Below are 108,474 nucleotides of genomic sequence, written 5' to 3'. Positions count from 1 at the left end.
TTACTTTTGTTTGTGGTTATTCAAAAGTCTATCACAAATGACTTTTTTATTTTTCTAACTTAATTTTACAAACCGCGTTTTAAAGAAGGTAAATCATGAAATCCTATCAGCAAACGACTCAACAGTTAGACCAGCTGGTCCATGACGGCATTGTTCCCGGGATCAGTTACCTGATTTTTGACGGCCCAGAAGAAATCAAACAGGTGCGGGGGCTGGCCCAAACGCGGCCATTCCCGGAACCATTAAGGGCGGGGATGCAGTATGACCTGGCATCGCTGACCAAAGTTGTGGGGACGGTCCCCGTGGTTGCCCAACTACTACAAGAAGGGAAGTTAGCCCTCGATGACCCGGTGAAGGAGTACCTACCAGAATTCCCGGATCCCCGGCCAACAATTCGCAACCTCTTGACCCACACCTCGGGAATCACCGGCTATATTCCCCACCGCAACGAACTAGCGCCAACTGCCCTGAAGCGGGCCTTCTTAACGGCAATGCACGTCGATAGCTCCCTTAACCGCCAGATCCGGTACGCGGACGTTAACTTCTTGTACCTCGGCTGGATTATTGAAGAACTTTGCCAAAAACCCGTCCAGGACGTCATCACTGACAGGGTGCTTAAACCACTGAAGATGACCAGTGCGACCTTTACTCCTGATCCGGCAAACTGTGTGCCCACCGAGATTCAGCCCAAGCGAGGCCTTATTCGGGGGCAGGTTCACGACCCCAAGGGATACATCCTGGGGAAGCACTGTGGGTGTGCGGGGATGTTCGCCAGTCTCGCTGATCTCGCAATCTACGGCCGGGCACTAATTGAAAGCAACCTGGCTGGCTTGTTGGATGCCAAGACGGTTGATATGCTCTTCACCGACCAGACGCCAATTCCCGGTGAACACAGCCGGTCTTTGGGCTGGAAGCTCCTGCACTCCCGGCAGGCTGACCGCCACTACCTGATCAGTCACACCGGCTTTACCGGCACGTGGATGATCCTCGACCGGCAGACTGACCAGGGGATGGTCGTTTTGACCAACCGCGTCCACCCGACGGCGCGCAACCAGCGTTACCTTGACTGCCGCGACCAGATCTTTGCGACCTACCTCCGTGAAATGGCCCAGAATTAATTTTTATTCATTAGGGCCCCATAAAATTAAAAGCCTGAGTAAACACTGTTAAATTAAGCCCTTTCCCGTTGACAATTTAGTAGTAATTGCTTATGATTATTAATAAATATCTGAGGAAATGAATAAAAATTACTAAGGGGGGAGCCGAATGGATCGTAAGGCACGACGCAAATATATTGAGCAGCTCGTGAGTGAGCGCAAAATCGAGACCCAGGATGAACTTTTGAAGCTGCTCAACGATGCCGGAATTGAGACCACGCAGGCAACCATTTCACGTGATATCCATATGTTAAATATTGTTAAGGCCAGTGATGGGACTGGTCATACCTATTATGTTCAACTGCAAAAGGACCCGGCCCATAACTATGACCGCCTGTACCTGGGCATTCACAACAACGTCCAGACCGTCGAGACGGTGCAATTCTTAAACGTGGTCAAGACCGAACCCAATTCAAGCTACGCCACCATCCTTGCGGGGATGTTTGACGAATTGGACGTTCCGGAAGTGATTGGGACCCTGGCGGGGAACGATACCCTGATCCTGATTAGCAAGACACCAGAAGATGCCCAAGCCGTTAATAAGCTGATAACAGACCACCTTGCCTAATTAGAAGGACCGGGAGCGCTTGCAAAATTATCATCCGCATGTTAATTTTAACTTGTTGGATGATACTTTTGTTTTTAGAAAGGTGGAACCAAATATGCGTGGTTTTGCAATGATTGGCCCAAACGAAACTGGCTTTATCGAAAAGGATGATCCTAAACTGGGTCACCGTGATGCGCTGGTTAAGCCACTCGCCGTTGCCCCATGTACCTCTGACATTCACACCGTTTATGAGAATGCCATTGGTCCTCGTCACAACATGATCTTAGGGCACGAAGCATGTGGTGAGATTGTAGCGGTTGGTGACGAAGTTAAGGACTTTAAAGTAGGGGACAAGGTCTTGGTACCAGCAGTTACCCCTGACTGGTCCGACCTGAACTCACAAGCGGGCTTTGCTTCTCACTCCGGTGGGGTGCTGGCCGGCTGGAAGTTCTCAAACTTCAAGGACGGGGTTTTCGCAACCCGTTTCCACGTAAATGATGCTGACGGTAACCTGGCCCACATGCCAGAAGGAATGGACCCTGGTGTTGCCTGCATGCTGTCTGACATGATCCCAACTGGTTTCCATGCTGATGAGATGGCCCACGTTGAATTTGGTGACACCGTTGCCGTTATCGGGATTGGCCCAGTTGGCTTAATGGCCCTGCGTGGTGCGGTCCTCCACGGTGCTGGTCGGATCTTTGCCGTTGGTTCACGTCCAAAGACGGTCGAAGTAGCCAAGAAGTATGGTGCCACGGACATTGTTGACTACCATAACGGTGACATTGCGGACCAAATCCTCAAGTTGACCGATAACAAGGGGGTTGACCGCGTCCTGATTGCCGGTGGTGACACTGAGCACACCTTCGACCAGGCAGCCCGGATGACGAAGCCAGGTGGCTCAATCGGTAACGTTGCCTACTTGAATGGTAACCACACCATTGAGATCAAGGCTGGTGACTGGGGTGTTGGGATGTCTAACATCACCATCGATGGTGGCCTGATGCCAGGTGGCCGTCTGCGGATGGAAAAGCTGGCTAGTCTGATCACCAACGGCCGGCTGGATCCTTCACTGATGATCACCCACAAGTTCCACGGCTTCGAAAAGATTCCGGATGCTCTGGAATTGATGCACAATAAGCCAGCTGACCTGATTAAGCCAGTTGTTTACTGTGATGATATTGACTAAGGAAACGAAATGCAGTTTGTCTACTAATTTTCATGATTAGAAACTAAAAAGGAGTTGGAAAAGCTTTGCTGGCTTTTCCAACTCCTTTAGTACTTTAAACCAATTGTTGTTTAATCCGGTCCATCCGGTAGACGATGATCGTCTCAATTAAGGTGATGACCGCCATGAGTAGGGTGTTGTAGTGTCCCGGGGCAAAGAGGAGGAGGATAATCAGAATCCAGGATCCCCAGTTCCACCGGCGTTCCCAGTAAATTACCCGTTTGATTTGTTCCTGCTTGCCCTGGGCACGGGGGTGGTGGATGGCCACCTGTAAGAAAGCGTACAGGCGCACTTCATAGAAACTTTCAATCAAGAAGACTGCGGCAAGGAGAAAACAGTAACCATTTTCCATTGGCGTTACCCCTAGAATGTTGGGGCGATCTTGAGGACTTCCTGCTTACTCAAGTCGGCGTCCGGGTACTTGTTGTGGAGGGCAATCAGCAGTAAGTGCTTAGCGATTTCCCCGTTCCGGGTCAGAATCGGACCATGGAAGTAGGAACAGTAGGTTGCCTTGTAGATGGCCCCCTCGGTTCCGTCCTCACCATTATTACCGTGCCCGGTGACAACCTTGCCTAGTGGTCGTTCGCCATCACCTAGGAAGGTCCGCCCGTTGTGGTTTTCAAAACCATGGTACTCCTCACCGGTCTCCTCGTTCTTGATGGTGATATCGCCGATGAAACGGTTATTATCCTGGCTGAGGGTGTAATGGTTGAGGATCCCTAGACCAGGAATCTTCTCACCGTTAGCCCCAATGTAATACTTGCCGAGGAGCTGGTAGCCACCGCAGATGGCGAGAAGGGGCTTCCCCTCATTAATAAACTTCGTCAGGGCGGCCTTCTTGTTTGGCAGGTCGCGGGAGACCACTAGTTGTTCATAGTCCTGGCCCCCACCGAAGAGGGCCATATCAAAGGCGTCCGGATCGAATTGGTCGTCAATGCTGATAACCTGACTTTCAATCTCGGCGTCCATCATCTTGCCGTAGTATTGGAGGGCAATGATGTTGCCAATGTCACTATACGTGTTCAGCAGGTCGCCATAGAGGTGGGCGAGCTTGAGGTGGAACTTAGCCATTGTGTTTTCCTCCTTCCTTAAGGTAGCCTTTTTCGCTGAGCAGCTTGCGGAACTGCAGGACGGCCGTGTAGGTGGCCAGAACGTAGACGTGCTGGCTTGGTAGCTGCTTGATCTTGTCCAGTACCTTTTCGAGGTTGGGTTCGTGCCAGATATTGTCGATCCCCGCCATCGTCAGCCGGGTAGTAATGTCCTTGTAGCGTTCCCCACCGGTCATGTACTGCTGGATGTCCGACCGGGCCAGCTTCTCGAAGTTACCGTCCCAAATCCAACTGGTGTCGATCCCGTCGGCATACTTGGCGTTGAGCAAGAAAACGAAGCTAAAGGGTTTAGGGTCAGTCTCAATCATATCGAGGACCTGGTTTAAGCCCACCGGGTTCTTGACCAGAATCAGGGTGACGGCCTTGTCCTCAACGTTGATAACCTCCTGGCGACCAAAGACCTTTTCGTCCGCCTCAAAGGCGTGCTTAATCTGGGCTGGCGATACATTTAGAAAGCGACCGAGCGTGTAGGCGGCCAGGGCATTATAAATGTTGTAGAGCCCCCCAATCTTAATGGTGAAGGGGTGACCGTCAATTTCAAATGACGACTGGGTCGGTGTCATCTTTCCCAACTTGTTTACCGCGTAAGTTAACTCCGGCCGGTGAAAACCACAGTGGGGGCAGAAATAGTCGCCTAAACCGGCGTAAGTCCGCATGTGGTACTGCAGGATGTGTTGACACTTTGGACACAGCAGGCCATCGGTATTAGCCGGGGCATGAAAGGCCGGGCGGTACTCATGGTTAAAGCCGTAGTAGATCACCGGGTTAGGCAGGTCCTTACTATGGAAGAGCTGTTCGTCACCGTTGGCGATGATGGTTGCGTGTGGTGCCAGCTTAACCCCCTTAAGAATCTTGGCATAGGTGGTGTAGATTTCCCCGTAGCGGTCCATCTGGTCCCGAAAGATATTCGTAAAGACAAAGGCGATGGGGGTGATGTACTTGGTGACCTTTACCACGTTTGCCTCGTCGACTTCGAGCACGGCCAGCCCCTTTTTCTTGGGCCGGGGGGCGGTGATAAAGGTGGTCACGATTCCCTGTTCCATGTTTGATCCCGTAGGATTGGTGAGAACCTGGTCGTACTTTTCGCGTAGTACCCGGACGCTTAAGGCAGTGGTTAATGTCTTGCCATTTGTTCCAGTGACAATTACCAGATCATACCGTTTGCTGAAGGCCTGTAAAATATTTGGGTCTAGCTTGAGCGTTAATTTTCCCGGCAGCGAGCTCCCCCCGTTAAAAAAGTGGTGCAGGAACCAGTAACTGGAACGGCCAGCAAGTTCAGCAAATGAACTTCGAACTGACATTGTAAACTACTCCTTTCAATTTTAGTCTCTCCAGATAAATACTCTTTATTTTAAGCTTTATGGGAATAAAAAGAAAGAACCTTAACCGTAACTTATCATTTACCCGTTGCCCAGCTTGAATAGTTTAAAAGCCGCCCGCTTTCCGATATAATTAAAAGGACTATGAAAAAAAGGGGCAGTTATAAAGTGGCACAGCTGTTTTTCAAGTATGGGGCAATGAATTCGGGAAAGTCGATTGACATTCTCAAGGTTGCCCACAATTATGAGGAACAAGGGAAGCCGGTTGTCTTAATGACGAGCGGGGTCGACACCCGTTCTGGTGAGGGAATCATCGCCAGCCGGATCGGTTTGAAACGAAAAGTCAAACCGGTGATGGATGATACTAACATCTATGACTACGTAAGGTCGGTTGACCACAAGGTTTACTGTGTCTTGATCGATGAGGCACAGTTCCTTAAGAAGCGGCATGTCTTACAGTTGATTAAGATTGTCGACGAGCTAAATATTCCGGTCATGACCTTTGGCCTCAAGAACGATTTTCGTAACGAATTGTTTGAGGGCACCAAGTACCTCTTAATCTATGCCGATAAGATTGAGGAAATGAAGACGATTTGCTGGTTCTGTCCGCACAAGGCGACGATGAACCTGCGTATTCATGACGGCAAGCCGGTCTACGAGGGTGAACAGGTTCAGATTGGTGGCAACGAGTCTTACTACCCGGTCTGTCGAAAGCACTACTTTCACCCCTTATTAAATAAAGAAGAGGAGAATCGATAATGGAAATTTCAGAGATCTTTGATAAGCTGCAAGCAGTTGCGGACCGCTATGATGAATTAAACGAACTGATTAGTGATCCGGAAGTGATTGCCGATTCCCAACGGTTTATGAAACTCTCCAAGGAAGAGGGGAGCCTGCGGGTAACCGTTGAAAAGTATAACGAGTACAAGAAAGTCACCCAGACGATTAAAGATGACGAAGAGATGCTACGGGAAACCGACGACCCGGACCTGACGGCCATGACCAAGGATGAGCTATCCGAGTCCCGTGACCAGCAGGCAAAGCTGGAAAAGGAGCTGGAAGTTCTCTTGATCCCGAAGGACCCGAACGACGATAAGAACATCATCATGGAAATCCGGGGAGCCGCTGGTGGGGATGAAGCCAGCCTGTTTGCGGCCGACCTTTACAACATGTACCTTCACTATGCAGAAAAGCAGGGTTGGAAGGTTGAAGTCGTTGATAAGAACGAAACTGAAGTCGGCGGCTTCAAGGAAATTGCCCTGATGATCACCGGTGACAAGGTCTACTCCAAGCTGAAGTTTGAAAACGGTGCCCACCGGGTTCAACGGGTTCCCGTCACAGAGTCCGCCGGCCGGGTCCACACCTCAACCGCTACCGTTGGGGTGATGCCCGAAGCTGAGGACGTTGACGTGGATATCGACCCAAAGGACATCCGGGTTGATGTTTACCGGTCCAGTGGTGCCGGTGGACAGCACGTCAACAAGACTTCTTCCGCGGTCCGGATGACCCACTTGCCAACCGGGATTGTGGTTGCCATGCAGGATGAACGTTCCCAGCAGCAAAACCGGGCTAAGGCCATGCGGATCCTGAAGTCCCGGGTTTACGACTACTACCAACAAAAGGAACAGAGTGCCTACGACGAAAAGCGGAAGAACGCCATCGGGACCGGGGACCGTTCGGAACGGATTCGGACATACAACTACCCACAAAACCGGGTCACTGACCACCGGATTGGCTTAACCTTAAACAAGCTGGACAAGGTCATGTCGGGGGACCTCGACGAAATCATTGAAGCACTGATCGTGGCCGACCAGACGAAGAAGCTGGAGCAATTGCGTAATGAATAGGACGGCCTGGACCTACTTTGCGGCCCAGCGTTGGGCGCAAAAGGCCCTCCGGGATAGTTCAGTCGACCCGGCCGCTCCCCAGTTTTTGCTTGAGCAGCGGCATAATTGGGACACGACCCACCTCTTGCTGCATAACCGGGACCTGATGCCGGCAGACGAGCAGGAGTGGTTTGAAGAAGCGGTTCAGCAGCTGTTAAAGGACGTGCCGGCCCAGTACATCGTTGGCAAGACCACCTTTTACGGCCGGCCTTTCCGGGTTACCAGGGATGTCCTAATTCCCGAACCGGAAACGGCCGAGTTGGTTGATTGGGTCCTGGCGACGGTTAAGGACACCGCACCATTAAAGGTTCTGGACCTCGGAACAGGTAGTGGGGTGATCGGGATTACCCTGGCCCTGGAGGTTGCCCGGGAGAATGCTGACCGCCTGGGGGCTAAGGTACGAACGGTTACTAGTGACCTATTTGACCAGTTGGCAGGTGCCCGCTTTGACCTGATTGTCACCAACCCGCCCTACATTGACCCGGCCGCTAAGGATAAGATGGACCGGGCCGTACTGGAATACGAACCGCCGCTGGCCCTGTTTGCCGATGAGCACGGCCTGGGTTTTTACCACCGCCTGTTTACCCAGGTGGGGGCTCACCTGACGGCTGACGGACAGGTATTTGCCGAGACTGGTTACGACCAGGAGGACAGTATTCAGGAGCTTCTTAAAAGATGTGATAAAAACGCCACAATCACGGTTCGCCATGATGTGGCTGATAAGATGAGGATGATGCACGCATGGGATTTTTCTGGCGCAGGAGGAAATTAGTAAGAATGAACACGAAAATTTATCAATTAAACCAGATTGACGAAGCGGCGGCCGCCCTGAAACGTGGTGAACTGGTCGCCTTTCCAACCGAGACCGTCTACGGTTTAGGGGCCGATGCTACCAATGAAGCCGCAGTCAAGAACGTTTACCTGGCTAAGGGCCGACCAAGCGATAACCCGTTGATTGTCCACGTTAACTCGGTGGCCATGGTCGAAAAGTACGCGGCCGAGATTCCGGATAACGCCCGGAAGCTGATGAAGGCCTTCTGGCCGGGCTCGCTGACAATTATCCTGAAGATCAAGAAGGGGGCCCTCTCGAAGACGGTCACCGGGGGCTTAGATACAGTTGCCTTCCGTTTTCCAGACTGCCAGCCAACGCTGGACCTGATTGGCAAGGCCGGCGTCCCGATGGTGGGTCCTTCCGCCAACACCTCGGGGAAGCCGAGTCCTACCACTGCGCAACACGTTTACCACGACCTGAACGGTAAGATTACCGGGATCCTGGATAATGGACCGACCCGGGTTGGGGTTGAATCAACGGTCCTGGACATGTCAACGGATACCCCGGTCATTCTCCGGCCAGGTGCCGTTACCAAGAAGGACATTGAGAGCGTCATCGGATCAATTGACCTGAACCACCATAAGGTTGGCAAGAATGAGATACCGAAGGCCCCGGGGATGAAGTACAAGCACTACGCCCCGAGCGCCCAGGTCTACATTGTTGATGACGGGACCGACTGGGCCACCGTTGCCAAGTGGGTGAGTGAGCAACCATTTGACGTTGGCTTCATGGCCACGGAAGACGTTCTAAAGGGCTTGAACCTGCCGATGAATGCCGTCCAGTTCTCCCTTGGCAAAAACGTTACTGACGCGAGTGCCCGCCTCTTTGATGGCTTGCGGGAATTCGATGACCAACCAAACGTAAAGGCCATCGTCACCCAGGCGTTCCCGGCCCACGACCTCGGGGGAGCCTACATGAACCGACTGAACAAATCCGCTGGTGGTGTTCATTTCGACCCCCAGCAAGTAAAATAATGAGCAAAGTTTTAAAAAATAAGGTGAGAAGCTAACAACTTCTCCTTTTTTTTGGTAAAATAGGGGAGAAATTCAAAGGAGTGTATTTGGCATGGGTAAATTTGAAGTTATGGATCACCCGCTGATCCAACACAAGTTGACAATGATTCGGGACAAGAATGTTGGGACGAAGTTTTTCCGGGAAACGGTTAAGGAAATTTCAACCCTGATGGCCTATGAAGTGGCACGGGATATGCCACTGAAGGACGTGGAAGTTGAAACACCAATTGCTAAGACCACTAAGAAGGAATTGGCCGGTAAGAAAGTTGCCATTATCCCAATCCTGCGGGCTGGTCTCGGGATGGTTGATGGGATGACCGACTTGATCCCAGCTGCCAAGATTGGCTTTATTGGTATGTACCGTGACGAAGAAACCCTGAAGCCTCATGAATACTTTGTAAAGCTGCCAAATGATATCACCGAACGGCAATTGTTCATTGTTGACCCAATGCTTGCCACTGGGGGTTCTGCAATGATGGCAATTGAGGCCTTGAAGAAGCGTGGCTGCCAAGAAAAGAACATGAAGTTTGCCTGCTTGGTCGCTGCTCCTGAAGGTGTTAAGGCTGTCCGGGAAGCTTACCCAGACGTTGACCTTTACGCTGCGGCCCTTGATGACCACCTGAACGAAGATGGTTACATTGTGCCCGGCCTTGGTGATGCCGGTGACCGGCTCTTCGGTACGAAGTAATTAGCAATAATTAAAAGAAAAGCCAACCGTTACAAAAACGTAAAGTTTTTTGACGGTGGCTTTTTTTGTTTCGTTTGAGGGGTACAATGACAACTAGTTTATTGTGAAGGGATGAAAAATTGTGAGTCACGGTTGGATAAGCAGACGACTACCCTTGTTTATCATCTTGCTGGTGATTGGTGCGGTTGCCCTCCTTTTTACGAGTCACAATCAGCGATTCTACCGGCGGCCAATTGCCCAGGTGGAGGCGGTCAAGGCGGGGACAGTCCAGCGGACAAGCGACCAGTTTAAAAACGTTGATCATGAGCATAACCAGACACTGACTGTCCGTTTGATGAATACGCGTTACCGGGGGCAGCGGCTGCAAGTTAGCAACACCTATAGTGATTCCCAGCCGATGGACCAGCGCTACCATGTCGGTGACCAGATTTTCTTGACCCAGTTACGGAAGGGGCACCACAAACTGAGCGCTAACGTGGCGGGTTACAAGCGCGACACTGTGGTCGTCTTCTTGTGCTGGCTGGTCTGCCTGATGCTGATAATGATGATGGGGCGGGCTGGTTCGCTGGCCCTGGCTAGTGTTGTCGTTAACTCCCTGCTCTTTATTATTGCAATCGAAATTGACCTCAAGAACAATGGTCAACATGTCCTGTTGATCTTTGGTACCCTGGCGGTTATTTTTACCGTCGTCAGCCTCTTACTGATTCTGGGCCCCACCAAGAAAATGTTGGCAACCGTAGCGGCGACGCTTCTGGGGACCTTCCTCGCCCTGGGGTTAAGCCTCCTTGTCTTTTCCTGGACCCACGAACGGGGAATTTACTATGAATCAATGCAGTACGTGACTCAGGTCCCGCGACCGCTGTTTGTTGCGGAAACCCTGTTGGGCTCCCTTGGTGCGGTGATGGACGAGTCGAGTGATATTATTGCGACCCTGTTTGAACTTAAGCAGCTGAACCCGCAGATTGGCCGGGGGGCACTCTTCATGTCAGGGCGCAACGTTGGTAAGTCCATCATGGGGCCATTGATTAACGTCCTGTTCTTGATCTTTATGGCGGAGACCTTTACGTCCAGCCTCCTTTATATTAAGAACGGCAACTCCTGGGGCTACACCTTTGCCATGAATATGAGTTTGGGGACGGTCCAGAGCTTGGTCAGCGGGATTGGCATTGTCCTGGCCGTACCGCTCGTTAGTGGGTTCGGTGCGTTATTACTGGGGAGGCAGAAAAAATGACAACCATTACTGCATTGGGCATTGTCCTCTTGATCCTGATGGTCGCGGTCGGCGGCAAGCAGGGATGGACGGCTTTTCTAAGCTTGATTCTGAATTTTGGCTTCCTGTATTTTGCAATTGTTTTGATTGCCTTTCACGTGCCGCCGCTCTTTGTGACGATCACAACGGGAATTATCATCCTGGCCATTACCATCTTTATGGGGGAGGACGACCTGCGGACAACGATCACCGCCTTCTATGCCGCGCTAATCGTTACCGCGATTTTGATTGTCCTTATCTTCGTGGTCGAGCACTGGGCGATGGTCCAAGGCTTCGGGACCGAAGACAGCGATGACCTGGAGGGGATGTCGATTCTAATTGGGATCAGCTACTTCAAAGTCACGGTAACGGTAACCACTCTGAGTACGCTGGGGGCGATTGCGGAAGCGGCGATGGCGATCGCGGCGGGCTTAACCGAAATCCTCCAGACCCATCCGGAAGTTGGCAACCGCCAGCTAATGGTCAGTGGGATGACAATTGGCCGCCAGATCATCGGAACAACGTTTAACACCCTGTTCTTTGGCTTCTTCGGTGGCTTTTTGGCCCTCTTCATCTGGTTTGCCGGCCTCAACTACTCGTTGGGAACAATCATGAATAATAAAATCTTCGTGGCGGAGATGATTGAAATCCTCATTTCATTTGTCGGTGTTCTGCTGACGGTTCCCACGACGGCCTGGATAATGACGAGGCGGCGAAATAAAATCGCCGATAAGCAAGATTCCTAATTTTAATAAAGCAAATTCAAAATATGAATGGCGAAGGGTAACCCTTCGCCATTTTTCTTTCAAGAGACTTGTCCGGATAAAAAGAATTAAATGCTGATAAAGAAAAGAATTAAAATTCAGTTAGTATTAATAATAAACTAATCTCAATTGTCTCAATTAAAATCACGAAAGCGCTTAATGACGGGAAAAAACAGTTGTTGGAAATTGTTTCATTTGTCTAATGTTTTTTGATATTTGCCCTGAATGATGATAATATTACTAACGTAACTTGGGCTAATTCGTTTTTCTTTGCGACGTTTTCCAATTTACAGCCAAATTATTGTTATAAGGAAAGAGGTGGAATATGAATGGGCGGTGATGCTTTAACTTTTAAGCTTTTCGGACTGACGTTCAATACAACGAACATAGTCTCTGGACTGATTATCTACGCAATCGTGTTCTTCACTCTTTACGGGATGTCACGAAAGATTCAAATGAAGCCAAAGGGTGCTCAAAACGTTCTTGAGTGGCTGATTGACTTCACGAATGGGATTGTGCGGAGCCAGATGCCAGCGTCAGAGCGGGGACACTATAGTTTCTTTGCCTTCGTTCTGTTTGTCTTCATCTTCTTCGCCAACCAATTCGGGTTGCTGTTCCAATTCCATTGGAATGGTGCCGAAGTGCTTAGAAGTCCTACGGCAGACCCCGTTGTTACGTTAACATTCTCACTGATGGTAATGGCACTCGCACACTTTGCGGGAGTCGCTCATAATGGCCTTGTTGGTTACCTGAAGAACTACACGAAGCCATTTACCCTGATGCTGCCTATTAACATCATTGAAGACTTCGCTAACTTCTTAACGCTGGGTCTCCGTATCTTTGGTAACATTTTTGCCGGTGAACTGTTGATGAGTTTAATTGCTAACATGGCATTCTCTCATGGCGTCTTGACAATTATTCCAGGATTGCTGCTGGAGCTTGCATGGCAAGGATTCTCAATCTTTATTGGTTCAATTCAGGCATATGTCTTTGTAACATTAACGACGGTTTATATTTCTCGGAAGGTTTCCGAATAATAATCTCTAAGGAGGAATTTTAAAATGGCATTAGGAGCAATTGCTGCAGGTATCGCAGCTATGGGTGCTGCTATCGGTGGTGGTATCGGTGATGGTATCTTAATTGGACACACTGTTGACAGTATTGCACGTCAACCAGAATTACAAGGTCGTTTACAAGCAACGATGTTCATTGGTGTTGGTTTGATTGAAGCCATGCCTATTATTGCTATTGTTATCGGCTTCCTTGTTATGAACAAGTAATTATTGTAATCACTTTTATTTTTAGACAAGGAGGTGTCAATAGATGTTTGTGAACAATGTGTTAGCTGAATCGAACAGTTTATACGTTGGCGACTTGATTTTCTACATTGTCACCTTCATTATCCTGATGTTGCTGGTCAAGCACTTTGCTTGGGGCCCGGTTACTAACATGATGAAGAAACGGGCAGATAAGATTGCCAGTGACATTGACAATGCTGCTAAGTCCCGTGAAAATGCCGAAAAGATGGCTGCTAAGCGTCAAGCTGAACTGCAAAATTCACGTCAAGAAGCTGCTGACATTGTTAACAATGCCAAGAAGTCAGCCGAAACACAACGAGCACAAATTGTTGAAGCAGCACAAAATGATGCTCAAGCACTTAAGCAACAGGCACAACAAGATGCTGAACAAGCACGTCGTGACGCCTTGAACGGTGCTAAGGATGACGTTGCAAACTTATCTATTGAGATTGCTTCCAAGCTCATCCAAAAAGAATTAAAGGCAGACGATCAAAAGGAATTGATCGACTCCTACATCGAAGGGTTGGTAGATCATGAGTCTTGATAAGAAGACGGTTGCTCGCCGTTATGCACGGGCACTGTTTGAATTGGTCGATGCAGACAACGAAGTCGATCAAACTTATCAAGAACTAATTGCGTTACGCCAAGTCTTTGAGGACAACGAAGGACTGGAGTCTGCTTTGGCAGGGGTTCAAATGTCCCTCGATGATAAAAAAGCGTTGGTCAGTGACTTGCAACAGGGTGCTTCCCAGTATGTTAAGAATCTGATTCAAATGCTTTTTGATTACGGCCGCATGGATTGTATGGTCGCGATTATTGATGAGTTTGAACGGCGGTATGACGCTAAGAATAAGCGGATGCATGCTGACGTTGTTACAGCGATCCAACTCGATAAACAACAACGGGACCAACTTTCAGCCAACCTGGCCCAGCGTTTTGGCGCTAACGAGGTTGTATTAAACGAAAGTGTAGATCCTGAAATTTTAGGTGGGGTTATTGTTCATGCTGACCATAAGACGCTTGATGGTAGCCTCAGCTCAAAGATTAAGCAAATTCGTCGTTTACTAGTTAGATAAAATAGATCTTTTGTTAAAGAGGTGAGACCTTTATGAGCATTAAAACTGAGGAAATCAGTTCACTCATCAAGAAGCAACTTGCCAACTACCAAAACCAAGTTTCTATCGAAGAAACCGGGACGGTAACCTACGTTGGTGATGGTGTTGCTCGTGCCGATGGCTTGGGAAATGCCATGGCTGGTGAGTTGCTCGAATTTAGCAACGGTGTTTACGGGATGGCCCAAAACCTCGAAAGTAACGATGTCGGTATCGTTATTTTAGGTGACTTTAGTGGTATCCGTGAAGGTGACACCGTTAAACGGACGGGTCGAATCATGGAAGTACCCGTCGGTGATGAATTATTAGGACGGGTTGTTGACCCATTAGGTCGTCCACTGGATGGCCTTGGTGAGATCAAGACGACCAAGACGCGTCCAATTGAACGGAAGGCTCCTGGGGTTATGGAGCGGAAGAGTGTTAGTGTGCCTCTTCAAACTGGTATTAAGGTGATTGATGCCTTAGTTCCAATTGGTCGTGGTCAGCGTGAGTTGATCATTGGTGACCGGAAGACTGGTAAGACCGCTATCGCCCTTGACACGATCATTAACCAGAAGGACCAAAACGTAATTTGTATTTACGTTGCCATTGGTCAAAAGGAATCAACCGTTAAGGCGAACGTTGAAACCCTTCGTCGTTACGGTGCCTTAGACTACACCATCGTTGTTTCAGCTAGTGCTTCTAACCCAGCACCAATGCTGTACATCGCACCATATGCCGGTGCCGCAATGGGTGAAGAGTTCATGTTCGGTGGCAAGGATGTTTTGATTGTTTATGATGACCTTTCAAAGCAGGCCGATGCTTACCGTGAACTTTCATTGATTCTGCGTCGTCCACCAGGCCGTGAAGCTTACCCAGGTGATATTTTCTACACTCACTCACGGTTACTGGAACGGGCTGCCCGGTTGTCTGATGACCTTGGCGGTGGTTCAATGACCGCTTTGCCAATCATTCAAACCCAGGCCGGGGACGTTTCCGCATATATTCCAACTAACGTTATTTCCATTACTGACGGTCAGATCTTCTTGGATTCTGATGAATTCTACGCCGGCCAACGTCCAGCCATTGATGCCGGGACTTCTGTTTCCCGGGTTGGTGGTGACGCCCAGGTTAAGGCTATGAAGAAGGTTGCCGGGACCTTACGTTTGGATATCGCATCCTACAACGAATTGGCATCATTTGCCCAGTTCGGTTCTGATTTGGATGAAGCAACCCAAGCTAAGTTGTCTCGTGGTCAACGGACGATGGAAGTCCTGAAGCAGGGGCTGCATGAACCACAAACTGTTTCTCAACAGGTTGTCACCCTGTATGCCCTGTCAAAGGGATTCATTGATAAGATTCCGTTGGATGATGTTCAACGTTACGAGAGTGAATTAGCTGCTTACATGCACGCAAATCACCAAGACCTTTACGACAGTATTCAAAAGTCAGGTAAGTTGCCAGAAGGCGATGGCCTGCACAATGCCGTTGCGGACTTCACAAAGTCATTCCAAACTAGTGATGACAAGAAGAAAGCTACACAAAAGTAATGAATAATACTAGTCGAAAGGACGGTGAGATTTAGTGCCAGCTTCACTTGCTGCAGTTAAACATAAAATTGAATCAACGAAGAGTACGCGGCAGATTACCTCTGCCATGCAGATGGTTTCAACTGCTAAACTGAATCAAATTCAACACCACACTCAAACCTACGAGGTCTATGCTGAGAAGGTTAAGCAAATGTTGGCTGATCTGGTTAAATCTCACAGTGCAACATCTGCTGCTTCACAGGATGATGTTTACGCTGCACTATTTAAAAAGCGTCCAGTAAAGAAGACTGGAATACTCGTAATTACATCAGATCGGGGCCTGGTGGGAAGTTACAACAGTAACATCCTCAAGCAAACGATGGCCCTGATGAAGGAGCACAATCTTAATAAAGACAACACTGTTTTCCTGACGGTTGGTAAGACGGGGACCGAATTCTTGAAGAAGCAGGACATGAACATTATTTACCAGTATTCTGGTGTTAGCGATGTTCCTTTGTTCCGTGAGGTTCTCCCGATTGTTCGGACGGCGGTTCAAATGTACAATGACCAGGTATTCGACGAAATGTATTTGGTATTTAGCCACTACGTTAACCGGATTACTTCCCACGTCATTGCCCATGATATCCTGCCAATTACGGAACACTCATTACTTGACGACGAGGGCAACATGCCTGAAAAGGACAATGACAAGACACCACTTGAAAATAGTGATGTAACTGCAGCCCACGTTTCAGCTGAGTATGAATTCGAGCCATTGGATACGGTGATTGTTTCTGCATTGGTTGCCCAATATGCAGAAAGCTTATTATATGGAGCTATTCTGGATGCCAAGACATCCGAACACTCCTCAAGTGCGAATGCCATGCGGTCAGCAACTGACAATGCTGATGACATCATTTCAACATTGGAATTGCAGTATAACCGTGCACGGCAGGCTGCTATCACCACGGAAATCACTGAAATTACCGGTGGGATGACAGCACAAGAATAATTTCTAACGTAGGAGGAAACAACATGAGTTCTGGTAAAGTTGTACAAGTTATCGGACCAGTTGTCGATGTTGAATTCCCCTTAGACGGTAAACTTCCTGAAATTAACGATGCTTTGAAGATCAAGGAAAGTGATGACAAGACTTTAACGACTGAAGTTGCCCTTGAATTGGGTGACGGGGTTGTCCGGACGATTGCCATGGACGGAACCGATGGTCTTCAACGGGGAATGGAAGTTGAAAACACTGGTGCATCAATTAGTGTGCCAGTTGGTGACGATACTCTGGGACGAGTATTTAACGTCTTAGGTGAACCTGTTGATAACGGACCGAAATTTGGCCCTGACGCAAAGCGGATGCCAATTCACCGTGATGCACCAAAGTACGACGAATTAAACAACAACACGGAAATTTTGGAAACTGGTATTAAGGTTATTGACCTGCTGGCTCCATATGTTCGTGGTGGTAAGATTGGTCTGTTCGGTGGTGCCGGTGTTGGTAAGACCGTTTTGATTCAGGAATTGATTCACAATATCGCCCAAGGTCACAATGGTATTTCTGTCTTCACAGGTGTTGGTGAACGTACCCGTGAAGGTAACGATATGTACTACGAAATGAAGGCCTCCGGGGTTCTTGAAAAGACTGCCATGGTCTATGGTCAGATGAACGAACCACCTGGTGCCCGGATGCGGGTTGCCTTAACTGGTCTGACCATCGCGGAATACTTCCGTGATGTTAAGGGTCAAGACGTGCTTTTGTTCATCGATAACATTTTCCGGTTTACCCAGGCCGGTTCAGAAGTTTCTGCCCTGTTAGGGCGGATTCCATCAGCCGTTGGTTATCAGCCAACGCTGGCTACTGAAATGGGTCAGTTGCAGGAACGGATCACTTCTACCAAGAAGGGTTCCATTACGTCTATTCAAGCCGTTTATGTTCCTGCCGATGACTACACCGACCCTGCTCCAGCCACGACTTTCGCCCACCTGGATGCGACGACCAACCTTGAACGTCGTCTGACCCAGATTGGTATTTACCCAGCCGTGGACCCACTGGAATCAACTTCAACTGCATTGACGCCTGAAATTGTTGGTAAGGAACACTACGAAGTCGCTACTCAAGTTCAACACGTTCTTCAACGGTACCACGAATTACAAGATATCATTTCTATTTTAGGGATGGATGAATTGTCCGATGAAGAAAAGACGATTGTTGCTCGTGCACGGCGGATTCAAAACTTCCTTTCCCAAAGTTTCAGTGTTGCCGAACAATTTACTGGTACGCCAGGTAAATACGTTCCACTGAAGGACACCATCAAAGGCTTCAAGGGTATCCTTGAAGGTAAGTACGATGACCTTCCAGAAGAAGCATTCCGGCTGGTTGGGACAATCGACGATGCTGTAGAAAAAGCAAAGAAAATGAAGGCTGAGACTGACCAAGAAAACGCAGAAGATTAGGAGGGATAATTTATGGCTGATAGTAAATTTAAGGTCACCATTATTACTCCTGATGGCACTGTCTATGATAATGACGAGGCAACCATGATCGTCATGAACACCGCTGGTGGACAAATGGGGGTTATGGCCAATCACGTGCCTTTGATTGCTTCTCTAAAGATCAGTGTTGTTCGCGTCAAGCATGACGACGGTGAGGATGAAGTTGCCGCAGTTAACGGTGGAATCATGCAATTTGATGGCCACGAAGCTTTAATTGCGGCTGACAGTGCCGAACTGCCAGAACGGATTGACGTTGAACGTGCTCAACATGCGAAGGAACGGTCCGAAAAGGCGATTGAAGCAGCCAAGAAGAGTCATAACAAAGACGACTTGGCCCGGGCTGAAGTTCACCTTAAGCGGGCAATTAACCGTTTGAAAGCATCAAAGTACAGCAAAAAATTACAATAATTTGTCCAAGGAGGGGCACGATTAAGTGGTTCCCTTCTTGCTCATCAATGGTCGCCCATATCTATGGAGATATGGGCGGCCATTTGTCGTTTAAAGGGGCGGACCTTTTAATTAATGGTTAAACTTTTTTGTTAACGGTTCATTATTAGAAATGTTATGATATGATACAAAATGGCTGTTAGGAGGTTATGGAATGCAAGTAACGGGAATACACGCACTATTTGAAATTATCGTTCAATTTCTCTTCATCTGGTTGGCCTTTACGGCAATCCAGGGATTTCATATTGAGCGCCTCTTCAAACGCCCGCCACGCACTCTGCCGTTGATGATTGTTTTAACGGCAACAGCCATTGGTTACCTCTGTGCTAATTTCTTCCTCGGAATCATCACAGCCATTGGTAACCTTACATACTTAGTTCGTTAGTGCTGGGGGAGGATTGTTATGGAAAAGATAATTATCAAGGGTGGTCACCCCTTAAAGGGCAAGGTTGCGGTAGAAGGATCCAAAAACGCAATCTTGCCAATGCAGGCGGCGGCAATCCTTGCCGTCCAGGGGACGGTTATTTTAAATAATGTTCCACCAGTAACTGATGTGCGGGTCATGGACCGGCTCCTACAGTTCTTAAACCTTAAGACGGCGTACGGGGAAAAGGAGCGCCAGCTAGTCATTAACGGCAGCTTCCCCCTGTCCTCCGAGGCGACCTACGACTATGTGGGCAAGATGCGGGCCTCCCTGTTAGTAATGGGGCCCCTGCTGGCGCGGACCGGCTACGTCCGAATCGCCCTGCCAGGGGGCTGTTCAATCGGGGCCCGGCCAATTGACCTCCACCTGAAGGGAATGGAGATGCTGGGGGCAGCGATTAAGCAGGATGCGGGCTTCATTGAGGCCTCCTGTAACCACCTAGTCGGCACCCGGATTCCCCTTGATTTTCCCAGCGTGGGGGCAACGGAAAACATTATGATGGCCGCAACCATGGCTGAGGGGATCACGACGATTGAAAACGCCGCCTGTGAGCCCGAGGTCGTGGAACTGGCAAACCTCCTCAATAAGATGGGTGCCCGGGTCCACGGGGCCGGAAGCAAGGTTATCCGTATCCAGGGGGTCTACTTCCTCCACGGCGCGGAATACACGGTAATGCCGGACCGGATTGAAGCCGGGACCTTCATGATTGCTGCGGCCATTACTAACGGTGACGTGATTGTCAACGGCGCGGTTCCGGAGTACAGTGCCTCACTCATTGCTAAGCTAGAAGAGATGGGCGTGACCGTGATTAAGCAGGCGAACGGCATCCGGGTTCTCGGGACGTCCGTACTGCTACCGGCGGCGGTCAAAACGATGCCATACCCGGGCTTTCCGACCGACTTGCAACCGCAGATGACCGTCCTCCAGCTCCTGGCCAACGGGACCAGTACGATGGAAGAGCACGTCTTTGAGAAGCGTTTCATGCACCTGGAAGAACTGAGGCGGATGAACGCCCACTTCCAAATCAACGGTGCGGTGGCCACTTTGCTCGGTCCGAGTCATTTTAGCGGGGCCGAAGTGGCAGCCACCGACCTTCGTGCGGGCGCGGCACTGGTCCTGGCTGGTTTGGTTGCCAAGGGAATTACCCAGGTGCGGCGTCCGGACTGCCTCGACCGGGGATACCTTCATTTCTACCAGAAGTTGCAGAAGCTGGGGGCCCAGATTGACCGGCGTGACATTGAAGACCAGTTTAAACTGACCTCCCATGAACAACCCGGGGCAAATCGGGGAAGTAACGAGGAGTAACCACCTGATATGTGGTATAATACGAACGATATTAACTTAAAAATAAGCGCTTTGATTAGCAGGAAATCCGCATCAAGCGAAAAGGAGATAAGTTGAATGGCAAAAGATATCGGAATCGATTTAGGGACTGCCAACGTCCTTATCTATGTGCAGGGCAAGGGGATTGTCCTGAATGAACCTTCTGTTGTGGCAATCGATACCCAAACCAACAAAGTTTTGGCAGTGGGTTCTGAAGCTTACCGGATGGTAGGTCGGACCCCAAGCAACATTCGGGCAATTCGGCCACTGAAGAACGGGGTCATTTCAGACTTCGATGTTACCCAGGAAATGCTTTCCTACTTCATCGGTAAGTTGAGCGTTAAGGGCTTCATGTCTAAGCCGAACATCATGATCTGTGCCCCAACCAACATCACGGAAATTGAACGGAAGGCAATTATTCAAGCCGCCGAACAGTCCGGTGGAGGCAAGGTTTACCTAGAATACGAACCTAAAGTTGCTGCCATTGGTGCCGGCCTGGATATCTTCAAGCCCCGCGGGAGCATGGTAATCGACATGGGTGGTGGTACCAGTGACATCGCCATCCTGTCGCTCGGCGATATTGTTGCTAGCCAATCTATTCGGATGGCTGGGGACAAGATGAATAACGACATCGCCGCCTACATCAAGGATAAGCACGGCCTGGTAATCGGTGAACACACCGCCGAAAACATCAAGATGGAAATTGGGACCGCCCTCAAGGTGGACGAACCGAAGGAAATGGATGTTCGTGGTCGGGACGTGGCCAGCGGAATGCCAAAGCAGGTCACCGTTAACCAAAACGAAATTGAAGAGGCCCTCCATGATACCCTGGAACAAATCGTCACTGCTACCGTCAACGTCCTGGAAACAATTCCACCGGAGTTGGCTAGCGACATCATTGATCGGGGAATTATGCTGACCGGGGGAACCTCCCTGCTGAACGGGATTGACCAGCTCTTCAGTTCCCGCCTAAAGGTTCCCGTAGTTGTCTCCCAAGACCCATTGGATAACGTGGCCAAGGGTGCTGGTGAGATGCTAGAACGGATGCAAAAGGCTGATAAGAAGTAATAAGAGATGGTGCACTTTTTGTGTCGCTTGATACGGGGGTACCAGCGGGGAATTTCTGCCCGGCGTCCTTACCGGGTTTGCCGTTACTACCCCACGTGTTCAGAGTATATGATCCAGGCCCTGCAACGATTTGGTATCAAGGGCGCACTGCTGGGAATTGCCCGGATTCTGCGCTGCCATCCCTTTGTAAGGGGCGGCTATGATCCGGTGCCCCAGCATTTTACTTTTCAACGTCAACAAAATAATTTAAGGGTGAAAACGTGTCAAAAAAGGATAAAAAAATTGAAGTAAGTGTTAAGGATATTGAGCGTCGGCATCAACCTGTCCAACAGATCTTTATTGGAGGCCGCCTTATCGGGGAAGTAATTACCGATAATGACCGCTTTAAGGCCTTGCTGACGGCGGATCAAAGTGAGTTTAACGCTCGCTCGCAAGAAGAAGGACTGGAAATTGTCTTGCAGCAATACCACTTGCACCAACGCTAAGCCGCTTGTGGTGGCCAATTCTTCTTGTCAAAATATGGCATAAAGGAGTTAGGTAATGCAACATTCGCAAAATGATGAAGAGAGTCGGATTGATTGGGGAATCATTTTCTGTGTTTTGCTGCTGGCGTTAATTGGTTTAGCGTCAATTTACGTTGCGGCAAGCCATGACCGTCAATCCGTCAGTGTTGCCCGTCAGGTAATTACCCAGTTGGTATGGTACGCTGTAGGAATTATCCTGGTGGTTGTGATCATGCAGTTCGATGCGGAGCAGTTATGGAAGATTGCCCCGATTGTTTACTGGGCCAGCATCTTTCTGATGTTTGCCATCCTGGTATTCTATAGTCGGTCGTACTATGTTAATACCGGGGCAAAGAGTTGGTTTGCAATCGGGCCGTTTACGTTCCAGCCGTCGGAAATAATGAAACCCGCGTATATCTTAATGATGGGGCGGGTCATTACGACCCATAATAACCGCTATCCGGTTCACACGGTGCGAAGTGACTGGCGTTTAATCGGGACAATGTTTTTGTGGCTTTTGCCAGTCTTGATTTCCCTGCACTTCCAAAATGACTTTGGGACGGCCCTGGTCTTCTTTGCCATCTTCTGTGGGATGGTCTTGGTTTCCGGGGTAACCTGGCGAATCCTGGCACCCGCAGCTGGCGCCTTGATTGTTGTCGGGGGGGCCGCACTGGCGATGGTGACGAGTTCCATTGGGCGGACCATCCTGGAGCACATTGGCTTTCAGGCCTACCAATTCGACCGGGTTGACACCTGGCTACATCCGGAACAGGATACGACCAACCAGGGTTACCAGCTCTGGCAGAGTATTAAGGCCGTTGGTTCCGGTGGAATTACGGGGACCGGGTTTAATAATTCTAAGGTTTACGTCCCCGTCCGGGAGTCCGATATGATCTTTTCGGTAATCGGGGAAAACTTTGGCTTCGTGGGCAGTGCCCTGTTGATCCTGATTTACCTCCTGCTAATTTACCTGATGATCCGGGTAACCTTTGATACGCGGAACGAATTTTACGCGTACATCTCGACCGGGGTCATCATGATGATCCTCTTCCACGTCTTTGAAAATATCGGGATGAATATTGGTCTCTTACCGTTGACCGGTATTCCATTACCGTTTATCAGTGCCGGGGGTTCTTCTTTGATTGGAAACCTGATTGGGATTGGGATGATAATGTCGATGCGTTATCATCACCATTCATACATGTTTAGTAATAATCGTGAATTTAGATAATGAGGTGCAGATATGGCAACAAAGAATAACTACTTTTGGACAAAGCAAGCCGCCGACGGAACGACCCGGGTTGGTCTGAATGACCAGGGCCGCGACGATCTCGGTGAAGTAAGCTTCATCGACCTTCCCGAAGTGGGAACCGAGCTGACTGAAGGCGGTAAGTTCCTCTCCGTTGAGGCAGAGAAGGCCGTTACCGACCTAGAAAGTCCGGTTACCGGGAAAATCGTGAAGGTTAACGATAAGTTGGCAGACAGTCCAGAAGACCTGTCCAGTGATGACGAACAGAAGAACTGGATCATTGCTGTTAAGTAGTAAATAAAAAGGGTGCCTGCGTGGCACCTTTTTTCGTGTTGATAAACATTTATATATATGATATTCTTAAAGTTCTAGGAATTCGGTTTAAATAAAAGAAAAGGTGGTATTTCTAATGAGTAAGAAGCTGCGTGTTGCATTGCTGTTTGGTGGGAATTCATCTGAGCATGATGTCTCCAAGCGCTCGGCGCACAACATTTATGACGCAATGGATAAGGAAAAGTACGACGTTAGTTTGTTTATGTTCACTAAGGACGGAATCCTGTTAAACAATGAAGATTCGCAGCGGATCTTTGACGGGGAACCAGAGGATGAGGTCGTCAAGGATGCTTATCAAAAGATGGACCTGACTAAGCCCCTGGCACCAATCATGGCCCTAAATGAGCTATCCGGGATTGACTTCTTCTACCCAGTCATTCACGGTAACCTGGGCGAGGACGGGACAGTTCAAGGCCTGTTTAAGCTCCTCAACAAGCCTTACGTCGGTTCAAACATTGCGGCGAGTGCCCTTTCCTTTGATAAGGACCTTACCAAGAAGATGCTGAACGAAGCGGGCATTCGTAATACGCCGTACGTCCTGCTGACGCCGGAAAACCAGGCTGATTATCCTTGGGACCGCCTGGAAGAAGACCTGGGTGACCTGATTTTTATTAAGCCAGCCAAGCAGGGCTCTTCAGTAGGAATCCACCGGGTTACTAACGCTGAGGAATACGCAGCGGCACTCAAGGATGCCTTTAAATACGATTTTAAGGTCCTGGCCGAACAGGGAGTTGACCACCCACAAGAAGTTGAAATCTCCATCTTGGGCAATGAGCACCCCATTGCTTCCAAGCTGGGTGCGGTCCGTGTACCAAAGGGCGATCCGTTCTACGACTACGAGAATAAGTTTGTTGATGCTAGTGGGGTAGTGTTTGAATTACCAGTCAAGTTGCCACAGCACTTAACTGATGAAATTACTGACATGGCACTGAAGGCGTACAAGGTGCTGGACATGAAGGGCCTGGCCCGGATCGACTTCTTAGTTGATTCCAACAATGTTCCATACCTGAGTGAGCCAAACACCTTGCCAGGGTTCACGAATATCAGTCTTTATCCGCAAATGTGGGAGGTCTCGGGAATCACTTATTCTGATTTGATTGATCGCCTGATTCAACTTGGCTTGGATGAATTCAAACGGAATAGTCAAATTAAGTATGATTTTCGTGAGCTTGGACAGGAACACGTTGGTCAAAAGAAATATAACAAATAAATCCCTTTAGCTTTAGAGCACTAAGGATTTTAACTATTAATATATTAATTGATAAGTGGGGTTGCAACCGGTTTGCAGCCCCTTTTTTATGTTAACAAACGTTTATCAGTGAAAAGTGAATTAAAAGATTTAATGGGCAATTTTAGGAAAAATTTCATAATAAGTGTTATAATAAGAAACTGAATAAAAGGGATTTTATAACGGAACAAATTATTAGTAATAAATTGAGGATGATAACCAATGAAACTCCGTGGAGATGTTCTAAAACAGATTCGCCGCAAGAGAGGTTTATCGCAAACAGCATTGGCTGAAGGAATCTGCACTCAAGCGACGATTAGTCTAATGGAAAAGCAGGACCGTTTGCCAAAAATGGATATCTTGACCGCCATCTGTGAGCGGCTGAATATCCAACCGGATCGGATTATTGAAAAAGAAGTCAGTGGAATCAACGATACCTTCAACCAGATTATTGATGCCTTAACGGACCAAGAATTTGATAAAGCGAAGAAGTCAATTGATAAGATTCGGGTTAAGGATTTAAATAGCGACTTTGATAAGCAACGCTACTACTACCTTCTAGGAATGGTGCAGATTAAGGACGGCAATATCGACGATGCCATCTTTAACTTTGAGTTAGTTCTGACCCAGTTTGCCACCACCAGTGCCAACATCTACCTGGCAATGACGACGGCGGGAATGGCACTTGCCTACCTCCAGCGTAACGATCGTGAACGGGCAGTCCGGCTAACTAACCGGTCAGTGAAGTTAATTGATAACAAGAAACTGATTGGGAGCCTTCACCAGTGGGCCTCAATTAACTGCCAGATTGCCGAGCTCTACTGGCGGCTGGGTGAACCTGAGAAGGCAATCGATTGTGCCGAGCGGGGAATCAAGCTCTGCCGGGAACGAGAATCGCTGTTTCTGCTTGACCAGCTCTACATGTACGTCGGCCGGGCTTATATTGAACTTGGTGATAAGGAAAAGGCCAAGGAGAACTTGGAAATTGCCAAGAGCTTGAGCATTGCCCGCCACGGGGATGTCATGGAAAAGAGTATTGTCAAGGACTTGGAAAAGCTGCAATAAATTAGCTAAATAAATTCGATAGTGAATAAAAGGGTTCGGCATTGCTGGACCCTTTTTATAGTCGATTTTCTGAAAGCGCTACTAAAATATGATAAAATTAAAGTGTGCAGAGAATTATGAGGAGGCGTTGTTATGGAAATTAAAAACGTTGTGGTTGCTGGAGCAGGGGTGCTCGGCAGTCAAATTGCTTTTCAAGCGGCACGGTGTGGCTACCAGGTCAAGATCTGGAACCGACACATTGACCGCGCAGAACGGCGGTTGGCCGCAATTAAGGACCCGTTCATGAAGGAAATGAAGGCGTCCGCAGCTGATTACCAAGCCGCAATGGATAACATTGTTGATATAAGTAATGATTTAAAGGCGACCGTGGCTGATGCAGACTTGGTAATCGAATCCGTTTCCGAGTCGGTCGAGATCAAAAAGGCCTTCTATGAGGAACTTTGCCCGCTTCTCCCGGAGAAGACGATTTTAACCAGTAATTCATCCACCTTTATTCCGAGTGAACTGGTTGGATTTACTGACCGGCCAAGCAAGTTCGCCCACTTACACTTTGCCAACCATATTTGGAAGCATAACGTTGCTGAAATCGTCGGTAATCCGAAGACCGACCCAGCAGTTATTGAAGACCTGACTAACTTTGCCCGGTCAATTAAGATGGTACCAGTGGTCCTGAAAAAGGAGCAGCACGGTTACATCATGAATGCCTTACTGGTCCCACTATTGAATGCGGGGATGGCACTATGGGCAAACGGGGTTGCTGACCCGCACACCATTGATAAGGACTGGATAATTTCTAATGGGTCCCCACTTGGTCCGTTCATGATTCAGGATATTGTGGGTCTTCGGACTACCTATGCCGTAGTTCTGAACCAGTACCAGCAAACGAATAATGAACTATTTAAGAAGATTGCCGACAAACTGAAGCCAATGATTGATGCCGGTCATACGGGTGTCGAAGCGGGGGAGGGGTTCTACCATTACCCTAACCCTGAGTATAAAGATCCGGACTTCTTTAAGTAACTAAGGTTTAAATTAGCTCTGCACCAGTGGTTACCCATGCACATAGAAAGGGAGTAGTTTCTATGAGACAGTATCGTGTTATTATTTGGGGACTTGGAAATGTCGGTCGGGCGGCCGTGCGAATGATTGGTGAACGCCAGTCAGTGAAGTTGGTCGCTGCGGTTGATAATGACCCGGAAAAGGTTGGTAAGGATGCTGCCGGGCTATTTGGCTTTCCGGACATTGGTGTCAAGGTCACGGACGACATCGATGCAGCGCTGAAACTGGATGCCGACGTGGTCCTGGTATACACACCACTTCGCCACGAGCCAAAGACGGGGGCCTTTACACCAAGCGCGGAGGATATGGTTAAGGTCCTGAATGCCAAGAAGAACTGTATCACGACCATTCCGCTTTACTACTCACAAGTTACTACACCGGACCTGTACAAGATGATTAACGATGCCGCTGTAAAGAACGGCGTTACCTTCATGCCGAGTGGTTTATTACCAGGCTTCTATGCTTCACACCTGCCACTGTACCTTTGTAACTTGGTTGACCATGTTGACCAGCTCACCGTTCAATCTGGTGAGGACGACCAGAATAACACTTCTTCCTGGGTTAAGGTCTTTGGTTATGGGATAGATCCCGATAAGTTCCCTCAGGATAAGTTAAAGGCCGGCATTGCTGCTTACTACATTGCCGCTGTTTATGAGATGGGCGACCGGTTAGGACTCAAGTTTGATGATGTTAAGGTTACTCACGAGGTATTTACCGCTCCTCAGGATCTTCATCCAAAGGCATTTGGATTGATCAAGAAGGGGACAATGATGGGGCACCGCTTCACCATGAGTGGTTATGTCGGTGGTGAGAAGAAGGTTAGCCTGATTTATGTCCACAAGATTTGCAACGATATTGTTAAGGAACCAGCAATTGATAGTCACATCCACATTGCTGGTATTCCAACTATTGATGTTGAGGTCCAGAACATGATCCCGCTAGAGGAAAGTTACGTCACGAGTGCGGCACCAAGTGTTGATGTCATCCCCCAGTGTATTGAAGCTCCTGCAGGTTACCAGCACGTTCTTGATCAACCGACGATGTTACCACTGGTTTAGAAAAATAGAATAGACAACCTTTCGAATAAGCGACTGGGAAAATAAAAACCCCAGTCGCTTCTTTTTATGCTTAAATTTATAATGATAAATATTTGATTATCTGCCGATGAATTACAGTATCTATGAAATCTACGCAATATTTATTATGACTATTCGTAATAAATCTGTTTGATTTATACGTATAAATATTTTACAATAAAGTTGTTCAATAAATTTGTAGGGGGAGGCAATTCCTGTGGATAAAAGCAAAATTAAGGCAAAAATTGAAAGCGCCAACACTGCGCTCGGTATTGAGCTCGGCTCGACGCGGATTAAGGCGGTCCTGGTAACGGACGACTACCAGGTCGTTGCTTCTGGAGACTTTGTTTGGGAAAACGAACTCCGGAACAACATCTGGACCTACCCGCTTGAGAAGGTGTGGAAGGGAATCCAGACCAGTTACGCTAACATGGCGGCCAGTGTCAATGAACAGTATGGTGTCCGCCTGACCAAGATTGGTTCGATTGGGATCAGTGCGATGATGCACGGTTACATGCCCTTCGATAAGGACGGTAATTTGTTAGTACCATTCCGGACCTGGCGAAACAACATTACTGGTGAGGCCGCTGATAAGTTGACGGAACTGTTTAACTTCAACATTCCGGAACGGTGGAGTGTGGCCCACCTTTATCAAGCAATCCTTAACAAGGAAGACCACGTTAAGGACATTGACTTCATCACAACTCTAGATGGCTACGTTTCCTGGAAGTTATCCGGAAACAAGAACACCGGGATTGGCGACGCCTCCGGGATGTTCCCAATCGATGAGGAAACAAAGACCTACGATGAAAAGATGCTTGAACAGTTTGCTGGTCTGCCGGAAGTGGCTAAGTTTAACTGGAACATCAAGGACATCCTGTCAGAGGTTCTACTGGCTGGTCACCCGGCTGGCAAGTTAACTGCCGAGGGTGCCAAGCTGTTGGACCCCAGTTCCCAGCTGCAAGCGGGTTCTTTGATTGCCCCATCAGAAGGTGATGCCGGGACGGGGATGGTTGCTACCAACGCCGTTCGGAAGCGGACCGGGAATATCTCTGCCGGAACGTCTGCCTTTTCAATGGTAGTTCTTGACCAAAAACTAAATAAGGTTCACCGCGACATCGACATGGTTACGACGCCCGACGGTGCACCGGTAGCGATGGTTCACACCAACAACTGCTCCTCCGACATTAATGCTTGGGCCAGCGTCTTCAACCAGTTCGCCAAGGTTCTGGGAATTAACCTGTCACCGAACGAACTGTACGAGAAGCTCTTTGACTCCTCCTTACAGGGGGACCAAGACGCTGGTGGCCTGGTTAACTTTAGCTACCTTTCCGGTGAAAACATCACGAAGGTCCAAGATGGGCGGCCAATGATGGTCCGCAAGCCGGACAGTCACTTCACTTTGGCCAACATCTTTAAGGTTCAACTGTACTCCGCCTTTGCTCCGCTGAAGATTGGGATGGATATCCTTCTGCGGGAAGAACACATCCGGACCGACGTGCTGATTGCCCAAGGGGGACTCTTCAAGACGCCGGTGGTTGCTCAGCAAGCCCTCGCCGATGCCTTAAACACGCCGATTACCTTGATGAGTAACGCCGGTGAAGGGGGCCCATGGGGGATGGCCGTCCTCGCCCTCTACGCCAGTGATACTAAGGGCAAGAACCTGGCTGACTACCTAGACGACGAGGTCTTTGTTGATGCCGAAAGCTCAACCCTCTTCCCTGAGCCGGAGAGTGTTCAAGGCTATGAGAAGTTTATTGATAACTACAAGGAAGCATTACCAGCCGAAATCGAAGCCGGTAAGGACATGAAATTAAACTAAAAGGAGAAGAATAATGCTCGAAGAATTAAAGAAGGAAGTATACGACGCCAACATGAAACTGCCTAAGTTAGGCCTGGTTACCTTTACTTGGGGGAACGTCTCCGGAATTGACCGGGAGAAGGGCCTCTTTGTCATCAAGCCATCTGGTGTTCCATACGAAGAAATGAAGCCGGAAGACATGGTAGTTGTTAACCTCAAGGGGGAAGTCGTTGAAGGGGATTTGAACCCATCCAGTGATACGCCAACCCACACCTACCTGTACAACCACTTCCCAAAGATCGGTGGGATTGTCCACACCCACTCCCCATGGGCCGTTTCCTTTGCCGCTGCCCACATGGATATTCCAGCCATGAACACCACCCACGCCGACACCTTCTACACCGATGTCCCGGCTGCTGATGCCCTCACTAAGGAAGAAATTGAAGAAGACTACGAAGGCAACACCGGGAAGGTGATTGTCCGGAGCTTTAAAGAGCGGGGCTTAGACTATGAAGCAACCCCGGCGGCCCTCGTTATGCAGCACGGTCCATTTGCCTGGGGACCAACTCCGGACAAGGCGGTTTACAATGCTAAGGTCCTGGAAGTCGTTGCCGAGGAGGACTACCACACTTTGCAATTGACCCGGGCAGACAACCACTTACCACAATACCTGCTTGACAAGCACTATTACCGGAAGCACGGGAAGAATGCTTACTATGGTCAAAACAATGCCCACAGTAAGGACCACGCCAAACGTGAAAACTAATTTAAACTAGCAAAAAACTTATTGCGTCCCGGACGGTTAACCGCCGACAGTTATTAGACCAATGATTGTCCGCAGTTCGTTTGGGGCGCGCTTTTTTTTGCTCTTTACTGTATAATGGTCGCATAACAGGGAGGGGACAGAATGGCAACCAAGTATGAGACCGTAAAGGAAAAAATTCGGCAGAAAATAAGTTCAGGGCACTACGAAAAGGGTACCCAGCTGCCGACAGAATCAGCCCTGATGGCGGAGTATAATGTCAGCCGCTACACGATCCGGCGGGCGATGGGCGAACTAGAAAACGAACACTACATTTACCGGATCCAAGGTGGGGGAATGTACGTTGACGACTGGCAGGCAACGCCGGATAAGCCGGTGAACCGCAAAGTCATCGGGGTTGTAACCACCCATTTAGCGGACTACATCTTCCCGAGCATTATTAGTGGGATTGACCGGGCAATCTCGAGTCACGGTTATTCAGTCCTGTTGAGCAACACCCACAACGACCAACAACAGGAGCGGGTCAGCCTGCAAAGAATGCTCAATAGCAAGGTTGATGGGTTGATCTTGGAACCGACCCAAAGTGCCCGGCCCAACCCCAATCAGGACCTCTACCAGCGAATTGAGGAGTCCCACATTCCGGCGATCTTCATCAATGCCCACTATGATAATTCTTCGTTACCCTACATCGACATCGATGACCGGGCAACCGAGATGGAGCTGGTTAATAGCCTCTTTGACAATGGCCACCAGCGGATTCTGGGGGTCTTTAAGATTGACGATATGCAAGGAGTTGGCCGGATGCAGGGCTTTTTGGATGCCTATACGGCCCATCCCGACTTCACCCTCCTCAGTAACGTAATCATGTACCAGTCAACGGATGACGTGGCCCAGATCTTTGATAAGATTGCCCAGTACATGCGATCTGATGACCGGCCTACCGCAATTGCCTGCTATAACGATGAGCTGGCAATTCAGGTGATGGACGTTATTCGGTCACTGGGGATGGCGATTCCCGAGGACGTCAGCATTATTGGTTTCGATGATTACCTCCTGAGCGACTACGTAATGCCGGGGCTCACAACCGCGGTTCACCCCAAGAATAAGATGGGGGTCGATGCCGGGCAGATGATCTTAAAACTGATCGAGGGGGAGAAGGTCAAACCGATCATTTACCATCCCGAGATCATCTACCGTCAGTCAGTGAAGAAAATTACAAACTAATATATATCCGGACGAATACTAACATCAGGTCCACGTATTTCTGCATTATTGCGGTAAGTACGTGGACTTTTTTGGGCTTATCTGTAAATTTAGGTGGAGTTAACCAGGGTAACAAAGGCTGACAGGACGGCATTTATCCGGACTACCAATAATTTATACGCAATTTTAGGAATAAAATTGTAACCGTTTTATTGACTTGTCCTGACAAATATTCTATACTTACGTTGTAAGCGCTTGATGTGTAATTACGAATCGCATGTGATTAGGATTCTGAGGTTGTTATTTTTACAAAGTATAGGAGTGAACAAAGTTGAAGAAGATTTCAAACGGTTTTATCTATACTTTTGGTGCACTTGGTGGTTTACTGTTCGTATACGATATTGCGTCCGTTTCTGGGGCCATCCTGTTTATCCAGAAGCAATTAAGCCTTAACTCTTGGGAACAAGGGATGGTTGTTTCATCCGTTTTGATTGGTGCGATCCTTGGTGCCCTTGGTACTAGTAAGTTCCTTGATAAGTATGGTCGTCGTAAGTTGTTAATTTGGGCCGCAATTATCTTTACAATTGGTGCCTTGGGTTCTGGGTTTGCCCCTGAATACTGGACCCTGTTAGTTACCCGGGTTATCTTGGGGATTGGTGTTGGTATTACTCCCGCATTGATTCCAGCCTACCTGCACGAACTTGCACCAAAGCGGATGCACGGTGCCGTTGCTACCATGTTCCAGTTGATGGTCATGATTGGTATTTTACTTGCCTACATCCTGAACTACACCTTCCAAAGCATGTACACCGGTTGGCGTTGGATGTTAGGGTTCGCCGCATTACCAGCTATTATTCTTTTCTTCGGTGCCCTGCTGCTGCCAGAAAGTCCTCGTTTCTTAGTTAAGATCGGTAAGGTTGACCAAGCACGGGCCGTTTTGATGAACACCAACAAGGGTGATGAACAAGCCGTTAACACCGCCCTGGACGAAATTCAAGTTTCCGCTAACCAAAAGCAAGGTGGTTGGAAGGAATTATTCGGTGCCGATGTTCGGCCGGCCCTGGTTACCGGTTTAGGTGCCGCTATCTTCCAACAAATCATTGGTTCTAACTCAGTTATTTTCTACGCACCAACGATCTTTACTAAAGTTGGTTGGGGTGTTGCCGCCGCTTTACTTGCCCACATCGGGATTGGGATTGTTAACGTTATTGTTACCGTTGTCGCAATGCTGTTGATGGACCACGTTGACCGGAAGAAGATGCTGACAATCGGTGCTGCCGGCATGGGTCTGTCACTGTTCGTCATGGCCGCTATCCTGAAGATGGACAGTGGTTCACAAGCCGCCGCATACGTAAGTGCGATTGCCTTGACTGTCTACATCGCCTTCTACGCATGTACTTAGGCCCCAATTACTTGGGTTTACATCGGTGAAGTCTTCCCACTGAACATTCGTGGTTTAGGGACATCACTTTGCTCCGCTACGAACTGGTTAGCTGATATGGTAGTTTCCTTGACGTTCCCATCAATGTTAGCTGCCTTCGACATTGCTAATACCTTCATTATTTATGGTGTTATCTGTGTTATTTGTATCATCTTTACCAACAAGTTCTTCCTCGAAACTCGTGGGAAGTCGCTTGAAGAGATTGAAGCTTCAATGCGTAAGATGACTGCTGCTAAGAAGAATGCTTAGTGATTAAAAAGGCTGTTTCCTTAGAGCAAGAAGGGAAACAGCCTTTCTCGTTAAATTTATTCAAATATTTACGATAGTTGTATTGATTTATACGGATGAATTCTATATAATAAAAATGTAAGCGATTTAGTGATAACTAATACAAAGTTACCGCAATTTCATTTAAGGAAAAGGAGATTATTCAATCATGTTAAAAAAGCTTGATTATGAATTTTGGTTCGCCGTTGGTAGTCAGCCACTGTACGGCCCAGAAGCACTGCAACAAGTTGAAAAGGATGCCCGCAAGTTAGTCGATGGCTTAAACGCCAGTGGCAAGCTGCCTTACAAGGTAGTCTTCAAGTTAGTGGCCACTACAGCTGACAGCATCACTAAGTTCATGAAGGAAGTTAACTACAACGACAACGTTGCCGGGGTCATTACCTGGATGCACACTTTCTCCCCAGCTAAGAACTGGATCCGCGGGACGGAACTGCTGCAAAAGCCACTCCTGCACCTGGCTACTCAAATGCTGGACCACATCCCATTTGACACGATTGACTTTGACTACATGAACCTGAACCAAAGTGCTCACGGTGACCGTGAATACGACTACATCAACGCCCGGATGGGTGTTCCAGAAAAGATCGTTTATGGTTGGTGGAATGACCCCGAAGTTCAAGAAGAAATTGCCGACTGGGAAAAGGTTGCCGTTGGTTACAACGAAAGCTTCCACATCAAGATCGCTCGTTTCGGTGACACCATGCGTGACGTTGCCGTTACTGAAGGTGACAAGGTTGCTGCTCAAATCAAGTTGGGCTGGACCGTTGACTACTGGCCAGTACCAGAACTGGTTGCAGCTGTTAATGCGGTTAAGGAAGAAGACATTGACAAAGAGTACAAGCGGCTGGAAGAAAACTACGACATGGTTGAAGGCGACAACGACCATGACAAGTATGTTCACTCCGTTCGTTACCAACTTCGTGAATACTTGGGAATCAAGCACTTCCTGGACGAAAAGGGTTACGACGCATTTACCACGAACTTCCAAGACCTTGAAGGATTGGAACAACTGCCTGGCTTAGCCGTTCAACTGTTAATGATTGATGGCTATGGCTTCGGTGCTGAAGGGGACTTCAAGTCTGCCGGTCTGTCCCGTCTGTTGAAGATTATTGCTGAAAACAAGCAAACGGCCTTCATGGAAGACTACACCCTGGACCTGCGGAAGGGTCACCAAGCAATCATGGGCTCCCACATGTTGGAAGTTGACCCAACCCTTGCTTCCGATAAACCACGGGTTGAAGTTCACCCACTGGATATTGGTGACAAGGCTGATCCAGCACGGTTGGTATTCACCGGTTCTGAAGGCGAAGGGATTGACATTACCCTTTCCTACTTCGACGATGGTTACAAGTTCATTGCCTACGATGTCGACTGCGCAAAGCCAGAAAAGGAAATGCCAAACCTGCCAGTTGCCAAGCAAATGTGGACGCCAAAGTGCGGCCTGAAGAAGGGTGCTACTGGCTGGATGCGTAATGGTGGTGGACACCACACCGTTCTGTCAATGAACCTGACGATGGACCAAATGGAAACCTTAGCAAACCTGTTTGGTATCAAGTTAATTGATATTAAATAAGTTAGTTTAAGGAATCATCCCTTAATTAAATCAATAATAGATACACCTCGAGAGGCTGGGAGAAAACTTTGTTTTCTCACCAGCCTCTTTTAGTTCTCCGAATATTACACAGTAATCGCGGAAAAACCAAATAGGCTTGCTCCGCGTCGAAGCGTGCTCCTAGTGTCTAGCGCCGCGAAGCAAGTCCATTGATTACGGACGATCATTGGCCCGTACCGTGCCAACAATCGTCCTATACTAGCCATACGGAGGACTCTGAAGCTTTTTTCCCAGCTTCCTTTTATTATATAAATTGAAAGCGGTTGCTAATTTATCCGGACAAGTGTAAAATGGTAATAGTGATAAAAATAGAAAAGCTGGGATATAAGATGAAACTTCATAAGTTAAATCCAGTCAAGGTGGACCACCTTCAAGAGGGCACGGTCTATTACCGCCGGTGGACAAAGTTTGAAAAGGTGTTTGCCGTGGTCGGTGTCCTTCTCCTGTTTACGGGGATTGGGATTGTTTCCGACGTAATTTTATTGGCAATGTACCTCTACTGTATGGATAAGGTGGACGTTTCGCCGGTTGGTCATCCGGACAAGCGCTTGTTAATTAAGAAGCACGAGTGGGACCACTACCGGCATGTTCATGGGATTGACTACTGGCACCAACACCAGCCGCGGCGGGTCAAAGCAATGGTTAGTCACCAGTAAACAAGTTTGAGCCGCTTGGGGCTCTTTTTTTATGGAGGAAAAGATGAAGAGTGAAAAAGAGAAGATGCTCAGCGGGGAGGTCTTTAAGGTTGACGACCCTACATTAGTTGCAGAACGAGGACACGCCCGTCGGTTGGTCCATTCCTTTAATGAACTGGGTGAGGACCAGCCGGCCAAAAGTGGGGCCCTGATTAGGGAATTGTTTGGTCACGTTGGTAGTGGGTGCGAAGTTCACCCGCACTTTCGTTGCGATTACGTCTACAACATCGAAGTTGGTGATGACTTCTTCGCTAACTATGACTGTGTGATGCTGGATGTCAGTCCAATTCGCATTGGTGACCACTGCTTACTTGGTCCCCGGGTCCAGCTGTATACCGTTAACCATCCCCTCAATCCTCGTTTGCGGCGGAACGGGGCCTATGGGCAAAGCTTCGATATTACCCTGGGTAATGACGTTTGGGTTGGGGGCGGAAGTATTATCTGTCCTGGCGTGACCCTCGGTGATAACGTGATCGTGGGTGCCGGAAGTGGGAGTGAGACAGAACTAGCTTGCTAGTTCGTCTTTCGAAGCGAAGCAAGCCTGTAGGGAACCCCCGTCGACGCGAAGCTAGCCTGTGGAAGCACAAAGAGGACTCTAGCGTTCGGATTTGCCGAACGCTAGAGTCCCTTTGTGTACTGCGCTGTAGCATTTTTAACTATATAGGGGACTTATGTCACAGCCTCGTGATCATTGCCGGTAACCCTGCCCGGATCATCAAGGAAAATCCGTATCGAGAATAAAAAGACGTCCCTTTAACCGGTTTTCCGGCTAAAGGAACGTTTCTTTCTTTACCATTTTTTGTTGTATTCATAAACCAGGGTGGGTTCCTTTCCCGTCCGGTGGAAGTCGTTCAGTTGGTCAATTTGCGCCATTTCATGGTCGCTTAATGAAAAGTCATATATATCCGTATTCTGCCGGATGCGGGCTTCGTGAACCGACTTGGGGATGAAGGCAACCCCGCTCTGCAGTTGCCAGCGTAAGATAACCTGGGCAGCTGACTTATGATGCTGGGTTCCAATTGCCATCAGTACAGGGTCATTGAGGATGGTTCCCCGACCGAGTGGACTCCATGCTTGGGTGATAATTTGGTGGTCGGCGTCGAACCTGACCAGCGGAGCCTGATTGAGGCGGGGATGACGTTCAACCTGGTTGACAACGGGCATTTCATGGGCCTGGGTGGCCAGATACTGGAGGTGGATAACTTGGTAGTTGCTGACCCCGATTGATTTTGTCAGGCCAGCCTTTTTGAGCTCCTCCAGCGCTGCCCAGCTGTCAAAGAAGGCGCGTTCGATTGGCCAGTGAATCATCAAGAGGTTGACATAGTCTAGTTGTAACTTGTGCAGGGAATCCTTCACCGCGGCAATTGTTTTCTGGTAACCCTGATTTTCTTCCGCAACCTTGGTGGTTACAAACAGCTCTTCACGGGGAACATTCAGATCGGTCAGCGCCTGCCCAACCTCTGCCTCGTTTTTATATAGTTGGGCCGTGTCAAAGAGCCGGTAGCCAGCATCGTAGGCACTATGAATTGCCGAAGAAATGGTGGATTGGCCGCTGACCTTGTAGAGGCCGAAACCCTCCTGGGGCATCTTCTGTCCATCGGCAAGGGTCAGTAAGTTTGTTTTAATGTCCAAGATTAATCTCCTCCTTTAATTTGCTGCGTTGATGTTCCCTTGACCAGGGGAACGGGGTAGGTGATTGAGTGACCATCTTTACCGTTTATCATATCGAGAATCATCTTCCCTGCGTCCTTGCCTAACTGCCGTTTGGGGTGGCTTGCCGTTGTTAATGTCGGGGTCATTGTCTGGGCGAGGTCGTAGTTATCAAAGCTGACGACGGAAATGTCTTCCGGTACCCGGACACCCTGGTGTTGCAGGTGGCCGATGATGTGGGTTGCCAACTGGTCGTTGTAACAGGCAATTGCCGTCGGGTGGTCTGGTGACTTTAGTAGGTTATCGACCTTTTGCAGGATCGCAGCATGGTCATTATTTGACTGGTACATGATCACTTCACTGTTGGTTACGGGAATTCCGGCATCCTGATAGGCCTTGATCATTCCCGCCTCCCGGTTGACACCCTGCCGGTCATCAATCTGAAAGACGCCGAGGATCTTCTGGTGGCCGAGGTCAAAAAGGTAGTGGATTAGTTCTTCTTCCGCTTGCTGGTCCTGGGTAAGGAGGGTCGGAAAGTCCAGTTCCGGGTAAGTCGCGTGGAAAAGGATCGTTGGAATATGGTATTCCTTGATCTGCCGGTAGAGGTCAAGGTTGGGATTTGGAAGGGCACTTTGGGTGGGTTCAATGATCAGACCGGCAATCTTAAGGTCGAGCATGTTAAGGAGAGTCTGGCGCTCACGATGGTGGTTATTAAGGGTGTTACCAACAATCATCGAGTAACCCTGCTCGGTTACAACGCTATCGATTCCGGAAATGATTGGGGGAAAGATATAGTCAGCCATGTGGGTACTGATAACCCCAATTAGTTTATTGGTATCGTCAGCAGACCAGTTTCGTTGCCAGTCCTGGACGAACATCCCGCCACCCTGGATCCGGTAGATATAGTGCTCATTTTCCAGGTCACCGACCGCCCGTCGGATGGTGTAACGGGACACGTTGAACCGCTTCATTAACTCGCTTTCGGTCGGGAGTTTCTGGTTGATCTGGTACTTACCATCAATGATTTCCTTCCGCAGGGTTTGCTTAACAATCTCATATTTGATTTCCATGTATACACCGCGCTTTCTAGAAACGAAAAAATACTTCATAAATGACGTCAACGGTCAGCTATGAAGCATTTTAACTTGTTATAAAGTTTGTTTTAACGCTTGTTCCGCTTCTTTGGGTTGACAACGGGCTTGTTTTCCAAGTCGGTCCGAACAACCAAGACATCGCAGAGGGCAGTCCGGGTAACGTATTCGGTAACGGAACCAATCAGAATCCGTTCAACCGCATTTAGACCGGTAGCCCCGATCATGATTAGGTCAGCACCCATTTCCTTTGGAACATCACGGGCAATGATGGTCTTTGGTGCACCGTATTCAATGGAGTAGCTGACGTTCTTAACACCTTGCTTCTTGGCGTATTCAATGTATTGGTCAAGGGTCTTCTTGGCGGTGTCGGTAACCTGTTCAACCATTGAAGTATCGAAGCTTGAAATGTTTTGAAAAGCCCGGGTGTCAACAACGTGCAACAGACGCAGTTCGGCATCTTCCCCGTTCCGCTTAGCAACGGCAACGGCCTTCTTGAAGGCTAATTCAGCTTCCGCAGATCCATCAACTGGGACCAAGATGTGTTTGTATGTTTGTGCCATAATAGTGCCTCCTTAAGCTTGTTTACCCTTATTATACACTTTTCAGACTAGGGGGGTAAAGCAATCTAGTGATACTTTGCCCGGAATTCGCTGGTGATTGAGAAGGCCATCTGGGTCTCTAAAATACAACCAATCACCACCATTATGACAATAAATGCGATACTGTTAGTCCAGGCGGCCACGATAGTAACGAGACCAATTATGGTCATGATGATCCCCCAAACTTTAAGCTGACTAGCGACAAACTTACTCTTCAGGGGGTCGAAGATCATAAAGGGCTTATGGAGGTGGGTTAAAAAGAAGACCCCTTCAAAGAGGGCGATCAGGCCAAAGAGGGTCACAAAAAGCGGTAAAAGCATTATGAAATTCTCCTTATCAGTGTAGAATTTGTAAGAAAAACTTAGAAGGGGCTGGGGAAAATAACTTTCCCTAGCCCCTAATTTTGACTATGTACGAAAACTCCGTTGGTGCCGTTAATTGTCATTCAGTGTTGACCTGTATGTTAAACAGGTGGGGCATGGCTGTCCAGTCGCCAACTACCAAGTGAAAAGGCATGTTGTAAAAAGGACAAGGCACTAGTCCCAAAGTAAAAAGACTGTAAGGCAAACCTGCGTTTAGACAACGCGTACACTACAGAATTTTCATTATTATCTTAGCATCATTTGGTCAAATAGGCAATCAGTTCGTGGGGTGGTGGTGACCATTTAGATCCTGGCGCTGGGCGCGCTTTAACTGCCAGTACTGGTTGCCCAGTGCCTGTTCGAACCGACCATTTTGTTTTGGCTGGTAGTATTGGGCACCCTTAATTCGGTCAGGAAGGTACTGCTGGGCAACCCAGTCTTGGGGATGGTCATGGGGGAATTGGTAATCGACCCCGTGACCAAGCTTTGCGGCGCCCTTGTAGTGGGCATCCTTGAGGTAGGGTGGAATATCGCCAAAGCCGCCCTCCTTAACCTGGGTGAGGGCCCCATCAATGGCACTAATTCCCGAATTCGACTTTGGTGACAGGCAAAGCTCGATTACCACGTCGGCGAGGGGAATCCGGGCTTCCGGAAGGCCAACCTGTTGGGCAACCTGGGCGGCCGTCACCGCTCGCTGGACTGCTGGCATGTTGGCCAAGCCGATGTCTTCATAGGCGGTGACCATTAAGCGCCGGACAATGGATGTCAGATCACCTGCCTCAATCAGGCGGGCCAGGTAGTGGAGGGCCGCATCAACGTCGGACCCCCGAATAGATTTCTGAAAGGCGGAGATAACGTCGTAGTGCCCATCACCATTCTTGTCCGCGCTGAGGGCCTTCTTCTGAACACTCTCCTCAATAATTGGCAGGGTGAGGTGAATTTTGCCATCAGGGCCCGGGTCAGTAGACTTAGCGGCAAGTTCAAGGCCGTTTAGGACACTTCGTAAGTCACCATTGGTTGCCTGGGACAATTCCTCTTCCGCATTGGCCGCGAGGACAATGGGCATTTTGCCAAGCCCCCGCTCCTTGTCCGTCAGGGCCCGGCCAATCGCTACTTTGATGTCGTCAGGGCTCAGGGGGTGGACCGGGAAAATCTGGGCCCGACTGCGGATGGCCGGGTTGATACTGATGTAGGGATTTTCTGTTGTCGCCCCGATGAGGATGATTCGGCCGTTTTCCAGGTGGGGGAGCAGGAAGTCCTGCTTCGCCTTGTCGAGACGGTGGATTTCGTCGAGCAGCAGGATGACGGTTCCACTCATTTTGGCTTCCTCGGCAACTATTTGCAGGTCCTTTTTACTATCAGTAGCGGCGTTTAATTTGCGGAAGGCGTACTTGGTTGACCCGGCGATAGCACTGGCAATGCTCGTTTTTCCCGTGCCCGGTGGCCCGTAGAGAATCATTGACGAAAGCATCCTGGCCTTGACCATCCGGTAGATAATCTTACCGGGGCCGACAAGGTGTTGTTGCCCTACGACTTCATCAAGCGTTCGGGGGCGCATTCGGTATGCTAGTGGTTGCATTTAACGACCCTCCCGGTGAAAGAGACGGTGGAAAAAGCCCCCGTCCTCCTTTTTAGTTAATTTCCGCTGGTTATTTTCCCGTTGGGGGTAACGCTTTTGGACGTCGACGGGTGATTGGTAAACCGCCTTTTTGGCGGCAACAACAATCGCTAGGGATGCAGGCTGGACTTTGTATTCCGGATCGGTCTTCATCGTAAACTCGGCCCCCGCCTCGGCAGCGGTCTGAATGTAGCCGTGGACCATCTCGTGGGGGAGGTTGCCGTTGATAAATACGAGCTTGCCAATTCCCTTCGCCAATTCGGCCGCTAGTTCAGGTTGCCAATTCTTCTCGTGGAGTTCGGCAACGGAAATGGTTAAGCAGACCCGTTCACGAAAGGTGCCCAGGTACTTACGCTGCTCGTCCGGTTTGATCTTCGGGGTCCCGTAGATGCCGTTATCAAGTCGTTGTTGAACAGCGGACTTCTTTTCTTCTACCACTAGAATTCCTCCTTAAAAAGAATATTGTTATTATTGTACCATTACCATAATAAGAACCTTAAATAATGAGTCAGGGAGGGTATGCAAAATGCAAATTGTAATTTCACCAGCACGAACAATGACCGTCGACGAGGATTCTTTTCCCTACCAGGACCTTCCAAAGTACCTGGCCAAGACCAGCAAGATCCTTGACTGGATGCGAAGCCTAAGCTATGACCAACTTCATCAGCTGTGGTGGAACTGTAGTACCCGTTTGGCAGATAAGAACTACCGGTGGCTCCAGGAAATGGACCTGAGAGAACACCTTACCCCGGCTATTATTGCTTTTACGGGGCTGCAGTACCAGCATATGGCACCAGACGTTTTTACCGACGTCGGTTTGCAATATATCCAGCAACACCTGCGAATCTTATCGGGCTTTTACGGCCTGCTCCGGCCGTTTGATGGGATTGTGCCCTACCGGTTAGGAATGGGTGACCGCGCCCACGTGGCGGGAACCAAGAACCTTTACCAGTTTTGGGGGAGGGCGCTTGCTGACGACCTGTTTGCTGAGGACGACTTGGTCTTAGATTTGGCCTCAGCAGAATACGAGAAGGCTATTTTACCGTATTTAAATAATAACCGCCACTTCGTTAAGTGCCGCTTTGGCGAAGTTGTTGATGGTCGAATTAAGCAGAAGACTACCCAGGTGAAGATGGCCCGGGGAACGATGGTCCGCTACATTGCTGAAAATCAAGTCACTGATTTAGCGGGTGTCAAACGATTCCGGGTCGGTGGCTTTCACTACTGCCCAGAATTGTCCAGTGATGAGGTCCTCGCTTTTGCTCGTGAAAAATAATTTACGGGGGCCCGAAAGCTTAGCAGAGTAGTGTTTAATGCTTATTTCTGCGTATCAAAAAGACTCAATTTCGAAAAAATGTCCAAAAAAATGTGATTTAAAACACAAATTAGACTATGATAAAGGGTGAAAGCGGTTAAGTGAATAGTAAGGAGGAATAATTATGGCAATTGTAATTGCAGCGCTAAAGGAAGCCGATGGCGAACACCGGGTTTCTTTGGTACCGAGTGTCGTTAAGAGACTTGTCAAGCAAGGCAATAAGGTCTTAATTGAAAAAGGCGCCGGTGCAAAAGCCAACTTCGCTGACCAGCAGTATGTTGATGCTGGGGCACAGGTCGTTGACCGGCAAGCAGCAATTGATCAGGCGAACATCGTTACGGTTGTTAACCGTCCGGACGATGACACTTTGGGTAAGCTGAAGGCTGATCAAATGCTTTTGGGACTCTTGTCCTTGTCAGTTGATCATGACGTTGCGAAGAAGTTGGCCGATGCTAAGGTCACGGCATTATCATTTGAATTACTGCCGCGGACTGTTTCTCGGGCCCAGACAATGGATGCCTTGAGTTCACAGTCTTCTGTTTCTGGTTACAAGGCGGCATTGGTTGCTGCTGACCACTTCATGCGTTACTTCCCTATGATGATCACGGCGGCCGGGACTGCTAAGCCAGCCAAGGTCCTTGTCCTTGGGACTGGGGTTGCCGGCCTGCAAGCCATTGGTACTGCCAAGCGGCTTGGCGCAATCGTTTCTGGTTACGATGTTCGTCCAGCATCACGGGGTGAAGTTGAATCCTTGGGTGCTAAGTTCCTGACGAGTTCTGTATCTGCTGCCGGTAAAGGTGGTTATGCTCGTCAATTGACGAAGGAAGAACAGCAGAAGCAGCAAGATGAACTTGCCGGCTTCATTGCTGACAGTGACATTGTGATCACAACGGCCCGGGTTCCTGGTAAGAAGCCACCAATGCTAGTAACCGAAAAGTCAGTTCAAAACGCTAAGCCGGGTTCGATCTTTATCGATATTGCGGCTAGTGAACTAGGTGGTAACGTTGCCGGTTCTAAGCCGGGTGAAGTCGTTACGACTGATAATGGCGCTAAGATTGTCGGGGCCGATAACCTGCCAAGTGAACTGGCCACGAGTGCTTCTGAAATGTATTCGAAGAACATCCAAGCAGTTATTAAGGCCCTCCTCGGTAAGGATGGCAACATTAAGATTGACACGACTGACGATGTTATGTCCGAATTGGTTGCTACTTACCAAGGCAAGATTATTTCTGGTCGGCTTCGTTCACAAATGGGTCTGCCTGAGATTAAGAAACCAGAACCACAAAAGGATGAAGAAGCTGCCAAACCTGATGCTAAGGCGCAAAAGTAGAGAAGGGGAGCGATCATATGAGTCAACAATTATATTCTAATTTAGCAATTTTTGTTTTAAGTCTCCTCGTTGGCTTTGAAGTTATGAGCAAGATTCCAGCAACCCTGCAAACTCCAATGATGTCTGGTGCTAACGCTATTCACGGTGTTGTTGTCGTTGGTGCCTTTGTTGTTGCCGCAGAAGCTAATAATTGGGGATTTTATATCCTGGCATTCCTGTGTGCCTTCTTTGCCGCAGTTAACGTTGCCGGTGGTTACACGGTAACTGACCGGATGCTGGGGATGTTTGACCGTCCTAAGGGTGGTAAAGCACCTGCAAAAGATAATAAGCAGGATGGAGGCGAACAATAATGAGTGCCTTACAAACATGTTCTTCTTTGATTTACCTGATTTCAGCTATCTGCTACGTTGTCGGTGTCCACTTGATGCGGTCACCAAAGACGGCCCGGAAAGGTAATGGCCTCTCCTGTGTCGGGATGGCGCTTGCTGTAATTATGATTATCATCACGATTATCGTTGGTGGTAAGATCGACGCTGCTGGTTGGATTGCCTTGGTTGCTGGTCTAGCAATCGGGATTTGCTACGGGGTCGTTAAGGCTCGTAAGGTTAAGATGACCGACGTACCACAACTGGTATCGCTGTTTAACGCCGTCGGTGGTGGTGCCGCCGCAACGATTGGTGTCTTTGACTACTTACAAGTTACTGCGGGCACGCGCCTTCAGCTGATCTTGTCAATTCCAGTTGTCCTCGACGTTATCATTGGGGGTACGACTTTCTCAGGTTCTTTGATTGCCGCTGGTAAGCTGGCTGGTCACGTTCCTGGTAAGCCAATTACCTTCCCTGGCAGCCGGCTTTGCAATGGCTTGGCAATTATTGCCATGATTGTTGGTGCCGTTTGGATGATTGGTTACCCACAAAACTACTGGGCACTTGTTCTGGAATTAGTTGCTGCTTTGGTATTCGGCCTGTTAATGACCTTGCCAATTGGTGGTGCCGACATGCCAGTTGTTGTTTCTCTTTTGAACGCCTTCACCGGTTTGGCGGTTGCCTTTGCCGGGTTCGTTATTGATAACCAAGTTTTGATTATCGCCGGTGCCCTTGTTGGTTCTGCCGGGACGATTTTAACCCTGCAAATGGCCGAAGCAATGAACCGGTCTGTTGCTAACATTCTTGCCGGTGGCTTCGGTGGCGGTGCCAGCGATTCTGGTGCTTCTGATGACATTCCGGTTAATGTTAAGGAAACCTCTGCTGATGATGTTGGTCTGCAATTAGCTTACGCTCATAATGTTATGATTGTTCCTGGTTATGGTTTGGCTGCTGCCCAGGCCCAGCATGAAGTTGCTGAACTGGCTAAGCTCCTTACTGACCATGGAATTAACGTTAACTACGCTATCCACCCGGTTGCCGGACGGATGCCTGGTCACATGAACGTTTTGCTGGCCGATGTTAACGTTCCTTACGAACAAATGAAGCAAATGGATGAAGCTAACTCAATGTTTGAAAACACTGACGTTTCATTGGTTATTGGTGCTAACGATGTTACCAACCCAATGGCCCGGAAGTCCGGTAACGCCATTTCTGGGATGCCGATTCTCGACGTTGATAAGTCGAAGTCCGTTGTCGTCATTAAGCGGTCCATGCACCCTGGTTATGCCGGGATTGCAAACCCACTGTTTAGTGCCGACCAGACCCACATGTTCTTCTCCGATGCTAAGAAGGGGTTGAAGGACATCATTGCAGCTACCAAGCAATACTTGGATGAATAGTTGACAAGGATAAAATGAAGCTATCTGTCGGATGGCTTCATTTTTTGTACAAAAAAGCGGCTGGTGAGAGAATTTTGTTTTCTCACCAGCCGCTTTTCTATCTAATGGAAAACAAAAAGCACCGCCAGAGCAGTGCTTTTTGTGTTAGTAACCATTAAAGATTACTTGTTGTAGAATTCAACGATAAGGGCTTCGTCGATATCAGCATCCATGTCTTCACGGGCAGGGATCCGGTTTAACTTACCTTCCAGCTTGTCGGCATCAAAGTCAACGTAAGAAGGACGAGAAACAACCGCATCAACCGCGTTCTTGATGATGTCCAGGTTCTTGGACTTTTCACGAACGGCGATTACTTGGTTAACGTCAACTTCGTAAGAAGGAATGTCAACTCGCTTGCCATCAACAGTGATGTGACCGTGGTTAACCAATTGACGAGCTTGACGACGAGTAGTAGCCAAACCGAGACGGTAAACCATGTTGTCAAGACGACGTTCCAGCAATGCCATGAAGTTAGCACCGTGGGTACCTTCCTTGATTTTACCGGCACGTAAGAAGAGGTTGTAGAATTGACGTTCAGTCATTCCGTACATGAAACGCAGCTTTTGCTTTTCACGAAGTTGCGTACCATATTCAGAAAGCTTACCGTGACGGTCACGACCGTGGTCGCCAGGAGCGTATGGACGACGAGCTAATTCCTTACCAGTACCTGAAAGTGAAACGCCAAGGCGACGTGATACACGCCAACTTGGACCAGTATAACGAGACATAAATAAATTCCTCCAATAAATTTTCTTGGAGTAAAATAATCCGATTGTGAGCTTGACATTCGTGCAGGCTGATTTGAATTTTTCACCCTTGCAGCTGGGTTACTAAAAACACCGTTTGGCACCAGTCTGTTGACGAGCTTGCCCCTCACTGCTGCATTATTTTACACAAAGAATAGCTTACCATGTCTGGCCACCGCTAGTCAATGCTTTTAACCACAATTGCGGCGACATCAGTGAGAAATTTGGTCAGGTCATCATCAAAACGGTCCTTGACTGGGGCATCGAGGTCAAAGACGCCGATCAGTTTACCATCCTTAACGAGGGGAACAACGAGTTCGGACTGCGCATTGGCATCACAAGAAATGTAGCCGGGAAACTTACTGACGTCTTCAACGTTAACCACGTGGCGACGTTGAGCAGCGGTGCCGCATACCCCGTGGCCGGGCTTGATGTGCATGCAGGCAACGTTTCCCTGAAATGGGCCGAGAAAGAGGTCATCTTTATCACGGTCGTAAAGGTAGAACCCCACCCAGTTAAGCTGGGAAACTGCTTGGTTAACCAGGGCGCTGGTATTGGCCATGACGGTGATTGGCTGGTGTTCGCCAGCCAACAGGGCTGATAATTGTTGCAAAATTAGCTTAAAATCTGTCAATGCTTACAACTCCTTTGTAATTACTACCAGCAATCAATAGTGATTATGGTATAATTTTAGCTAGAAGTTTATGGCCAAAATGGCGGATTTGTCAATTTTGACCAAATAATTAGGTGGGGAAATTGATGTTTCAAATTTTAATCGCAGTTTTAGTTGTAATCTTATTATTATTGGTCGGAATTAGTTGGTTCCAACACCGGGCAATTAGCCAAATCAAGGAGTTGCAGGCCGTTGGTGACCACTTGAAGAAGGAAGACCTTGCTAGTCAATTGGCGCAGGGGAAAAAGATGCAACTGATTGGTGATGCTAAGGAAACCTTTAATAAGCTGGAGAAAAAGTACCAAGAGGAGCTGATCCCACAGCTTAAGCAGGTTGAGACACGCGGCAAGGAATTACAGGCTGCGGTTAAGACCAGCCAACTGCTTACCATCAATTCAGCAATCAACGATTACCGGACCCTGGTTGGCCGGACCAGTGATGAAGCGCAAAAAATTCAAAAGACCTTGCAGGACCTTCAACAACAAGAACAGCGGCACCACCAGGCAATTGATCACCTGCGCCAGCAGTATCGTCATTTTCACCAGCAAATGGATGAAAAGAACTTTGAATACGGGGATACCATTAAGAAACTGAGCCAGCAACTTAATGACCTGGAACAACGGTTTGCGAAGTTTGTTGACCTTACTAACAAGGGCGACTTGGAAGCCGCCCAGGAAATTCTCTCTGAATTACAAAACGATAACCAAAAGTTTGATCACCTCTTAAAGACAGTTCCAAAGCTGTACAAGCCGTTGGTTACCGAGTTTCCAGACCAACTGGATGAATTGCAAAAGGGTTACGCGACCTTAAAGAAGGACCACTTCAACTTCACCGAACAAAAGTTGGATGTTAAGATTGAACAGTTACAGGAAAAGTTAAAGCAGACGGTTGCCCAGTTGAACGATTTGGAAATTGACATCGTTGCCCAGTCCAACAAAGACTTGGCTGATGAAATTGATAATCTCTATGGGGTAATGCAAAAGGAAATTGATGCTCAACCGGAAGCTAAGCACCTGATGGATGTGATGGGCAAATTTATCCCCCATGCTCAACACCAGAATGAAGAGTTAATTGCTGAGCTACGGCGGTTGAACCTCAGTTATACCTTTAACAACAATGAGATTGAAGCGGCCCGGCAATTAAATGAACAGATTAAGACCATCAACAAGCAGTTCCAAGAGGACCAGAAGGCTTTTGCTGATCAGACCGTGATTTATAGTCAGGTTGTTGACCGGCAAAAGGCTAACCAAAAGGAGCTCACGTCGGTTGAAGAGAAGCAGGAAAAGATCAACGACGAGGTTGCCAAACTGCAAACTGATGAACAGCGGGCACGCAAGATGTTGCAGAAATATTCAGTAGACCTGCGGACAATTAAGCGTCAGGTTGAGCAACTTAACCTGCCCGGTGTTTCCCAAGACTATGTGGACTACTTCATGGGGGTCAGCGATGAGGTTAAGAAGCTAAACGCTGAATTGCATGAGTACAAGATCAACATGGATGACGTTACCAAGCAGCTGATCATGGTTGAGTCCGACCTAGAAAGCCTTCAGGTGAAGACTAATGACTTGCGCGATAGTGCAGAGTTGACGGAACGGTTGCTTCAGTACGCTAACCGCTTCTCCGACAATGAGGAGATTGAAAAGGCAGCCGAAAAATCACGAAAGCTCTTTAGCAAGTATGAATATACCAAGAGCCTTGAGGCCATTGGTACGGCCCTGGAGAAGGTTGAACCGGGGTCCTTCAAGCGGATTGAGGACAGCTATTACAGTGAAAATGACTAATTATTTGGACCAGGGACAAAAGATTTTGCCTCTGGTCTTTTTTTGCTATAATATAAAGTTGCTTTAAGAAAGTGTCGAACCAACCTGCCAGCGATGATTTGCTGGCTACTGACCATCAGATTATATTGTCAGAGGAGCAGAGTGATGATCTATTTCGATAATAGTGCGACGACGAAGATTTCTCCGGAAGTCTTAGCAACGTACGATACAGTTAGTCAAAAGATTTGGGGAAACCCAAGCAGTTTGCATAATTTTGGTGAAGAGGCCTGGAACCTGCTTGAACAAGCCCGTCAGCAAGTTGCCAAACTCTTTGGGGTCAAGGCGAGTGAAATTATTTTTACCAGTGGTGGCTCTGAGGGTGACAACTGGGTAATTAAGGGAACGGCCTTTGCTAAGCGCCGCTTTGGTAAGCATATTATCACGACGGCAGTGGAACACGCTGCTGTGCGGAACTCAATGGCCCAACTAGAGGAGCTGGGCTTCGATGTGACCTACCTACCAGTTGATAGTGAAGGACGGATTAATCCGGCAGATGTGAAGGCCGCCCTTCGCCCAGATACAATCCTGGTATCAATCATGGCCGTCAACAATGAGATTGGGACGGTTCAGCCAATTAAAGAGGTTGGGGAGATCCTGAAGGACTATCCTAACGTCCACTACATGGTTGATGCGGTGCAGGCAATTGGTAAGGACCTCGATAGTGCGGTCTTCAGTGACCGGGTGGACTTTGCCACCTTCTCCGGGCACAAGTTCCACGCTCCCCGGGGGACCGGCTTTGTTTACATGAAGAGTGGCCGGAAAATTGCACCGCTGATCTCTGGTGGGGGCCAGGAACGGACCCTGCGGAGTGGAACAGAAAACACCCCGGGAGACGTTGCAATGGCCCGGGCCATCCGCCTTGTTAAGGAAAACGAACCCCAGGCGGTTCAACGGGAGCAGGCAATCAAAGAGCGGATCTACGACCACCTGAAGAAGTTTGATCATGTTAAGATCCTTTCTGGCCGTGACCAGGGTTTTGCCCCCCACATTCTCTGTTTTGCGATTGTCGGTGTTCGTGGGGAAACGATTGTCCACGCCTTTGAGGAGCAGGGCATCTACATTTCCACGACCAGTGCTTGTTCTTCCAAGAAGCACGCGGAGGCGGGGACGCTAGCCGCAATGAAGGTGCCGGAAAACGAGGCGACGAGTGCGGTCCGCATCAGTCTCGGCGACCAGAATACCATCGAAGAAGCTGATAAGTTCAACCAGGTATTTGACGACCTTTACGCTGGCTTCAAGAAGATCATTGACTAACAGGAAGGAGGAGATTAAGTGCAGTACACAGAAATTATGGTTCGGTATGGGGAACTGTCCACCAAGGGACGCAACAAGAAGTCCTTTATTGACCGTCTCGGGACAAACGTTCGTCATGCCCTCCACCAGTTTGACCAGGTCAAGGTCCACGCTCAACAAGACCGTCTACACGTTCAACTAAACGGGGCCGACTATGACCAGGTAATGAAGCAGTTAAAGAATGTTTTCGGAATCCAAACCTTCTCCCCATCAATCAAGGTGGCAAAGGACTTTGCTGCGGTTGCTAAAGCCGCTGAGGAGATGGTAGAAGAGCAGGTTGACCACCCAATCACATTTAAGATTGAAACCCGGCGGTCCGACCACCACTTCCCAATCGATACCTTTGAAATGAACGACAAGCTTGGTGGGGACCTCTTACATAAGTTCCCCGATAAGCTGAAGGTTGATGTCCACCACCCGGACCTCACCATCCGTGTTGAGATCCGCTTGAACGGTATTTTCCTCTCTAGTGAAACCATCAAAGGGGCTGGTGGCTTGCCAGTCGGCACGGCCGGAAAGGGTATGATGATGCTCTCCGGCGGGATCGACTCCCCAGTAGCGGCCTACCTCGGCATGAAGCGGGGCGTTTCGATGGAGATGGTCCACTTCTTTAGTCCGCCGTACACCAGTCCCCAAGCCCTGGCTAAGGCTGAGCAGCTAACGGAAAAACTGGCTAAGTATTGTGGCCACATCAAGTTTATCCAGGTACCGTTCACTGAGATCCAGGAAACGGTTAAGGAGAAGGTACCAGAGGGTTACCTGATGACCATCCAACGGCGGATGATGCTCCGTCTGGCAACGGCCTTGATGGAAAAGCGGCATGGCCTGGCAATCTTTAACGGTGAGTCGTTAGGGCAGGTGGCCTCCCAGACAATGGAGAGTATGCTGGCAATTGAGGACGTGACGAACTATCCAGTATTGCGGCCAGTCCTGTCTTTTGATAAGACTGAGATTATCAAGATTGCTGAAGATATCGACACCTATGACCTGTCAATCTTGCCGTATGAAGACTGCTGTACCGTTTTCACGCCGCCGTCGCCCAAGACGAAGCCGAGCGTTAAGAAGGCCCGTAAGTATGAGCAACACCTCGACATTGATGGCCTGATTCAACGGTCACTGGATGGGGTGAAGATCACTGATATCCACCCTGGTGAAGACTTCTTGAACCAAAACGAGGACGTCTTTGCCGAATTACTGTAAAACAGTCCTTGACGGCCGGGAATTATTTAGCTATGATACAAGCATAATAAGCATTGACCGAAATAGTAGTGAGCACGGTGGGTCACCAGCGAGGGCCCAGAGGTGTGAAGGCCTGGCCACCGGTTCACGAATGTAGCTCGGGAGCTGATGAGCTGAACCAATAGTAAGCACATCCGGTTCATTACCGTTACCTAATGTCGAGTGGGGCAGTCGATTGGACTGTTCAATTTAGGTGGTACCGCGAGCTAATCGTCCTATCTGTTTGATAGGGCGATTTTTTTATTTAGGTCAGTTTAATTGATTTTATTTGATGAAGCATGAAGGGAGCGATTATACGATGAGCACTGAAAAAGAGATGTCGACAAAGTATGATCCCGCAGCGGTCGAAGAAGGCCGCTACCAATGGTGGATTGATCAGGGCCTGTTCAAGCCGAGTGGTGATAAGAAGGCCCACCCATATTCAATTGTTATTCCGCCGCCGAACGTAACTGGTAAACTGCACCTGGGCCACGCCTGGGATACTACCTTGCAGGATATCCTTATTCGTCAAAAGCGGATGCAGGGTTACGATGTCCTGTGGATTCCGGGGATGGACCACGCAGGGATTGCTACCCAGGCGAAGGTCGAAGCCCGCTTGCGGAAGCAGGGAATTTCCCGTTATGACCTTGGTCGGGAAAAGTTCGTTCAACAGGTTTGGGACTGGAAGGACGAATATGCCGACATTATTCACAAGCAGTGGGCAAAGATGGGAATTTCCGTCGACTATGACCGGGAACGCTTCACCCTTGATAAGGGGCTGAACATGGCGGTCCGGAAGGTCTTCGTTGACCTTTACAAGAAGGGCCTCATTTACCGGGGAACCTACATTATCAACTGGGATCCGCAAGCACGGACGGCCCTTTCTGATATCGAAGTTATTCACAAGGATGATAAGGGTGCCTTCTACCACGTTAAGTACCCATTTACTGATGGCACTATCTTTAACGGCAAGGACTACATTGAAATTGCCACTACCCGGCCAGAAACCATGTTTGGTGATGAAGCGGTTGCCGTTAATCCAAATGACGACCGTTACAAGGAATTGGTCGGCAAGAAGGTCATGGTACCGCTCGTTAACCGGGAAATCGAGATCATCGCTGATGACTACGTAACGCCGGACTTTGGAACCGGGATGGTTAAGATCACGCCGGCCCACGATCCGAACGACTTCAAGGTTGGTAAGCGGCACAACTTGCCAGAATTGAACACCATGAACGAAGACGCCTCAATGAACGAGAACGCCGGTAAGTACAAGGGAATGGACCGCTTTGAGGCCCGGAAGGCCATTGTCGCCGATTTAAAGGACCAGGGCTACATGTTAAAGGTGGTTCCAATTGTCCACTCCGTTGGGCATTCCGAACGGACCGGGGTCCAAGTGGAGGCCCGGCTTTCGACCCAGTGGTTTGTTAAGATGAAGCCACTAGCCGAAATGGCATTAAAGAACCAGAAGACGGCCGACCGGGTCAACTTCATTCCGGAACGGTTCGAACACACCTTCACCCAGTGGATGGAAAACATTCATGACTGGGTTATTTCCCGGCAACTCTGGTGGGGGCACCGGATTCCTGCCTGGTACAACAAGCAGACCGGAGAAGTCTACGTTGGGATGGAAGCGCCAAAGGATGCGGAAAACTGGGAGCAAGACAAGGATGTCTTAGACACCTGGTTCTCCAGTGCCCTGTGGCCATTCTCCACAATGGGTTGGCCGGATACTGATTCCCCAGACTTTAAGCGCTACTTCCCAACCAATACCCTGGTTACCGGTTACGACATCATCTTCTTCTGGGTTTCCCGGATGATCTTCCAGTCGCTTGAATTTACTGGTCGGGCGCCGTTTAAGAACGTCCTATTGCACGGTTTGATTCGTGATGAACAGGGGCGGAAGATGAGTAAGTCCTTAGGGAACGGGATTGACCCAATGGACGTCATCAAGAAGTACGGGGTCGATGCTTTACGGTGGTTCCTCATTAATGGTTCCACACCGGGTCAAGATATTCGCTTCTCCTACACCAAGATGGACGCTGCCTGGAACTTCATCAACAAGATCTGGAACGCCAGCCGGTACGTCATCATGAACCTTGGCGAAATGCCGGCTCCAGTCCTGCCCGCACAGGATAAGTGGGACCTTGCCGACCGCTGGATCTTAAGCCGGTTAAACGCAACGGTCAAGCAGGTTACCGAAATGTCTGAGAAGTTTGAATTCGGTGAAGTTGGCCGGGCCCTTTACAACTTTATCTGGAATGATTTCTGTGATTGGTACATTGAAATGACCAAGGAAAAGTTGAATAACGGCACGGACGAGGAAAAGGCGAACACTAAGAACATCCTGGGTTACGTCCTGGACCAAACCCTGAAGCTCCTGCACCCAATCATGCCGTTTGTTACCGAAAAACTCTGGCTGTCAATGCCGCACACGGGTAAGTCAATCATGGTTGCACCATACCCAACGGTTAATGCTGACCTTGATGACGAGGACGCTACGGAACAGATGGACAGCTTGATTGAAATGATCAAGGCGGTACGGAGCATCAGAAACGAGGCCAACGCCCCAATGTCTAAACCGGTGGACATCCTGGTTAAGACTAAGAACGACCACCTGAAGGGGATGCTCGAGAATAACCGTGACTACATCGACCGCTTCTGTCACCCGGCAGAATTGCAAATTGGTGCTGATGTGGTTGCACCAAAACTGGCAATGTCAAGTATCCTCGCCGGCGCTGAAGTATTCATACCAATGGCCGAACTGGTGGACCTGGATGAGGAGAAGGCCAAGATGCAAAAAGAAATTGCCAAGTTGGAGAAGGAAGTCAACCGTTCTTCCAAGAAGCTTGGTAACCAGAAATTTGTTGAAAACGCACCTGAAAAAGTTGTTGAAGCTGAGAAGCAAAAGGCCGTTGAGTGGCAGCAAAAACTTGCCGCTGCTAAGGACCGTCTTGCTTCCCTTGAAAACGCATAGTGTGATTTAGAAGGGAGGGTCCTTAGTATCCGGAATTACCGGACACGGGGGCCCTTCGTTTAGTTAAGGGGATGGAAAGATGATTTCAACTTATGAAGAGGCCCTGAACTTCATTCACGGGCGGACCAAGTTTAAAAAAGTACCGACACTAAAACGAATGCGCCGCTTCCTCGATGAACTTGGTAACCCCCAAGCAGGACTAAGGTACATCCACGTGACAGGAACAAACGGCAAGGGGTCGACAGTGGCGATGCTGCGGTCGATGCTTTTAGCCAGTGGCCTGAACGTTGGTAGCTTTACGTCCCCATTCATCACCCGGTTTAATGAACGCATCGAATACAATGCTCAGCAGATTAGTGACGCCGACCTAGTCCGGTTAACCAACCGGGTCAGCAAGGTTGTTGCCAAGTTGGACCAGGAACTACCCACGGGGGGACCAACCGAGTTTGAGATCGATACCGCCATCATGTTTTGCTACATGGCAGAAAAGCAGCCGGATGTTGTCTTGCTGGAGGTCGGAATTGGCGGCCTGTTTGATTCCACAAACGTCATTGTCCCGGCGGTCAGTGTCATTACGACGGTTGGCTGGGACCATATGAAGTACCTCGGCAACACCCTCAAAGAGATTGCCCAACAAAAGGCGGGCATCATCAAGGAACACGTTCCTGTGGTGATTGGGAAGCTGCCGTCAAGTGCGGAGGCGGCAATTATCGCGGATGCGGCTGGTAAAAAGGCCCCCCTCTATAAGCTGGGAACTGACTTTAGTATCCAGAAGGCTGATGACCACCACTTCTTTGCTAAGGTTGACTACCAGGGACTCCAGCTCCGCCACCTTAAGTGTCAGCTCGGCCTCGGGGGCGACTACCAGGTAGAAAACGCCGCGGTTGCCATTACCGCCTTCCAGCTTTTTATGACGGAGCGGGGCTTACCACTTGACAGGTCCGCTGTCATTAAAGGATTAACGACGGTTAAGTGGCCGGGGAGACTGGAGGTAGTTAATCCGCAGCCCCTGGTCCTCTTGGATGGGGCCCACAACCTTCCTGGCATTCAGGCCCTGGTCAAAACGATCCAGGATGACTTCAGTGACCAGGACGTCTACCTATTAGTCGCAATCCTGGCTGACAAACAGTACGAGCTAATGATGGGCGAATTGGCCAGTCTCGGCAATGTCCATATTACCGTCACCAACTTTGCGGGCCCGGGTCCCAAGCGGCCGAGTGCGGACTTGGCGGCGGTTGCAAAACAGGTTAAGAGCCGGTACCCAATTCAGGTTGCAAAAGAGTGGCCACTTGCCTTTCAACAGGTCGCACAGGGGCTCAGTGAGGATGACGTGATGATTGTTACGGGGTCCCTCTACTTTATTTCGGAAGTTCGGCACTTATTTAGTGACAACTAGATCTTTTTCCGTATTTATTCAGTAGGACACTTAAGGAGCTGAATAAATATGTTAGAAGTAATGCACAACGACCGTTACCTGGACCTGCTGGCGAAGGGAATTTGCGCCGATACACCGGAGCGCAACCAGGAACTCGTGATGAAGTTTTGGGAGATGTTCCCAACGTTAACCAGCATCAAAAACATGACTGATGATGAGCGGCGAGCGGTCCTATCTTGGGGCCCAGAGATGCGCTGTTTACTTTCCGCGATGGAGCTCGGTCAGCTGGTCCTAAAGGGGCACCGTGAAATTTTGGGCCACGCGTATTCCAGCATGGCCCTAGGACGGGAAATGATTGACTATTTCTTGGGTGAGGACCAGGAAGGGGTCACGCTAGCGTGTACCGATGTCCACAATGAGATCATTGACTTGAAGACCCTCTTTGTCGGTGGGCAGAGCGAGTGTGTATTGTACCCAGACCGGATCTTTAGCTATGCCCTTCGGCGGTCAGCTAGTGGAATCATCATGATTCACAACCACCCGTCTGGGGATGTGCACCCGTCCGCACAGGACCTGGCGTTTGCCAAACGGCTTGACCGGGGGAGTCGATTGTTAGGACTTAGTCTGCTCGACTTCATGATTGTTGGTCAGGACAGGTACTACAGTTGGCGGGAAAAGCAGCAGGTTCGTCCCTAAAAGTAAAGAAAAGGTAAATATGTGAGCGAAAATTGCGCCCGGAAAGGCTAATAATGTATATTAAAGTTCGTATGTGATGCCTGGCTATGGTATAATATCCACGATATTGATTAAAATTGATTATTAGTCTAAAAACGAAGGGAAGAAGCAGATTGCTAGGAATCGGAACCAAAAATCTTGGAATCGATCTGGGAACCGCCAACACGATTGTCTACCTCGAAGGTAAGGGCATCGTTCTCCGTGAACCATCAGTTGTCGCTCGGAATGCGAAGACAAACGAAGTGATTTCTGTTGGTAGCGACGCACGGGACATGATTGGCCGGACGCCAGAAAGTATTGTTGCTATTCGTCCAATGAAGGACGGTGTGATTGCCGACTACGACACGACCGTTGCAATGATGAAATACTACATCAACAAGGCGCTGGGGAACAGTAACGGCAAGCCTTACGTCATGGTGTGTGTTCCAAGTGGGATTACTGAAGTTGAAAAGCGGGCGGTTATTGACGCCACCCGTGTTGCTGGTGCCCGGGACGCTTATGTCATTGAGGAACCATTTGCGGCCGCAATTGGTGCGGGCCTGCCGGTCATGGATCCTACCGGGAGCATGGTTGTTGACATTGGTGGGGGAACCACCGACGTTGCCACCATCTCCTTAGGGGGGATCGTTTCGAGTCGTTCCATCCGGATGGCTGGTGACAAGATGAACGATGCCATTGTCCAATACGTACGGCAAAACATGAACCTCTTGATTGGGGAACGGACAGCGGAAAAACTCAAGTGGGACGTTGGTTCTGCTTCCGTTGCGGCGGCCGAAGAAATGGGAACCACCGACGTTCGTGGTCGGGACCTGGTAACCGGTTTGCCAAAGACGATGCAGGTCTCTGCTAAGGATGTTTCAACCGCCTTACAAGACGTTGTTGAAAACATCATTAACGCCATTAAGGGAACCCTGGAAGAAACATCACCAGAAATTGCTGCCGATGTTATCGACCACGGAATTGTCTTAACCGGTGGTGGTGCCCTTCTGAAGAACTTGCCCGACGTAATTGCTGATGCCACCAAGGTACCAGTATTTATTGCTAATGACCCGCTGGACTGTGTGTCCATCGGGACTGGGGAGTCCTTGAAGAGTATCGACGTTATGAAGAAGAAGTAAGAAAAGAGAAATGAGTATTGACTAGCTGTATACTACAGCAGGAAATACGTATCATTAGATTTGGCTAGTGATAGGCGGGGCTGGTCGCAAAACGATTTGTTTTGTCTAGCCCCCTTTTATTATCTTGCCCATAATGGAGGATTATCATGCACAAGTTTTTTTCCAATCGCCGGTTGGTTATCATTGTGATAATTCTGGTCGTTTGTTTTGGCTTGATGGCGGGGTCGATTTCACTACGGAACCGGCGGAACACGCCACCGTTAATTCAACAATTTGGTAACGATATTATCGGTTTTGCGGATAGTGCAGTCGCTTTGCCGGTTAACTGGTTGCAGACCAGCTTCAGTTCCGTCAATGACTTGATGAATACTTATTCGGAAAACCGTGAACTAAAACAACAGGTAACCGAACTGGCCCAAACGAAGGTGCGGGACCAAACTCTTGCTCATGAAAACAAGCAGTTGAAGCAGGAGCTGAAACTCGGGAAGTCAATGACGGACTATGATACGGTCACGGCCGCCGTTTTGATGCGGACACCATCCTCTTGGCAGCAACAGTTGGTAATCAACAAGGGGCAGTCAAGTGGAATCAAGAAGAACATGCCGGTAATGAGCGACGGGGGCTTAATTGGCCGGATCATTGAGGTTAACAAGACCAATAGTAAAGTCGAACTGTTGAGTGACACCAATGAGGCTTCCAGCCGGTTTGCTATTTCGATTGGTGGCAAGGGCAACCAGGTTGTGAACGGAATTGTCACCGGCTACAACGCTAACCGGAATGAAATCATCATGGGTCGGGTCAGTTCCAAGGCCAAGATTAAGGTTGGGACGAGAGTTGTTACCAGCGGAATGGGTGGCATCACCCCCAAGGGCCTGTATGTCGGTAAGGTATCACGAATCGGCAAGGATGACTACGGCCTGGCACAAAAGGTTTACATTACCCCGGCAGCTAACTTCAATGACATCAACATCGTTACTGTTGCCGAGAGTGCTTCTCAGGAGTGATCGTTTATGTATCGATTGTCACGATTAAAATATGTTTTCCCGATTGGCCTGTTTGTAAGCCTCTTTCTGGATGGGGCTTTAAGTCACGTCTGGGCGCCCCTGTTCTTCCGGTACCCATATTCAATGATGAGTGAGCTGGTTTTGTTATGGTTAGTATTGGCCTACTTTTTTGAAAACGGGATTGATATTCCGCTAATTCCCTTTGCCATTGCGGTCGGCGTAGTTGCCGATATGTATTCTTCTGGAATCTTAGGCTTATACATGGTCCTTTACCCGTGCATTGTTGCTTTGACCCAGCTATTGGCAAAGTATTTCAGTGGATCATTTTTATCAATGATTATGATCTTTTTTGTTGACATCGTGGCCTTTGCCACCATCAACTACTGGGCCTACTACATGGTGGGGGTCACGAACGCTAACTTTGGTGACTTCTTGGCCTTTTCTTTGGCGCCGACACTGGCTCTCAACCTGGTTTACTTTGTGGTCTTATACTGGCCAATCCAGTCCTTGTTCAATTGGGCAACAACTGAAAATAAAGTTTAATTACCCTTGACAAAGGAGAAAAGTGATTGTAATATACTTACAATCAAGCGAATGACAATGAACAGACTAGTAAAGCATCTTTAATAGCTAAGCGAGTTCCGGTTGATGGGAAGGAACCTATTAAAATACTTGAATCACATCTGTGAGTTGACCTTCTGAAACCAAAGTAGGAAGGTCCGGGGTCGCCCGTTACAGCACAGAGTTTATTTATTGAACTCACTGAGGCCAGCTTTTGTGAGAAAGCTGGTAAGATGAGGTGGAACCGCGGAAACGCCCTCGTAGCCATTATGGCTCGAGGGTGTTTTTTGTTTAACGGGGTTCAATAAATGAACTTAATGAGGCAGTTGCTGTGAGGTAACTGCAAAATGAGGTGGCACCACGAATGATTCGTCCTCTAGAATTACCTGCTTGGTAGTTCTAGAGGATTTTTTGTTTAACGCCGTTCGCGACAGTGGAGAAGGAGGAATTATAATATGTCTTTGCACTACATTTCAGAAATTTTACCATCATTATTCCAGGGGGCGTCGTTAACCCTCCAGATCTTCTTTTGGACGCTAATTGGCTCGTTGCCACTGGGGATCCTCGTTAGCTTGGGGTTGATTTCCAAGATTAAGCCTTTGAAATGGATCCTGGAAATTTATGTTTGGCTGATGCGGGGGACGCCACTGCTGCTCCAGCTGATCTTTGTCTTCTACGGCTTACCAATCATTGGAATTGTCTTCCAACGTTATGACGCAGCCTTGGTTGCCTTCATTCTTAACTACGCGGCCTACTTTGCAGAAATCTTCCGCGGTGGTTTTCAAGCAATTGACGAGGGACAGTTTGAAGCGGCCCGGGTGCTGCGGTTAAGCTACTGGCAGACCCTTCGTAAGATTGTGATCCCCCAAGTAGTCAAGATCGTTATCCCATCAATTGGGAACGAAGTCATCAACCTGGTCAAGGATTCCTCACTGGTTTACGTTATCGGTCTTGGCGACTTGCTGCGGGCCGGAAACGTCGCAACGTCACGGGACGTCACCCTTGTTCCACTGTTACTGGTTGGTCTGATCTACCTGATCTTAGTTGGTATTTGCACGTTAGTATTGCGGAAAGTTGAACAACGGTACGCATACTTCAAGTAGGAGGGTTCAAGCATGTTAGAAGTTAAAGATTTAAGAAAAAGTTTTGGCAGTCGGGTAATTCTCGACAACGTCAACCTGACAGTTAAGGATGGCGAAATCTTAAGTATTGTTGGTCCCTCGGGAGCGGGGAAAACAACCCTGCTCCGGTGCATTACCGGTTTGGAAACGGCAGATAGTGGCCAGTTCCTGATCGATGGGCAGCCATTTGACCCCAAAGGGACGGCGGAGTCAGACCGGGTAATCGGCGTTGTCTTCCAAGAATATAACCTGTTTCCTAACTTGTCGGTGATGGAAAACATTACCCTGGCGCCGGTGATGGTCCTGAAGAAGGATAAGGCTACCGCCCAAAAGATCGCCAAGGGCCTGTTGGATGAACTGGGCTTGGACGATAAGGGCGACCTTTACCCCTACCAGCTATCCGGGGGCCAAAAGCAACGGGTGGCAATTGCCCGGGCCCTGGCGATGAAGCCGAAAATCCTCTGCTATGATGAACCAACCTCCGCCTTGGACCCGACGATGCGGCAAGAAGTTGCGAAGATTATCCTGGGCCTGAAGAAGGACGGGATGACCCAGTTGGTTGTTACCCACGATTTTGACTTTGCCAACAAGATTGCCGATGATATTTTGAAAGTAAAGGCCTTAGATGACTCATTCAAGCAGGTGCAAGACCTTGACCAGGAAAAGGATTAGGAAATAGAGAGGAAGAAGCATATGAAGAAGGTTAAAACAATCTGGTTGCTGATGCTTCTCATTGTTCCGCTGTTTCTTCTCGGCGGTTGTGAAAGTGTAACAACCCGGGCCAATACGCAGGATACCTGGTCACGGATCCAGCGCCGAAAGAAGGTCGTCATTGGGCTGGACGATAGTTTCGTCCCGATGGGCTACCGGCAAAAGAACGGGAAGCTCGTCGGCTATGATATTGACCTTGCTAAGGCGGTCTTTAAGCAATACGGAATCAAGCCAGACTTCCAAACGATTGACTGGTCAATGAAGGAGACCGAGTTGAAGAACGGCACCATTGACCTATTATGGAACGGTTATTCGATTAACCCCAGCCGGGAAAAGAGGGTCGCATTTAGTCGGCCGTACCTCGCTAACCGCCAGGTCCTGGTTACCAAACGGAGTAGCCACATCAATGGGCTGAGCGGGATGGCTGGTAAGGCCCTCGGTGTCCAGAACGGTTCAACCGGGGCGGCGGTCCTGGATGAGAAGCCACGGCTGTTGAAGGATAAGATTAAGGGCAAGAGTGCGGTCCTGTACGATACTTTCCCGGATGCCTTCATTGATCTGAACGCCAACCGAATTCAAGGAATCCTCATGGATGAGGTTTACGCAGACTACTATGTTCAACACCAAAAGAACAAGAACGCCTACAAGGTATACGTTAGCAAGAAGTTGCCGGTAGAATACTTCGGCGTTGGGATGCGGAAGGGTGACAAGACCCTTCGTAAGAAGATCAACCAGGGGCTGGGACACCTGCAAAAGGATGGCCAGTTACGGAAGATTAATGAAAAATGGTTTGGACGGGACAGTAATTTCTTAGGACCAGACAATTATCGGCAGTAACGAAATCGGTGCTCGGTACAAGGTGGTTCACCTTGTGCGGGGGGCCTTTTTTAGTGCTGACTTCGTTTGTAATTTGTGGCCATTTAACGTATCATTATTCAGTATGCAAACGAGCTTTAATAAAGGGGGAACGATACTCGTGCATTATAATCTCGCTCGTGGGGTTAACCTTGACGTTATCCCGACGAAACAGTTTAAGGCAAATCAGATTCTCATTAATTTTACGACGCCCCAGACGCACACTAATGCCACCGCCCGCAACCTCGTGGCCAACGTTCTGGAGACAAGTAGCAAGAAGTACCCGACCCAGACGGCCCTCGCCCGGCGCCTCGCCCAACAGTATGGGACATACATTAGCATGGGGGTCGGCCGGGTTGGCCTGCTTCACACGGTTCGCTTGAAGGCCGGCTTTATTAATGACCAGTTGGCCCATACTAACCTGTTTGATCAGGTAGTTGCCCTGACCCGTGAAATCTTATTTAACCCCCTAGCATTTGATGGGGCCTTTGACCAAGCAACCTTTGCCCGGCAGGCCCATAACCTGAGCGCCACCATCAATAGCTACTATGATGACAAGCAGTTTTGGGCAGCTCGCCGCTTACTGGACCTGTACTACGCCGATGATTCGGTAATGCAAACACCGAGTTTCGGTAAGGCTAGTGAGATTGCTGAGCTGACGGCGCAGAACCTCTACCCGGTTTACCAGTCGATGATTGAGGATGACCGGGTCGATATTTTGGTCATTGGGGACCTTGACGAAGAGGAGGTCGTCAGGGCCATCCAGCAGCTGCCGTTTAACGACCGTCAAATTGACCTCGGCCAGATTATTTATGGCCAGCATCCTTATCGCCAAATCCAGCGCCAGGTTGAGTACCAGCAGCTGAGCCAGGCAAAGCTAAATCTTGGTTACCAGCTACCGATTCATTATGGGCACGCCCTGTACTACGCTGGCCTGGTATTTAACGGCCTTTTTGGGGGCAGCCCGTACTCGAAGTTGTTTACAAATGTTCGTGAAAAGGCAAGTCTTGCTTACTATGCCTCGAGTCGGTTGATGCCTTTCAATGGCTTACTGACGGTGCAAACGGGGATTAAGTCTAGCGACGCCCGCCGGGTTGAGGCACTGATCAACGCGCAACTTAAGGAAGTTCAAGAAGATAATTATAGTGACCAACGACTTAACGAAGTCAAAGCGGGGCTCATCAACCAGTACCGTTCCGGTAATGACCTTGCCGGTAACCTCCTGGAGCGCCAACTAGTTCGTAACCTCCTGGGGGCCCAGCAGGCCGATATTCCGGCAGCGTTTAACGCCGTTACCCGGGAAGAAATCCAGCAGGTCGCCCAGTCACTGAAGCAACAAGCAGTATATTTATTAAGTGGTGAAAATTAAGTTATATGGAAAAGTATTTTTATCAAGACTTTAATCGGTCAACCTACCACCAGCAGTTAGCAAATGGGTTAAACGTTGTCCTAATGCCGATGCCTGGTTTTAACAAGACCTACGCAATGATGACGACCAACTTTGGCTCAATTGATAACTGCTTTGTCCCTTATGGTGGCCAGGAACCCATCCACGTTCCCGACGGGGTGGCACATTTTCTTGAGCATAAGCTTTTTGAAAAGAAGGATTACGACGCCTTTGACCTGTTCGGCAAACTTGGCGCGGACTCGAACGCCTTTACGAGCTTTACCCAGACTAGTTACCTCTTCTCCACGACTAGCCACCTCCATGAAAACGTTGATATTCTCCTCGACTTTGTTCAGCAGCCCTACTTCACCGCCCAGACGGTCCAAAAGGAGCAGGGGATTATCGGCCAGGAGATTCAGATGTATGATGATGATCCAAACTGGCGGCTTTACCTGGGGATGTTGGGCAACCTTTACCCCCATGACCCGATGCACATTGACATTGCCGGGACCGTGGAGTCCATTAGTAAAATTACACCGGAAATCTTGATGGAGAACTACCGGACTTTCTACCAGCCAAGCAACATGACCTTACTACTCGTCGGTAACTTAGATCCGGAGGAGACGATTAAGTGGGTAGCGGCTAACCAGGAGAAAAAGGACTTTGTTCCCCAGGAAAAACCGGATCGGCGGTTTAAACTCAACGACCCGACCGGTAAGGATGTAATTCCCTTCCGTTCCTTAACGATGAATGTCAACCGGCCTAAGGTGATGGTCGGCATTCGCGGGCTGAAATCCTTTGACGATGGGCGGGCCCGGTTAAAGTATAAGCTGGCGGTTGACCTGCTTTTGGACGTCCTGCTGGACGACACGTCCGATAACTATTTGCGCCTCTATGATGAAGGGGTTATTGACGACTCGTTTAGCTATAACCTGGATATGCAAAGGGCGTTTCACTTCGCGTACTTTAGCACGAATACGGACCAGACGGAGAAGTTCGCTGATGAGGTCATGCAGATTCTAGAGGACGCCGACCAGCAGATTGACCAGGCGGCAGCGCGTTTTGAAGGGGTTAAACGCGGTGAGTTAGGTCGGTTAATTGGCCTGCTCGATTCACCAGAGGCGATTGGTAACCGCTATGCCGGCCAGCTTTTTGATGGGGCCAACCTGATGGATGAGGTCCGGATGATGCGGACAATCACCCTTGATGATTTGAAGGCGGCCGCTGCCGACTTCATCAATCCGGATGGCATGTCGGTTTACCAAATCGTGCCCCAGCACCAATAATATATTTTTCTTAACTTTTACATTTGGACCATCATGATATAATGTCCAATGAGATAGAAACTGATTTTTAATTGGAGATAAGATAATGAGTGAAAATGACAGCGAACAACAAGTAAAAATTGGTAAAAAGCTGCAGAGTGCTCGTCAGGCTAAGGGCTACACACTAGATGACCTGCAGCAAATTACCAAAATTCAAAAGCGGTACTTAATTGCGATTGAAGACGAAAAATTTGATGAACTGCCAGGCGACTTCTACGTCCGTGCATTCATTAAGCAGTATGCTAATACCGTGGGTTTAAACGGCGAAGAATTGCTTCGTGAATACGACGATGACTTGCCAAAGACCAAGACGGCCGAATATTCTGATCACATTTCGCAAGCCGTCGAAACGCGGGCTAGCCAGCGTAAGACCGTCAGTAACGGTGTCAGTAAGGCGCGCCAGTACCTGCCGACCGTCATCATTGCCTGTGTGATTATTGTTGTCCTCGCGGCAATTTGGATAACCGCAATTGCTCGTAGTCACCGTGATAACTCAACGCGGATTGACAACAGCTCCGTTTCCGTTTCCGGCGAAAGCAAGAAACACTCATCTTCCGTTAAGAAGAAGGCGGCACCAAAGAAGACCAGTACGGCGATTAAGCTTAAGGAAACTAGTCGGACCGCAACGAGTGTTGTTTACAACGCCAATAAGCTGAAGAGCAAGACTAACCTGCAGTTCCAGACTAGCGCCAGCTCTGTCGTCCGGGTTTTGGATAATAACAATACCGTTTTGAACCGGACACTGAATACTAACGGGAAGGCAAGCGTTGCCGTTAGCCGCGACACGAACTCCTTAGTAATTACCGTTACTAACCCCGCAGCTACTAAGATCAAGATTGGCAATCAGACCATCAACTTTACCAACAATGGTCGTAACCAAAACGTGCGGACAATTACGATCAACTTTGGTAAGCAGTCAACGAGTAGTAGCAGTTCGTCAAGCACGGCTAGCCGGACCAGCAGTACGGTAACAAACAACCGGACAACGAACACGACCAACACGGGTACCTCATCGGTCAACACTGGTAACCGTCAACAGCAGACAACCACGACTACGCCAGCAACGACCCGGTCGACGACCACAACTAGTCAGACCCAGCAGCCGGCAGCCACTACGACAACGACCACGCGTTAAAACTATGGAGGAATAAAATTGAATTTACCTAATAAGTTAACTGTTGTCCGTTTAATAATTATCCCGTTTTTCTTGTTGCTGATGGTTCTGCCCTTTTCCTGGGGGAGTGTCACCTTTTGGGGAGCAACAATTCCGTTGGCCCAACTGATTGCGGCAATCCTCTTTATTGCGGCGACCATTACTGATAACCTGGACGGCCGGATTGCCCGGAAGAACCACCTGGTTACTAACTTCGGGAAGTTTACCGACCCTTTGGCCGACAAGCTCCTGGTAATGACTGCTTTTATCGTTTTGACGGGGAACCAAGTTGTCCCTGCCTGGGTAACGTCAATTATTATTTGGCGTGAGCTTGCGGTTACGGGTCTCCGGCTGCTGCTGGTTGAACAGGATGGAATTGTCTTGGCCGCTAAGATGCCGGGGAAAATCAAGACGACCACACAATTTATTGCGATCATCTTCCTGCTCTTAAACAACGTGATCTTTGCCATTTGGAATATTCCGTTTGGCCAAATCATGCTCTACATCTGCCTGTTCTTCACCATTTACTCGGGTGTTGATTACTTTATTCAGGGTCGGGATGTCTTTTCTGATGGATTTAAATAAACGTATTTTTGGCGGCGACTGGGGAAATAATCTTTTCTCCGGTCCCTTTTTTAATTGATGCCGTTATACAATTGTTGGTGAGAAAACAACCCGTTTGCGTATTTAATATTTAGGAGGTTAAAAAATGAATGCCGAGATTATTTCTGTGGGAACAGAACTGGTACTGGGACAAGTTGTCAACACAAATGTCCCCCTGCTAGCTAAGACACTGGCAAAGCTTGATATTGCTGCCCCATACCAGGTGACAATCAAGGATGAGCGCCAGCAGATTGAAGATGCAATTGAGGCGGCCTGGCGCCGGGCCGACTTGATCTTTGTCTGTGGGGGCCTGGGGCCAACGGCTGATGATGTGACGCTGAAGAGTACCGCGGCTGCCCTTAATACGACCCTGACGACTGATCAGGACCACTGGCAGTGGATTAAGCAGGTCTTTAAGAGGCGGCAGATCAAACTGCTTAACGAGAATATTCAGCAGGCCCGTTACCTAACTGGCGGTCAGCCGCTGGAAAATCCAGTTGGTCTGGCCCTGGGCAGCTGGTACCCAACTGATGGTCGCGTTGTGGTAGTTTTGCCCGGGCCACCAGCCGAATTTAAGGTCATGCTGGAAAAAAGTGTTGAGCCCCGTCTGGTTGCAACCTTTGGCAGTGGTCGGCAGATTGCCAGCCGGACGATGAACTTTCTTGGCCGGCCGGAATCAACCTTGATGGAAGAAATTGGTGAAGCAACTAAGAAGTTTAGTCAAGTTACTGTGACATCCTACGTCCAGCCGAGCCGGATCCAGGTCCGGTTGACGGTTCCGGACTTATCTGCTGAAGAAGCTGAGCGGGTTTTAGGGGAAACGGCGGACGCCATCTTAAAGGTTGATCGTCCGTATTTCTTCGGCTTTGGTGATGACTGCTCGTTAGTCGACCAGGTTGTCAGTCTCCTTAAAAAACAGGGAAAGACGATTACGGGGGCGGAGAGCCTGACTGGGGGGATGTTCCAAAGCACAATCTGCTCTGTTCCCGGGGCATCGAATGTCTTTAACGGGGGCTTCGTTACCTACGCAGCCGGTGCTAAGGAGAAGCTGCTCGGCATTGCACCCGAAGTCATTAACCAACACGGGGTCGTAAGTGCTGAAACCGCCCGGGCGATGGCCGAAAATAGTCGGGAGAAACTGGATGCCGACTTTGGCCTGGCTTTTACGGGGGTTGCCGGTCCCGATGCACTTGAAGGTCAAGTAGCGGGGACGGTTTGGCTCGGCCTGGCCATTCGGGGACAACAAACGCAGACCAAGCTTTTGCACCTGGCAGAATACAGTGGCCGGCAGGAGATTCGGAACCTCAGCGTCCAGTACGGACTACAGATGGTTTACCAGCAGTTACGGGGGTAATCGAACCATTGTTCGCATTTTTCTTGTTTTTTAACCTAAAAACTGGTATTGTTAATTGACGGATAAGACCTTGTAAAGGAGGAATTTAATTTGGCAGACCAGCGTAAGGCAGCACTGGATGTTGCACTGAAAAAGATTGAAAAGAACTTTGGAAAAGGTTCAATCATGCGCATGGGTGATGCCGCTGACATGAAGATTGCCACAATTTCTAGTGGCTCTTTGGCCATTGATAAGGCCCTTGGTGTCGGTGGTTACCCACGTGGTCGAATTGTTGAAATCTACGGCCCGGAAAGTTCTGGGAAGACAACGGTTGCCCTGCACGCCGTGGCGGAAGTCCAACGGCAGGGTGGCACGGCCGCTTACATTGACGCCGAAAATGCCCTTGACCCGCAATACGCCGAAGCATTGGGTGTCGATGTGGATAACCTATTATTGTCACAACCCGATACTGGTGAAGAAGGGTTAGCGATTGCTGATGCCCTGATTGCCAGTGGGGCGGTAGACCTGGTCGTTATTGACTCGGTCGCTGCTCTGGTACCCCAAGCCGAAATTGACGGTGATATGGGGGATGCCCACGTCGGCTTACAGGCGCGGTTGATGTCACAAGCCCTGCGGAAGCTGTCTGGTGAGATCAACAAGACGAAGACAATCGCAATCTTCATCAACCAGATTCGTGAAAAGGTCGGCGTAATGTTTGGTAACCCTGAAACGACGACCGGTGGCCGGGCCCTAAAGTTCTACTCCACCATCCGGATGGAAATTCGGCGTGCCGAGCAGATCAAGAACGGGACAGACGTCATCGGTAATAAGGCCCGGGTAAAGATCGTCAAGAACAAGGTTGCTCCACCGTTCAAGCGGTGTGAAGTTGATATCATGTACGGTGAAGGGATTTCCAAGACTGGGGAACTCCTCGACATGGCCGTTGAAAAGGACCTTGTCAACAAGAGTGGTGCGTGGTATTCATACGGCAACGAACGGATTGGTCAGGGGCGTGAAAACGCCAAGAAGTGGCTGGCAGACCACCCAGAAAGCATGAACGAACTTATGAATAAGGTCCGGGTTGCTTACGGGATGAAGCCACTGGATGACCAGAAGACCGATGGCGAGGACGCCAAGGGCTCCAACCAGCAGGAAACAATTGAAGAAGCCAGTAAAAACTAATTAGGGCCCATGAGCGGTCGCCAAATTAGTTAGGACACGCGAATTTAAGTGGCTGGGAGAAAACAATATGTTCTCCCCAGCCACTTTTACTTACCGGAAGTTGCAACCTGGTGACGGGAAAGGTGCGCGTCATGAAGCGTTGGCTAACTACGAACTAAAACCACTGTTTGCGGTGTCGACCACCGTTTTAAGTTCGGTATTCTGGCCGGCAGGAAACTTATTTCCCACTGGGTTATTTTTAAATGTTAAGTAGTTGACAACTACTCTTCCGCAAGCTTAAAATTTAATCTGTGTGGTGCATTTTTTGCACGACACGGTGAAAATAATTAACCAACCAACAACAAAATAGTTGAAGCGGGGGTGAAATAGTGCAGTTATTAATTTTCGCCGCGCTTTCTATGGTTGTCGGTCTTATTATTGGCTATATTGTTCGCAAAGCCAGTTACGAAAAGAAACTGGCGGCAGCACACCAGACTGCTGAGGAAATCATTTCAACAGCCAAGACGAAAGCGGAAACGGCGAAAAAGGAATCAATCCTGGAAGCAAAGGACGAGAGTCACCGCTACCGTGAAAGCGTTGAAAATGAACTAAAGCAACGCCGGAACGAAATTCAGCGGCAAGAAGACCGCTTGCTCCAGCGAGAGACCAGCCTTGACCACAAGGATACCGCCTTGGAAAAGCGGGAGACCGCACTTGGCAACCGAGAACACAAGGTTGACCAGCTGACGGAAAAGCTTCACCGTCAGCAGCAGGTCGCCGACGATTTAGTCGACCAGCGGCAGGCGGAATTGGAAAAGGTTGCGCAAATGTCTCATGACGATGCCAAGCAGCAACTCTTGGATGAGATGAAGGATAAGCTGAAGACTGAACGTGAGGTTATGATCAGGGACAGTGAACAACAGGCAGAGATGACTGCTGATCGGAACGCTAAGAAACTGATTGTGGAAGCAATTCAGCGGAGTGCTGCGGATGTTGTTTCGGAGGCAACGGTTTCGGTTGTCAACTTGCCAAATGACGACATGAAGGGCCGCATCATCGGTCGGGAAGGCCGGAACATCCGGACCCTGGAAACCTTAACCGGGATTGACTTGATCATTGATGATACTCCGGAAGCAGTGGTCCTCAGTGGCTTTGATCCTGTCCGGCGTGAAATTGCCAAGATCGCATTAGAGAAGCTAATTCAGGATGGTCGGATTCATCCAGCACGGATTGAAGAGGCCGTTGAAAAGGCGCGGAAGCAGATGGATAGCCAGCTCAGGGAGACCGGTGAACAGGCCCTCTTTGACCTTGGAATCCACTCGATGCACCCGGACCTGATTAAGACGGTTGGCCGGATGAAGTACCGGACGAGTTACGGTCAAAACGTCCTGGACCACTCGATAGAAGTTGCCAAGCTTGCGGGAATTATGGCAAGTGAGCTTGGGGAGGATGTTGCCCTTGCCAAACGGGCCGGGCTCCTTCACGATATTGGGAAGGCAATTGACCACGAAGTCGATGGTTCCCACGTTGAGTTAGGAGTTGAATTAGCCCGGAAGTACAAGGAAAACAAGGTTGTAGTCAATACGATTGCATCCCACCACGGTGATGTTCCAGCGGGTTCAGTAATTGCGGTCCTTGTTCAAGCCGCCGACGCCATTTCTGGTGCCCGGCCGGGGGCCAGAAGCGAGTCCTTGGAACAATACATCCAGCGGTTGAAGAAGCTGGAAGGCATAGCTAATAGTTATGATGGTGTCGACCATAGTTTTGCAATTCAAGCTGGTCGTGAATTACGGGTAATTGTTAAGCCAAAGAAGATTTCGGACCTTCAGGCAACAACTTTGGCCCACGATATTAAGCAGAAAATTGAACAACAACTAGAATACCCTGGTCACATCAAGGTGACCGTTATTCGTGAAGTACGGGCAATTGATTATGCTAAATAGGGCTGTACCCGTTATGCAGACTGAAAAAGAGGTTGTGGACTTTTCCCAGCCTCTTTTGAGTTTAAAGTAAAGGCAGTTTATCCCCGGAAGCTTGCACTGGTCAGGGGCAAAAAATATAATTAGACTGTGTGAATATGGACGTATGAGTGAAATTTATTAATGAGGTGAACCTTTGTGGCCAAAAAATTAACACCGATGATGGAACAGTACCAAAAAGTGAAGGACCAGTACCCGGACGCCTTCCTTTTTTACCGTCTCGGAGACTTTTATGAGCTTTTTAATGATGATGCGGTCAAGGGGGCCCAGCTGTTGGAACTAACGCTGACCACCCGGAACCACAGTGCGAAGAACCCGATTCCCATGTGTGGGGTTCCACACCGGGCGGTTGATAGTTACGTTGATATCTTAATTGATAAGGGGTATAAGGTTGCCATCTGCGAGCAAATGGAGGACCCCAAGAAGGCTAAGGGAATGGTAAAGCGGGCGGTAACCCGACTGGTGACTCCGGGAACCCAGATGGATTTGAACGGTGATCAGGCCCGTAACAATAACTACCTGACGGCAATTAGTGAAAAAAATGGCCAGTTTAGCCTGGCCTACACAGACCTCTCGACGGGGGAGTTGAAGACCACCACCTTTGATAGTGTCAACGGGGTCTTAAATGAGTTAATCAACTTGCAGAGTAAGGAAGTTGTCAGCGCTGGTGACCTGCCGGACGAACTGTTAGCAGCCTTCAAGAAGCGGCACATCCTCCTATCCAAGCAGGAAAAGATTCTCAAGCAAGCGGAGATTAGTTACCTGACCCAGGACCTCCAGGATGAGGGGCAGAAATACGTTGTCAGTCTCCTGGTGTCCTACCTGCTGACGACCCAGAAACGATCACTTGCGCACATGCAACGGGCCATTTCCTACCGCGCTAACGCCTTCATGAAGATTGACCACTATTCCAAAACTAACCTGGAATTAATGACGAACATGCGTAGCGGGAAGCGCCAGGGAACCCTGTCCTGGCTCCTCGATGAAACGAAGACTGCCATGGGGAGCCGACTTTTGAAGCAGTGGATTGACCGTCCGTTGATTGACCCCCAGGCAATTGCAGAACGACAGGATAAGGTTGAGGAGCTGCTAAACCACTACTTTGAGCGAAGCAATATCCAGCAGGAGCTGATCAAGGTTTATGATCTTGAGCGGCTGGCTGGCCGGGTCGCCTACGGAAGTGTCAATGGTCGGGACTTGATCCAGCTAAAGACCTCCCTCCAGCAGGTTCCCAAGATCAAGTACGTCTTAGAAACCCTTGATTCACCGGCCTTTGAAAATCTGACTACCCGTCTAGATCCGTTGAGTGATATTGCTGGCCTGATTGACCAGGCGATTGTGGAAGAACCACCAATTGCGGTCACTGACGGTGGGGTGATCAAGGATGGCTATAACGACCAACTTGATAAATACCGGGACGCCATGAACAATGGCAAGCAGTGGATTGCCGACCTGCAGACCCAGGAACGGCAGGTTACCGGGATTAATAACCTGAAGATCGGTTACAACCACGTCTTCGGCTACTACATTGAAGTCACCAAGGTTAACCTCGACAAGATTCCACGGGACCGTTACGAGCGTAAGCAGACCCTGGTTAACGCTGAACGGTTCTCTACCCCAGAACTAAAGGAAAAGGAGGCCCTCATCCTGGGGGCCCAGGAGAAGTCGGTAGCCCTGGAATACGACCTCTTTGTCAAAATTCGCGAACAGGTGAAGGGGCAGATTAAACGGCTCCAAAAGCTTGCTAAGGCCCTTTCTGAGTTGGATGTCTTGCAGAGTTTCGCAGTGGTCAGTGAAGACTACCACTTTGTCCGGCCACAGATGAACACCGGCCATAACTTGCAGATCAAGGATGGCCGCCACCCGGTTGTTGAAAAGTTTATGGGCCACCAGGAGTACGTCCCCAATGACGTCAAAATGGGTGACAACACGGATATTTTACTCATTACGGGTCCTAACATGTCCGGGAAGAGTACCTACATGCGGCAATTGGCTTTAACCGCGGTAATGGCCCAGATCGGCTGCTTTGTGCCCGCCAGCCAGGCAGAATTGCCAATTTTTGACCAGATCTTCACCCGGATTGGGGCGGCTGATGACCTGATTTCTGGGGAAAGTACCTTTATGGTGGAAATGATGGAGGCCAATAACGCCCTCAGTCACGCCACCGACCGCAGCCTGATCCTCTTTGATGAGATTGGCCGGGGAACTGCCACCTATGATGGGATGGCCCTTGCCCAGGCAATCATTGAATATCTGCATGAGCACGTCCGTGCCAAGACCCTTTTCTCGACCCACTACCACGAATTGACCAGCCTGGAAAAGACCTTACCCCGGTTAAAGAACGTCCACGTGGGGGCGACCGAGAAGAACGGCGAGCTGGTTTTCCTGCACAAGGTTAGTGCGGGTCCGGCCGATAAATCATACGGGATCCACGTTGCCAAGTTAGCGGGCATGCCAACAACCCTGTTGAATCGGGCCGATGAGATTTTGAAGGGACTGGAACACCAGGATGTTCAGCTGACGGTTAAAAAGGCCGATCACAAAGACCGGGTCAAGGAAGCGCAACCCCAAGAAAAGCCCGCGGCGCCGGCGGTGGAATCAAATGGTCAGCTGGAGTTGTTCCAACCGCAACCCAGCCGTAAAAGTAATCGCAAGGGCCAAAAGATCCTTCACCAGTTAAAGGAATTGAACCTGATGGGGATGACGCCGATGGAAGTTATGAACCAGCTCTATGAATTGCAGCAGAAGCTAAAGTGAGGTGGACAGAATGGGGCAAATTCACGAATTAAACAGTGTCTTAGCGGACCAGATTGCCGCTGGGGAGGTTATTGAGCGGCCGGCCTCTATTGTTAAGGAACTAGTCGAAAACTCACTGGACGCCAACAGCAAGCGGGTTGATATCATTGTTGAAAATGCCGGCCTTGATAGCATCCGGGTGATCGATGACGGAATTGGAATCGCAAAAGATGACGTGCCACTGGCCTTTCGGCGGCACGCCACCAGTAAAATCAGTAGCCGTAAGGACCTCTTTCGGGTACAGACGATGGGCTTTCGTGGTGAGGCCTTACCCAGCATTGCCTCAGTAGCAGACGTTGAACTAACTACTGCCCAGGAGGGAAGAGACGCGGGGACGATGATCCACCTCCGTGGTGGGGAAACGCTCACTAACAAACCCGCCCCGGCCCGGCGGGGGACAGACGTCCGCGTTACCGACCTCTTTTACAACACCCCTGCCCGCTTAAAGTACTTAAAGTCTCCCCACACCGAGCTGGCCCGGATTACTGACATCATCAACCGGCTAGCACTGGCCAACCCTGGCGTGGCCTTCAGCTTTACCCACAACGGGAAGGAAATCTTTCGTTCAGCTGGCAACGGTAACCTCCAGCAAGTGGTTGCCGCAATCTATGGCATCCAGGCCGGAAGAAAAATGCTGCCAATCAGCGGGGAAGACGATGACTTTAAGGTGACGGGTTACGTCTCCTTACCGGAGCTGACTCGGGCTTCGCGCCAGTACATCACCATTACGATCAACCACCGTTATATCCGGAACTTTGAGCTTACAAAGGCGATTATCCAGGGGTATGAATCGAAGTTAATGGTGGGGCGCTACCCAATTGCGGTGGTCAACATTGACCTGGACCCAGTTTTGGTCGATGTTAATGTCCACCCCGCTAAACGAGAGGTGCGTCTTAGCAAGGAGCCCCAGCTCACCAAGCTGATTTCACAGACGATCCGTGACCGGATTGCTACCGAGAACCTGATTCCTGATGTTGATGCGCAGGCTTTCACACCGCCGTCCGCAGACGTGGTGAATGATTTGCAACGGCGCCTAAAGGAGGCCGCCCATCCATACAACGTTGCCCAGCCGCAGCCGGCGAGCGCGGCTACTGCTTCGCAACCGGCTCCCGATGAAGATGCCCCCAGCAAGGAAGATCGTAAGGCTGCGGTGGCCCACGCTGAGAACACCGATGGCGAAGTTAGCGCCCCGGTGATTATTCATAAGGCCGGCGAATTAAGTTCCGCCCCAATGCGGGAGTTCGATGCGCGCTACCAAAATGAAGGCACGGTCGCACCGTTTGGTGAAAATACTCCGCAGACTCAACCGGCAACACCAACTAAGGCCGAAAACATGGAACTGGATGTTCACGACAAGAGTGACCAGGCCCAGGGACGCTTTCCCGACCTCCAGTATATTGGTCAGCTCCAGGGGACCTTCCTATTAGCCCAGGCTAGTGACGGTCTCTACATTGTGGACCAGCACGCGGCCCAGGAACGGATCAACTACGAGCGGTACCGAAAGGAGATCGGTCAGGTGAGCCTGGACCAGCAGACCTTCCTGGTTCCCCTGGTACTGAACTACTCAACGGTCGATGCGATGAACATCAACAACCACATTGACCTTTTAGCCAGTGTCGGCCTTCACCTGGAATCCTTTGGCCAGAACAGTTTTCTTCTCCGTTCCCACCCGACCTGGTTTAAGGAAGGGCAAGAAGAGGATACGGTCAAGGAAATGATTGACTGGCTGCTCAAGGATGGTAAGTTAACGGTTCGTCAATTCCGTATGAAGACAGCAATCATGATGAGCTGTAAGCGGGCCATTAAGGCTAACCACCACCTGGATGACCGGGAAGCACGGGCCCTGTTAAGGCGCTTGCCCCAGTGCGAGAACCCCTTCAACTGTCCCCACGGTCGGCCAGTGACGGTTCACTTTAATGACCGGGACTTGGAGAAGATGTTTAAACGAATCCAGGAATCACATGTTCCGTATGCGGATGATTTTGATGATCACGACTTTTAACTAAAGGAGAGTAGTTTCAGTGTATGAATATTTAACCGGGGTGGTTAGTATCGTTGCCCCCCAGTACATCGTAATTGACGTTAACGGGGTGGGCTACAAGCTACTTGTTGCTAACCCTTATCGCTTTAACGAAGACCCCCAAAAGCAGGTTCGGGTCTACGTTTATCAAGCTGTCCGCGACGATGATATCTCCCTCTTTGGCTTTAATGACCAGGACGAAAAGCAACTGTTTATGCAGCTAATTAACGTTTCCGGGATTGGCCCCAAGAGTGCACTAGCGATCCTGGCCAATCCAGACCACCAGGGGCTGATCGACGCCATTGCTAATAATAACGTCGGCTACCTGACCAAGTTCCCGGGAATCGGGAAGAAGACGGCCTCCCAGATTGTCCTCGACTTAGAGGACAAGATCACGGCGGTGGCAACTACCGGGCCGCTCTTTGCAGGTGCCGATGAGGAAGCGGCCGGTGAAAATCCCGCCCTTGCCGATGCCTTAGCCGCACTGAAGGCGCTGGGCTACAAGGAACGGGATGTAAAGAAAGTTAAAAAACACCTGCAAGGTAAGCAGAAAACGACGGATGAGTACTTACGGAGTGCCTTACGATTACTCAACTAAGGAGATTTTGCTGTGAGCGAAGATAATAAAAATAAAGTTTTATCCGACCATGCCCAAGACGAGGCCGAGGAGCAAATGGAATTGACCCTCCGTCCCCAAACCCTGGATGACTATATTGGTCAAGAGCAGGTGAAGGGGAAGCTCCGGGTATACATTGAAGCCGCCCGGGAGCGGGAAGAGGCACTTGACCACGTCTTATTGTACGGTCCCCCCGGCTTAGGGAAGACCACGCTGGCGATGGTAATTGCCCATGAGATGCACGTCAACATTAAGACCACCAGTGGCCCGGCGATTGAGAAGCCGGGGGACCTGGTTGCCCTGCTTAATGAACTACAACCGGGGGATGTCCTCTTTATTGACGAAATTCACCGCCTGCCCAAGGTAGTTGAGGAAATGCTCTATTCGGCAATGGAGGACTACTACATTGACATTGTGGTTGGCGAAGGACCAACCGCCCATCCAGTGCACTTCCCCCTGCCACCGTTTACCCTGATTGGGGCTACCACAAGGGCGGGGATGTTGTCCGCACCGCTGCGTGACCGCTTTGGAATTGTTGAACACATGAACTACTACAACCAGGACGAGCTAAAACAGATTATTTTCCGGTCTGCCAAGATCTTTAATAGCAAGATTGAAGAGGTCGGCGCCCACGAGTTGGCCCTGCGGTCACGGGGAACGCCCCGGATTGCTAACCGCCTTTTAAAACGGGTCCGTGACTTCGCCCAAGTAGCCAAAAAGCCCAGCATCGATTCGGCAACGGTTAAACAGGCCCTTGACCTACTGCAGGTTGACAGCCACGGCTTGGACGAGGTTGACCGCAAAATGCTTTTGACGATGATTAACTACTACCACGGGGGACCGGTTGGCCTGAAGACGATTGCGGCTAACATCGGTGAAGAGACGAGCACCATCGAAGAGATGTATGAACCTTACCTCTTGCAAATTGGCTTTATCAGCCGTACGCCGCGGGGGCGGATGGTCACGCCGGCGGCTTATGCGCACTTAGGAATCAGTTACCCTGATTCAAAGGGGGAGCGATGATGGAAAAGGTCAATTTTACGATTAAGCACCAGGGCGAGATAGGCCGTACAGGGCAGCTACAGGTCAAAAAACAGGTACTGCAGACACCACTAGTGGTTCATGCGGGGCTGACCGTGCAAAGCTTTCCGGCCAAAGAGATTGCCAATCTCGGTGGTCAGGCAATTAAGCAGGAGGTCTTTGACTACTGGTTAAGTGGGACGAAGGCCGCTGAGTTTGGTGACCTCCACCAGCGTTTACACTGGTCGGGATTAATCGTCGGTGACCCGGGTACCAGCCGGGCCTACCAGTGGGCCAAACCACGGGGCCGGAAGAAGGATGGGGTACGCTTTCACGACCCCCAATCCGGTCAGTTAAAGTTCTACACTCCTGAAGAGACAATGGAATGGCAAGCAAAGCTGGGATGTGACTTTGTGACAAGCTTTGACCGCTGGAGTGACTACTACGCACCGGTGGACGATTTAAAAGCGGCAGCAATCCAGACGGCCTCCTGGCTGGGAGCGCCATCGGATGGCCTCTTGGCGTCGGTCGTCGGCGGCGGACTAAAGCGGGTCCGGATGATGAGTGCCCAGGCAGCTAGTCGCCAGTCGTTTGCTGGGTATGCAGTGAAGGGGATTGGCAATAACGTGAAACTACGCGAACAGGTACGCCTGATGCGGGAAGTGTTGACCATGCTGCCGGAGCAGGGGCCTCATTACTTGACCGGGAGCAACTCGTTGGAGGGGACCCTGCTCGCGATGCTGGCGGGTTACGACCTGGTTGATAGTGACTGTGCCGTAGCGGAGGCTCACCACCACGTTGCCTTTGTGCAGACCAACCGGCTCCATCTTGACAAGCAGCACTTTGTTAGCGACCAGCGACCAATTGATGCCAATTGTCAGTGCCCAGTTTGCCAGGCAGGGTATAGCCGGTCCTACCTTCACCAGCTATGTGAACAGGGGGCCGCTCTTGGCGACGACCTCTTGATGGCCCATAACCTCTATACCCTGAACCAGCTTGCGGAAACAGCTCACCAGGCAATTAACGCCGACATGGTTCACAACCTGGCTGCTGAATGGGCGATTGACGAGCTAGAGTAGCTTTTTTACTGAAAGTTTGTTAAAGTTGAATATGAAAATTTTTGAAGGGAATGGAAATAATCGTGAACATTTTAGACTTCTTAACGTTGGGGGCATCTTCTTCTAGTGCTACCTTCTCCAGCTTTATCCTGATCATCCTGATGATTGCTTTAATGTACTTCTTCATGATTCGGCCACAGCAGAAGCAACGGAAGCAACACCAAGAGATGATGAACGACATGCACAAGGGGGACGAAGTTGTCACCATCGGCCGTCTCCACGGTAAGATTGACAGCATCAACAAGGAAGACCGCACAGTCACCTTAGATTGTGAAGGAATTTACTTGACCTTCGACATGGTTGCAATTGCCCGGGTAGTAAAGAGCTCAACCGCTGCGCCTGCTGAAAAGAAAACAGCAAGTGAAGATTCTGCTGCAGAAAAGCCTGCTGAAAAACCGGCTGAGGAAGAAAAAGCCGACAGCAAGCCGGCTGACGACAGCGATGCTGGTGAGCAAGCAAAATAATAATTGACTAATTTGTGAAAACGTGCGAAACTCTTAACTGTTGATTAGTTAAGGGTTTTTCTTTTGAAAGCCCTTTAGTTTCTTTACACTTGTCAAAGCCAGCATTTCTTTGACAAGACTGTTAAATCACAGGAGGGAATTTTAGATGCAAATTGGATTGATTGGTTTGGGTAAGATGGGTATTCACCTTGCTCAAAATATGTTGCGTAATGACAACGATGTCGTTGCTTTTGACCTTAACAAGGATGCAGTTAAGGAAGCCGGTTCTTACGGTGCCCAAACTGCCTTTACCCTTGATGAAATGGTTGAAAAGTTAGCTGCTCCACGGACAATCTGGGTGATGGTTCCAGCTGGTAAGCCAACTGATGCAACGATGGAACAACTTGCCGCTAAGCTTTCTGCTGACGACGTTGTTATCGACGGTGGGAACACTTTCTGGAAGGATTCCTTAAAGCACAACCGGATGCTGACGGAAAAGGGCATCCACTACTTTGACTGTGGTTCTTCAGGTGGCTGGCGTGGTGCCCTTGAAGGTGGTAACTTCATGATCGGTGGCGATGACAAGGATGTCTTTGAACGGATTCGTCCACTCTTTGAAGGTATTTCCCAAAAGGACGGTTACCTTTACACTGGTAAGGCCGGTTCTGGTCACTACCTGAAGATGGTCCACAACGGTGTTGAATACGGGATGATGGAAGCCATCGGTGAAGGTTTCGAAGTTCTGGAAGCTTCTGACTTCAACTATGACAACGCAGCCGTTGCTAAGCTTTGGAACCACGGTTCAGTAATTCGTTCATGGCTGATGGAACTGGCTGAAGATGCCTTTGAAAAGGATCCCCACCTTGAAAAGATCCAAGGTCGGATGCACAGTTCTGGTGAAGCGCACTGGACAATTGCCGACGCCATGGACCACAGCGTTCCAACACCAGTTATCTACGAAGCCCTCTGTGCTCGTTTCAAGTCAATGCAAGAAGACACCTTTGATGGTAAGGTCGTTGCCGCACTGCGGAACGGCTTCGGTGGTCACGCTGTTGACAAGAAGTAATAATTCAATATTGTTAAGCGCCATCGCTTAACGAAATAACCCGCTTTGTTTGGTTGATCCGAATGAAGCGGGTTTTTGCTTGCATCATCAAACTTTGGTTAAAAGCCTTTTTTTGGTATACTTAATTGTTAGACATTTCAAAATTAAGGAGCAGAAATAATCATGGCTGATCAACTTGGCGAAATCTTTAAGCAGATCAAAAAGTACAACAAAATCATTATTCACCGTCACCAGCGCCCCGACCCGGACGCAATTGGCTCCCAGGTAGGCTTGGGAGAAATCCTCAAAGCATCGTTTCCTTACAAGCAAATTTACCTGGTTGGCAACCACATCCCGGGATTTGATTGGATTGGGACGATGGACGACATCAGTAGTGCCACCTTTGACGACGCCTTGGTGATTGTCACGGATACCGCTAATGCACCCCGGATCGATGACCGCCGCTTTAATAACGGGGACAAGCTGATCAAGATTGACCACCACCCAAATGATGAGCCATTCGGTGATTTAATGTGGGTCCAGCCGGAAGCATCGAGTTGTTCAGAGATGATCTACGACTTTTACCAGCACTTCGCTGACGAGTTGACCCTCCCGAAGAAGGCAGCTCACGCCCTGTACGCGGGGATCATTGGTGATACCGGCCGCTTCTTGTACCCGGCAACGACCCCGCGGACAATGCTAGTAGCTGGTGCCCTGATGGCTGCAGGGGCCGATGCAGCGGCCATCAGCCGGCGTGAGGACGAGATTAGTTTGCCAGTTGCCCGCTTATCGGCTTTCGTTTACGAGCACTTAACAATCCTCGAGCACGGGGCCGCTTACGTCGTCTTGACGGATGAAATCTTGAAGAAGTTTGGCTTGACTGAGGCGGGAACGTCGGCCGTGGTTTCGTTACCAGGCCGGATTAAAAACGTTAGCGCCTGGGCAATCTTTGTCCAACAAGAGGACGGTCACTACCGGATCCGCCTGCGGTCAAAGGGACCGGTCATCAATGAGCTGGCAAAGCATCATGATGGTGGTGGCCACCCGCTTGCTAGTGGGGCCAAGGCCAAGGATGAGGCAGAGATTAAGCAGGTAATTGCGGAACTGGACCAATTGACCCAAACCCAAAAGTAAGGAGAGGATCACAATGTCAAACGAAACATTTAACGACTTTAATTTAAAACCCTACCTGGTTAAGGCTGTCACGGCCATTAACTTCCGTACCCCGACACCTGTGCAGGAAAGGGTAATTCCGGAAATTATGAAGGGAAAGAGCGTTGTCGGTCAGTCGGCAACTGGGAGTGGGAAAACCCACGCCTTCCTCTTGCCAATCTTTTCCCGCATTCAAGAAGATGACCAAAGTGTCCAGGCGGTGATTACCACGCCTAGTCGTGAGCTGGCTTACCAGATCTACAATGCGGCTAAGCAGCTGAATAAGTTTGCTGACCAACCGTTGACAATTCACAACTATGTCGGTGGTACGGATAAGCAACACCAGATTGACCAACTGGAGCGCAAGCAACCGCAGCTGGTAATTGGGACACCGGGTCGGGTATTGGACCTGATTAAGTCCCAATTTCTTGACATCCACACGGCAACGATGTTCGTGGTGGATGAGGCTGATATGACCCTTGATATGGGATTCTTGGAGCAGGTTGACCAGATTGCCAGCCACTTCCCGGAAGACCTCCAGATGATGGTTTTTTCGGCAACGATTCCCCAAAAGCTGCGGCCATTTTTGAAAAAGTACATGAAGAATCCGGTGATGGAAGAGATTCCGACCGAAACGGTGATCAATCCCGATGTTGAGAATTGGTTAATGTCTACCAAGGGGAAGGACAAGAACCAGCTGATTTACCGTCTCTTGACCCTGGGTGAACCCTACCTGGCACTGGTATTTGCCAATACCAAGGAACGGGTGGAAGAACTGACCCGGTACCTGAGTGAACAGGGCTTAAAGGTGGCAATGATCCATGGGGGCCTTGAACCCCGGCGGCGGAAGCGGACAATGCGCCAGATTCGTAACCTCGACTTCCAGTATGTCGTGGCGACCGACCTGGCGGCCCGCGGAATCGACATTGATGGGGTCTCCTTGGTGATCAATGACGACTTACCGACAGACCTCGAGTACTTTGTCCACCGGGTTGGCCGGACAGGCCGCAACGGGATGAAGGGAACCGCAATTACCCTTTACGAGCCCGCCGAAGACGACCTGATCGCTAAGCTGGAAGACCGGGGGATCACCTTTGTCCCTAAGGAATTAAAGGGTGGTCGCATTGTCACAACCCATGACCGGAACCGGCGCAAGAAGTTTAAGCACCGGAAAGAAGAACTTGATCCGTCCATGAAGGGCTATGTCAAGAAGACCAAGCGAAATGTCAAGCCGGGCTACAAGAAGCGGATCAAGCGGGCAATCAAAGAGGATGAACAGCAAAAGCGGAAGCTCGAGATGCGTCATAAGATGCGGAAGGCTAAACGGCAGCGTCAACGTCAACACCGCCGGGAGCGAAACGCCCGTTGATTTTTTCTGGCGGGTCCGCTATAATATGGTTCGTTTGGGATATGCCATTATAAATACTACTTTCAGAAACGGCTGGGGTGCTGTGACAGTCGAGGGTATTGTAGTGGTGCTCCCCATTCTTAACAATTTGAATACAACCCGGTTTAACCGGGATTAAAGAGGTAAACGAAATCCATCGTTGCAAGCAGAGTGGTACCGCGTCAGTTGGGCGTCTCTGTTAGCAAGGGTGGATTTTGTTTTTGGAAAGGAAGAGGACAGTGAAAGAGCTAAAGAAGCTTAACAGTGCGCAAGTACGGCGCATGTACCTGGAATTCTTTAAGGAACACGGCCACAAGATTATGCCAAGTCAATCCTTGGTGCCAGTCAATGACCCAACCTTGCTATGGATCAACTCTGGGGTCGCCACAATGAAGAAGTACTTTGATGGGAAGGTCGTTCCGGAAAATCCGCGGATGACATCTTCGCAAAAGAGTATTCGGACTAACGATATTGAAAACGTGGGTAAGACGGCGCGGCACCACACCATGTTTGAAATGCTGGGGAACTTCTCAGTAGGTGATTACTTCAAGAATGAAGTTATTCCTTGGGCTTGGGAACTGCTGACCAGTGACAAGTGGTTCGGCTTTGATCCCGAACGTCTTTACATTACTTACTATCCAAAGGACCACGATGCTTATAACAAGTGGCGTGAAGTTGGGGTTGCTAAGGACCACCTGATTCCGGACGAAGATAACTTCTGGGACATTGGTCAGGGTCCTTCTGGCCCAGATACGGAAATCTTCTACGACCGTGGCCAGGAATTCAACAATTTAGCAGATGATGATCCCGAAAACTATCCTGGTGGTGAAAACGAACGCTACCTGGAAATCTGGAACATCGTCTTCAGTCAGTTCAACCACACACCAGAAAACACCTACGAACCACTGCCGCACAAGAACATTGATACCGGGATGGGGCTGGAACGGGTCGTTTCAATCTTTGAAAACGCCCCAACCAACTTTGAGACCGACCTGTTCATGCCGCTGATTAAGCAGACGGAGGACTTCTCCGCTGGTAAGAAGTACGGAGCCAACAAGGCTGACGATATCCAATTTAAGATCATTGCGGACCACATTCGGACGATCACCTTTGCAATTGGTGATGGGGCCCTGCCATCCAACATGGGACGGGGTTACGTCATCCGGCGGTTGTTACGGCGGGCAGTTGTTGCCGGCAAAAAGTTGGGCATTGATAAGCCATTCCTAGCTAAGATGGTCCCAACCGTTGGTAAGATCATGCAGGACTACTACCCAGAAGTCTTGAAGAACGCCGACTACATTTCCTCCGTCATCAAGTCCGAGGAAGACCGCTTCAGTGCGACCCTGAATGGTGGACTTAACCTGTTGAATAACGTTATTGAACAGGCCAAGAAGGATGGAACGAATGAAATCGATGGGCGGACCGCCTTTAAGCTCTACGATACCTATGGCTTCCCAATTGAGTTGACGAAGGAATACGCTGCCGACGAAGGGCTCACCGTTGACCAAAAGGGCTTTGAAGCCGCAATGACTGAACAACAAAACCGGGCCCGGAATGCTCGTGACATGGATAACGGGATGGGTGTTCAGACCGACCTGTGGACTGAATTTAAGGACCCTAGCGAATACGTTGGTTACACTGACTTGACGGTTAATGACGCCAAAGTAATCGGCTTGGCCCATGACGGCAAGCAGGCCGACAGCGCCCAGCCAGGAGACGATGATGTCGAGGTTATCTTCGACAAGACCCCATTCTACGCCGAAATGGGGGGCCAGGTTGCTGATACTGGTGACATTATTGATAACTATGGCAACACGGTTGGTCGGGTTGTCGATGTTCAGCACGCACCAAACCAACAAAACCTGCACCGGGTTGAACTAAAGTCCCCACTGAAGAAGGGGGCCCGCTACAAGCTGGTTGTGGACCGTCTTCGTCACTTGAAGATTGAAAAGAACCACACGGCAACCCACCTGCTGGACCAAGCACTGCGGAATGTCCTTGGTGGTCACACCCAACAGGCCGGGTCCTTAGTTGAAGAGCACTACCTGCGCTTTGACTTCAACCACTTTGGCCAGGTTACGGCCAAGGACCTAGCTGCGGTTGAAAAGATGGTTAACGAACAGATCTTCAAGGAGATTCCGGTCAAGACCATTGAAACTGATATTGACTCCGCTAAGGAAATGGGTGCCATCGCCCTCTTCTCCGACAAGTACGGTGATAAGGTCCGGGTTGTTAAGATTGGTGATTACAACACCGAATTCTGTGGTGGTGACCACGTCAAGAACACTAACGAACTGGGTCTCTTTAAGATTGTTTCTGAAGGAGGCGTTGGTGCCGGCATTCGGCGGATTGAAGCGGTCACCTCGAGTGATGCCTATGACTTCCTGCAGAAGCGGAACGCAATGCTGGAAGAAGTTGCTAGTGATCTGAAGGTGGCCCAAATTAAGGAAGTCCCTCATCAAGTTGCTAGCCTCCAGGACGAGTTAAAGCAGGCTAACAAGCAGGTCGAGGCACTGCAAGCCAAGATCGCTGCCCAACAAGCCAACAGCGTCTTTGATAACGTTGAAGAAACGAAGGGTGGCAAACTGATTGCTGCTGAAGTCAAGGTTGCTGGAATGGGTCAGTTGCGGCAACTGGCTGATTCTTGGCGGGCAAAGAAGCTTTCCGACGTTCTTGTCTTAGGGACTGCGAACAACGGTAAGGCTAACCTGCTGGTTGCGGTTAGTGATGATAAGGTTAAGGATGGCTTAAAAGCCGGTGACCTGATCAAAGCCATTGCCAAGGCAATTAACGGTGGCGGCGGTGGTCGGCCAAACCTCGCCCAAGCCGGTGGTAAGAAGCCAGAGGGAATCCAAGACGCCCTCAAGCTGGCTAAGGAATATTTGAATAAGTAAACTACTAAATATGAAAGGCCTTTGGCATTCGGAATTTACGAATGCCAAAGGCCTTTTCGCGCTTTTTAGGGGGGCTGGTTGTCGTTGTGTATATGGGTGGCCCCAAAATTAGTTGGGCCGGACAAGAGAAAGGCAATTTCTAAGAAACACTATAATTGTGCTTTATGAGTTATTATAGTAAAATATTCACTTAAGAGACTACGTGGAGGTGACGATTGATGACTACCAATAATGATAAGACGATGTTCTTTGACTTCGGCCAAGAACGTCAAGAAGATATTAAGCAGACGCTAAAGACGGTTTACGAGTCTTTAGAGGAGAAGGGTTACAACCCGATTAACCAAATCGTTGGTTACCTGCTGTCTGGAGATCCAGCATACATTCCGCGGTTAAATGATGCGCGGAACCTAATTCGTCAACATGAACGTGATGAAATTATTGAGGAATTAGTTCGGTCGTACCTGAAGAATAACGGTGAGACTAAATGAGGTTAATGGGGTTAGACGTTGGTTCAAAGACTGTTGGGATTGCCGTTAGTGACCCCTTGGGCTGGACAGCACAAGCGGTGGAAATCATCCCCATTGATGAGGATGAAGAGGTCTTTGGCATTGACCGGGTTGCTGAGTTAGTCAGCAAGGAACAGGTCGCTGGCTTTGTTCTTGGTCTGCCGAAGAACATGAATAACACGGAAGGCCCCCGGGTAGACGCTTCCAAGCATTACGGTGACCTGTTAAAGAAGCGTTTCCCTGATATTCCCGTTGACTACCAGGATGAACGTTTAACGACGGTTGAAGCCCACCGGATGCTGGTTGAGGAAGCCGATATCTCACGGGCAAAGCAAAAAAAAGTTATTGACGAGGTTGCCGCAACCTTTATCCTGCAGAGTTACCTTGATCGTCACGGTCGACTAGTACAAAAACTAAAATAAAGGATGATTAGAGTGAGTAAAAAGCAAAATAACGACGATAACCTGATTACCTTAATCGATGAGGATGGTAACGAACAGCTCTTTAAGGAACTGTTCACCTTCGATTCGGATGATTATGGCAAGTCCTATATCTTTATTTACCCTGCAGAACAGGAAAATGATGACTCGGTGGATATTCAGGCCTACATTGTTGCTGACAACAAAGACGGCGACGGCCAAGACCTTGTCCCGATTGAAGACGATAAGGAATGGGATATGGTTGAGCAGGTCCTGAACACCTTCCTTGACGATGACGGTAATTTCAACGCATAAATTTATGGTGATAATAAAGAATAAAGAAGGGCTCCTAGCGCTCGGCACCGTCGAACACTAGAAGCCTCTTTATACTTGTGGGAGGATTCTCCCACGGATTAGTGGGGCGGTAAAATGATTTTAACCACGTTAATTATCTTAATTTTGATTGGTTGTTTTATAAATGGACACCGGAAGGGTTTAATCATGATGGTCCTGTACACCGGGACATACATCGTCAGTTGGCTTGCCGCTAAGACGGTTGCACCAATGCTCGGGACATGGTTAGGCCACCTCTTACCAAACGTTACGGACGAGGCCTCCTATTCAAGCGCGATTCTTTCGGCGGTCGATACGAGTGCCTTTTTCAGTCGGGGGATTGCCTTTCTCCTGGTATTTACCGCGGTTTCCATCATCTGTCACTGGGGGATCCGCCAATTACGCTGGATTAAGCGCGTGCCCGTTATCGGGACGGTGGATCGCCTTGCTGGTGGGGCCCTTTCCCTGGTAATCGGCTACATCATTATTTTCCTGGTTCTGGCGGTTACCCAGTTGTGGCCAGCGGGGTGGTGGCAGATGCAGATTGCCAACTCCGGCCTGGCCCGGTTGATTATCAACCAGACACCAGTTTTAGCTCATTTATTATTACAAACAATCGGCTAAAAGGAAGTTAAGTATGAATCACAAAATTATTGAAACACTTGAGTTTAATCAGATTAAAACGGCCCTGGCCCACTACCTGGTATCCGCAGCGGGCCGCCAAGAGCTGGCAGCTTTAATGCCGGCAACGGATTTTGATACGGTTCACCAGATGCTGGAAGAAACTACTGACGGGGCCGATATCTTGCGTCTAGAAGGTGGGATTCCCCTTCCTAAATTAGCAGACGTTAAGCCACAGATGAAGCGGTTGCGGATTGGTGCCAATCTGAACGGGACCGAACTGGCACAGGTGACAAAGGTCCTGCAGGCCAGCATGAGTGTGCAAAACTTCTTTGACCAGATGCGGGAGAAGAAGATCAAGCTACGGGTCCTTGAAGGGGTCGTCGACCGTCTCGTGACCATTCCTTCCGTAACACGACGGCTGGTTCAATCGGTTGACCCGGATGGGCGGATTACGGATGAGGCCTCTCCCAAGCTACACGGTATCCGCCAACTGATTACGAAGACGGAAGATGAGATTCGCACTCAGATGGACCACTACACCACCGGGAGGAGTGCCAAGTATTTGAGTGAGCCAATTGTAACGGTGCGTAATGACCGGTTTGTTATCCCCGTCCTCGCCCGTTACCGGAATAAGTTCGGTGGGGTGGTTCATGACCAGAGTGCGAGTGGTCAGACCCTTTACATTGAGCCGGGAGCAGTGATGGAGGATAATAACCGCTTACGGCAGGCACAGATTGAGGAAAAACAGGAAGTCCTGCGGGTTCTCGCCGAGCTTTCGGCCCTCATCACCCCCTACCGGCATGACATCTTAAATAACGAGCAACTGCTGGGCCACCTGGACTTTGTAAATGCGAAGGCCACCTTAGCCCACCAGATGAAGGCCAGCCTGCCGTTGCTTTCACGGGATAACGTGGTGAACCTGCGCAAGGCCCGTCACCCCCTGATTGCCCGTGATAAGGTGGTCGCCAACGACATTAAGATTGGGAAAGACTATCAGGCGATTATCATCACGGGGCCCAACACCGGTGGTAAGACCATTACCCTAAAGACCTTGGGGATTATCCAGTTAATGGGCCAGTCGGGACTGTTTATTCCGACCGAAGAGGGGAGCACAATCGCCGTGTTCGACAATATCTTTGCCGATATCGGGGACGAACAATCCTTGGAACAAAACCTGAGTACCTTTTCCGGGCACATGGATAATGTGAAGGCAATTCTTGACCGGATTACCAACCGCAGCCTGGTCCTCTTGGATGAACTAGGTGCCGGGACGGACCCCAAAGAAGGGGCTGCGCTGGCAATGTCCATCCTTGATGCCATTGGGGCCAAGGGGAGCATGGTAGTAATCACCACCCACTACCCAGAACTCAAAGTCTATGGTTACGACCGGGCCAAGACAATTAACGCCAGCATGGAATTTGACCAGGAAACGTTGGAGCCAACATACCGCCTCCTGCTGGGCATTCCGGGACGGTCAAACGGACTGGAGATTGCCCAACGGCTCGGTATCTCGTCGACAATCATTGATGAGGCCCGGTCACTGGTCAGCGACGACAGCCAGGATCTAAATAAGATGATTGGTGACTTGGTTGAACAACGGCGTGCGGCCCGGGAAGAAAACGAGCGGTTGACTAAGCTGGTCGCCAAGAACGAGGCCAAGGAGAAGGAGCTAACCGAGAAACTTGACCGCTTCAATGAACAACGTGACAAACTGTTTGATCAAGCCCGGTCTAAGGCCAACCACCAGGTATCAATGGCTAAGCGTAAGGCTAACCGGATCATTCACCACCTCCGCCAGCTAGAAGTTCAGCAGGGGGCCAACGTCAAGGAAAACCAACTGATTGACGCCCAGGGGGCCCTCAACGCCCTCCACCAAGAAAACCCCCGGTTGAAGAATAATACCGTCCTTAAACGGGCGAAGGCCAAGCATGACCTCCACAAGGGCGACAGTGTCCTCGTAAAGTCATATGGCCAGTATGGTGAACTGCTTAACCGGCGGGGGAACCATAAGTGGGAAGTCCAGATTGGGATTCTGAAGATGGAGATTGACGAGCGTGACCTTGAGAAGGTTGCCAAAAAGGACCTGCCCAAGGAAAAGGCAACGCGGCCGCAAAAACTAGCGGTGCGGACCACGCAGACACGGCGGACTTCTGCCCGGCTGGACCTCCGGGGCCATCGCTATGAGGAAGCAATGGGTGAATTAAGTAACTTTATCGACCACGCCCTCTTGAATAACCTGTCTTCGGTAACGATTATTCATGGTAAGGGTACGGGCGCCTTGCGGAAAGGAACCCAGCAATACCTGCAGAGTAACCCCCGTGTTAAGTCTTTTTCGTACGCCTCACCAAATAATGGTGGTGATGGAGCTACCATTGTTAACTTATAATAAGTAAGCAGATGTGGTGACTTTAAAAATGAGCTTTGGTAGAATAAAGGTACAGAAAAACGAGAGGAGTTAACAAAATGGCAGTAAACGTTACAACCGACCAAACATTTGAAAAAGATACGGCAAATGGTGTTGCGTTAATTGATTTTTGGGCAACCTGGTGCGGCCCATGTCGGATGCAGTCACCAGTTGTCGAAGCATTATCAGAGGATATGACGAACATCAACTTCTTTAAGATGGACGTTGACCAAAATCCGGAAACTGCCCGCCACTTCCAAATCATGAGTATTCCAACACTGATGGTTAAAAAAGACGGTCAGGTTGTTGACCAAATCGTCGGCTACCACCCGGCAGAACAGCTCAAACAGATTTTGCAACAATACGCTGACTAGTTGTTACCTTAAATGTGAATTAATACAAAATCGGTCCTGACCATTTGGCATCTGCCAGACGGTCAGGACCGCTTCGTTTATTTTCGGGATGCTATTTTTCCTTTGACTTCTTCTTGCCACGCTTCAACCGTTGCAAACGAGACGGCTTCTCTTTTTCGTCTTCAGACTCCTTTTCAGTAGAGGCGCCCTGGAGGTGGATGAAGGTGACTAACTCGTTTCTTTCGGAGCTACTCTTGGTTTGGGGATCGTTTTCCAGGAGAATTTCAACGTAGTCATGGTGGCGGTCGTTAACCTTCGCCTCCACAATTGTATTCAGTTGAAATTCAACTTCCTGGGCGAGAAAGCCGCATTCTAAACCAAAGGAGGTTTCTTCATCGTCGCGGCTGACCCGGTTGACGATCACTGGACCGCCAAGTCGCCAAATTTGACTAGTGGCGGTCTTCTTTACCAGGGTAAGGTCACCAAAGGCGAGTTGCCGGGTCAAAGTGATAAGGTCGTTAGTTGTGGCCACGGGGTATTGCCGGGCCAGGTCCTTGCCAATCCAGTAGAGCATCTCATCGGTCTCTTTCCCCAGAATGGCAGGAAGAATGACGTCGCGAAGCGTCCCCGTATTCAAACCCTGGGGGCTGTTAATTAATTGGTCGTAAAGTTTTTGACTCATTATCTCGTTCTGCTCCTTTTTTGCAATCAGTTACTATTATACTTAAAAACCGGGACCTTAGCAGCCCCAACTTGCAAAACTTGCAAATTAAACCGATAATGTAGTTTCAAGCATTTCTAAATAAAACAGTGAGGTGGCAGAAATGGATAAACGACCCATCGGAATGATGGACTCTGGCTTAGGCGGTTTATCGGTTCTCCGGGTATTACAAAGGGAAATGCCGAATGAATCGTTGATTTTTGTTGGTGACCAGGGACACTTCCCTTACGGAACCAAGAGTCAGGCAGAAATCCGGCAGTTGGCATCGGCAGTTGGCCGCTTTTTACAGGAAAAGGGTGCGAAGATGATGGTAATTGCTTGCAATACAGCAACTGCAGCGGCACTACCAACCCTGCAAAAGCAGTTGTCAATTCCCGTGATTGGGGTCATTAAGCCGGGTGCCCAGGCGGCATTAGCAAGTGGGGCCCAGACGATTGGCGTTATTGGGACCGAATCGACCATTAAAAATGGCGCGTATGACCATGCCATCAAGGACTTGACGACGGCCAATATCCGGGTCGTCAGTCAGGCAGCCCAGCCACTAGTCTCAATTGTTGAACATGGCCAGACGGGGACCGTAGCGGCCCAACGGACGGTTGATCAAGAGTTAGCACCGCTAAAGGGGCAGGGCGTCCAAACCTTAGTCCTGGGGTGCACGCATTTCCCGTTCCTGAAAAAAGAGATCGAACACACCCTTGGTCCAACGGTGAAATTGGTTGATCCGGCCTTTGAAACAGTTAAGCACGTCCAAGCGGCGTTGGAGGCTAATGGTGGCGAGAATACCGGCCACGCACCAGTCGTTGAATTATACACAACCGGTAAAACCGCCGACCTGGTTAGCGGGGCGCAACTATGGCTCAGCGGTCAGTATGATTCCTGCAGTCACATTGATTTGGAGGTAACAAAATGAAAATGCTAGTAGTTGCAACGAAGAATGCCGGTAAGGCTCGTGAATACCGAAAGATGTTTGCCCCCTTTGACGTTGAGATCAAGACGCTTGCCGATTTTCCACCAATTACGATCAATGAGGATGGGCAAACATTTGCGGAAAATGCCTTGATTAAGGCTCAGACAGCAGTAGCAGCCTTTAATTTGCCAGTGATGGCCGATGACTCCGGCCTAGTTGTGGATGCCTTGAATGGCGCCCCGGGAGTCCATTCTGCCCGTTATGCAGGTGACCACGACGATGCCGCTAATAATGCCAAATTACTGCGTGAGTTAGCAAACGTTCCGGATGACCAACGAACAGCCCACTTCCATACCACAATTTTGGCCCTCAAGCCAGACGGGGCAAAGTTGGAGACGGAGGGCCGGGTTGATGGCAAGATTCTCCAAAGGGCACGCGGCAACAACGGTTTTGGGTATGATCCCTTATTTATGCCGGACGGTTACGACTGTTCAATGGCGGAATTAACCGCTGATCAAAAGAACCAGATCAGCCACCGCGGCCGGGCACTCCGGGCCTTTATGAACCAGTTTGTGGAATGGTGGCAGGCATAATGAAAGCGTTAGTAGTAAGTGATAATCACGGTGATCGGCAGATCCTTTCCCAAATTGTCAACAAGTGGCAGGGACAAGTAGACCTGATGATCCACTGTGGGGATTCAGAAATTGATTCAACCGACCCCCTGATGAAAAATTTGGTTGGGGTGGCGGGAAATAATGATTGGCACCTGGGATATCCGGGAGACCTGGTTATTGAAAAGGCGGGGCAGCACTTTTTCATTACCCATGGTCACCACTACCGGGTCAACTTTACGATGACCCCATTGATGCTGAAGGGAGCATCAACGGGGGCGGACGTAATCTGTTATGGTCACACTCACCAGTTGGGGGCCACGGTTGATCACGGAATGCTGGTTGTTAACCCCGGCAGCATTTCACTGCCGCGGGGACAGTATCGTGATATTGGTGGGACCTTTGCAATCATTGATGCTGATCCGCGTGCGTTCACAGTTGATTTTTACGATCGGCAGATGCACCGCGTTCCCGACTTACATGTTGAGTTTTCGCGTTAGAAATTATCCGAGAAGATAGAAAACGACCTTCAGTGCTTTTGGACACTGAAGGTCGTTTACGTTATCATAACAGTTAGTTATTTTTAAGAATTTGTTGTATGGTCTTTAGAACCCCATCGTGGTTGTTATCGGCAGTGGTGACGTGGCCGGCCTGCATCCGAATAACCTGGTGGGCGTTTTGCATTGCGTAACTCTGGGCGGTCATTGCCAGCATCCCCAGGTCGTTTTCGTTATCGCCAAAGGTCACGATTTCACCGGGGGCACAAGCAAAGTGGTTCTGCAAAAGGGCGAGTCCGTTGCGCTTTGTCCCGTGGGCGTTACCAATCAGGTCCGTATTAAAACCGGAATTCTCAATGATAAGCGATGCGGGAAGAAAGTTATCCAAAGTGGCCGCCACTCGTGCCAGGTTGACGTGATCGGCAAAGTTGATGGAAATCTTGGTGAACTCCTCATCCGGATAGCTCGTAAAGATGTGGCGGATGTCTGAAACCCGTTGAACGTCTTCATAAAAGGTCTTTACGATCCCGAAGTTATGGTCGTCCATCGTCTGGTCGACATAGGAGTGGATTGGCCCCGAAACTACCAGCTGGTTGATGTCACGGGGGCCATAGTAACGATCCAGCACATGCATTACCCGCGCCAGGGCCCGGGAATCAATCGGGTAGTCCTGGATTAATTTATCACCCAGGTGGATTACAGAACCGTTTTGGGAGACAAAGCCCATCTGGTCAACATAGGGGGCAAATTCACGTTTTAAACGCGGGTAGCTGGACCCACTGGCGGCAACGAAGTGGATCCCCCTTTTCTGCAGTTGGCGAAAGACCTTTTTGAAAAGGCGGTGGTTATAAGTGTGATCATCACGCAGGAAGGTCCCATCAAGGTCGGTGGCAATCATCTTAATTTTCATGGTGTTCCCTTCCTTCCCAGGAAAGCGGTACGTGGGCGGCGTGAAGTTCACGCAGGTAGGCGGCAAGAAACTTACTGGAAACCGTTGATTGGGACCCGCTCGTGACGGTAATCGTCACCCGAAAGACGAGCTGTGCATTGACGGTAACGGGACCAACAACTACTGGTGCCGCCTGTAGGTCGGGGGTAGTATCGATTAATTGGGTGTTAACCCGGTCAACAATCGCTTTAACCTGGTCGATCTTGGCGTTGGGGGCAATAAAAATATCAACGTTGGTAACCACATCATTGCGGGAGAAGTTGCGGACGATGGTAATCTGCCGGTTGGGGATGTAGTTTAAAGTCCCGTCCGCACTGGTGATCTGGGTTGTGCGGATGCCAAGGGCGGTTACGGTGCCCTTTATTTGCCCCAGTTCGACCGTGTCACCAACATCGAGCTGCTGTTCCAGCAGGATGAAAAAGCCGTTAACGACATCGCTGACGAAGCCCTGGGCCCCGAGACCAAGGGCAATGCTGAAAATACCGGCACCGGCAATGAGGGTACCAACCGGGACGCCAATCTCAGAGAGAATGGCGTACAGGAAAAAGAAGTAGCAGGTGTAACGATAGATGTTAAGGGTCAGGGCCCGAATAGTGGCCAGGCGGTTCTTATTTCTTAGTAGTTGGTACTTATTAGACTCACGAAACAGGTGATTGATAATCACGCGCCCCAACCATAAGATAATGAAGAACAGGGCCGCAGTGATGAAGATCAGGAGCAGCTTATTGAGAATCTGCCGCGAAATTTGTTCCCAGGACAGGTCGGTAAATGCTTGGCGGACCTGTTCCAGCTGTTTATTTAATTGGGCGTTTGCCGCACCAACAATCATAAAAATTTCCCCCTTTGAATGAATCCATTCAATTGTAACAACTTCTGGGTATTAATGTCGATAGGGGGAATTGTCGTTTAATGATCAGGTGTGCTATTCTAGTCATTAAGTAAAGAAATTGAAGGAGGCGGCACTTGATGACGTTTGGTGAATTGGCAGGGTTGATCGCGGCAATTGCTTTTTTGATCCTGGTTGTTTTTCTGTGCATCCTGGTTAACCAACTGAGCAAGACCATGAAGGAGACCAACCAAAGTATCTCCCTGCTAACCCGCGATATGGATAACCTGAGTAAGGAAGTTGAAGAAGTTCTCGGTAACACGAATTCACTGCTAGAGGATATTAATAAGAAGTCCAATAAGCTTAACCCGGCAGTACAGGCCGTGGCGGATGTCAGTCAAAGTGTGGTTGACATTAATGACCACCTGCACACCATGGTTGATAAAGCCAATGCCCAACGGGAGAAAAATAAGTTGGGGATTAGCTTGCTAAAGAGTGCTGGAAAGGCGGCAGTTGTTGGTGCTGTTGGCCGCTATCGGACACACCGGGCTAATAAGAAAGGGGTTGACAGTAATGAGTAAAAAGTTATTTGCAGGAATTATTTTAGGGGGAGCAGCCACCGCAGCTAGCTGGGCGCTCATCCCAGAGGAAAAACGTCAATTGCTAAAGGAAAGAGCAAATGAGAAGATGGGCGACATTGCTGATTACGTTACCGACTACGCCCTGAATGCGCTTGATATTGTTGACGAGAAGCTGGCCGAAATGGACGACAATGGCATGACTGATAACGTCAAAGCGGCGACCGAAAAGGTCAAGAAGACAAAGGACCAGGTCCTGGACCACTTGACAAACGACGAATTTGACAAGCAAACCGCTGCAATCCGTGAGAAGTTGGCTAAAGCCCACGAAAAAGAAAGCGATGCGGATGATGATATTGTTATCGACGCAACGCATGAAGAATAAAATTTACGGTCGAAAAAGTGCTTGGTGGACAGTGTAATAAAAACTGTCTATCAAGTCTTTTTTTATAACTAAAATTATTGATATGTCCTGGGGAATTTGCTATATTAGTGTAGTTATGAAAACCTGATATATCAATAAAGAAAGGGCTATCTTATGGAAAAACAAGCAGTTACTATTTACACGGTTGCTCGTGAAGCACGTGTTTCCATGGCAACCGTTTCTCGGGTTGTTAATGGTAATCCAAATGTTAAGCCGGCAACCCGTCAAAAGGTTCTTGACGTCATTAAACGCCTCAACTACCGGCCAAATGCTGTGGCCCGGGGCCTGGCCTCCAAGCGGACGACGACCGTGGGGGTGGTTATCCCTAACATTACCAATCCTTACTTTGCCGAGTTGGCATTAGGGATTGATGACATCGCGTCGATGTACAAGTACAACATTATTTTGGCAAACTCCGACTATGACAACGACAAGATCTTAAAGGTTGTTCGTAACCTCCTTGCCAAGCAAGTTGACGGGATTATCTTCATGGGTTACGATCTCTCGGCGGACTTGCAAGCGGAATTTAAGAGCGCCAACACACCAGTAGTTGTTGCCGGTTCAGTTGTTGAAGACAAGGACCTGGCAACCGTCCGGATTGATTATCAAAAGGCAGCCAAGGAAGCAACCCTGAAGCTTTTGGAACACAACGATGGGGATGTTGCCTTGGTAACCAGCTCACTGGGCTATGCAATCAACCAGGCGCGGTTGGCTGGTTACAAGGAAGCGCTGAGTGACAAGGGTCTTCAGTACAGTAGTGACCTGGTAATTGAAACTGATGGGAGTTACAAGCAAATTTACGAACGGGCTAAGGAAATTGCCCAGAACGGTGTAAAAGGTGCGTACGTCACTAACGACCACCTTGCTGTGGGCTTATTAAACGGTTTGGAAGATAACGGAGTCAAGGTGCCAGAAGAATTTGAAATTATTTCTTCTAATGACACGACTTACACCCGGATCTGTCGGCCAACCCTTTCTTCCATCACCCAGCCCCTTTACGATATCGGTGCGGTATCGATGCGGCTGTTAACGAAATTGATGGAAGATAACGATGATGAAGAAAACGATGTTATCTTAGACCATGGCTTTGAGGCTAGGCAGTCTACTCGTAAGTAGGAGATTTGACCATTGCCAACAAGAAGTGAGCTTTACCATCAAGAAAGTACTGATAATGAGCTCCAGGAAACGGCGAGTCACCATATCGGCTTGCGGATCCTAGGGGTGGTCCTATTAACAGTTTTAACCATTAGTTTTATTGTTGAACGGACGATTTTAAACAAGTCCTTTGTCATGCATGAAGTTACTTCGTCGGTACTAGAATCAACAATCTTGGATGAGGTTGATGATGGACTACAGCAGTATGGTATTCCGACTAGTACGGTCACAAAAACAGATACTGATCACATTGTCCGGACGGTTGTTAACCAGGCCTTTGCTGGTCAGCGGCTCAAGCTTGATTTGAGCCCAATCACGAATAATGTGGAGAACCAGGCTAATGATGAGCTATCAAAGTTTGGCCTTTCAACTGACCTTTTGCCGTCAGGAACGTCGTCAGCGGTAACCAGTCAGGTAAACAGCACGGTTAATTCACAAATTAACACTCCAGAAGTAACGGCAATCATTAACGGCCTCCAGGTTGCCCGGGTGGTCACCAACATCTGCCTGATTGTCAGTTCCGTTGGGTTGGTTATCCTAGTTGTCCTCGCCATTCTTAGGCGTCATTTTGTAACCAGCTTCAGTTGGATATTCCTTTTTGGGACGGTGATCAGTTGGCTGGTTATCGAAGTGGTTCGGGCAATCATTCCCCAATTAGCACACGCCTATCCTGACTACAGTACATTTGCGGTTCAGTGTGCGGACGATTTTGTCCAAACCGCAATGCCAGTGATTGTTGTTACGGGGATCTTGGCAGCTATTTGCTGGGTCATTCGGGGAATTAAGAAGTTTAAGTAGTGTATTCACCTTGAATTAATAATGTTTTTTTGCTAAACTTTATCTGTTTATCACATTAACTAAAGAAAAGAGGAGTCAGTAATGTCAGGACATTCAAAATGGCATAACATTCAGGGACGTAAGAACGCCCAAGATGCTAAGCGTGGAAAGATCTTCCAAAAGATTTCCCGTGATTTATACCAAGCAGCTAAAGCAGGTGATCCTGATCCAGCTAACAACGCCCAATTGCGTTTGGTAATTGACAAGGCGCACGCAGCTAACATGCCAAAGAAGAACATCGACCGGGCCATTGCTAAGGCTTCTGGTATCGGTGGCGCAAAGTTCGAAGAAGTTACTTACGAAGGTTACGCTCCAGGTGGGGTTGCCGTAATGGTTTCCGCCTTAACCGACAACAAGAACCGGACGGCCTCTGCCGTTCGTTCCGCCTTCACCCATGCAGGTGGTTCGTTAGGTGCTAGTGGTTCTGTTTCATACATGTTTGACCGGAAGGGCTTAATTGAAATCCTGCGGGACGGTCTTGACAAGAGTGAAGACGACATGTTGATGGATGCCTTGGATGCCGGTGCGGACGACATGAAGGCAACCGATGAAAAGTTCCAAATCTTCACCGACCCAAGCAGCTTAACGACTGTTCGCGACGCTTTGCAAGGCAAGGGTTACGACTTGGACACTGCTGAAGTAACGATGATTCCACAAAACCGGACAGCAGTTCCAGAAGACAAGGCTAAGCAATACCGTCACCTGATCGATGAATTGACAGCAAACGACGATGTTGCCGACATCTACGAAACTGGTATCTTACCAGACGACGAAGATGAAGACTAACATATAAATATTCATAAACAAAAAACTAGGATTTTTCCTAGTTTTTTTAGTTTAAACCGCTCCCTTTTACCGTCTTATTTAGGTGAAGGGGGTTTTGTCGTTATGAAGAGTTTTGAGAAAGAAATTGCGGTTGCCATTGGGATGCGCGCCGCAGACTTATATATTTTGCCCTTTAAAAAATATTACCGCTTGCTGGTCACGCACCAGGGGTCGTTGCAGCAATTAAAAGAGGTGCCCAGAGATTATGCGGAACGGTTGATCTCATATCTGAAATACCAGGCTGACATGGCCGTTAGTGAGCACCGGCGGCCCCAGTTGGGCGCAATGGAGTGGCAATACGGGCCCGAAGTGGTTAACCTCCGATTATCCAGTGTCGGCGACTATCAAGGGCGCGAATCACTGGTTGTCCGGTTTATCTACCACTTGACGAGTCAAAATTATCACCTGCTTTTTCCCGACCAGTGGCAAGCCTTGAAACAAATCCTCAAAAAGCGGGGCCTGCACCTCTTTGCAGGGCCGATGGGTTCAGGAAAGACGACCACGATGTACCAGCTCGTCCGGGAGCTAGCGGATGAGAAGGTTGTCATGGCGATTGAGGACCCGGTTGAAATTCATGAACCGGCCTTTATCCAGCTCCAAGTAAATGAACTGGCGGGGATGGATTACCAGGCCCTGCTGAGTCTTGGCCTCCGCCACCGGCCGGACATCTTTATTATTGGGGAAATTCGCGACCCGGAAACAGCAAAGATGACGGTGCAAGCAGCATTGAGTGGCCACCTCGTGCTGGGGACAATTCATGCCCAAAATGCCTATGGCGCGGTTGCCCGGCTCAGGCAGCTGGGGGTTGCGGAATACTACCTAGCGCAGACACTTACGGGCGTGTGCTACCAGCGGCTGTTACCGATAAAGGACGGGGGTCAAGCAGTATTGTTTGATTCGTTGCGTGGTGATGCTCTTAATAGGGCCATTGAAAACGGGGAAAAGGGAGGGATGACAGATGAATGGGGGAAGCAACTATCAAAAGCAGTGGCGGTGGGGAAAATATCTACCCAGGTCAAGGAAGCGTTCTGGGAAGGTTAAGTTTAGCCCAAAAGCGCAGGCAAAGTGGTTCTTGCTGCTGAGTGACCTTTTAAGAGTTGGCTTCTCCCTCCAGCGGGCTGTTGACTTTACAACAACCACGATGGTCAAAGAAGCTGGCGTCTTATCTAAGGTGCGGACCAACTTGTTGGCGGGAAATACCTTTGCCAATAGTGTCCGGCCCTTTATTAAGGTCGACTTATATTATCAGCTCTTATTAGCAGAAAAGCATGGCGACCTGGTTGAGGTCCTTGCTGAAACTGGCCAGTTATTGGTGACCCGCCAACGACAGGTGCAAAAGCTGAAACAACTGCTCCAGTACCCATTGATTTTGCTTTGCCTCCTGGGGGTAATGATGGTCGGTTTAGCCACATTCGTGTTTCCCCAGTTAGCGGCGTGGCAAGCTAGTAATGGTTGCCAGTCAGTTCACCAGTTCTTGCCATATCTCAAGTGGGCGCTCGTGGTCCTCTCACTAATTTTTAGCGCTGGGGGGATTTGTAAGTTAATTACTTGGCGTCACCTTACCAAGCTGCAGCAGGTCCAGCACCTGTGTCGCTTACCGCTTGTTGGTGAATGTTACCGCCTCTACTATGCCTACTACATTACCAGTGCCCTTGCCGTCCTTCTTCGTGCGGGGATGTCTCTTAAAGAAATGATGACGACCATTGAAAAATTTTCTGACCGGACGATGCTGTATCAACTTGGGGCAGAGGTCCAGAACAACCTTGCTGCTGGTGGTCAGTTGGAAAACTTTATCAAACGGACCATCTTCTTGCCAGACGAACTAATGATTTTTATCAGTAAGGGTGCGACTTCTAAGGAATTAGGTAAGGATCTGACGGCCTTCTCCCGAATCCAGTTTAAGAACCTTTTGGCCCGCTTGGAACAGCTGTTTTCGTTGGTCCAACCCGTCATTTTTATTGTGATTGCCGCAGTTATTGTGGGCCTTTACCTCAGTATTCTTTTACCAATTTACCACTCGTTACAGGGGGTCTATTAAAATGAATAAGAAATTATTGCCGCCACGTTCGGCATTCACACTGCTTGAAATGTCGATTGTCCTCTTCATTATCAGTCTCTTGATCCTGATTGTAATTCCCAACCTTGCCCAGCAAAGGAAGCATGCCAACAAGGTTCACGGCAACGCAATGGTTGCGGTCGTCCAGACACAAGTCGATGCTTACGAAAACGACAATGGGGTTGATTCTGCCAACTTTGAGGAGCTTCAGGCCGGAAACTACCTCACCAAGTCACAGGTACAAAAGGCGCGGAATGAACATATCGTGATTGTTAACGGCAAAGCGTGTCAACGATGAAGAGTGATGGCTTTACAGCTCTGGAGACGATCATTGTCCTGGGGCTAACAGCGCTAATTTTTTGTTTGGTTACGCCGATGATGACCACCAGTCGGAACCGTATTAATGAGCAACAGTTCTGGCGGCAGTTTCGCCAGGAGTGGCGCTATGCCCAGGTTCAAGCCCAGGTAAACCACTACGGAACTGATATTCACTATGCGAAGGAAAAGGGGGCAATCTCATTCATATGTAACTATCACCAACGACTGGTAAAGGTTCCAGCAACGATTCAGGTAATGGACTTTGATGATATTGAAATCAAGGCTGATGGTTATGTCTGCCCGCAGACAAAGGTATTTCATTCGGCTACGGAGCACTGCGACTACCGTCTAACAATTCAGATGGCACGGGGGGAGTATGATGTTAAAAAGGAAAGGTGCGTTTGTAATGGCGGATAGTATGGTGGCCCTCACAATCATTAGTTTAGGAATTTTCTCCTTCAGTGTTTGTCAGGTCCAGCTGCACCAGCAGCAACGGCAGTTAACAATTAAATTAACTGCTGCCCGGTTGGCTAAGGAAGCCAGTGCCGGATACTACTGTACCCACCGAGCGACGACCATTAAACGGGGACCTTACGTTGCGGTTGCTAGAAAGGGGTACGCCGAAGTGACTTTTCAACAGGATAGAATTTTAAGGATTGGCGGATGAAAAAGAGAGCAGCCTTTACCCTAATCGAGTGCGTTGCGGCCCTACTGGTGACCACGATTGTTATTATCCTTGCCGGGATGACAATTAGCAGTTTACGGTCAGTAACCCGCCAGTCGTTGGATCAACCGCTCGACTGGATAATTTGTTTACAAGAGCTGGAGTCGCCGCGCCACGCCTACGCCTTAGTCAGTGTCGGGGATAATACAGTCGTCTTGCGGGATCAACATACGGACCGGCTGTATGAGTTGTGTGCTCAAAAGCGCCTTTATCTTCGTGCCCAAAAGGATGGTGGGTACATGCCTGTCTTTAGCGGGATTCGTGACCAAAAAACGGTATTTAGACAGCTTGATCAACAACGGGTATACATAAAAGTGGAGCGAACTAATGGTGAAGTACTTACGGGTTTCTTATGTTTTAGAAAAGATAGTTAAGAAGAGGACAGCAGGGTACGTGTTGGGGACAAGTATGGTAATCTTATCCTGCATTTGTTTGGTAATTGTTTTTCAGTATCACTACTATGGTCGACAGCGGATAATTGAACAGCGGTTAACCACAGAGATGGTCCAGCAGACAAAGGATAATTTGCAATCAGCTAGTGATTCTAGTAAGCGTTATCTTGAATTTAGGGGCGATAATCGGTAAACTAATACTGTAATATTTACACCGTTAGGAGGCGACGACTACGTCAAGTCGAACACCACAAGAATTGTTCGAAGTTTTTGATCAAGGAACAGAGATCCTGCAGTCGGCATTGCGGAGTTCTTATTTAGATGCCATGCTGGAAAACGCTGAGAACATCATTGATGATCAGGTAGCTGTTGAGGATGGTGTCCCGGATAAAGCGACTGTTGATAAGCTGCAAAAGCTCTATCAAGAGTTAAAGTTAAGGGATGCGGATGCCGAGACTATTCGTCAAGTTATTCAGCTCAGTTTCCTTAAGGTCATTCGAAAAGATGCAATTCAGGCTAATCACCAAATGACACCTGACACAATTGGCTTTTTGATGGCCTACCTGATCGAAAAAATCGTTAATTTCAAGCGGCCATATTCGATCTTTGACCCTGCTGTCGGGACAGGCAACTTACTGACGACGGTCATTAACCAACTAAAAAAGAGTAACTCACAACCAGTAAAGGGATATGGGATTGACAATGACCCGGCAATGCTGGAGGTAGCTAGTGCCAGTATTGCCCTTCAAAAGCTAGACATTGATCTTTTCCATCAGGATTCTATCAATGCTCTGGATATCCCGGAGTGTGATATTGCGGTTGCCGATTTACCAATTGGTTATTATCCGTTGGATGAAAATACTAAGAACTACCAAACGCGGGCTGCGAAGGGGCATTCCTATGTTCATCATTTACTGATCGAGCAGGCAATGAACTATCTCAGACCGGGTGGCTTTGGTGTGTTCCTGGTTCCCAGCAACATTTTCCAAACAAAGGAGTCACAATCTTTTGTGAAATGGATTCAGTCAGTTGCTTACCTCCAGGGGTTGATTAACCTCCCAAGTGAATTGTTTGCTAACTCCAACGCGCAAAAGGCAATTTTGCTTTTGCAGCGTCATGGTGGAAATAGTAAGCAAGCGGTGAAAGTGTTATTAGGTGAATTCCCATCGTTCAAGCAGCCAAAGGAATTTGGTGCGTTCATGCAAGAAATTGATCAATGGGTTAAGACAAATCTAGGTTAAAAAGGAGACATTGTTATGTCAAAGTCAATTGCAGTTAATGCCGGTAGTTCAACATTAAAGTTTAAGCTTTTCGATATGCCAAGTGAGAACGTGGTTGCAGAAGGAACCATCGAACGGATTGGCGAAGAAATGGGCCACGCCAAGATCAAGTATGATGGTCACAAGCATGAAGACGAAAAACCATTTGCTGACCACGGGGCAGCAATTAAGTACTTACTAGACCAACTGATTGCCCTGGGAATTGTTAAGAGTTATGACGAAATTACGGCCGTTGGTCACCGTGTTGTTGCGGGTGGTGAATACTTCAAAGATTCCGCAGTAATCACTGATGACGTTATTAAGAAGATCGATTCCCTCGCTGAATATGCACCACTGCACGACCCGGCTGAATTACTGGGGATCAAGGCCTTCAAGAAGGCTCTGCCAAATGCATTTGCTGTTGCTGTCTTTGACACTTCCTTCCATGCCAACATGCCAAAGAAGAATGCCCTTTACAGTATTCCTTACGAATGGTATGAGAAGTACGGTGCTCGGAAGTACGGTGCCCACGGTACTAGTCACCGTTATGTTGCCGCGCAAGCAGCCAAGATGCTGGGCAAGCCATTAGAAGACCTTAAGTTAATCACGATGCACATTGGGGCGGGTGCTTCAATCACCGCAATTAAGGATGGTAAGTCTTATGATACTTCAATGGGCTTCACACCATTAGCCGGGATCACGATGGCAACGCGTTCTGGGGATGTTGACCCATCACTGGTCGCCTTTGTTGAAGAGAAGACGGGGATGTCTTCTGACGAAATGATTGACACCTTGAACCACAAGTCTGGTCTGTTGGGTATTTCAGAACTTTCTCCTGATATGCGGGATATTCTGGATGCTGCTGATAAGGGGAACGAAAAGGCCCAACTGGCACTTGATATTTACGTCAACCGGATCAAGCGTTATCTCGGTGCTTACATTGCTGAAATGGATGGTGTTGATGCGATTGTATTCACTGCTGGTGTCGGTGAAAACAGTATTCCAGTACGGAAGTTGATCACCGATAACATGGATTGCTTCGGCATCAAGATTGACCAAGAAAAGAACAAGTGCCACGGTGTCCAACGTGACTTGTCAGCCCCTGATGCTAAGGTCAAGACCTTGTTAATTCCAACTAACGAAGAGCTGATGATTGTTCGTGATATTGAACGGTTAAAGAAAGAACAAGCAAACTAATCGTTAAAAAATATAATAGGAGAGGAACCGGGGATGCGGTTCCTCTTTTTTGAAAGGAGGATAATCAATGCAATTTGTAACCTCAGATACCCATTTCTTCCACAGTGACCTCCTGGGGATTGATAAGTTTGCCCCACGGCCCTTTCCGGATGTGGCAACGATGAATCAGACCATTATTGATAACTGGAACGCCCGGGTAGGTGAGCATGACATTGTCTACCATCTTGGCGACATTGCCCTGTACTTTACCCGACCACCTCGAAAATCATACGAAGCGGTTTACAAAGTGCTCTGCCAACTCAATGGACGACTAGAATTAGTGAAGGGTAATCATGATAGTCGGGCCCTATTCAAGTATCTGGACGCCCATAATTTCATGGTCGACGGGCACCCTAAATTTACCTTTCATGATGTGGGTATTTTATTAAAATATGACCACCGTCAATACTATTTAACCCATTATCCAATGATGCTGGGAATTGCTCCCCAGATTGTTAACCTCCATGGTCATATTCACCATTATTCCGTACCGACTAAGGAAAACATCAATGTTGGTGTAGATGCACCCGAAATGGCGTTTCTCCATCCCCAACCCGCTTTTGGGACCCCGATAACTTTTGCTGAAGTGGAGGAAATAATTGCTCAAAAAACGGCCGCCCTTGCTAAGCAAAAGTAGGGTGAATGTATGTTATGATAATTAAGATTAGCTATTGATGGAGGTGAGCAAATGAATCGGGCAAAAATTCAAGATTATATTGACCAGCGTGAAGAACAGCGGGCCGACCTCTACCATATTGAGCGTGACGACGAGAACCATTTTCGGTTGAATGGTCACCCCTATGAATTGGTCAAGGATTATCGCGATGGCTTTAATCCAACAGAACTAGCCAAGCGTTTCAGTTCGGTATTAAGTAAGTATGACTATATTGTTGGTGACTGGGGTTACGACCAGTTAAGGCTGAAGGGATTTTATGCAAAAGAAAATCCGGGTTTTACTCCTGAGAAAAGCGTTGAAACGATTGAAGATTACCTTTTTGAGGATTGTAACTTTGGCTGTGCTTATTTCATTATCCATAATGAAGATGTTAAAGTCGGGCACCCCCACCACCGCAGAAGACGGCGTAACCATTGTAGCAAAAAGGGACCGGTAATAAAGGAACGGCGGCGTAAAGTTAAACAGCCAAGTGTTCGGCACCGTAAAAATCAGCACGCGGAACGAGTAAAAACTGGTAAGCACCAGCAGAAGTTTGTTATTCGTCAACGGAAACAAGGAGCAAAAAAGCGTAAATGAGTAAGAACTACCAAGGATATTTCATCGACTTAGACGGGACGACCTATAAGGGAAAAAAACAAATACCAGCAGCTGCCCGCTTCATTAAACGGTTAAAGGCGGCGGATAAGACAATCCTGTTCGTTACTAATAATAGTACGCGGTCACCAGAGCTTGTTGCCAATAACCTGCGGGAAAATCATAACATTGATGTTAAGGCAGAAAATGTCTACACAACGGCTCTGGCAACTGCGGACTACCTTGATGGAATTGCTGGCGAGAAGAGAAAAGTGTACGTTGTTGGTGAGAGTGGGTTGCGTGGTGCCCTGACGGCGGGTGGCTTTGAAATTACCGACCAGCAGCCGGATTTTGTGGTTGTTGGTCTTGATTCGCAGGTTACCTACGCTAAGTTGGAAACAGCCGTATTGCTTATCAGGGATGGTGCGAAGTTCATTGGGACGAATGCAGATAGTAATTTGCCCAATGAACGGGGGATGGTCCCGGGAGCGGGTTCAATTGTTAAGTTGGTAGAATATGCAACCCAACAAAAGCCATTGATGATTGGTAAACCAGAGAAAATAATAATGGAGATGGCACTACAAAAGGTTGGCTTAAGTCGTGATGAAGTGGTGATGGTTGGTGATAACTATCACACTGATATTCAAGCTGCCATCAATGTTGGAATGGACAGTCTGTTGGTCTATACTGGACTTTCTAAGCCCGCGGAGGTTGCTCGTGAAGCAGTTCAGCCGACGAATTCTGTGAGGTCACTTGATGAATGGAAAATATCTAAGTAAAAAAAGAGCAACCCTCGTCGTCGTGGCTTACACCATGATGGCAATGAGCGTTGCTCTTTTTCTTGCGCTTAACCTATCAGTATTGTTCATTCATTATCCGCACTGGAACATCAGCGTCGCAGCAGCGCGTAATGACTACCTGCGTTTGCTCTGGTACCTCCAAGATCCGGGTAACCACCAACTGTTGTTGCGTCACATTCCCCTATCAAAAGTTGGTTACCGTCATTTCAAAGATGTTCGGTTAATCATGATAGTGAATGAAGCTCTGATGGTTATCAGTGGTAGCTTAGTATTTATCCTTCTAAGAAAGATTCGGCGGGTTAAAACGACCTGGCAACTATTGAAGCCGTTGGAGGCAATCATGACCATATTGATAATTATCTTTACGATGGTGTTCGTTAACTTTCCAACGCTTTTTGTTAGGTTTCATTTCCTAATTTTTGCTAATCATGATTGGGTTTTTAACGCTAATTCCGATCCAATTATTTTAATGCTTCCGGTAAGCTTCTTTACCCACGTATTTCTTTTATGGGGAGGATTATTCTTTACTCTCCTCCTCATACTCTGGAGCGGAGTTTATGTTTCCTGGCGTTTTTTGAAACTTTGAACGGCAGAAACCGATGATTGCTGGTAGCAGGGTTACAAAAATAATTGCCAGAATAATTAGAGAGAAGTGCTCCTGTACAAAGGGGAGGTTGCCGAAGAAGTAACCCGATGCGCAACAGAGAAATACCCATGAAAAGCAACCTATTAAGCTGTATGGAATAAAACGGCGGTAGGCAAAGCCGGAACCAGCGGCTGCAAATGGTGCAAATGTTCGAATTATCGGCATGAAACGAGCCAAAATGATTGCTGGGGCACCGTGCTTTTCAAAGAAGGCTTCTGATTTGGCAAGGCTCTCTTTGTTTATTAAACGGCCGAAGAGGGAGTGATTTGACAATCCCTTACCGATTTTATGGCCAATTAAGAAGTTAAGTGAGTCACCAGCTAGGCAGGCAAGGAAGAATAAGATACTGAAGATCCATATGTTCAGATGGTATCTGGGGTCGGCTGCAATTGCGCTTGCGGCAAAGAGGAGGGAGTCACCAGGTAAGAATGGTAAGACGACGGCCCCTGTTTCAATGAATACGATTGCCAATAGTATTAGGTAGGTCCATCCACCAAATTGATTAACGATTTGTACAATGTGGACGTCGATGTGAAGTATGAAATCGATTAAAGTTGCCACTTAAATTCTCCTTTAGTTGTAGATGTTTCATATAACAATGATGAAGTTTAGCAAGTAATTCGGTGTTTGTTAAGATAGGAGTGGGAAAATTAGTATAAATGTAATATTTATTAAACAAAGGAGTTACAGGTGATAGTTCGTAATTCAGCCGATATTTATCATTGTAGAGGAGCAACAACTGGGAAATTTAGTGAATAAATCAAATCGTCTACTATGGCTCAGCAATATTGTTCATTTGTGTGATTTTGGGAATCCATTTTACTTTTAATTTGTTGTTGACACTTAATACTAAGTCTTGTATAGTAGTTAACGTTGTCAGCAAGAGCTTAATCGCTTCTTGCAAGCTGATTAAATCAAATTAATGATTGACAGCTTCTGGACAATATGATATATTATAAAAGCTGCTTGCTAAGGAGCTAACTTAATTAATTAAAATTAGTTGTTGACTTTGACGAGCAGATTTGATAAAATATTAAGCGTCAACTAACTGTTTAGTTAGTTGGCTAACTGGTAGACCTTTGAAAACTGAACAAAGTTTCGACGAATCAAATGTGTAGGGCCTCTGATCACTTCGGTGATTAGAGCAAAACATTTGCGAAGTCAATTCGCTTAATTAATTTAAATTAGAGCTATTCAAGTTCTTATATTTTATATGAGAGTTTGATCCTGGCTCAGGATGAACGCCGGCGGTGTGCCTAATACATGCAAGTCGAGCGCACTGGCCCAACTGATATGACGTGCTTGCACTGATTTGACGATGGATTACCAGTGAGCGGCGGACGGGTGAGTAACACGTGGGCAACCTGCCCTAAAGCGGGGGATAACATTTGGAAACAGGTGCTAATACCGCATAACTACGAAAACCACATGGTTTTCGTATAAAAGATGGTTTCGGCTATCACTTTAGGATGGGCCCGCGGTGCATTAGCTAGTTGGTATGGTAACGGCTTACCAAGGCAATGATGCATAGCCGAGTTGAGAGACTGATCGGCCACAATGGAACTGAGACACGGTCCATACTCCTACGGGAGGCAGCAGTAGGGAATCTTCCACAATGGGCGCAAGC

Annotated in this window: 109 protein-coding genes, 1 rRNA gene, 1 pseudogene and 2 other annotated features; of the genes and pseudogenes, 96 read left to right on the top strand and 15 right to left on the bottom strand. The window is 48.9% G+C overall.

Annotated elements, in window-relative coordinates; all coding sequences use genetic code 11:
- Positions 1-95 precede the first annotated feature (95 nt).
- The 3 genes from QOS01_RS02205 to QOS01_RS02195 all read left to right on the top strand — a co-directional run bounded on the left by QOS01_RS02205 (position 96) and on the right by QOS01_RS02195 (position 2,890).
- On the top strand, positions 96-1,118 hold the full coding sequence (locus QOS01_RS02205) for a serine hydrolase domain-containing protein (protein ID WP_283620908.1): 1,023 nt from the start codon (positions 96-98) through the stop codon (positions 1,116-1,118).
- A 148-nt stretch (positions 1,119-1,266) separates the two neighbouring features.
- On the top strand, positions 1,267-1,725 hold the full coding sequence (locus QOS01_RS02200) for an arginine repressor (RefSeq protein ID WP_047767967.1): 459 nt from the start codon (positions 1,267-1,269) through the stop codon (positions 1,723-1,725).
- Positions 1,726-1,819: 94 nt separating this feature from the next.
- Entirely contained in the window at positions 1,820-2,890 is a 1,071-nt protein-coding gene (locus QOS01_RS02195; protein ID WP_283620907.1) for an NAD(P)-dependent alcohol dehydrogenase, read from the top strand.
- A gap of 94 nt (positions 2,891-2,984) precedes the next feature.
- On the opposite strand, the gene QOS01_RS02190 is transcribed toward QOS01_RS02195, so the two are convergent.
- Genes QOS01_RS02190 through QOS01_RS02180 form a run of 3 tightly spaced genes read right to left on the bottom strand, consistent with a single transcriptional unit; the run spans position 2,985 to position 5,339 of the window.
- Positions 2,985-3,281 carry a hypothetical protein gene (locus tag QOS01_RS02190; RefSeq protein WP_283620906.1) on the bottom strand — a complete coding sequence of 99 codons (297 nt, stop codon included), beginning with the start codon at positions 3,279-3,281 and terminating at the stop codon, positions 2,985-2,987.
- An 11-nt stretch (positions 3,282-3,292) separates the two neighbouring features.
- Positions 3,293-4,000, bottom strand: a complete 708-nt coding sequence (locus QOS01_RS02185) for a type 1 glutamine amidotransferase (protein ID WP_283620905.1) — start codon at positions 3,998-4,000, stop codon at positions 3,293-3,295.
- Positions 3,993-5,339: a Mur ligase family protein gene (locus QOS01_RS02180; RefSeq protein ID WP_283620904.1), complete on the bottom strand. Its 1,347-nt coding sequence runs from the start codon at positions 5,337-5,339 to the stop codon at positions 3,993-3,995. Before QOS01_RS02180 ends, QOS01_RS02185 begins: the two co-directional genes overlap by 8 nt.
- Positions 5,340-5,525: 186 nt before the next feature.
- On the opposite strand from QOS01_RS02180, the gene QOS01_RS02175 reads away from it, so the two are divergent.
- The 33 genes and pseudogenes from QOS01_RS02175 (at position 5,526) to QOS01_RS02015 (ending at position 36,304) form a co-directional block, all read left to right on the top strand.
- Complete coding sequence (locus QOS01_RS02175; protein WP_283620903.1) at positions 5,526-6,116, top strand: thymidine kinase; 591 nt, start codon at positions 5,526-5,528, stop codon at positions 6,114-6,116.
- Positions 6,116-7,204, top strand: a complete 1,089-nt coding sequence (gene prfA / locus QOS01_RS02170) for a peptide chain release factor 1 (RefSeq protein WP_283620902.1) — start codon at positions 6,116-6,118, stop codon at positions 7,202-7,204. The genes QOS01_RS02175 and prfA overlap by 1 nt, the downstream gene beginning before the upstream one ends.
- Positions 7,197-8,015, top strand: coding sequence for a peptide chain release factor N(5)-glutamine methyltransferase (gene prmC, locus QOS01_RS02165; RefSeq protein WP_283620901.1), 819 nt, complete (start codon positions 7,197-7,199; stop codon positions 8,013-8,015). The genes prfA and prmC overlap by 8 nt, the downstream gene beginning before the upstream one ends.
- A gap of 5 nt (positions 8,016-8,020) precedes the next feature.
- A complete protein-coding gene (locus QOS01_RS02160; RefSeq protein WP_283620900.1) occupies positions 8,021-9,049 on the top strand; it encodes an L-threonylcarbamoyladenylate synthase in 1,029 nt (342 codons plus the stop codon).
- Between the two features lie 91 nt (positions 9,050-9,140).
- Positions 9,141-9,776: a uracil phosphoribosyltransferase gene (upp, locus tag QOS01_RS02155; protein WP_047767987.1), complete on the top strand. Its 636-nt coding sequence runs from the start codon at positions 9,141-9,143 to the stop codon at positions 9,774-9,776.
- 121 nt (positions 9,777-9,897) lie between these two features.
- A complete protein-coding gene (locus QOS01_RS02150; protein WP_283620899.1) occupies positions 9,898-11,007 on the top strand; it encodes a YibE/F family protein in 1,110 nt (369 codons plus the stop codon).
- Positions 11,004-11,771: a YibE/F family protein gene (locus tag QOS01_RS02145; RefSeq protein ID WP_283620898.1), complete on the top strand. Its 768-nt coding sequence runs from the start codon at positions 11,004-11,006 to the stop codon at positions 11,769-11,771. The genes QOS01_RS02150 and QOS01_RS02145 overlap by 4 nt, the downstream gene beginning before the upstream one ends.
- Positions 11,772-12,118: 347 nt before the next feature.
- Positions 12,119-12,826 (top strand): F0F1 ATP synthase subunit A, encoded by a 708-nt coding sequence (gene atpB / locus QOS01_RS02140; RefSeq protein WP_283620897.1) that lies wholly within the window; start codon positions 12,119-12,121, stop codon positions 12,824-12,826.
- 24 nt (positions 12,827-12,850) lie between these two features.
- Positions 12,851-13,069, top strand: a complete 219-nt coding sequence (gene atpE / locus QOS01_RS02135) for a F0F1 ATP synthase subunit C (protein ID WP_047767997.1) — start codon at positions 12,851-12,853, stop codon at positions 13,067-13,069.
- A 43-nt stretch (positions 13,070-13,112) separates the two neighbouring features.
- On the top strand, positions 13,113-13,631 hold the full coding sequence (gene atpF, locus QOS01_RS02130; protein WP_283620896.1) for a F0F1 ATP synthase subunit B: 519 nt from the start codon (positions 13,113-13,115) through the stop codon (positions 13,629-13,631).
- Complete coding sequence (atpH, locus tag QOS01_RS02125; protein ID WP_283620895.1) at positions 13,621-14,163, top strand: ATP synthase F1 subunit delta; 543 nt, start codon at positions 13,621-13,623, stop codon at positions 14,161-14,163. Before atpF ends, atpH begins: the two co-directional genes overlap by 11 nt.
- A gap of 32 nt (positions 14,164-14,195) precedes the next feature.
- Positions 14,196-15,728, top strand: coding sequence for a F0F1 ATP synthase subunit alpha (atpA, locus tag QOS01_RS02120; RefSeq protein WP_283620894.1), 1,533 nt, complete (start codon positions 14,196-14,198; stop codon positions 15,726-15,728).
- Between the two features lie 34 nt (positions 15,729-15,762).
- Positions 15,763-16,719 carry a F0F1 ATP synthase subunit gamma gene (locus tag QOS01_RS02115; RefSeq protein ID WP_283620893.1) on the top strand — a complete coding sequence of 319 codons (957 nt, stop codon included), beginning with the start codon at positions 15,763-15,765 and terminating at the stop codon, positions 16,717-16,719.
- A 23-nt stretch (positions 16,720-16,742) separates the two neighbouring features.
- A complete protein-coding gene (gene atpD, locus QOS01_RS02110) occupies positions 16,743-18,170 on the top strand; it encodes a F0F1 ATP synthase subunit beta (protein WP_047768008.1) in 1,428 nt (475 codons plus the stop codon).
- 12 nt (positions 18,171-18,182) lie between these two features.
- Positions 18,183-18,617 carry a F0F1 ATP synthase subunit epsilon gene (locus tag QOS01_RS02105; RefSeq protein ID WP_283620892.1) on the top strand — a complete coding sequence of 145 codons (435 nt, stop codon included), beginning with the start codon at positions 18,183-18,185 and terminating at the stop codon, positions 18,615-18,617.
- 193 nt (positions 18,618-18,810) lie between these two features.
- The gene (locus QOS01_RS02100; RefSeq protein ID WP_047768012.1) at positions 18,811-19,041 is read left to right on the top strand and encodes a DUF1146 family protein; all 231 of its coding nucleotides are present in this window, start codon (positions 18,811-18,813) and stop codon (positions 19,039-19,041) included.
- Positions 19,042-19,059: 18 nt separating this feature from the next.
- Entirely contained in the window at positions 19,060-20,385 is a 1,326-nt protein-coding gene (gene murA / locus QOS01_RS02095) for a UDP-N-acetylglucosamine 1-carboxyvinyltransferase (protein ID WP_283620891.1), read from the top strand.
- Between the two features lie 96 nt (positions 20,386-20,481).
- Positions 20,482-21,471 carry a rod shape-determining protein gene (gene mreB, locus QOS01_RS02090; RefSeq protein WP_283620890.1) on the top strand — a complete coding sequence of 330 codons (990 nt, stop codon included), beginning with the start codon at positions 20,482-20,484 and terminating at the stop codon, positions 21,469-21,471.
- 6 nt (positions 21,472-21,477) lie between these two features.
- Complete coding sequence (gene yidD / locus QOS01_RS02085; RefSeq protein ID WP_283620889.1) at positions 21,478-21,762, top strand: membrane protein insertion efficiency factor YidD; 285 nt, start codon at positions 21,478-21,480, stop codon at positions 21,760-21,762.
- The gene (locus tag QOS01_RS02080; RefSeq protein WP_283620888.1) at positions 21,732-21,956 is read left to right on the top strand and encodes a DUF2969 domain-containing protein; all 225 of its coding nucleotides are present in this window, start codon (positions 21,732-21,734) and stop codon (positions 21,954-21,956) included. Before yidD ends, QOS01_RS02080 begins: the two co-directional genes overlap by 31 nt.
- Positions 21,957-22,011: 55 nt before the next feature.
- Positions 22,012-23,205, top strand: a complete 1,194-nt coding sequence (locus QOS01_RS02075; protein WP_283620887.1) for an FtsW/RodA/SpoVE family cell cycle protein — start codon at positions 22,012-22,014, stop codon at positions 23,203-23,205.
- Between the two features lie 12 nt (positions 23,206-23,217).
- Positions 23,218-23,517, top strand: coding sequence for a glycine cleavage system protein H (locus QOS01_RS02070; protein WP_283620886.1), 300 nt, complete (start codon positions 23,218-23,220; stop codon positions 23,515-23,517).
- A gap of 115 nt (positions 23,518-23,632) precedes the next feature.
- Positions 23,633-24,766 (top strand): D-alanine--D-alanine ligase family protein, encoded by a 1,134-nt coding sequence (locus QOS01_RS02065; protein ID WP_283620885.1) that lies wholly within the window; start codon positions 23,633-23,635, stop codon positions 24,764-24,766.
- A 240-nt stretch (positions 24,767-25,006) separates the two neighbouring features.
- Positions 25,007-25,849 (top strand): helix-turn-helix domain-containing protein, encoded by an 843-nt coding sequence (locus QOS01_RS02060; RefSeq protein WP_283620884.1) that lies wholly within the window; start codon positions 25,007-25,009, stop codon positions 25,847-25,849.
- Positions 25,850-25,981: 132 nt separating this feature from the next.
- Complete coding sequence (locus QOS01_RS02055; protein WP_283620883.1) at positions 25,982-26,869, top strand: 3-hydroxyacyl-CoA dehydrogenase; 888 nt, start codon at positions 25,982-25,984, stop codon at positions 26,867-26,869.
- Positions 26,870-26,931: 62 nt separating this feature from the next.
- Positions 26,932-27,966, top strand: a complete 1,035-nt coding sequence (locus tag QOS01_RS02050; RefSeq protein WP_283620882.1) for a hypothetical protein — start codon at positions 26,932-26,934, stop codon at positions 27,964-27,966.
- 235 nt (positions 27,967-28,201) lie between these two features.
- Positions 28,202-29,806 (top strand): xylulokinase, encoded by a 1,605-nt coding sequence (locus tag QOS01_RS02045; protein ID WP_283620881.1) that lies wholly within the window; start codon positions 28,202-28,204, stop codon positions 29,804-29,806.
- 13 nt (positions 29,807-29,819) lie between these two features.
- A complete protein-coding gene (locus QOS01_RS02040; RefSeq protein WP_283620880.1) occupies positions 29,820-30,551 on the top strand; it encodes an L-ribulose-5-phosphate 4-epimerase in 732 nt (243 codons plus the stop codon).
- Between the two features lie 141 nt (positions 30,552-30,692).
- A complete protein-coding gene (locus QOS01_RS02035; RefSeq protein ID WP_283620879.1) occupies positions 30,693-31,772 on the top strand; it encodes a GntR family transcriptional regulator in 1,080 nt (359 codons plus the stop codon).
- 310 nt (positions 31,773-32,082) lie between these two features.
- Positions 32,083-33,441 (top strand): annotated as a pseudogene (locus tag QOS01_RS02030) (sugar porter family MFS transporter).
- A 187-nt stretch (positions 33,442-33,628) separates the two neighbouring features.
- A complete protein-coding gene (araA, locus tag QOS01_RS02025; RefSeq protein WP_283620878.1) occupies positions 33,629-35,053 on the top strand; it encodes an L-arabinose isomerase in 1,425 nt (474 codons plus the stop codon).
- Between the two features lie 368 nt (positions 35,054-35,421).
- Positions 35,422-35,748 (top strand): hypothetical protein, encoded by a 327-nt coding sequence (locus tag QOS01_RS02020; RefSeq protein ID WP_047769814.1) that lies wholly within the window; start codon positions 35,422-35,424, stop codon positions 35,746-35,748.
- Positions 35,749-35,791: 43 nt separating this feature from the next.
- Positions 35,792-36,304 carry a sugar O-acetyltransferase gene (locus tag QOS01_RS02015; protein ID WP_283620877.1) on the top strand — a complete coding sequence of 171 codons (513 nt, stop codon included), beginning with the start codon at positions 35,792-35,794 and terminating at the stop codon, positions 36,302-36,304.
- A gap of 272 nt (positions 36,305-36,576) precedes the next feature.
- Here the strand turns inward: QOS01_RS02015 and QOS01_RS02010 are convergent, their stop codons facing one another.
- The 6 genes from QOS01_RS02010 to QOS01_RS01985 form a co-directional block, all read right to left on the bottom strand.
- Positions 36,577-37,419, bottom strand: coding sequence for an aldo/keto reductase (locus QOS01_RS02010; RefSeq protein ID WP_283620876.1), 843 nt, complete (start codon positions 37,417-37,419; stop codon positions 36,577-36,579).
- Between the two features lie 2 nt (positions 37,420-37,421).
- The gene (locus tag QOS01_RS02005) at positions 37,422-38,507 is read right to left on the bottom strand and encodes a GntR family transcriptional regulator (protein WP_283620875.1); all 1,086 of its coding nucleotides are present in this window, start codon (positions 38,505-38,507) and stop codon (positions 37,422-37,424) included.
- A 92-nt stretch (positions 38,508-38,599) separates the two neighbouring features.
- Positions 38,600-39,091, bottom strand: coding sequence for a universal stress protein (locus tag QOS01_RS02000; protein WP_047769807.1), 492 nt, complete (start codon positions 39,089-39,091; stop codon positions 38,600-38,602).
- A gap of 65 nt (positions 39,092-39,156) precedes the next feature.
- Complete coding sequence (locus QOS01_RS01995) at positions 39,157-39,450, bottom strand: hypothetical protein (RefSeq protein ID WP_283620874.1); 294 nt, start codon at positions 39,448-39,450, stop codon at positions 39,157-39,159.
- Positions 39,451-39,769: 319 nt separating this feature from the next.
- The gene (locus tag QOS01_RS01990; protein WP_283620873.1) at positions 39,770-41,071 is read right to left on the bottom strand and encodes a replication-associated recombination protein A; all 1,302 of its coding nucleotides are present in this window, start codon (positions 41,069-41,071) and stop codon (positions 39,770-39,772) included.
- Positions 41,072-41,548 carry a YueI family protein gene (locus QOS01_RS01985; RefSeq protein ID WP_283620872.1) on the bottom strand — a complete coding sequence of 159 codons (477 nt, stop codon included), beginning with the start codon at positions 41,546-41,548 and terminating at the stop codon, positions 41,072-41,074.
- An 88-nt stretch (positions 41,549-41,636) separates the two neighbouring features.
- On the opposite strand from QOS01_RS01985, the gene yaaA reads away from it, so the two are divergent.
- The 4 genes from yaaA (at position 41,637) to QOS01_RS01965 (ending at position 45,520) form a co-directional block, all read left to right on the top strand.
- Positions 41,637-42,386: a peroxide stress protein YaaA gene (yaaA, locus tag QOS01_RS01980; protein ID WP_283620871.1), complete on the top strand. Its 750-nt coding sequence runs from the start codon at positions 41,637-41,639 to the stop codon at positions 42,384-42,386.
- A gap of 163 nt (positions 42,387-42,549) precedes the next feature.
- On the top strand, positions 42,550-43,755 hold the full coding sequence (locus QOS01_RS01975; RefSeq protein WP_283620870.1) for an NAD(P) transhydrogenase subunit alpha: 1,206 nt from the start codon (positions 42,550-42,552) through the stop codon (positions 43,753-43,755).
- 17 nt (positions 43,756-43,772) lie between these two features.
- Positions 43,773-44,105: an NAD(P) transhydrogenase subunit alpha gene (locus QOS01_RS01970; RefSeq protein ID WP_047769794.1), complete on the top strand. Its 333-nt coding sequence runs from the start codon at positions 43,773-43,775 to the stop codon at positions 44,103-44,105.
- Positions 44,105-45,520: an NAD(P)(+) transhydrogenase (Re/Si-specific) subunit beta gene (locus tag QOS01_RS01965; RefSeq protein ID WP_283620869.1), complete on the top strand. Its 1,416-nt coding sequence runs from the start codon at positions 44,105-44,107 to the stop codon at positions 45,518-45,520. Before QOS01_RS01970 ends, QOS01_RS01965 begins: the two co-directional genes overlap by 1 nt.
- Positions 45,521-45,681: 161 nt before the next feature.
- Here QOS01_RS01965 and rpsD read toward each other — a convergent pair whose 3' ends face one another.
- Both rpsD and QOS01_RS01955 read right to left on the bottom strand, forming a co-directional pair.
- Positions 45,682-46,287 carry a 30S ribosomal protein S4 gene (rpsD, locus tag QOS01_RS01960; protein ID WP_047769789.1) on the bottom strand — a complete coding sequence of 202 codons (606 nt, stop codon included), beginning with the start codon at positions 46,285-46,287 and terminating at the stop codon, positions 45,682-45,684.
- A 196-nt stretch (positions 46,288-46,483) separates the two neighbouring features.
- A complete protein-coding gene (locus QOS01_RS01955; protein ID WP_283620868.1) occupies positions 46,484-46,939 on the bottom strand; it encodes a GAF domain-containing protein in 456 nt (151 codons plus the stop codon).
- Between the two features lie 125 nt (positions 46,940-47,064).
- Between QOS01_RS01955 and ezrA the strand changes: the two genes are divergently transcribed.
- The 35 genes from ezrA (at position 47,065) to trxA (ending at position 89,858) form a co-directional block, all read left to right on the top strand.
- Positions 47,065-48,759, top strand: coding sequence for a septation ring formation regulator EzrA (gene ezrA, locus QOS01_RS01950; RefSeq protein WP_283620867.1), 1,695 nt, complete (start codon positions 47,065-47,067; stop codon positions 48,757-48,759).
- Between the two features lie 144 nt (positions 48,760-48,903).
- The gene (locus QOS01_RS01945; RefSeq protein WP_283620866.1) at positions 48,904-50,052 is read left to right on the top strand and encodes a cysteine desulfurase family protein; all 1,149 of its coding nucleotides are present in this window, start codon (positions 48,904-48,906) and stop codon (positions 50,050-50,052) included.
- An 18-nt stretch (positions 50,053-50,070) separates the two neighbouring features.
- On the top strand, positions 50,071-51,291 hold the full coding sequence (gene thiI / locus QOS01_RS01940) for a tRNA uracil 4-sulfurtransferase ThiI (RefSeq protein ID WP_283620865.1): 1,221 nt from the start codon (positions 50,071-50,073) through the stop codon (positions 51,289-51,291).
- Between the two features lie 44 nt (positions 51,292-51,335).
- Positions 51,336-51,551, top strand: a binding site (T-box leader).
- A 77-nt stretch (positions 51,552-51,628) separates the two neighbouring features.
- Positions 51,629-54,286 (top strand): valine--tRNA ligase, encoded by a 2,658-nt coding sequence (locus tag QOS01_RS01935; protein ID WP_283620864.1) that lies wholly within the window; start codon positions 51,629-51,631, stop codon positions 54,284-54,286.
- 79 nt (positions 54,287-54,365) lie between these two features.
- Positions 54,366-55,682 (top strand): bifunctional folylpolyglutamate synthase/dihydrofolate synthase, encoded by a 1,317-nt coding sequence (locus QOS01_RS01930; protein ID WP_283620863.1) that lies wholly within the window; start codon positions 54,366-54,368, stop codon positions 55,680-55,682.
- Between the two features lie 48 nt (positions 55,683-55,730).
- Positions 55,731-56,357 (top strand): JAB domain-containing protein, encoded by a 627-nt coding sequence (locus QOS01_RS01925; protein ID WP_283620862.1) that lies wholly within the window; start codon positions 55,731-55,733, stop codon positions 56,355-56,357.
- A 152-nt stretch (positions 56,358-56,509) separates the two neighbouring features.
- Positions 56,510-57,514, top strand: a complete 1,005-nt coding sequence (locus QOS01_RS01920) for a rod shape-determining protein (protein ID WP_283620861.1) — start codon at positions 56,510-56,512, stop codon at positions 57,512-57,514.
- A 146-nt stretch (positions 57,515-57,660) separates the two neighbouring features.
- Positions 57,661-58,518: a rod shape-determining protein MreC gene (gene mreC, locus QOS01_RS01915; protein WP_283620860.1), complete on the top strand. Its 858-nt coding sequence runs from the start codon at positions 57,661-57,663 to the stop codon at positions 58,516-58,518.
- A 6-nt stretch (positions 58,519-58,524) separates the two neighbouring features.
- A complete protein-coding gene (mreD, locus tag QOS01_RS01910) occupies positions 58,525-59,061 on the top strand; it encodes a rod shape-determining protein MreD (protein ID WP_283620859.1) in 537 nt (178 codons plus the stop codon).
- Positions 59,062-59,109: 48 nt separating this feature from the next.
- Positions 59,110-59,459: a binding site (T-box leader), on the top strand.
- Between the two features lie 75 nt (positions 59,460-59,534).
- Positions 59,535-60,182 (top strand): amino acid ABC transporter permease, encoded by a 648-nt coding sequence (locus QOS01_RS01905; protein ID WP_283620858.1) that lies wholly within the window; start codon positions 59,535-59,537, stop codon positions 60,180-60,182.
- A gap of 12 nt (positions 60,183-60,194) precedes the next feature.
- Positions 60,195-60,872 (top strand): amino acid ABC transporter ATP-binding protein, encoded by a 678-nt coding sequence (locus tag QOS01_RS01900; RefSeq protein ID WP_283620857.1) that lies wholly within the window; start codon positions 60,195-60,197, stop codon positions 60,870-60,872.
- Positions 60,873-60,893: 21 nt separating this feature from the next.
- On the top strand, positions 60,894-61,748 hold the full coding sequence (locus tag QOS01_RS01895; RefSeq protein WP_283620856.1) for an amino acid ABC transporter substrate-binding protein: 855 nt from the start codon (positions 60,894-60,896) through the stop codon (positions 61,746-61,748).
- 139 nt (positions 61,749-61,887) lie between these two features.
- Complete coding sequence (gene yfmF, locus QOS01_RS01890) at positions 61,888-63,135, top strand: EF-P 5-aminopentanol modification-associated protein YfmF (RefSeq protein ID WP_283620855.1); 1,248 nt, start codon at positions 61,888-61,890, stop codon at positions 63,133-63,135.
- 5 nt (positions 63,136-63,140) lie between these two features.
- Positions 63,141-64,439, top strand: coding sequence for an EF-P 5-aminopentanol modification-associated protein YfmH (gene yfmH / locus QOS01_RS01885; RefSeq protein WP_283620854.1), 1,299 nt, complete (start codon positions 63,141-63,143; stop codon positions 64,437-64,439).
- Between the two features lie 85 nt (positions 64,440-64,524).
- Positions 64,525-65,613, top strand: a complete 1,089-nt coding sequence (locus QOS01_RS01880) for a helix-turn-helix domain-containing protein (RefSeq protein ID WP_283620853.1) — start codon at positions 64,525-64,527, stop codon at positions 65,611-65,613.
- An 18-nt stretch (positions 65,614-65,631) separates the two neighbouring features.
- On the top strand, positions 65,632-66,216 hold the full coding sequence (pgsA, locus tag QOS01_RS01875) for a CDP-diacylglycerol--glycerol-3-phosphate 3-phosphatidyltransferase (RefSeq protein WP_283620852.1): 585 nt from the start codon (positions 65,632-65,634) through the stop codon (positions 66,214-66,216).
- A 124-nt stretch (positions 66,217-66,340) separates the two neighbouring features.
- Positions 66,341-67,588 carry a competence/damage-inducible protein A gene (locus tag QOS01_RS01870; protein ID WP_283620851.1) on the top strand — a complete coding sequence of 416 codons (1,248 nt, stop codon included), beginning with the start codon at positions 66,341-66,343 and terminating at the stop codon, positions 67,586-67,588.
- A gap of 90 nt (positions 67,589-67,678) precedes the next feature.
- Positions 67,679-68,749, top strand: a complete 1,071-nt coding sequence (recA, locus tag QOS01_RS01865; protein ID WP_283620850.1) for a recombinase RecA — start codon at positions 67,679-67,681, stop codon at positions 68,747-68,749.
- Between the two features lie 398 nt (positions 68,750-69,147).
- The gene (gene rny, locus QOS01_RS01860) at positions 69,148-70,671 is read left to right on the top strand and encodes a ribonuclease Y (RefSeq protein WP_408612420.1); all 1,524 of its coding nucleotides are present in this window, start codon (positions 69,148-69,150) and stop codon (positions 70,669-70,671) included.
- A 174-nt stretch (positions 70,672-70,845) separates the two neighbouring features.
- On the top strand, positions 70,846-73,464 hold the full coding sequence (gene mutS / locus QOS01_RS01855; RefSeq protein WP_283620848.1) for a DNA mismatch repair protein MutS: 2,619 nt from the start codon (positions 70,846-70,848) through the stop codon (positions 73,462-73,464).
- 10 nt (positions 73,465-73,474) lie between these two features.
- Positions 73,475-75,505, top strand: coding sequence for a DNA mismatch repair endonuclease MutL (mutL, locus tag QOS01_RS01850; RefSeq protein ID WP_283620847.1), 2,031 nt, complete (start codon positions 73,475-73,477; stop codon positions 75,503-75,505).
- Between the two features lie 19 nt (positions 75,506-75,524).
- Positions 75,525-76,121: a Holliday junction branch migration protein RuvA gene (gene ruvA / locus QOS01_RS01845; protein WP_283620846.1), complete on the top strand. Its 597-nt coding sequence runs from the start codon at positions 75,525-75,527 to the stop codon at positions 76,119-76,121.
- Positions 76,122-76,133: 12 nt separating this feature from the next.
- Positions 76,134-77,162, top strand: coding sequence for a Holliday junction branch migration DNA helicase RuvB (gene ruvB / locus QOS01_RS01840; protein WP_283620845.1), 1,029 nt, complete (start codon positions 76,134-76,136; stop codon positions 77,160-77,162).
- Positions 77,162-78,238 (top strand): tRNA-guanine transglycosylase, encoded by a 1,077-nt coding sequence (locus tag QOS01_RS01835; protein WP_283620844.1) that lies wholly within the window; start codon positions 77,162-77,164, stop codon positions 78,236-78,238. Before ruvB ends, QOS01_RS01835 begins: the two co-directional genes overlap by 1 nt.
- A gap of 50 nt (positions 78,239-78,288) precedes the next feature.
- Positions 78,289-78,741: a preprotein translocase subunit YajC gene (gene yajC, locus QOS01_RS01830; protein ID WP_283620843.1), complete on the top strand. Its 453-nt coding sequence runs from the start codon at positions 78,289-78,291 to the stop codon at positions 78,739-78,741.
- A gap of 145 nt (positions 78,742-78,886) precedes the next feature.
- The gene (gene gnd, locus QOS01_RS01825; RefSeq protein WP_283620842.1) at positions 78,887-79,786 is read left to right on the top strand and encodes a phosphogluconate dehydrogenase (NAD(+)-dependent, decarboxylating); all 900 of its coding nucleotides are present in this window, start codon (positions 78,887-78,889) and stop codon (positions 79,784-79,786) included.
- Between the two features lie 162 nt (positions 79,787-79,948).
- The gene (locus QOS01_RS01820) at positions 79,949-80,899 is read left to right on the top strand and encodes a DHH family phosphoesterase (RefSeq protein ID WP_283620841.1); all 951 of its coding nucleotides are present in this window, start codon (positions 79,949-79,951) and stop codon (positions 80,897-80,899) included.
- Positions 80,900-80,912: 13 nt separating this feature from the next.
- Complete coding sequence (locus QOS01_RS01815) at positions 80,913-82,286, top strand: DEAD/DEAH box helicase (protein ID WP_283620840.1); 1,374 nt, start codon at positions 80,913-80,915, stop codon at positions 82,284-82,286.
- 257 nt (positions 82,287-82,543) lie between these two features.
- Entirely contained in the window at positions 82,544-85,198 is a 2,655-nt protein-coding gene (gene alaS, locus QOS01_RS01810) for an alanine--tRNA ligase (protein WP_283620839.1), read from the top strand.
- A 218-nt stretch (positions 85,199-85,416) separates the two neighbouring features.
- The gene (locus QOS01_RS01805) at positions 85,417-85,686 is read left to right on the top strand and encodes an IreB family regulatory phosphoprotein (RefSeq protein WP_047770297.1); all 270 of its coding nucleotides are present in this window, start codon (positions 85,417-85,419) and stop codon (positions 85,684-85,686) included.
- Complete coding sequence (gene ruvX / locus QOS01_RS01800; RefSeq protein WP_283620838.1) at positions 85,683-86,126, top strand: Holliday junction resolvase RuvX; 444 nt, start codon at positions 85,683-85,685, stop codon at positions 86,124-86,126. The genes QOS01_RS01805 and ruvX overlap by 4 nt, the downstream gene beginning before the upstream one ends.
- Positions 86,127-86,129: 3 nt before the next feature.
- Complete coding sequence (locus QOS01_RS01795; RefSeq protein ID WP_047770305.1) at positions 86,130-86,438, top strand: DUF1292 domain-containing protein; 309 nt, start codon at positions 86,130-86,132, stop codon at positions 86,436-86,438.
- Positions 86,439-86,552: 114 nt separating this feature from the next.
- Positions 86,553-87,080, top strand: coding sequence for a CvpA family protein (locus QOS01_RS01790; protein ID WP_283620837.1), 528 nt, complete (start codon positions 86,553-86,555; stop codon positions 87,078-87,080).
- A gap of 13 nt (positions 87,081-87,093) precedes the next feature.
- Positions 87,094-89,466 (top strand): endonuclease MutS2, encoded by a 2,373-nt coding sequence (locus QOS01_RS01785; protein WP_283620836.1) that lies wholly within the window; start codon positions 87,094-87,096, stop codon positions 89,464-89,466.
- Between the two features lie 77 nt (positions 89,467-89,543).
- Entirely contained in the window at positions 89,544-89,858 is a 315-nt protein-coding gene (gene trxA / locus QOS01_RS01780) for a thioredoxin (RefSeq protein WP_283620835.1), read from the top strand.
- Positions 89,859-89,949: 91 nt separating this feature from the next.
- Here the strand turns inward: trxA and QOS01_RS01775 are convergent, their stop codons facing one another.
- Positions 89,950-90,519, bottom strand: coding sequence for a DUF2507 domain-containing protein (locus QOS01_RS01775; RefSeq protein ID WP_283620834.1), 570 nt, complete (start codon positions 90,517-90,519; stop codon positions 89,950-89,952).
- A 142-nt stretch (positions 90,520-90,661) separates the two neighbouring features.
- On the opposite strand from QOS01_RS01775, the gene murI reads away from it, so the two are divergent.
- The 3 genes from murI to QOS01_RS01760 are packed head-to-tail and all read left to right on the top strand — an operon-like array spanning position 90,662 to position 92,576.
- Entirely contained in the window at positions 90,662-91,468 is an 807-nt protein-coding gene (murI, locus tag QOS01_RS01770; protein WP_283620833.1) for a glutamate racemase, read from the top strand.
- A complete protein-coding gene (locus QOS01_RS01765) occupies positions 91,465-92,058 on the top strand; it encodes an XTP/dITP diphosphatase (RefSeq protein WP_283620832.1) in 594 nt (197 codons plus the stop codon). Before murI ends, QOS01_RS01765 begins: the two co-directional genes overlap by 4 nt.
- Positions 92,058-92,576, top strand: a complete 519-nt coding sequence (locus QOS01_RS01760; protein ID WP_283620831.1) for a metallophosphoesterase — start codon at positions 92,058-92,060, stop codon at positions 92,574-92,576. The genes QOS01_RS01765 and QOS01_RS01760 overlap by 1 nt, the downstream gene beginning before the upstream one ends.
- Before the next feature lie 73 nt (positions 92,577-92,649).
- On the opposite strand, the gene QOS01_RS01755 is transcribed toward QOS01_RS01760, so the two are convergent.
- Entirely contained in the window at positions 92,650-93,483 is an 834-nt protein-coding gene (locus QOS01_RS01755) for an HAD hydrolase family protein (protein ID WP_283620830.1), read from the bottom strand.
- Positions 93,473-94,351: a mechanosensitive ion channel family protein gene (locus QOS01_RS01750; protein ID WP_283620829.1), complete on the bottom strand. Its 879-nt coding sequence runs from the start codon at positions 94,349-94,351 to the stop codon at positions 93,473-93,475. The genes QOS01_RS01755 and QOS01_RS01750 overlap by 11 nt, the downstream gene beginning before the upstream one ends.
- A gap of 137 nt (positions 94,352-94,488) precedes the next feature.
- Between QOS01_RS01750 and QOS01_RS01745 the strand changes: the two genes are divergently transcribed.
- From QOS01_RS01745 to QOS01_RS01665, 17 genes are all read left to right on the top strand, one after another.
- Positions 94,489-94,929, top strand: a complete 441-nt coding sequence (locus QOS01_RS01745) for a DUF948 domain-containing protein (RefSeq protein WP_283620828.1) — start codon at positions 94,489-94,491, stop codon at positions 94,927-94,929.
- On the top strand, positions 94,922-95,311 hold the full coding sequence (locus tag QOS01_RS01740; protein ID WP_283620827.1) for a hypothetical protein: 390 nt from the start codon (positions 94,922-94,924) through the stop codon (positions 95,309-95,311). The genes QOS01_RS01745 and QOS01_RS01740 overlap by 8 nt, the downstream gene beginning before the upstream one ends.
- Before the next feature lie 153 nt (positions 95,312-95,464).
- Positions 95,465-96,466, top strand: coding sequence for a catabolite control protein A (gene ccpA / locus QOS01_RS01735; protein ID WP_283620826.1), 1,002 nt, complete (start codon positions 95,465-95,467; stop codon positions 96,464-96,466).
- A 12-nt stretch (positions 96,467-96,478) separates the two neighbouring features.
- Positions 96,479-97,303: a hypothetical protein gene (locus QOS01_RS01730; protein WP_283620825.1), complete on the top strand. Its 825-nt coding sequence runs from the start codon at positions 96,479-96,481 to the stop codon at positions 97,301-97,303.
- Between the two features lie 81 nt (positions 97,304-97,384).
- Positions 97,385-98,128 (top strand): YebC/PmpR family DNA-binding transcriptional regulator, encoded by a 744-nt coding sequence (locus QOS01_RS01725; RefSeq protein ID WP_283620824.1) that lies wholly within the window; start codon positions 97,385-97,387, stop codon positions 98,126-98,128.
- 102 nt (positions 98,129-98,230) lie between these two features.
- On the top strand, positions 98,231-99,208 hold the full coding sequence (comGA, locus tag QOS01_RS01720; protein WP_283620823.1) for a competence type IV pilus ATPase ComGA: 978 nt from the start codon (positions 98,231-98,233) through the stop codon (positions 99,206-99,208).
- A complete protein-coding gene (gene comGB / locus QOS01_RS01715; protein ID WP_283620822.1) occupies positions 99,126-100,205 on the top strand; it encodes a competence type IV pilus assembly protein ComGB in 1,080 nt (359 codons plus the stop codon). Before comGA ends, comGB begins: the two co-directional genes overlap by 83 nt.
- 1 nt (position 100,206) lies before the next feature.
- The gene (gene comGC, locus QOS01_RS01710) at positions 100,207-100,521 is read left to right on the top strand and encodes a competence type IV pilus major pilin ComGC (RefSeq protein ID WP_047769657.1); all 315 of its coding nucleotides are present in this window, start codon (positions 100,207-100,209) and stop codon (positions 100,519-100,521) included.
- Positions 100,518-100,958 (top strand): type II secretion system protein, encoded by a 441-nt coding sequence (locus QOS01_RS01705; RefSeq protein ID WP_283620821.1) that lies wholly within the window; start codon positions 100,518-100,520, stop codon positions 100,956-100,958. Before comGC ends, QOS01_RS01705 begins: the two co-directional genes overlap by 4 nt.
- A complete protein-coding gene (locus tag QOS01_RS01700; protein ID WP_283620820.1) occupies positions 100,948-101,208 on the top strand; it encodes a hypothetical protein in 261 nt (86 codons plus the stop codon). The genes QOS01_RS01705 and QOS01_RS01700 overlap by 11 nt, the downstream gene beginning before the upstream one ends.
- Positions 101,205-101,639, top strand: coding sequence for a prepilin-type N-terminal cleavage/methylation domain-containing protein (locus QOS01_RS01695; RefSeq protein ID WP_283620819.1), 435 nt, complete (start codon positions 101,205-101,207; stop codon positions 101,637-101,639). The genes QOS01_RS01700 and QOS01_RS01695 overlap by 4 nt, the downstream gene beginning before the upstream one ends.
- A 275-nt stretch (positions 101,640-101,914) precedes the next feature.
- On the top strand, positions 101,915-102,898 hold the full coding sequence (locus QOS01_RS01690) for a class I SAM-dependent methyltransferase (RefSeq protein ID WP_326521093.1): 984 nt from the start codon (positions 101,915-101,917) through the stop codon (positions 102,896-102,898).
- A gap of 15 nt (positions 102,899-102,913) precedes the next feature.
- Entirely contained in the window at positions 102,914-104,113 is a 1,200-nt protein-coding gene (locus QOS01_RS01685) for an acetate/propionate family kinase (protein WP_047769649.1), read from the top strand.
- Between the two features lie 67 nt (positions 104,114-104,180).
- Entirely contained in the window at positions 104,181-104,789 is a 609-nt protein-coding gene (locus QOS01_RS01680; RefSeq protein WP_283620818.1) for a metallophosphoesterase family protein, read from the top strand.
- 51 nt (positions 104,790-104,840) lie between these two features.
- Entirely contained in the window at positions 104,841-105,404 is a 564-nt protein-coding gene (locus QOS01_RS01675) for a YutD family protein (RefSeq protein ID WP_283620817.1), read from the top strand.
- Positions 105,401-106,180 (top strand): TIGR01457 family HAD-type hydrolase, encoded by a 780-nt coding sequence (locus QOS01_RS01670; RefSeq protein WP_283620816.1) that lies wholly within the window; start codon positions 105,401-105,403, stop codon positions 106,178-106,180. Before QOS01_RS01675 ends, QOS01_RS01670 begins: the two co-directional genes overlap by 4 nt.
- Complete coding sequence (locus QOS01_RS01665; protein ID WP_283620815.1) at positions 106,158-106,787, top strand: TIGR01906 family membrane protein; 630 nt, start codon at positions 106,158-106,160, stop codon at positions 106,785-106,787. The genes QOS01_RS01670 and QOS01_RS01665 overlap by 23 nt, the downstream gene beginning before the upstream one ends.
- Here QOS01_RS01665 and QOS01_RS01660 read toward each other — a convergent pair.
- Positions 106,719-107,408 (bottom strand): VTT domain-containing protein, encoded by a 690-nt coding sequence (locus QOS01_RS01660; protein ID WP_283620814.1) that lies wholly within the window; start codon positions 107,406-107,408, stop codon positions 106,719-106,721. The genes QOS01_RS01665 and QOS01_RS01660 overlap by 69 nt on opposite strands.
- Positions 107,409-108,056: 648 nt before the next feature.
- Between QOS01_RS01660 and QOS01_RS01655 the strand changes: the two genes are divergently transcribed.
- Positions 108,057-108,474: ribosomal RNA gene (locus tag QOS01_RS01655) — 16S ribosomal RNA — on the top strand; the annotation flags it as partial.

It is taken from the genome of Limosilactobacillus avium (assembly GCF_947381485.1).
Lineage (GTDB): Bacteria > Bacillota > Bacilli > Lactobacillales > Lactobacillaceae > Limosilactobacillus > Limosilactobacillus avium.
This window is presented reverse-complemented; position numbering and strand designations above follow the sequence as displayed.

What these genes read in the sequence shown, in the direction of transcription:
- comGA (WP_283620823.1), top strand. Translation starts at nt 98,231, where the DNA reads ATGAAGAGTTTTGAGAAAGAAATTGCGGTTGCCATTGGGATGCGCGCC.
- QOS01_RS02100 (WP_047768012.1), top strand. Translation starts at nt 18,811, where the DNA reads ATGCAAGTAACGGGAATACACGCACTATTTGAAATTATCGTTCAATTT.
- QOS01_RS01775 (WP_283620834.1), bottom strand. Translation starts at nt 90,519, where the DNA reads ATGAGTCAAAAACTTTACGACCAATTAATTAACAGCCCCCAGGGTTTG.
- QOS01_RS02180 (WP_283620904.1), bottom strand. Translation starts at nt 5,339, where the DNA reads ATGTCAGTTCGAAGTTCATTTGCTGAACTTGCTGGCCGTTCCAGTTAC.
- QOS01_RS02050 (WP_283620882.1), top strand. Translation starts at nt 26,932, where the DNA reads ATGAGACAGTATCGTGTTATTATTTGGGGACTTGGAAATGTCGGTCGG.
- atpB (WP_283620897.1), top strand. Translation starts at nt 12,119, where the DNA reads ATGGGCGGTGATGCTTTAACTTTTAAGCTTTTCGGACTGACGTTCAAT.
- QOS01_RS01680 (WP_283620818.1), top strand. Translation starts at nt 104,181, where the DNA reads ATGCAATTTGTAACCTCAGATACCCATTTCTTCCACAGTGACCTCCTG.
- QOS01_RS01670 (WP_283620816.1), top strand. Translation starts at nt 105,401, where the DNA reads ATGAGTAAGAACTACCAAGGATATTTCATCGACTTAGACGGGACGACC.
- prmC (WP_283620901.1), top strand. Translation starts at nt 7,197, where the DNA reads ATGAATAGGACGGCCTGGACCTACTTTGCGGCCCAGCGTTGGGCGCAA.
- QOS01_RS01795 (WP_047770305.1), top strand. Translation starts at nt 86,130, where the DNA reads ATGATTAGAGTGAGTAAAAAGCAAAATAACGACGATAACCTGATTACC.
- mreC (WP_283620860.1), top strand. Translation starts at nt 57,661, where the DNA reads ATGCACAAGTTTTTTTCCAATCGCCGGTTGGTTATCATTGTGATAATT.
- QOS01_RS01765 (WP_283620832.1), top strand. Translation starts at nt 91,465, where the DNA reads ATGAAAATGCTAGTAGTTGCAACGAAGAATGCCGGTAAGGCTCGTGAA.
- QOS01_RS01995 (WP_283620874.1), bottom strand. Translation starts at nt 39,450, where the DNA reads ATGCTTTTACCGCTTTTTGTGACCCTCTTTGGCCTGATCGCCCTCTTT.
- QOS01_RS02070 (WP_283620886.1), top strand. Translation starts at nt 23,218, where the DNA reads ATGGCAACAAAGAATAACTACTTTTGGACAAAGCAAGCCGCCGACGGA.
- rpsD (WP_047769789.1), bottom strand. Translation starts at nt 46,287, where the DNA reads ATGTCTCGTTATACTGGTCCAAGTTGGCGTGTATCACGTCGCCTTGGC.
- QOS01_RS01790 (WP_283620837.1), top strand. Translation starts at nt 86,553, where the DNA reads ATGATTTTAACCACGTTAATTATCTTAATTTTGATTGGTTGTTTTATA.
- QOS01_RS01745 (WP_283620828.1), top strand. Translation starts at nt 94,489, where the DNA reads ATGACGTTTGGTGAATTGGCAGGGTTGATCGCGGCAATTGCTTTTTTG.
- yfmH (WP_283620854.1), top strand. Translation starts at nt 63,141, where the DNA reads ATGGAAAAGTATTTTTATCAAGACTTTAATCGGTCAACCTACCACCAG.
- murI (WP_283620833.1), top strand. Translation starts at nt 90,662, where the DNA reads ATGGATAAACGACCCATCGGAATGATGGACTCTGGCTTAGGCGGTTTA.
- QOS01_RS01935 (WP_283620864.1), top strand. Translation starts at nt 51,629, where the DNA reads ATGAGCACTGAAAAAGAGATGTCGACAAAGTATGATCCCGCAGCGGTC.
- QOS01_RS01760 (WP_283620831.1), top strand. Translation starts at nt 92,058, where the DNA reads ATGAAAGCGTTAGTAGTAAGTGATAATCACGGTGATCGGCAGATCCTT.
- QOS01_RS01930 (WP_283620863.1), top strand. Translation starts at nt 54,366, where the DNA reads ATGATTTCAACTTATGAAGAGGCCCTGAACTTCATTCACGGGCGGACC.
- araA (WP_283620878.1), top strand. Translation starts at nt 33,629, where the DNA reads ATGTTAAAAAAGCTTGATTATGAATTTTGGTTCGCCGTTGGTAGTCAG.
- QOS01_RS01970 (WP_047769794.1), top strand. Translation starts at nt 43,773, where the DNA reads ATGAGTCAACAATTATATTCTAATTTAGCAATTTTTGTTTTAAGTCTC.
- comGB (WP_283620822.1), top strand. Translation starts at nt 99,126, where the DNA reads ATGAATGGGGGAAGCAACTATCAAAAGCAGTGGCGGTGGGGAAAATAT.
- QOS01_RS02160 (WP_283620900.1), top strand. Translation starts at nt 8,021, where the DNA reads ATGAACACGAAAATTTATCAATTAAACCAGATTGACGAAGCGGCGGCC.
- QOS01_RS01750 (WP_283620829.1), bottom strand. Translation starts at nt 94,351, where the DNA reads ATGATTGTTGGTGCGGCAAACGCCCAATTAAATAAACAGCTGGAACAG.
- QOS01_RS01685 (WP_047769649.1), top strand. Translation starts at nt 102,914, where the DNA reads ATGTCAAAGTCAATTGCAGTTAATGCCGGTAGTTCAACATTAAAGTTT.
- QOS01_RS01695 (WP_283620819.1), top strand. Translation starts at nt 101,205, where the DNA reads ATGAAAAAGAGAGCAGCCTTTACCCTAATCGAGTGCGTTGCGGCCCTA.
- yaaA (WP_283620871.1), top strand. Translation starts at nt 41,637, where the DNA reads ATGCAAATTGTAATTTCACCAGCACGAACAATGACCGTCGACGAGGAT.
- atpD (WP_047768008.1), top strand. Translation starts at nt 16,743, where the DNA reads ATGAGTTCTGGTAAAGTTGTACAAGTTATCGGACCAGTTGTCGATGTT.
- QOS01_RS01700 (WP_283620820.1), top strand. Translation starts at nt 100,948, where the DNA reads ATGGCGGATAGTATGGTGGCCCTCACAATCATTAGTTTAGGAATTTTC.
- atpE (WP_047767997.1), top strand. Translation starts at nt 12,851, where the DNA reads ATGGCATTAGGAGCAATTGCTGCAGGTATCGCAGCTATGGGTGCTGCT.
- QOS01_RS01665 (WP_283620815.1), top strand. Translation starts at nt 106,158, where the DNA reads ATGAATGGAAAATATCTAAGTAAAAAAAGAGCAACCCTCGTCGTCGTG.
- ezrA (WP_283620867.1), top strand. Translation starts at nt 47,065, where the DNA reads ATGTTTCAAATTTTAATCGCAGTTTTAGTTGTAATCTTATTATTATTG.
- QOS01_RS01820 (WP_283620841.1), top strand. Translation starts at nt 79,949, where the DNA reads ATGGCTGATCAACTTGGCGAAATCTTTAAGCAGATCAAAAAGTACAAC.
- mutL (WP_283620847.1), top strand. Translation starts at nt 73,475, where the DNA reads ATGGGGCAAATTCACGAATTAAACAGTGTCTTAGCGGACCAGATTGCC.
- QOS01_RS01755 (WP_283620830.1), bottom strand. Translation starts at nt 93,483, where the DNA reads ATGAAAATTAAGATGATTGCCACCGACCTTGATGGGACCTTCCTGCGT.
- QOS01_RS02185 (WP_283620905.1), bottom strand. Translation starts at nt 4,000, where the DNA reads ATGGCTAAGTTCCACCTCAAGCTCGCCCACCTCTATGGCGACCTGCTG.
- comGC (WP_047769657.1), top strand. Translation starts at nt 100,207, where the DNA reads ATGAATAAGAAATTATTGCCGCCACGTTCGGCATTCACACTGCTTGAA.
- QOS01_RS01725 (WP_283620824.1), top strand. Translation starts at nt 97,385, where the DNA reads ATGTCAGGACATTCAAAATGGCATAACATTCAGGGACGTAAGAACGCC.
- QOS01_RS01815 (WP_283620840.1), top strand. Translation starts at nt 80,913, where the DNA reads ATGTCAAACGAAACATTTAACGACTTTAATTTAAAACCCTACCTGGTT.
- QOS01_RS01965 (WP_283620869.1), top strand. Translation starts at nt 44,105, where the DNA reads ATGAGTGCCTTACAAACATGTTCTTCTTTGATTTACCTGATTTCAGCT.
- QOS01_RS01805 (WP_047770297.1), top strand. Translation starts at nt 85,417, where the DNA reads ATGACTACCAATAATGATAAGACGATGTTCTTTGACTTCGGCCAAGAA.
- QOS01_RS02205 (WP_283620908.1), top strand. Translation starts at nt 96, where the DNA reads ATGAAATCCTATCAGCAAACGACTCAACAGTTAGACCAGCTGGTCCAT.
- atpH (WP_283620895.1), top strand. Translation starts at nt 13,621, where the DNA reads ATGAGTCTTGATAAGAAGACGGTTGCTCGCCGTTATGCACGGGCACTG.
- QOS01_RS01835 (WP_283620844.1), top strand. Translation starts at nt 77,162, where the DNA reads ATGGAAAAGGTCAATTTTACGATTAAGCACCAGGGCGAGATAGGCCGT.
- QOS01_RS02055 (WP_283620883.1), top strand. Translation starts at nt 25,982, where the DNA reads ATGGAAATTAAAAACGTTGTGGTTGCTGGAGCAGGGGTGCTCGGCAGT.
- yajC (WP_283620843.1), top strand. Translation starts at nt 78,289, where the DNA reads ATGGAAATAATCGTGAACATTTTAGACTTCTTAACGTTGGGGGCATCT.
- QOS01_RS01675 (WP_283620817.1), top strand. Translation starts at nt 104,841, where the DNA reads ATGAATCGGGCAAAAATTCAAGATTATATTGACCAGCGTGAAGAACAG.
- atpF (WP_283620896.1), top strand. Translation starts at nt 13,113, where the DNA reads ATGTTTGTGAACAATGTGTTAGCTGAATCGAACAGTTTATACGTTGGC.
- QOS01_RS02195 (WP_283620907.1), top strand. Translation starts at nt 1,820, where the DNA reads ATGCGTGGTTTTGCAATGATTGGCCCAAACGAAACTGGCTTTATCGAA.
- QOS01_RS02075 (WP_283620887.1), top strand. Translation starts at nt 22,012, where the DNA reads ATGCAACATTCGCAAAATGATGAAGAGAGTCGGATTGATTGGGGAATC.
- prfA (WP_283620902.1), top strand. Translation starts at nt 6,116, where the DNA reads ATGGAAATTTCAGAGATCTTTGATAAGCTGCAAGCAGTTGCGGACCGC.
- ccpA (WP_283620826.1), top strand. Translation starts at nt 95,465, where the DNA reads ATGGAAAAACAAGCAGTTACTATTTACACGGTTGCTCGTGAAGCACGT.
- QOS01_RS02035 (WP_283620879.1), top strand. Translation starts at nt 30,693, where the DNA reads ATGGCAACCAAGTATGAGACCGTAAAGGAAAAAATTCGGCAGAAAATA.
- QOS01_RS01785 (WP_283620836.1), top strand. Translation starts at nt 87,094, where the DNA reads ATGAATCACAAAATTATTGAAACACTTGAGTTTAATCAGATTAAAACG.
- ruvX (WP_283620838.1), top strand. Translation starts at nt 85,683, where the DNA reads ATGAGGTTAATGGGGTTAGACGTTGGTTCAAAGACTGTTGGGATTGCC.
- QOS01_RS02065 (WP_283620885.1), top strand. Translation starts at nt 23,633, where the DNA reads ATGAGTAAGAAGCTGCGTGTTGCATTGCTGTTTGGTGGGAATTCATCT.
- yidD (WP_283620889.1), top strand. Translation starts at nt 21,478, where the DNA reads ATGGTGCACTTTTTGTGTCGCTTGATACGGGGGTACCAGCGGGGAATT.
- QOS01_RS01990 (WP_283620873.1), bottom strand. Translation starts at nt 41,071, where the DNA reads ATGCAACCACTAGCATACCGAATGCGCCCCCGAACGCTTGATGAAGTC.
- QOS01_RS02200 (WP_047767967.1), top strand. Translation starts at nt 1,267, where the DNA reads ATGGATCGTAAGGCACGACGCAAATATATTGAGCAGCTCGTGAGTGAG.
- mreD (WP_283620859.1), top strand. Translation starts at nt 58,525, where the DNA reads ATGTATCGATTGTCACGATTAAAATATGTTTTCCCGATTGGCCTGTTT.
- atpA (WP_283620894.1), top strand. Translation starts at nt 14,196, where the DNA reads ATGAGCATTAAAACTGAGGAAATCAGTTCACTCATCAAGAAGCAACTT.
- trxA (WP_283620835.1), top strand. Translation starts at nt 89,544, where the DNA reads ATGGCAGTAAACGTTACAACCGACCAAACATTTGAAAAAGATACGGCA.
- mreB (WP_283620890.1), top strand. Translation starts at nt 20,482, where the DNA reads ATGGCAAAAGATATCGGAATCGATTTAGGGACTGCCAACGTCCTTATC.
- QOS01_RS02060 (WP_283620884.1), top strand. Translation starts at nt 25,007, where the DNA reads ATGAAACTCCGTGGAGATGTTCTAAAACAGATTCGCCGCAAGAGAGGT.
- upp (WP_047767987.1), top strand. Translation starts at nt 9,141, where the DNA reads ATGGGTAAATTTGAAGTTATGGATCACCCGCTGATCCAACACAAGTTG.
- QOS01_RS01945 (WP_283620866.1), top strand. Translation starts at nt 48,904, where the DNA reads ATGATCTATTTCGATAATAGTGCGACGACGAAGATTTCTCCGGAAGTC.
- QOS01_RS02040 (WP_283620880.1), top strand. Translation starts at nt 29,820, where the DNA reads ATGCTCGAAGAATTAAAGAAGGAAGTATACGACGCCAACATGAAACTG.
- QOS01_RS02015 (WP_283620877.1), top strand. Translation starts at nt 35,792, where the DNA reads ATGAAGAGTGAAAAAGAGAAGATGCTCAGCGGGGAGGTCTTTAAGGTT.
- QOS01_RS01975 (WP_283620870.1), top strand. Translation starts at nt 42,550, where the DNA reads ATGGCAATTGTAATTGCAGCGCTAAAGGAAGCCGATGGCGAACACCGG.
- QOS01_RS02000 (WP_047769807.1), bottom strand. Translation starts at nt 39,091, where the DNA reads ATGGCACAAACATACAAACACATCTTGGTCCCAGTTGATGGATCTGCG.
- QOS01_RS01880 (WP_283620853.1), top strand. Translation starts at nt 64,525, where the DNA reads ATGAGTGAAAATGACAGCGAACAACAAGTAAAAATTGGTAAAAAGCTG.
- QOS01_RS02005 (WP_283620875.1), bottom strand. Translation starts at nt 38,507, where the DNA reads ATGGAAATCAAATATGAGATTGTTAAGCAAACCCTGCGGAAGGAAATC.
- rny (WP_408612420.1), top strand. Translation starts at nt 69,148, where the DNA reads ATGGTTGTCGGTCTTATTATTGGCTATATTGTTCGCAAAGCCAGTTAC.
- QOS01_RS01895 (WP_283620856.1), top strand. Translation starts at nt 60,894, where the DNA reads ATGAAGAAGGTTAAAACAATCTGGTTGCTGATGCTTCTCATTGTTCCG.
- QOS01_RS01740 (WP_283620827.1), top strand. Translation starts at nt 94,922, where the DNA reads ATGAGTAAAAAGTTATTTGCAGGAATTATTTTAGGGGGAGCAGCCACC.
- gnd (WP_283620842.1), top strand. Translation starts at nt 78,887, where the DNA reads ATGCAAATTGGATTGATTGGTTTGGGTAAGATGGGTATTCACCTTGCT.
- QOS01_RS01870 (WP_283620851.1), top strand. Translation starts at nt 66,341, where the DNA reads ATGAATGCCGAGATTATTTCTGTGGGAACAGAACTGGTACTGGGACAA.
- QOS01_RS01905 (WP_283620858.1), top strand. Translation starts at nt 59,535, where the DNA reads ATGTCTTTGCACTACATTTCAGAAATTTTACCATCATTATTCCAGGGG.
- QOS01_RS02190 (WP_283620906.1), bottom strand. Translation starts at nt 3,281, where the DNA reads ATGGAAAATGGTTACTGTTTTCTCCTTGCCGCAGTCTTCTTGATTGAA.
- QOS01_RS02020 (WP_047769814.1), top strand. Translation starts at nt 35,422, where the DNA reads ATGAAACTTCATAAGTTAAATCCAGTCAAGGTGGACCACCTTCAAGAG.
- QOS01_RS02145 (WP_283620898.1), top strand. Translation starts at nt 11,004, where the DNA reads ATGACAACCATTACTGCATTGGGCATTGTCCTCTTGATCCTGATGGTC.
- murA (WP_283620891.1), top strand. Translation starts at nt 19,060, where the DNA reads ATGGAAAAGATAATTATCAAGGGTGGTCACCCCTTAAAGGGCAAGGTT.
- QOS01_RS02105 (WP_283620892.1), top strand. Translation starts at nt 18,183, where the DNA reads ATGGCTGATAGTAAATTTAAGGTCACCATTATTACTCCTGATGGCACT.
- QOS01_RS01900 (WP_283620857.1), top strand. Translation starts at nt 60,195, where the DNA reads ATGTTAGAAGTTAAAGATTTAAGAAAAAGTTTTGGCAGTCGGGTAATT.
- QOS01_RS01705 (WP_283620821.1), top strand. Translation starts at nt 100,518, where the DNA reads ATGAAGAGTGATGGCTTTACAGCTCTGGAGACGATCATTGTCCTGGGG.
- QOS01_RS01925 (WP_283620862.1), top strand. Translation starts at nt 55,731, where the DNA reads ATGTTAGAAGTAATGCACAACGACCGTTACCTGGACCTGCTGGCGAAG.